General features: G+C 47.8%; 86 protein-coding genes, 1 tRNA gene and 7 pseudogenes (2 of these 94 only partly in view). 39 read left to right on the top strand and 55 right to left on the bottom strand.

The features are described 5' to 3' along the window. The 8 genes from tsf to PREMU_RS03660 all read right to left on the bottom strand — a co-directional run. Window positions 1-774: the 5' portion of a translation elongation factor Ts gene (gene tsf, locus PREMU_RS03695; RefSeq protein ID WP_007573228.1), read on the bottom strand. Its footprint begins 231 nt before the window's first position; only the first 774 of its 1,005 coding nucleotides appear in the window; it begins with the start codon at window positions 772-774; its stop codon lies beyond the left edge, outside the window. Between the two features lie 85 nt (window positions 775-859). Then, window positions 860-1,702, bottom strand: a complete 843-nt coding sequence (gene rpsB, locus PREMU_RS03690; protein ID WP_007573227.1) for a 30S ribosomal protein S2 — start codon at window positions 1,700-1,702, stop codon at window positions 860-862. Between the two features lie 186 nt (window positions 1,703-1,888). Next, window positions 1,889-2,275 carry a 30S ribosomal protein S9 gene (gene rpsI / locus PREMU_RS03685; RefSeq protein ID WP_007573226.1) on the bottom strand — a complete coding sequence of 129 codons (387 nt, stop codon included), beginning with the start codon at window positions 2,273-2,275 and terminating at the stop codon, window positions 1,889-1,891. Between the two features lie 9 nt (window positions 2,276-2,284). Beyond that, a complete protein-coding gene (gene rplM / locus PREMU_RS03680) occupies window positions 2,285-2,746 on the bottom strand; it encodes a 50S ribosomal protein L13 (RefSeq protein ID WP_007573225.1) in 462 nt (153 codons plus the stop codon). Window positions 2,747-3,255: 509 nt separating this feature from the next. After that, window positions 3,256-3,951, bottom strand: coding sequence for a choice-of-anchor J domain-containing protein (locus PREMU_RS03675; protein WP_007573223.1), 696 nt, complete (start codon window positions 3,949-3,951; stop codon window positions 3,256-3,258). Window positions 3,952-4,061: 110 nt separating this feature from the next. Next, on the bottom strand, window positions 4,062-4,529 hold the full coding sequence (locus PREMU_RS03670; protein WP_007573222.1) for a nucleoside deaminase: 468 nt from the start codon (window positions 4,527-4,529) through the stop codon (window positions 4,062-4,064). Between the two features lie 10 nt (window positions 4,530-4,539). Next, window positions 4,540-6,630, bottom strand: coding sequence for a hypothetical protein (locus tag PREMU_RS03665; protein ID WP_156803952.1), 2,091 nt, complete (start codon window positions 6,628-6,630; stop codon window positions 4,540-4,542). 103 nt (window positions 6,631-6,733) lie between these two features. Further along, on the bottom strand, window positions 6,734-7,651 hold the full coding sequence (locus tag PREMU_RS03660; RefSeq protein WP_007573219.1) for a hypothetical protein: 918 nt from the start codon (window positions 7,649-7,651) through the stop codon (window positions 6,734-6,736). 113 nt (window positions 7,652-7,764) lie between these two features. On the opposite strand from PREMU_RS03660, the gene PREMU_RS03655 reads away from it, so the two are divergent. Together PREMU_RS03655 and PREMU_RS03650 are read left to right on the top strand one after the other, a co-directional pair. Then, window positions 7,765-8,277 carry a methylated-DNA--[protein]-cysteine S-methyltransferase gene (locus tag PREMU_RS03655; RefSeq protein ID WP_007573217.1) on the top strand — a complete coding sequence of 171 codons (513 nt, stop codon included), beginning with the start codon at window positions 7,765-7,767 and terminating at the stop codon, window positions 8,275-8,277. Beyond that, window positions 8,274-11,705: an AAA domain-containing protein gene (locus tag PREMU_RS03650; RefSeq protein WP_007573215.1), complete on the top strand. Its 3,432-nt coding sequence runs from the start codon at window positions 8,274-8,276 to the stop codon at window positions 11,703-11,705. Before PREMU_RS03655 ends, PREMU_RS03650 begins: the two co-directional genes overlap by 4 nt. 31 nt (window positions 11,706-11,736) lie before the next feature. On the opposite strand, the gene PREMU_RS03645 is transcribed toward PREMU_RS03650, so the two are convergent. From PREMU_RS03645 to PREMU_RS03600, 10 genes are all read right to left on the bottom strand, one after another. After that, window positions 11,737-12,609 (bottom strand): PfkB family carbohydrate kinase, encoded by an 873-nt coding sequence (locus tag PREMU_RS03645; protein WP_007573213.1) that lies wholly within the window; start codon window positions 12,607-12,609, stop codon window positions 11,737-11,739. Beyond that, window positions 12,606-13,133, bottom strand: a complete 528-nt coding sequence (locus tag PREMU_RS03640) for an RNA methyltransferase (RefSeq protein WP_007573211.1) — start codon at window positions 13,131-13,133, stop codon at window positions 12,606-12,608. Before PREMU_RS03640 ends, PREMU_RS03645 begins: the two co-directional genes overlap by 4 nt. Next, the gene (locus tag PREMU_RS03635; RefSeq protein ID WP_007573209.1) at window positions 13,120-13,554 is read right to left on the bottom strand and encodes a SufE family protein; all 435 of its coding nucleotides are present in this window, start codon (window positions 13,552-13,554) and stop codon (window positions 13,120-13,122) included. Before PREMU_RS03635 ends, PREMU_RS03640 begins: the two co-directional genes overlap by 14 nt. Beyond that, the gene (locus PREMU_RS03630; protein WP_007573208.1) at window positions 13,551-14,783 is read right to left on the bottom strand and encodes a peptidase U32 family protein; all 1,233 of its coding nucleotides are present in this window, start codon (window positions 14,781-14,783) and stop codon (window positions 13,551-13,553) included. The genes PREMU_RS03635 and PREMU_RS03630 overlap by 4 nt, the downstream gene beginning before the upstream one ends. Window positions 14,784-14,870: 87 nt before the next feature. Next, a complete protein-coding gene (gene trpS, locus PREMU_RS03625) occupies window positions 14,871-15,962 on the bottom strand; it encodes a tryptophan--tRNA ligase (protein ID WP_007573206.1) in 1,092 nt (363 codons plus the stop codon). Window positions 15,963-16,220: 258 nt separating this feature from the next. Further along, window positions 16,221-16,751, bottom strand: a complete 531-nt coding sequence (locus PREMU_RS03620) for a RagB/SusD family nutrient uptake outer membrane protein (protein WP_083819208.1) — start codon at window positions 16,749-16,751, stop codon at window positions 16,221-16,223. A gap of 479 nt (window positions 16,752-17,230) precedes the next feature. Continuing rightward, window positions 17,231-18,664 (bottom strand): aspartate ammonia-lyase, encoded by a 1,434-nt coding sequence (gene aspA / locus PREMU_RS03615; protein ID WP_007573204.1) that lies wholly within the window; start codon window positions 18,662-18,664, stop codon window positions 17,231-17,233. A 26-nt stretch (window positions 18,665-18,690) separates the two neighbouring features. After that, the gene (locus PREMU_RS03610) at window positions 18,691-19,899 is read right to left on the bottom strand and encodes a porin (RefSeq protein WP_007573202.1); all 1,209 of its coding nucleotides are present in this window, start codon (window positions 19,897-19,899) and stop codon (window positions 18,691-18,693) included. A 74-nt stretch (window positions 19,900-19,973) separates the two neighbouring features. Next, a complete protein-coding gene (gene ansB / locus PREMU_RS03605) occupies window positions 19,974-21,026 on the bottom strand; it encodes an L-asparaginase 2 (protein WP_007573200.1) in 1,053 nt (350 codons plus the stop codon). An 81-nt stretch (window positions 21,027-21,107) separates the two neighbouring features. Beyond that, on the bottom strand, window positions 21,108-22,427 hold the full coding sequence (locus tag PREMU_RS03600; protein WP_007573199.1) for an anaerobic C4-dicarboxylate transporter family protein: 1,320 nt from the start codon (window positions 22,425-22,427) through the stop codon (window positions 21,108-21,110). Between the two features lie 188 nt (window positions 22,428-22,615). On the opposite strand from PREMU_RS03600, the gene PREMU_RS03595 reads away from it, so the two are divergent. Continuing rightward, window positions 22,616-23,509, top strand: a complete 894-nt coding sequence (locus tag PREMU_RS03595; RefSeq protein WP_007573197.1) for a helix-turn-helix domain-containing protein — start codon at window positions 22,616-22,618, stop codon at window positions 23,507-23,509. A 111-nt stretch (window positions 23,510-23,620) separates the two neighbouring features. Here the strand turns inward: PREMU_RS03595 and sucD are convergent, their stop codons facing one another. The 4 genes from sucD to PREMU_RS03575 are packed head-to-tail and all read right to left on the bottom strand — an operon-like array spanning window position 23,621 to window position 28,564. Further along, window positions 23,621-24,487 (bottom strand): succinate--CoA ligase subunit alpha, encoded by an 867-nt coding sequence (sucD, locus tag PREMU_RS03590; protein WP_007573195.1) that lies wholly within the window; start codon window positions 24,485-24,487, stop codon window positions 23,621-23,623. Window positions 24,488-24,508: 21 nt separating this feature from the next. Next, window positions 24,509-25,648 carry an ADP-forming succinate--CoA ligase subunit beta gene (gene sucC / locus PREMU_RS03585; protein ID WP_007573193.1) on the bottom strand — a complete coding sequence of 380 codons (1,140 nt, stop codon included), beginning with the start codon at window positions 25,646-25,648 and terminating at the stop codon, window positions 24,509-24,511. Between the two features lie 46 nt (window positions 25,649-25,694). Then, window positions 25,695-27,152 carry a sialate O-acetylesterase gene (locus tag PREMU_RS03580; protein ID WP_040557972.1) on the bottom strand — a complete coding sequence of 486 codons (1,458 nt, stop codon included), beginning with the start codon at window positions 27,150-27,152 and terminating at the stop codon, window positions 25,695-25,697. A 35-nt stretch (window positions 27,153-27,187) separates the two neighbouring features. After that, window positions 27,188-28,564 (bottom strand): alanine/glycine:cation symporter family protein, encoded by a 1,377-nt coding sequence (locus tag PREMU_RS03575; RefSeq protein WP_007573189.1) that lies wholly within the window; start codon window positions 28,562-28,564, stop codon window positions 27,188-27,190. 117 nt (window positions 28,565-28,681) lie between these two features. On the opposite strand from PREMU_RS03575, the gene PREMU_RS03570 reads away from it, so the two are divergent. From PREMU_RS03570 to PREMU_RS15945, 4 genes are all read left to right on the top strand, one after another. After that, window positions 28,682-28,752 (top strand) — tRNA-Gln (locus PREMU_RS03570). A gap of 392 nt (window positions 28,753-29,144) precedes the next feature. After that, complete coding sequence (locus PREMU_RS03565) at window positions 29,145-29,843, top strand: hypothetical protein (RefSeq protein ID WP_050796346.1); 699 nt, start codon at window positions 29,145-29,147, stop codon at window positions 29,841-29,843. 6 nt (window positions 29,844-29,849) lie between these two features. Continuing rightward, complete coding sequence (locus PREMU_RS15950; protein ID WP_156803951.1) at window positions 29,850-30,104, top strand: hypothetical protein; 255 nt, start codon at window positions 29,850-29,852, stop codon at window positions 30,102-30,104. Then, the gene (locus tag PREMU_RS15945) at window positions 30,104-30,286 is read left to right on the top strand and encodes a hypothetical protein (protein ID WP_169311305.1); all 183 of its coding nucleotides are present in this window, start codon (window positions 30,104-30,106) and stop codon (window positions 30,284-30,286) included. Before PREMU_RS15950 ends, PREMU_RS15945 begins: the two co-directional genes overlap by 1 nt. A gap of 30 nt (window positions 30,287-30,316) precedes the next feature. On the opposite strand, the gene PREMU_RS03555 is transcribed toward PREMU_RS15945, so the two are convergent. From PREMU_RS03555 to PREMU_RS03545, 3 genes are all read right to left on the bottom strand, one after another. Beyond that, window positions 30,317-32,569 carry a GH92 family glycosyl hydrolase gene (locus PREMU_RS03555; RefSeq protein ID WP_007573187.1) on the bottom strand — a complete coding sequence of 751 codons (2,253 nt, stop codon included), beginning with the start codon at window positions 32,567-32,569 and terminating at the stop codon, window positions 30,317-30,319. A gap of 224 nt (window positions 32,570-32,793) precedes the next feature. Next, the gene (locus tag PREMU_RS03550; protein WP_007573186.1) at window positions 32,794-34,731 is read right to left on the bottom strand and encodes a RagB/SusD family nutrient uptake outer membrane protein; all 1,938 of its coding nucleotides are present in this window, start codon (window positions 34,729-34,731) and stop codon (window positions 32,794-32,796) included. A gap of 11 nt (window positions 34,732-34,742) precedes the next feature. Next, on the bottom strand, window positions 34,743-38,303 hold the full coding sequence (locus tag PREMU_RS03545) for a TonB-dependent receptor (RefSeq protein ID WP_007573185.1): 3,561 nt from the start codon (window positions 38,301-38,303) through the stop codon (window positions 34,743-34,745). A 1,012-nt stretch (window positions 38,304-39,315) separates the two neighbouring features. Here PREMU_RS03545 and PREMU_RS14075 point away from each other — a divergent pair. From PREMU_RS14075 to PREMU_RS03520, 6 genes are all read left to right on the top strand, one after another. Continuing rightward, window positions 39,316-39,768: an ISAon1 family transposase N-terminal region protein gene (locus PREMU_RS14075; RefSeq protein WP_007573183.1), complete on the top strand. Its 453-nt coding sequence runs from the start codon at window positions 39,316-39,318 to the stop codon at window positions 39,766-39,768. After that, complete coding sequence (locus PREMU_RS03535; protein WP_007573182.1) at window positions 39,716-40,783, top strand: transposase; 1,068 nt, start codon at window positions 39,716-39,718, stop codon at window positions 40,781-40,783. The genes PREMU_RS14075 and PREMU_RS03535 overlap by 53 nt, the downstream gene beginning before the upstream one ends. Window positions 40,784-40,848: 65 nt before the next feature. Beyond that, entirely contained in the window at window positions 40,849-42,444 is a 1,596-nt protein-coding gene (locus PREMU_RS03530) for a helix-turn-helix transcriptional regulator (protein ID WP_007573181.1), read from the top strand. Window positions 42,445-42,729: 285 nt separating this feature from the next. After that, window positions 42,730-42,939, top strand: a complete 210-nt coding sequence (locus tag PREMU_RS14870; RefSeq protein WP_156803950.1) for a hypothetical protein — start codon at window positions 42,730-42,732, stop codon at window positions 42,937-42,939. 143 nt (window positions 42,940-43,082) lie between these two features. After that, window positions 43,083-45,284: a peptidase domain-containing ABC transporter gene (locus tag PREMU_RS03525; protein WP_007573180.1), complete on the top strand. Its 2,202-nt coding sequence runs from the start codon at window positions 43,083-43,085 to the stop codon at window positions 45,282-45,284. A gap of 12 nt (window positions 45,285-45,296) precedes the next feature. Further along, the gene (locus tag PREMU_RS03520) at window positions 45,297-47,639 is read left to right on the top strand and encodes a TonB-dependent receptor (protein WP_007573179.1); all 2,343 of its coding nucleotides are present in this window, start codon (window positions 45,297-45,299) and stop codon (window positions 47,637-47,639) included. 262 nt (window positions 47,640-47,901) lie between these two features. Here PREMU_RS03520 and PREMU_RS03515 read toward each other — a convergent pair. Beyond that, window positions 47,902-49,025 (bottom strand): annotated as a pseudogene (locus tag PREMU_RS03515) (IS5 family transposase). A 111-nt stretch (window positions 49,026-49,136) separates the two neighbouring features. On the opposite strand from PREMU_RS03515, the gene PREMU_RS14865 reads away from it, so the two are divergent. From PREMU_RS14865 to PREMU_RS03495, 6 genes are all read left to right on the top strand, one after another. Then, entirely contained in the window at window positions 49,137-49,373 is a 237-nt protein-coding gene (locus PREMU_RS14865; RefSeq protein ID WP_007573175.1) for a hypothetical protein, read from the top strand. Window positions 49,374-49,474: 101 nt separating this feature from the next. Beyond that, window positions 49,475-50,575 (top strand): radical SAM/SPASM domain-containing protein, encoded by a 1,101-nt coding sequence (locus PREMU_RS03510; RefSeq protein ID WP_007573173.1) that lies wholly within the window; start codon window positions 49,475-49,477, stop codon window positions 50,573-50,575. Then, window positions 50,562-51,044: a hypothetical protein gene (locus PREMU_RS03505; protein ID WP_007573171.1), complete on the top strand. Its 483-nt coding sequence runs from the start codon at window positions 50,562-50,564 to the stop codon at window positions 51,042-51,044. The genes PREMU_RS03510 and PREMU_RS03505 overlap by 14 nt, the downstream gene beginning before the upstream one ends. A 76-nt stretch (window positions 51,045-51,120) precedes the next feature. Then, window positions 51,121-51,855, top strand: coding sequence for a radical SAM protein (locus tag PREMU_RS15525; RefSeq protein WP_223918549.1), 735 nt, complete (start codon window positions 51,121-51,123; stop codon window positions 51,853-51,855). A gap of 119 nt (window positions 51,856-51,974) precedes the next feature. Beyond that, window positions 51,975-52,355 carry an SPASM domain-containing protein gene (locus PREMU_RS15520; RefSeq protein ID WP_223918548.1) on the top strand — a complete coding sequence of 127 codons (381 nt, stop codon included), beginning with the start codon at window positions 51,975-51,977 and terminating at the stop codon, window positions 52,353-52,355. Window positions 52,356-52,685: 330 nt separating this feature from the next. After that, window positions 52,686-54,680: a TonB-dependent receptor gene (locus PREMU_RS03495; RefSeq protein ID WP_156803949.1), complete on the top strand. Its 1,995-nt coding sequence runs from the start codon at window positions 52,686-52,688 to the stop codon at window positions 54,678-54,680. A 205-nt stretch (window positions 54,681-54,885) separates the two neighbouring features. On the opposite strand, the pseudogene PREMU_RS03490 reads toward PREMU_RS03495, so the two are convergent. The 3 genes and pseudogenes from PREMU_RS03490 to PREMU_RS03480 all read right to left on the bottom strand — a co-directional run bounded on the left by PREMU_RS03490 (window position 54,886) and on the right by PREMU_RS03480 (window position 59,702). Continuing rightward, window positions 54,886-56,095, bottom strand: a pseudogene (locus PREMU_RS03490) (IS256 family transposase). 95 nt (window positions 56,096-56,190) lie between these two features. Next, window positions 56,191-58,305 (bottom strand): outer membrane beta-barrel family protein, encoded by a 2,115-nt coding sequence (locus PREMU_RS03485; protein ID WP_007573166.1) that lies wholly within the window; start codon window positions 58,303-58,305, stop codon window positions 56,191-56,193. A 447-nt stretch (window positions 58,306-58,752) separates the two neighbouring features. Further along, window positions 58,753-59,702, bottom strand: a pseudogene (locus tag PREMU_RS03480) (IS1595 family transposase). A 326-nt stretch (window positions 59,703-60,028) separates the two neighbouring features. Here PREMU_RS03480 and PREMU_RS03475 point away from each other — a divergent pair. From PREMU_RS03475 to PREMU_RS14070, 4 genes are all read left to right on the top strand, one after another. Then, window positions 60,029-60,325 carry a hypothetical protein gene (locus PREMU_RS03475; protein ID WP_007573165.1) on the top strand — a complete coding sequence of 99 codons (297 nt, stop codon included), beginning with the start codon at window positions 60,029-60,031 and terminating at the stop codon, window positions 60,323-60,325. Beyond that, window positions 60,318-61,016, top strand: a complete 699-nt coding sequence (locus tag PREMU_RS03470) for an SDR family NAD(P)-dependent oxidoreductase (protein ID WP_007573164.1) — start codon at window positions 60,318-60,320, stop codon at window positions 61,014-61,016. The genes PREMU_RS03475 and PREMU_RS03470 overlap by 8 nt, the downstream gene beginning before the upstream one ends. Before the next feature lie 44 nt (window positions 61,017-61,060). Then, the gene (locus tag PREMU_RS03465) at window positions 61,061-62,353 is read left to right on the top strand and encodes an ANL family adenylate-forming protein (RefSeq protein ID WP_244863861.1); all 1,293 of its coding nucleotides are present in this window, start codon (window positions 61,061-61,063) and stop codon (window positions 62,351-62,353) included. A gap of 224 nt (window positions 62,354-62,577) precedes the next feature. Continuing rightward, window positions 62,578-63,069, top strand: a complete 492-nt coding sequence (locus tag PREMU_RS14070; RefSeq protein WP_050796344.1) for a CPBP family glutamic-type intramembrane protease — start codon at window positions 62,578-62,580, stop codon at window positions 63,067-63,069. Between the two features lie 177 nt (window positions 63,070-63,246). Here PREMU_RS14070 and PREMU_RS03455 read toward each other — a convergent pair whose 3' ends face one another. Continuing rightward, entirely contained in the window at window positions 63,247-64,452 is a 1,206-nt protein-coding gene (locus tag PREMU_RS03455) for an IS4 family transposase (protein WP_007573161.1), read from the bottom strand. 202 nt (window positions 64,453-64,654) lie between these two features. On the opposite strand from PREMU_RS03455, the gene istA reads away from it, so the two are divergent. Together istA and istB are read left to right on the top strand one after the other, a co-directional pair. Then, window positions 64,655-66,214 (top strand): IS21 family transposase, encoded by a 1,560-nt coding sequence (gene istA, locus PREMU_RS03450; RefSeq protein ID WP_007573160.1) that lies wholly within the window; start codon window positions 64,655-64,657, stop codon window positions 66,212-66,214. Window positions 66,215-66,253: 39 nt separating this feature from the next. After that, window positions 66,254-66,970 (top strand): IS21-like element helper ATPase IstB, encoded by a 717-nt coding sequence (gene istB / locus PREMU_RS03445; RefSeq protein ID WP_007573159.1) that lies wholly within the window; start codon window positions 66,254-66,256, stop codon window positions 66,968-66,970. Between the two features lie 19 nt (window positions 66,971-66,989). On the opposite strand, the pseudogene PREMU_RS03440 reads toward istB, so the two are convergent. Next, window positions 66,990-67,632 (bottom strand): annotated as a pseudogene (locus PREMU_RS03440) (IS1595 family transposase). A gap of 547 nt (window positions 67,633-68,179) precedes the next feature. Between PREMU_RS03440 and purN the strand changes: the two are divergent. Continuing rightward, window positions 68,180-68,761, top strand: coding sequence for a phosphoribosylglycinamide formyltransferase (gene purN / locus PREMU_RS03435; RefSeq protein ID WP_007573158.1), 582 nt, complete (start codon window positions 68,180-68,182; stop codon window positions 68,759-68,761). A 92-nt stretch (window positions 68,762-68,853) separates the two neighbouring features. On the opposite strand, the gene rnr is transcribed toward purN, so the two are convergent. Beyond that, window positions 68,854-71,109 carry a ribonuclease R gene (gene rnr / locus PREMU_RS03430; protein ID WP_007573157.1) on the bottom strand — a complete coding sequence of 752 codons (2,256 nt, stop codon included), beginning with the start codon at window positions 71,107-71,109 and terminating at the stop codon, window positions 68,854-68,856. Window positions 71,110-71,243: 134 nt separating this feature from the next. Here rnr and PREMU_RS03425 point away from each other — a divergent pair, with 134 nt between their 5' ends. From PREMU_RS03425 to PREMU_RS03410, 4 genes are all read left to right on the top strand, one after another. Then, complete coding sequence (locus PREMU_RS03425) at window positions 71,244-72,239, top strand: NAD-dependent epimerase/dehydratase family protein (RefSeq protein ID WP_007573156.1); 996 nt, start codon at window positions 71,244-71,246, stop codon at window positions 72,237-72,239. Between the two features lie 55 nt (window positions 72,240-72,294). Next, window positions 72,295-73,251, top strand: coding sequence for a phosphatase PAP2 family protein (locus PREMU_RS03420; protein WP_007573153.1), 957 nt, complete (start codon window positions 72,295-72,297; stop codon window positions 73,249-73,251). Between the two features lie 46 nt (window positions 73,252-73,297). After that, complete coding sequence (miaB, locus tag PREMU_RS03415; protein ID WP_007573151.1) at window positions 73,298-74,671, top strand: tRNA (N6-isopentenyl adenosine(37)-C2)-methylthiotransferase MiaB; 1,374 nt, start codon at window positions 73,298-73,300, stop codon at window positions 74,669-74,671. Window positions 74,672-74,766: 95 nt separating this feature from the next. After that, window positions 74,767-76,605, top strand: a complete 1,839-nt coding sequence (locus PREMU_RS03410; protein ID WP_007573149.1) for an ABC transporter ATP-binding protein — start codon at window positions 74,767-74,769, stop codon at window positions 76,603-76,605. A 199-nt stretch (window positions 76,606-76,804) separates the two neighbouring features. On the opposite strand, the gene PREMU_RS03405 is transcribed toward PREMU_RS03410, so the two are convergent. After that, window positions 76,805-77,080: an HU family DNA-binding protein gene (locus tag PREMU_RS03405; RefSeq protein WP_007573147.1), complete on the bottom strand. Its 276-nt coding sequence runs from the start codon at window positions 77,078-77,080 to the stop codon at window positions 76,805-76,807. Window positions 77,081-77,360: 280 nt separating this feature from the next. Here PREMU_RS03405 and PREMU_RS03400 point away from each other — a divergent pair, with 280 nt between their 5' ends. From PREMU_RS03400 to PREMU_RS16050, 4 genes and pseudogenes are all read left to right on the top strand, one after another. Continuing rightward, entirely contained in the window at window positions 77,361-78,260 is a 900-nt protein-coding gene (locus tag PREMU_RS03400; protein WP_007573144.1) for a rhomboid family intramembrane serine protease, read from the top strand. Beyond that, window positions 78,257-79,324 (top strand): endonuclease/exonuclease/phosphatase family protein, encoded by a 1,068-nt coding sequence (locus tag PREMU_RS03395; protein ID WP_007573142.1) that lies wholly within the window; start codon window positions 78,257-78,259, stop codon window positions 79,322-79,324. The genes PREMU_RS03400 and PREMU_RS03395 overlap by 4 nt, the downstream gene beginning before the upstream one ends. A gap of 101 nt (window positions 79,325-79,425) precedes the next feature. After that, complete coding sequence (gene secDF / locus PREMU_RS03390) at window positions 79,426-82,497, top strand: protein translocase subunit SecDF (protein WP_007573140.1); 3,072 nt, start codon at window positions 79,426-79,428, stop codon at window positions 82,495-82,497. A gap of 217 nt (window positions 82,498-82,714) precedes the next feature. Further along, a pseudogene (locus PREMU_RS16050) lies at window positions 82,715-83,276 on the top strand (IS1634 family transposase); the annotation flags it as partial. Between the two features lie 139 nt (window positions 83,277-83,415). Here the strand turns inward: PREMU_RS16050 and csx2 are convergent. The 12 genes and pseudogenes from csx2 to PREMU_RS03325 all read right to left on the bottom strand — a co-directional run bounded on the left by csx2 (window position 83,416) and on the right by PREMU_RS03325 (window position 96,553). Next, entirely contained in the window at window positions 83,416-84,714 is a 1,299-nt protein-coding gene (gene csx2, locus PREMU_RS03375; RefSeq protein ID WP_007573138.1) for a TIGR02221 family CRISPR-associated protein, read from the bottom strand. 33 nt (window positions 84,715-84,747) lie between these two features. After that, complete coding sequence (locus PREMU_RS03370; protein WP_007573136.1) at window positions 84,748-86,229, bottom strand: ATP-dependent DNA helicase; 1,482 nt, start codon at window positions 86,227-86,229, stop codon at window positions 84,748-84,750. Window positions 86,230-86,234: 5 nt separating this feature from the next. Beyond that, entirely contained in the window at window positions 86,235-87,146 is a 912-nt protein-coding gene (locus PREMU_RS03365; RefSeq protein ID WP_007573134.1) for a Card1-like endonuclease domain-containing protein, read from the bottom strand. Further along, window positions 87,097-87,201 (bottom strand): hypothetical protein, encoded by a 105-nt coding sequence (locus tag PREMU_RS15940; protein ID WP_419185125.1) that lies wholly within the window; start codon window positions 87,199-87,201, stop codon window positions 87,097-87,099. Before PREMU_RS15940 ends, PREMU_RS03365 begins: the two co-directional genes overlap by 50 nt. Before the next feature lie 144 nt (window positions 87,202-87,345). After that, a complete protein-coding gene (locus PREMU_RS03360; protein WP_007573132.1) occupies window positions 87,346-89,610 on the bottom strand; it encodes a TIGR03986 family type III CRISPR-associated RAMP protein in 2,265 nt (754 codons plus the stop codon). Between the two features lie 18 nt (window positions 89,611-89,628). Further along, the gene (locus tag PREMU_RS03355) at window positions 89,629-90,057 is read right to left on the bottom strand and encodes a TIGR04423 family type III CRISPR-associated protein (RefSeq protein ID WP_007573131.1); all 429 of its coding nucleotides are present in this window, start codon (window positions 90,055-90,057) and stop codon (window positions 89,629-89,631) included. Window positions 90,058-90,071: 14 nt separating this feature from the next. Further along, window positions 90,072-91,484, bottom strand: a complete 1,413-nt coding sequence (locus tag PREMU_RS03350; RefSeq protein ID WP_007573128.1) for an RAMP superfamily CRISPR-associated protein — start codon at window positions 91,482-91,484, stop codon at window positions 90,072-90,074. Next, window positions 91,477-92,943, bottom strand: a complete 1,467-nt coding sequence (locus PREMU_RS03345) for a hypothetical protein (RefSeq protein ID WP_007573125.1) — start codon at window positions 92,941-92,943, stop codon at window positions 91,477-91,479. The genes PREMU_RS03350 and PREMU_RS03345 overlap by 8 nt, the downstream gene beginning before the upstream one ends. Before the next feature lie 5 nt (window positions 92,944-92,948). Then, complete coding sequence (locus PREMU_RS03340; protein ID WP_007573123.1) at window positions 92,949-93,506, bottom strand: RAMP superfamily CRISPR-associated protein; 558 nt, start codon at window positions 93,504-93,506, stop codon at window positions 92,949-92,951. Next, window positions 93,503-94,978 (bottom strand): Cas10/Cmr2 second palm domain-containing protein, encoded by a 1,476-nt coding sequence (locus PREMU_RS03335; protein WP_007573121.1) that lies wholly within the window; start codon window positions 94,976-94,978, stop codon window positions 93,503-93,505. Before PREMU_RS03335 ends, PREMU_RS03340 begins: the two co-directional genes overlap by 4 nt. 12 nt (window positions 94,979-94,990) lie before the next feature. Continuing rightward, window positions 94,991-95,668 carry a CRISPR-associated endonuclease Cas6 gene (locus PREMU_RS03330; protein WP_007573120.1) on the bottom strand — a complete coding sequence of 226 codons (678 nt, stop codon included), beginning with the start codon at window positions 95,666-95,668 and terminating at the stop codon, window positions 94,991-94,993. A gap of 242 nt (window positions 95,669-95,910) precedes the next feature. After that, window positions 95,911-96,553 (bottom strand): annotated as a pseudogene (locus tag PREMU_RS03325) (IS1595 family transposase). A 192-nt stretch (window positions 96,554-96,745) separates the two neighbouring features. Between PREMU_RS03325 and PREMU_RS03320 the strand changes: the two are divergent. From PREMU_RS03320 to gwsS, 4 genes are all read left to right on the top strand, one after another. Further along, a complete protein-coding gene (locus PREMU_RS03320) occupies window positions 96,746-99,205 on the top strand; it encodes a TonB-dependent receptor domain-containing protein (RefSeq protein ID WP_040557967.1) in 2,460 nt (819 codons plus the stop codon). Between the two features lie 30 nt (window positions 99,206-99,235). Continuing rightward, window positions 99,236-99,460: a hypothetical protein gene (locus PREMU_RS03315; protein WP_007573118.1), complete on the top strand. Its 225-nt coding sequence runs from the start codon at window positions 99,236-99,238 to the stop codon at window positions 99,458-99,460. Window positions 99,461-99,562: 102 nt separating this feature from the next. Continuing rightward, window positions 99,563-99,751 carry a hypothetical protein gene (locus PREMU_RS03310; RefSeq protein ID WP_040557966.1) on the top strand — a complete coding sequence of 63 codons (189 nt, stop codon included), beginning with the start codon at window positions 99,563-99,565 and terminating at the stop codon, window positions 99,749-99,751. Further along, on the top strand, window positions 99,751-100,770 hold the full coding sequence (gene gwsS / locus PREMU_RS03305; RefSeq protein WP_007573117.1) for a grasp-with-spasm system SPASM domain peptide maturase: 1,020 nt from the start codon (window positions 99,751-99,753) through the stop codon (window positions 100,768-100,770). The genes PREMU_RS03310 and gwsS overlap by 1 nt, the downstream gene beginning before the upstream one ends. Before the next feature lie 46 nt (window positions 100,771-100,816). Here gwsS and PREMU_RS03300 read toward each other — a convergent pair. The 6 genes and pseudogenes from PREMU_RS03300 to PREMU_RS03275 form a co-directional block, all read right to left on the bottom strand. Further along, window positions 100,817-101,459, bottom strand: a pseudogene (locus PREMU_RS03300) (IS1595 family transposase). Between the two features lie 146 nt (window positions 101,460-101,605). Beyond that, window positions 101,606-103,177, bottom strand: a complete 1,572-nt coding sequence (locus PREMU_RS03295) for a DNA recombination protein RmuC (protein WP_007573116.1) — start codon at window positions 103,175-103,177, stop codon at window positions 101,606-101,608. Then, a complete protein-coding gene (locus tag PREMU_RS03290; RefSeq protein ID WP_007573115.1) occupies window positions 103,174-104,949 on the bottom strand; it encodes a 1-deoxy-D-xylulose-5-phosphate synthase in 1,776 nt (591 codons plus the stop codon). The genes PREMU_RS03295 and PREMU_RS03290 overlap by 4 nt, the downstream gene beginning before the upstream one ends. Window positions 104,950-105,175: 226 nt before the next feature. Further along, window positions 105,176-107,275, bottom strand: a complete 2,100-nt coding sequence (metG, locus tag PREMU_RS03285) for a methionine--tRNA ligase (protein WP_007573114.1) — start codon at window positions 107,273-107,275, stop codon at window positions 105,176-105,178. 49 nt (window positions 107,276-107,324) lie between these two features. Then, window positions 107,325-107,816, bottom strand: a complete 492-nt coding sequence (locus PREMU_RS03280) for an alpha/beta hydrolase (protein WP_007573113.1) — start codon at window positions 107,814-107,816, stop codon at window positions 107,325-107,327. 128 nt (window positions 107,817-107,944) lie between these two features. Further along, a complete protein-coding gene (locus PREMU_RS03275; RefSeq protein WP_007573110.1) occupies window positions 107,945-108,373 on the bottom strand; it encodes a Fur family transcriptional regulator in 429 nt (142 codons plus the stop codon). A 297-nt stretch (window positions 108,374-108,670) separates the two neighbouring features. On the opposite strand from PREMU_RS03275, the gene PREMU_RS03270 reads away from it, so the two are divergent. Then, complete coding sequence (locus PREMU_RS03270; protein WP_007573108.1) at window positions 108,671-109,615, top strand: FAD-dependent thymidylate synthase; 945 nt, start codon at window positions 108,671-108,673, stop codon at window positions 109,613-109,615. 19 nt (window positions 109,616-109,634) lie between these two features. Here PREMU_RS03270 and PREMU_RS03265 read toward each other — a convergent pair whose 3' ends face one another. The 4 genes in view from PREMU_RS03265 to PREMU_RS03250 are tightly spaced (at most 50 nt apart) and all read right to left on the bottom strand, a layout consistent with a single transcriptional unit that may run on beyond the window. Further along, window positions 109,635-111,761: a glycoside hydrolase family 97 protein gene (locus PREMU_RS03265; protein ID WP_007573106.1), complete on the bottom strand. Its 2,127-nt coding sequence runs from the start codon at window positions 111,759-111,761 to the stop codon at window positions 109,635-109,637. Window positions 111,762-111,811: 50 nt separating this feature from the next. After that, entirely contained in the window at window positions 111,812-113,260 is a 1,449-nt protein-coding gene (locus PREMU_RS03260) for an alpha-galactosidase (RefSeq protein WP_007573103.1), read from the bottom strand. A gap of 20 nt (window positions 113,261-113,280) precedes the next feature. Then, window positions 113,281-114,525, bottom strand: coding sequence for a SusF/SusE family carbohydrate-binding protein (locus tag PREMU_RS03255; RefSeq protein ID WP_007573101.1), 1,245 nt, complete (start codon window positions 114,523-114,525; stop codon window positions 113,281-113,283). Between the two features lie 25 nt (window positions 114,526-114,550). Further along, window positions 114,551-115,343, bottom strand: partial view of a RagB/SusD family nutrient uptake outer membrane protein gene (locus tag PREMU_RS03250; protein ID WP_007573100.1) — the final stretch only. 947 nt of this gene lie beyond the right edge of the window; only the last 793 of its 1,740 coding nucleotides appear in the window; the start codon falls outside the window, past its right edge — the gene reads right to left on this strand; it ends in the stop codon at window positions 114,551-114,553.

Below are 115,343 nucleotides of genomic sequence, written 5' to 3'. Positions count from 1 at the left end.
CTGCTGAGCCTTGTCGGCATCCTCCTGCGTGAGCCAGCCCTTAGCTACGTTGCTGGCGATGTGGTCGTCGCTGTCAACGAGGTTAGTGTTGATACCGGCTTTCTTCAGAGCTATGTTGACCTGACGCTCCACCTGCTCTTCCTTGGTTTTCTCGATGGCGATGCGCAGCTCCTCGTCCTTCACACTCTGAGGAACGCTGGCTTCGTCGAGCGCTACGGGCTTCATGGCAGCCACCTGCATGGCAACCTTGTAGCCGGCCTCATCGTTAGCGTCGGAGAGCTGTACCATCGTAGCGAGCGTGTGCTTGCGCATGTGGTCATAGACAGAGATGTTGGCGCCTTCGAGCACATTGTAGCCGTCGAGCTCCATCTTCTCACCGACGACACCTGAGCGACGTGTAACTGCTTCCTCAACAGTGATACCGCCCTTAGTCTTGAGAGCCTTCACGTCATCGAGCGTCTGTGCCTTGGCAGCGATAGCCAAGTCAAGGATTTCCTGTGTGAGGGCAATATAGTCGGCACCATTAGCCACGAAGTCGGTCTCGCACTTCAAGGCGATCATGGCAGCGAAACCATTCGCGTTCTTTACGAGCACGCAACCATTGGATGTGGTACGGTCAGAGCGCTTGGCAGCAATAGCCAAGCCACGCTCACGCACGAGCTCCACAGCCTTGTTGATATCACCATCAGCCTCGGCAAGGGCCTTTTTACAGTCCTTCATACCGGCACCGGTCATGGCGCGCAGCTTCTTGATGTCTTCAATTGTAACAGCCATAATGTTGTTTTTTCCTTTCTTGTTGATAATAATAATGTTGAGGTCCGGAAAGATATCTGAATGGACTTCTGGACCTCAGTATGTCTTACTCAGCTGCGGGAGCTGCCTCTTCCCCTGCTTTGGGAGCCTCAGCGGCAGCCTCGACAGGTGCATCCTCGCGGCGTGCACGACGGTTACGGCGACGGCCCTCAGCGGCCTCGTCCTGCTGCTCAGCGGCAGCCTTGTCGTCAGCCTTCTCAGCCTTGTGCTCTTCCAAGCCCTCAGCGATGGCTGCGCAGCAAGCGTCGAGAATCACCTCAATAGAGTCCTTGGCATCATCGTTGGCGGGGATGACATAGTCCACATTGCGGGGATCAGAGTTTGTGTCCACAATACCGAATACGGGGATACCTAAACGGTTGGCCTCCTTGACGGCGATGTGCTCCTTCATGACATCCACCACGAAGAGAGCAGAAGGCAGACGGTTCAGGTCGGCGATAGAACCGAGGTTCTTCTCCAGCTTAGCACGCTGACGGTTGATCTGCAACAGCTCGCGCTTTGAGAGGTTGGAGAACGTGCCGTCATTCATCATCTTGTCGATATTGGCCATCTTCTTCACAGCTTTACGGATGGTGGGGAAGTTGGTGAGCATGCCACCGGGCCAGCGCTCGATAACGTAAGGCATGTTGACACTTGCGGCCTTCTCCGCCACGATGTCCTTAGCCTGCTTTTTTGTAGCCACGAAAAGAATCTTGCGGCCACTCTTTGCGATGGCTTTCAGAGCCTCGGCAGCATCGTCAATCTTGGCGACAGTCTTGTTGAGGTCGATGATATGAATACCGTTGCGCTCCATGAAGATGTAGGGAGCCATTGCGGGATTCCACTTACGCTTCAGATGGCCGAAGTGGCACCCTGCCTGAAGCAGCTGGTCAAATGATGTTCTTGACATTTGTGTTTTCTTGTTTTTAAATTGTTTACTTTCCTTGATAATTCTAATGCTTAGAACCAGCCCATGAGTAACCTTCTCTGTCACGCCACAATGGCAACAGACCAAAGGAAGGGTCTCACAGGTTTGGATGCTAAACAACGCTTCTCTTCCCTTCCGCCAAAAGAGGAAGAGAAAAGAGAAGCCATATTAACGCTTACTGAACTGGAAGCGACGGCGAGCCTTGGGCTGTCCAGGTTTCTTACGCTCAACGGCACGGCTGTCACGTGTGAGAAAGCCATTGTCCTTGAGATTCTTCTTGTCTTCAGCGTTAATCTTCACCAGGGCACGGGCAATGGCGAGGCGCAGAGCCTGGCTCTGACCTGTGTAACCGCCACCGTCGAGGTTGGCCTTGATGTCGTATTTCTCAGCAACATCGAGCAGCTGCAGAGGCTGCTTCACCACATAGCGGAGAATAGCTGATGGGAAATACTTCTCTATATCTTCTTTGTTGATTGTGATCTTACCGGTACCCTCTGTGAGGTAAACGCGGGCTACGGCGCTCTTGCGGCGGCCGATTGCGTTGATAACTTCCATCTCTATTGATTATTTATACTGGTTAATGTCAATGTTCTTTGGCTTCTGAGCCTTCTTGTCGTGCTCAGCGCCCTCGAAGATGTAAACGTTGTCCATCAGTGAGCGCCCGAGGGGACCCTTTGGGAGCATGCCCTTGATGGCGTGGCGCAGCATCTTGTCGATGCCGTTGGGGCGTGTACGCAGGTCGGCAGGCGTGTTGAAACGCTGACCGCCTGGATAACCAGTATAACGGGTATAGATCTTGTCGGTCTCCTTCTTTCCGGAGAACTTAACTTTGGCTGCGTTGATGATGATGACATTATCACCGCAGTCCACGTGAGGTGTGAAGCTGGGTTTGTACTTGCCGCGGAGCAGCTTGGCGACCTTAGAGCACAAACGGCCCACCATCTGGTCGGTGGCATCCACGACGACCCACTCCTTCTTTGCCGTTTCCTTGTTGACGGAAACAGTCTTGTAACTTAATGTGTCCATTTTAGAACTGTAAATAATGAATGTTTAATAATTACTGTTGACGAACAGGGGCCTCGCGGTGCCTCCAGTCTAAAAGAGACCATCCACAGCTTTAACCCTGAGCGCACGGGCGATTCTCTAACCAGACTGTACGGCCATGCACAGCCCTATTAACACGCCAATGCCGTGGCAGCTCTAAGACAGCTGCCCCAATCAGCAGTGCAAAGGTACACATATCAGTTGATGCGGAAAAGAATGAATTATTATTATTTGGTTTAATTATAAATAATTAACACCAATGGTGAACGAGATCAGAAGACAGACAAATATTTCGAGACATTACGTTTACGGCGTAAAGGCAATGCCATTACACTGTAAAGGCAATACGATTACGGTGTAGAGGCAGTGCCATTACACTGTAGAGGCGATACGATTACGGTGTAGAGGCAGTGCCATTACAGTATTCAGACAAAAAGCACACGTACCGGTCTGGCACGTGTGCAATTTTGGAGTCAGTTGTAAGAACGTGATTACTTCTTCAACACCTTTCTGCCATTCTCAATGACGACACCCTTGTAGTCCTTGCCGACCCGTTGTCCGGAGAGGTTGTAGCGGGAGCCTTCCATAAGGTTATTTTCCTTCACCTCACCGATGAAGGTAGAAGTACTCTCCTTAACAGAAAGATTTTTAATTTCCCAAGTACCAGCATACTGATCTGTACTCACGTACTTAAAAGCAAACCGAATCTTTTTGCCAGCATACTTAGCCAAGGGAATGGTAGCGTTGACATATACCCAATTGTTATTTGCAAAATAAGTAGGAATATCCACTTTTTCCCAATCTCCACCCTCTGCCTTAACCATCAGTGTGGCATCCTCAGTAGGCTTCCCGAAAAAATTGCCGGTATGTTCAAAAGAGAGAACCGGTGCCTTCGCAGCAGATATATCTATTATCGGAGACACAAGCCAACTTTCTGCCGCGAAACGGGTCTTGGTCTTGAACAAATAAGCAGAAGCTTTCATACAGTTGTTTTCTTGTTTATTTTTGTCCACATAGTGTTTCCACACATACTTCAGTCCCTTCGGCAGTACTTTATTGTCAATAGAGAAGTCGCCCTGCCCCTCACGAAAACTCTCCTCATAGGGGAGCACCTTGTCTTGTGCGTTGATACCCGTGCATACGAGTGTCAACAATGCAACGAAAGTAAAGCGTAAAATCTTGTTCATAAGCTTATAGTTTTAAATTGTGAATAAGTTAATTAATTACCTTGCAAAGATAATAAAAGAGACTGACATAGCAAATTTAGAAACCCAAAAATTTGAAAGTTTCATCATTTTTAATATGTTGTCTTTGCCTTGCTTTCCTGCCACATCGCAAATGCCTTTCTCCCTTCTTCAGGCAAAAGCTCTATGATGGGCTTCTCTCTGCCGGACATATCGCGCAGGATCTCCTCATAGATGAAGTCATCGCTGAAGCCGATGGTAGCGGCATCTTTGCGGTTGTTGGCATAGTAAATCTTGTCAATTCGTGCCCAGTAAATGGCGCCAAGACACATAGGGCACGGCTCACATGAGCAGAATATCTCACAGCCCTCGAGGGAGAATGTGCGGAGACGCTGGCAGGCCGTGCGGATAGCATTGACCTCGGCGTGTGCCGTGGGGTCGTTGTCGATGGTTACACTGTTGCTGGCTTCGGCTACGACAACACCGTGGCGTGCGATGACGGCTCCAAACGGGCCGCCGCCTTTTTTTACGCTCTCTTCACTCAGGCGGCAGGCTCGCCGCATCAGTTCTTCATGAGTCATATATAGTTTATTATTGTATTTTACAGAATCTCTTTAATATATCGCATGTTGATACGAAATTGTCCACGCGCGGGGCATTTTCCTTCCAGAAGGCAGCCAGCGACGCCATAGCCTTGTATTGTCTTGAATGCGGCAACAGCCGCAGGTCGTCGAGATCATAATATTTCTGTGTTTTATCATCCCATCCACTGAAGAACCAGGGATCGCCGTGCCGGATGAAGGCGAGGGCATAGAGGCTTTTCTCCCTGAGTGTAAAGTCGTTGCTCCGCACGCTTTCTCCGAGGAGACTGATGGCTTTGGCAACGAAGTCCTCAGTGCCGACGGCCGTACTGTCCTGCATGGTGCTGATACCATACTGCTTCATCCACCAGCAGTCACCCTCGTAGCTACCCTGATACCAAAGCGTGGCGAGCTTGTAGGCTTTCCGCATGCGTTCTTCTGATGGCCGCATAAGATCATACTGCTGGATCAGACTGACCATGTCGCGGCAGTACTGAAGTTTCCTGTTGACGGTAAGGCGTGGAAGCCGTGTACTCTTTTCGTCAATAGGATATTCAGGAAGGGCAACACGCTGCTTGCCCATCCACCGCTCTTTGTTGTAGTCACGTTGCGCAGCATAGGGCGCGATGTTTTGTGTGTTGAGGAAGTCAAGACCCACCTTCTCCAAATAAGGTATGGCCTCGGCAAAGCGAGCCTGTGCCAAGAGTCGTGTTCCGATGAGGTCGTTGTAATAATTGGCATCTCGGTAAGCCTGCTGCCACGCATAGTGCTCCAGCGAGTCAGCGGGCTGCTTGCGCAGATAAGCGGAATAAGCCTTCAGACTGTCGAGAGGGGTCTTGCTGAGCGCGTCGAAATAGAAGCCCTGATAGTCCCAATTGCCCTTAGTGTCGTCGTCGGTCTCGAAGTTGACGGCACGTGCGTTGCACTCACTGAAGTCGGGGGCCGTGTCGTTCATACGGCTGAGCAGCACGAGAGCGGCATTGGTGCGTCCCGCTGCCATGAACATCGGTACAAGACCATTGTAGACCATACGCTCCTCCACGTCGCGGTAGTGGTCAGTTTCATAGAGCGTGAGGCTCTTACGGTCTTCAGCTGACTTGGCGTCAAGCCACCGCATTTCGCCCGTAAGCCATTTGTCATAAGTGACATTGTGCTGTTCGGAGAAAACGGAGTTGGCGGCGTAGATGGCGCGCGCGTTGTCTTTCATGCGCGGCGTGCCGGCAAGCTTCATGGCTTTTGCCAAATCTTCCTTTGCTTTATCGTAGCGGCGCAGCTGGTGCTCAAGGCAGCCGATTGCTGTCTGCCAGAGACACGGCACGCTGGTCTTACCCTGCGCCACCACACCGCGGGCGAAGTCGATGAAACGGTTGGCTTCAGTCGTGGTAACTTTCTTGGCGTCTGTCTCTTTCATCCATTCGTCGTGGTCTTTGGATGTATTATTATAATCGGCGTAGGGGAAGCTGTTGAGTTCATAGACATCCATTGTCTCCTGCACGTTGTTGACAAAGTCCTGTACGAGATAGACCAGTGTCGCCGAGTTAGGACGGGTAGAGTACACTTTCTGTATTCCGGCGAGGCTACGGTAGCCCCGCACGCAATATTTCAAGCTCTGATAGTCTTGCTGCGCGGCATAGATCTCAATGGCCTGGTCTCTCCTGCCCGTTCGCCAGAGGCATCCGGCATATAGGTTGCGCATCATGTCGCGATAGACACTTGGCTGCATGCGCTGCCCCGTGGATGTCCAAAAGGTCATGGCCTCCTGGTATCGTTTCAGGCCGAAGAGAGCGCGCATGCGCAGCAGGTTGTATTGCGCACGGAAGCGCTTGCCCTGGTAGATCTTGGAGGTCTGCAACAGATTGTGCAGTACGGCATTGCGGCGTGCTATTTTCTGCCGAGTGGGATAATCCCATGCATTGAAGTTGACATCGCTGCCAATATAGGCATTGAGACTCCTGCAATAGCCCAGCAGCTCGGCGTCTTTCTGTCGCCGTGCTTTTTTCATGACCTCGTCACGGCAGACATCCCAACGATACTGTGCGTCCGGATTGCCGAGATATTGTTGCCAATACTTATCAGTAGCATCCGTGAACCGGTCACTCATAAGAGATCGGTTGAAGACGGAAAACAGATAATTGTTGTGTCGGGGCGCCTCTGGTACACAAGCACCGGCAGACAGAGAAATGGCAAGGAGTGCTGTGAGAAGACTACCTATACCTATAAATCTTTTGAAAGTCACCATAACTGAATCGTTGAATATTCTTATCACTCAAATCATAAAGAATCATTTCATCATTGGCATTACGGCGTACGCGGTCCACAGCTTCCTGGGCAGCATAGATATCTTGTAGCTCCGGCTGTCTGACGGCAATACTGTCTCCCCGCAGCACAGGCAGGTCGTCGTCGCCGTGCAAGATGCCCACGTATTTGCCGCCCCTAAAGAGCACGCGCCATGTAAAGAGCGGATAGGCCGTAGAGACCGGAAGACCGTAGCCCTTGAGATACCGGAGATAAGGCATCACGTCTTTCATGTCGAGAATGGGCTTACGTTCGGAGAGCTTGGTCACATCACCTGTATTGTACATCATCAGCACACCACGATCGGCAGGAGGCACCGGCTGAGAGAGCTGGTGCAGGCGGATAGTGGCGGAGAGCTGCATAGCATGACTGTGACACAATGCGCGCATCTGCTTCATGAAGTTGAAGAAGACAGCACGCGTCGTCATCGTCCAGTCGCAGTCCACTTGCATTTCCCTGGCTCTTGCAAAGTGATTGGTAGTATTCATCTGCTGGATACGGCGAAAGATCTTCTCCGCCAGATCATCCTGGGGCCGGCACATGCAGTCATTGAGGATATATACCACGGGAACCACCTCTACGTCTCTGGGAAAGTTATCTTCAAAAGCAAGCGTAGCGTTGGGCTGAGGATCGCCGGCATCATTGGCAACCACATCAAAATAACGACAGTACACCTTCCTGATACCGTGCCGGACAAGGAAATCACGCTCGGCGGTGTCAAAACGCAATGTGGTCTGCCAGTAATAGACAGACCTCACCCGCTCCTCACGGCTGCAGGACGCAAGCAGCAGGACGAGCAGAAAGGAAAGAAGCATGTAACGGTGCATGGTCTTCACAGATAGTTTGGTAAAAATAAGTATTCATTCTGAATGCAACAAATATTTCACATACAATTATTCTTTATCGCCCCAAAATTCTTATCTTTGCCGAAAAAAGTGATATGGCTATCAGTAACAAAGTAGAATACGGTTTTGCCGAGAGTCCTTTCGGCACTATTATCGTGGCACGTACCTGGGACGGCGTGTGCGACCTGCAGTTTCTTGACCACAACCGCCTGGAGACGATCCACGAGCTGGCTCAGCGCTGGGGCGAATACACGCCCACCACACAAAGCAACACGATGGCCGAGACAGTGGAGCGCGCCATCTTCGAAGGCTACGACCATCCTGTGCCCCTCGACGTGAAGGGCACCGACTTCCAAAAGCGTGTATGGCACGAACTCCGCAACATCCCCATCGGTACCACCGTGAGCTATCAAGAAGTAGCTAAGCGCATTGGGAAGCCCAAGGCTGTGCGTGCCGTGGCCACTGCCATAGGGCAGAATCCAGTAGCAATGCTCATTCCCTGCCACCGCGTCGTTCATGCAGACGGCACTGTCGGAGAATATCATTGGGGATGCAAACTGAAGAAAAGACTCATCGAGTGGGAAAAGCAGCAAGTGCAGAAACCATGAGCGAGACGGCTAACGGCCTCTACGACAATATCCTTGCCGCAGTGAGTAGGAAGTCGCTCAATATCTCGCTGCGCTTACGTCTCTTGCACGAAACCCTGGTCATTGTCTGCGCGGAAGGCTTGAAAGACACCCGCTTCGGCTTCGGTGACCTTAACGCCCAGTTAGAGAGTGTAATACACTTGTTCCACATTCACGACGACGAGGCCGGCGCACTGCGTCAGGCCAGGCGCGACAGCAATCGCCCGTCGATAGAAGGCACCGAAGCAGAGGCCTTGCGCGCCCTGTGCTATGACGCGGCAGCCGTGGCGCGACTCATCAGCCGCGTATACAGGACGGATATTCCGGCGGTGCTCACATCGCTTCTGCCCCACGACATCAAACCGGTAACAGACCGGCTGAGAAGAAATACGCCCGATAAGCGCTGCATTGTCAAGACATTTGATGAGCACACGATCACCGTTATCGTCGACGAGGATGGAAACGACACCGAGAAGACAGTGCGCTACACCCAGCCGATACAGCATGCCCGCATGGAATACCTCTACGGCATCCTGCAGCCTGGCATGCACCTTAATCTCCTCGATTGTCAAGCCGAGGGAGACATCCTCACACCGCGGCTCATCATCGTCGAACCCGACTGCCTGATGGACATCTCCGTCATAGCTTCTTGCTTTGAAGACTATGGACACCACCCACTCCTTTATTTTCTCAGCCGTATCAGGGAGCGCGCCAACTCCCAGGCCATTCTTCTTGGCAACTATGCCGGCGCATGCCTCGACGACATCATCAACGATCCGCATTTCTCCGCTGCGCGTACGCTAGTGAAGAACTTCCGCGACAAGGCACTCGAATATGCCTCTTGTGCCGATTTCGACGGCCGGCAGTTCAAGGCTGATGCCGCGCGTCAGGCTTCCAATCTGGTGGCGATCGTCAACGAGCTTCGCCAATATTACAATTTGGACAAAGCTGTCCTGGAACCGACATTTGTCTGCGAGAAGCTTGGACTGCAGGGACGTGTGGATCTCATGACGACGGATATGCGCCTGCTGATTGAGCAGAAGTCGGGCCGCAACATCTTCCTGGAGGGCTTCGGGGTCAACAGACATGGCTCCAAGGTGGTGGAGAAGCACTACGTACAGGTACTGCTCTATTTCGGCATTCTCTATGAAAACTTCGGCGTACAGCATTCTAATATCCGCCTGCTCTATTCCAAATATCCGTTGCCCAACGGCCTTCTCAGTGTGACATCGCTATTGAAACTGGTCTACGAGGCCCTACGTTTCCGCAATGAGGCCATTGCCCTGGAGTTTCAGATGGCTGAGAAGGGTGTAGGACACGTCTTGCCCATGCTCACCGAACGCACGCTCAACACGGCCCATGCCACCAGCCGCTTCTATGAAACCTATCTCCGACCGCAACTCCTCTCATTGATCACACCACTGCAGTCGCTCACACCCTTGGAACGTGCCTATTTCTGCCGAATGTCGCAGTTTGTCATCCGCGAGAACATCATGTCGCGTGTGGGCGTGGTGGAAGGCACCGGCAGTTGTGCGGCCAACCTCTGGAATATGCCGTTAGCGGAGAAAAAGGAAACCGGCAACGTCTACACAAATCTCATGAACCCAACGGTGTTGGACTCAGACACGATCTCACAGAACAAGGCCGCACATGGGGTATGTGATACGCTGGCATTTACCGTGCCCGATCAAGGCGAAGATTTCCTGCCAAATTTCCGTCGTGGTGACATGATTTATCTTTACGCCTACACACCCGGTACAGAGCCCGACGCGCGTCATGCTATTCTTTTCAAGGGCGGATTACAGGAGATCCGTACTGACCGTGTAGTGGTCAGGCTGATGAATCCGCTGGCGACAACTTATCTTGTGCAGAACAAGGAAAAAGTGTGGTGCATTGAGCATGGCAGCAGCGACGTGGGCGGCAGTGCGGCTCTGAGTTCCCTTTATCAGCTCATCACCGCGCCAAAAGACCGCAAAGACTTACTGCTCGGACAGCGTGCTCCCCGCACCGACAACAGCCTGAAACTGTCAAGGAGCTATAACGAAGGCATCGACGATATCATCCGCAAGGCCAAACAGGCGCGCGACTACTTCCTGCTCGTGGGCCCTCCTGGCACAGGAAAGACCTCAATGGCCCTACAGTTTATAGTTCGCGAGGCATTGAGTGCCTTGCCATCCCCGAACGATGGCTTGTTACTCATGGCTTACACCAACCGCGCGGTGGATGAGATCTGTGGAATGCTCGTCGACAACAGCATCGATTTCCTGCGTATCGGCAGTGAACTGTCATGCGCCGAGAGTTACGTACCTCACCTATTGCAGAACAAAGTGGGTGAGAGGCCTACACTTGCAGGCATGCGGAGGCTCATCATTGACGCCAAGATAATCGTGGGCACTACGTCCATGATCCAGTCGCGTGCTTACCTGTTCTCACTCAAACATTTCTCGCTGGCCATCGTCGACGAGGCCTCACAAATTCTGGAGCCCAACCTCATCGGGTTACTGGCCAGCCATCGTAGTGCCGCCACCGCTGTACATCAGTCATCCGACGCTACTTGCGACATCGACCGGTTCGTTCTTATCGGCGACTATAAGCAACTGCCCGCTGTGGTGCAGCAGAGTGACAACGACAGCGCAATCAAGGATCCATTACTCAACAGTATCGGCCTCACAGACTGTAAGAGCTCGCTATTTGAGAGGCTTATCCGACAAGAACTGTTAGCCGGGCGCACACAATTCATCGGCACACTACACCGTCAGGGCCGCATGCATCCGGAGATAGCAGCATTTCCCAACCGCGAGTTCTATTTTCGTGAGCATCTCAGCTGTGTGCCCCTGCCTCACCAACAGGCCACAGATATTGGCTACACACTGCCTTCACAGGATGCTGTCGACGATCTGCTGAAAACACATCGCATGCTCTTTTTCCCGTCGGCCAACTGCCGCCAGCCAGAAATTTCCGACAAAGTGAATATTGAGGAAGCATGTATCGTGGCTGACATGCTCCGACGCATCCACCGTTTTTATGGATCTTCATTTCATCCAGAAAAGACCATAGGGGTCATTGTACCTTACCGCAATCAGATCGCAATGATCAGAAAAGAGATAGAGAAAACCGGTATCAAGGCTCTTGATGACATCAGCATCGACACTGTAGAGCGCTATCAGGGATCGCAGCGCGATGTCATTGTCTATTCGTTCACTATCCAGCAGGCCTATCAGCTGGACTTTCTCACAGCCAACACCTTTACCGAAGACGGCCACACCATCGACCGCAAACTCAATGTCGCCCTTACGAGAGCAAGAAAGCAACTCATCCTCACAGGCAACGAACAAACGCTCTCAGCCTCACCAATTTTCCGCGAACTCTTCGAGTTTATCAGGCAACAAGACAAAGAAATAAGGCCATGAAATAAAAAAAGGAAGGAGCTGACTTCCTTCCTTAAAATTCAATTTGTAGAATATCCTCTATGCTGCCACTAAAAGGACCGGAATGTTCTAACTTGAGTGTGCACATTGCCGCAGCAAAGCGTCCAGACGATTCAATATCCATGTCTTGGGCGCGGCACCAAAGATAACCGGTGGAAAAGGTATCACCACAACCCGTGACATCGACTACCTTACGCGGCTTGAAAGCAGGGATATCATAGAAATAGCCGCCTGCATAGATCACAGTTCCGTAGCTTCCTAACGTCATGACGACTTCCTTCACACCGTACGCACCAAGTTTCTGACCAACTTCATGGGTGTCACGGCTCCCTGCAATTGCTACCATCTCGCTTTCGTTAAGCTTCAAGATACCAGTGCAATGCAGCACGCGCTCCTTGTCTTTCCAATCAACGGCATATACCTTCTCTCCGACAACCTCACGCAGATAGCCCTGCACATCTATAGATATTGTACCCTTTGTGGAAAGATACTCCACAACCTCCGGAGAGAAGTCATCCGAAAGAAGCGAACCAAGATGAAAGACCTTAGCATTAAGATTCCTCACGTCTTCCAATGTGAAGGGGTCTGCCTTGGCCCGCACCCGTTGCCGACGGTCATTGGAGTTGGCACCATAGATATTCTCAAAGAAAACGGTGTGGCGACTCGGATAGCAGAGGGTATCAAAACCCAATGACCTGATTTTCCCAATATCCTCGCGACTCTCATCGCCAACCTTGGTGACAAGTTGATAACTTACCTTCCGCGGCAAATGACTCATGCCATAAGTCATATAGAAAGCGGTACCACCTGCCATATAAACAGTATTATCCGGTGTGACAATCTTGTCGCGGGTGATGTGCCCGATGCTACAAATATCGTATTTCATAAAAAGCGTCTTGCAAATTCCCATATCACAATGCCGGCCGTGGTGCTCACGTTCAGGCTGTGCTTAGTGCCAAACTGTGGTATCTCCAGACAGCCGTCACTCATGTCGACAACACTTTGCTGCACGCCTTTCACCTCATTACCAAGAATGACTGCAGCAGACACATCTGGCGACAACTTGAGTTGCTGAAGTTTCGTTGAACCTTCTACCTGCTCCACACTCCACACGAAGCGGCCTTCAGCATGCAGCTCACGCACAGCCTCGTCCGTATCCTTAAAATACCGCCAAGCCACACTGTCCTCACCTCCGAGTGCTGTCTTATGGATCTCAGCGTTAGGCGGGCATCCCGTCACGCCACAAAGCCATATCGCTTCCACACGGAAAGCATCGGCAGAGCGAAAGACACTACCCACATTATAGAGCGAACGCACATTGTCGAGCACTACGATGAGTGGCAATTTCTTCGCTGCCTTAAACTCTTCGATACTCAGCCGGTGCATCTCTGCGGTCTTAAGCTTTCTCATGCTCTTTTGCCTCATAGGCGAGCGCGTAAGCCTTGATCTGCTTCACCATCGCCAACAGTCCGTTGCTGCGGGTGGGCGAGAGATGCTCACGCAAGCCAATCCTATCGATAAAATAAAGGTCGGCATCAAGTATTTCCTTCGGTGTGTGGCCGCTGAGCACTTGAATGAGCAAAGCGATGATGCCTTTCACTATCAACGCGTCACTATCAGCAGTAAACACGAGCCTGCCATCCACATCGTCGCACTGTAGCCACACTCGACTTTGGCAGCCATCGATGAGATTCTGCTCTGTCTTGTATTTGTCGCTTAGCGCATCGAGGTCGTTGCCTAAGTCGATGAGCATCTGGTATCTGTCCATCCAGTCATCGAAGTCACTAAACTCCGCAATGACCTCATCCTGCAATTCATTAATTGATTTCATATCTTATCTATTCTGAACACCTTGTCATTGAGTCTCACTTTGTTCGGCACGGGCACCGAGACGAGCGTGTGCTGTACGGTCTCCTCAATTGTGCCATTGTCATCGTGAATCTCCGTGGCGTTGAGATACATGGCTCCTGTCGTCGGCCCAGTGATGAGCAGGCGGTCGCCTTTCTTAAAGGTGCTGGCCTGAACAGCAATCTCCCCAACACTGAGGCGACTGAAATACTTATTCACCCTGCCCACGAGCGTCTTTTTCTCCGTAGCGAGTGAGCCATACTGATTGTTCCATTCGCCCATCGTCTGCCCTTGATAATAGCCATCCCAGAAGCCTCGGTTGAAGACGGTGGCGAGACGATTATCCCACGCAGTCTTCTTCTCTTCGGTGAATGTGCCATCAAGCACGCTACGGATAGCCTCCTTGTAGCAGGTCACGACCGTATAGACATATTCAGGGCCGCGAGCGCGACCCTCTATCTTGAATACCCGAACGCCTGCTTGCATCATCTTGTCGATAAAACGGATGGTCTTCAAGTCCTTCGGACTCATGATGTACTTGTTGTCTATCTCAAGCTGATTACCAGTCTCATTGTCGGTCACTGTATAGCTACGCCGGCATATCTGTACGCACCGTCCACGGTTAGCGGAGCGGTTGGCAGCATGCAGACTCATATAACACTTGCCCGACACAGCCATACAAAGGGCACCGTGGCAGAACATCTCAATGCGAATAGGACTGCCCAACGGACCGCAGATATGTTGCCGCACGATCTCGTCGTGGATATGCCTCACCTGCGTCATGTTAAGCTCACGTGCCAATACACTGACATCGGCAAACTGGGCATAAAACTTCAACGCCTCCACATTGCTTATATTAAGCTGTGTGGAGAGGTGCACCTCCATGCCTTTCTTGCGGCAATAAGCCATCACCGCCACATCGGATGCAATGACAGCTGACACACCTGCCTTTACAGCAGCGTCAACGATAGTGTGCATAGCCTCCACATCCTCATCATAGATAATGGTGTTGACGGTGAGATAGGTCTTGATGCCGTACTCCCGACAGGAAGCGACAATATAATCGAGGTCGTTGAGATCAAAATGATTGGCTGAGTGTGACCGCATGTTGAGCTGTCCGACACCAAAGTAAACGGAGTCGGCTCCCGCCTGAATAGCAGCTGCGAGCGACTCGCGGCTACCTACCGGCGCCATGATTTCGTAGTCTTGCATCATTATTTATAAGAACAATCCGTCTTGGGAAGCTCAAGAGTTCTTGGGGATTCAGAACTCCAACACTTCCTTTGACTCCAAGACTTCTTATTTATTCCTAAACTTTTCCGTCTGTTCTTTAATCAGCTCCTCATCCTCAAAATAGTCGATGCGCATCGCCCTACGCACCTCGTCCATGGTCTGTGCAGCCACCTCACGGGCATTCTCAGAGCCCTTTCTAAGAATATTGAAAATCTCAGGAATATCTTTCTCATACTCTGCACGGCGTGCACGGATGGGGTCAAGCATACGATTGATGACATTGTTGAGCAATTTCTTGCACTTCATATCACCGATTCCGCCGTGCTCATACGCCGCTTTGAGTTCATCAAGATTATTAAACTCCGGCCAGAAATCAGCAAAATCCTGATCGGTGGCAAACGCATCAAGATAGGTGAACACAGCGTTACCCTCCACATGCCCAGGGTCAGAGACATTGAGATGTGCGGGGTCAGTGTACATACCCTTCACTTGTTTCCACACCGTATCGGCGTCATCGGAAAGATAGATACAGTTACCAAGGCTCTTTGACATCTTCTCCTTGCCGTCGGTGCCAGGCAGACGTCGCGCCGTTGCGTTCTCCGGCAGCATGATTTGCGGCTCCACAAGCACGGGCGCATAGATATTGTTGAAACGGTTGACCAGCTCACGTGTAAGCTCCAGCATTGGCTCCTGATCCTCTCCGGCAGGCACTGTCGTGGCCTTGAAAGCAGCGATATCCGCAGCCTGCGAGACGGGATAGCAGAAGAATCCCAACGGGATGGAGTCGTTCTCGAAGCCACGAAGCTTCACCTCTGTCTTTACCGTGGGGTTGCGCTGCACACGGCTCACGGAAACGATATTCATCAGATAGGTGGTCAATTCGGCGAGTTCGGGAATACGACTCTGCACGTAAAGCGTGCACTTGTCTGGGTCGAGACCCGCAGAAAGATAGTCGAGTGCCACATTGACGATGTTCTCGCGTATCTTGTCAGGATTGGAGGCGTTATCAGTAAGAGCCTGCACGTCGGCCATGAAGACAAACATGCGATCAAAATCTCCCTGATTTTGAAGCTCTACGCGGCGGCGCAGGCTTCCTACATAGTGTCCAAGGTGGAGGCGGCCAGTGGGACGGTCGCCGGTGAGTATTACTTTTCCCATAATTGCGTTAGAGTATTCTGTTGGCAAAGTTAGCAATAATTTTGCATTTTCACGGCATCCTTTGAAGTTACTTCAACTCAATTTCCACGAAAACACCTTTATGGGTCAGTCCAAAGAGGCTATGTTTGTTGGAATCACCTCCGCAGCACCGGATTCTACATCATGGTCCACATCAATCAGAGTATCTATGGCTGCAAGACTATATGCCATACTGCCAAATAGTTATCCACACAAATCAACACGGGCCATAAATAGTTTTCATTCTTTCAGTGCCGAGTTATAATCGGTCTCCTTGTTGGGGATAGCCCAGATCCAACGCGTGTCGTCGTCAGCGGGAATGGTGATAGCGAATGTGGAGTGAAAGCTTCCTGGCGACTTCAGTCCAGCCTTGACATTAAGCGCTTTGCGCGAGATATCCTGCTTCCATCGCTTGCAGTCGGTCCAGTCGAGGCCTTCTCCGAAGAGGTCAAAACGCCGATAGAGCTTCACCTCTTTAAGCAGGTCGTCACCCGTTTTATCAGGTTGCTGGAAGGTGGCATCATAGGGATGCACGACATCGTAGAGTAGCTGCTGGGCCTCGGCATCCTTACCTAAATGACAAAGAGCCTCAGCCTGGATGTAGTACATCTCTGCAGAACGGAAAAGGTTGAAAGAGCCACCTCCAGGGAGAAAGGCAGCGCGCAACTTGAACTGCTGGTATCCGAAGACATAGCTGGTCGAATAAAGATAGCCCGTTGCACGTGCACGATTGAACATCAACCCCTTAGTAGCCCGTCCAGCAGAGTTCATGGTTTAACATTTCATCCATCTGATAAAGGGATATTTATCTTGAAGTAAACGCAACAATCGTTAATAGAGACTCAAGCTCTCAAGACGGCCGTTGCCTTTACACCGTTAACGCGTTGCCTTTACACCGTTGACGCGTTGCCTTTACACCGTTGACGCATCGCCTTTACGCCGTTGACGCGTTGCCTTTACGCCGTTGACGCATCGCCTTTACGCCGTTGACGCATTGCCCATGTCTTTGTCGTTTCTTTCTTCAAAAGGTTAGCAGGCACATATCATACATCTTGATGCCGGTTGTGGCCGGTATCAATGAAAAGGCGGTCCCTGTGACCACCCGCAGTCAGGATAAACGCTTTACCTCACGACTGCGAACGGCCACAGGGGCCGCCCCTGCTGTTTATACTATTTGAGAGGCTCTGTGACGGGGTCTCTCCGCCTCCTTCTCATATAAAGAAAGAGACGGAAAGGCTCGCTACCGCTGATTACTTCTCCGGATCACGATCCTTGTAAGAGAACTTGTGCCCCTGAAGCATGTTCTTCGGATCGAGTGCGTTGTCGAGCTCTTCCTTTGTCATCAGTTCTTTCTCTAAAACGACATCATAAACCGACTTGCCGGCGTCGAAGGCCTCCTTGGCCACCTTGGTACTATTCTTGTAACCAATGTAGGGATTGAGGGCGGTGACGATGCCGATGGAGTGCTTCACCATGTCAATACAATGCTCCTTGTTGACGGTAATGCCGAGCACGCACTTCTCGGTGAGAGTGTCAAGGGCATTGCTGAGCCATATCTCGCTTTCAAAGAGACACTCGGTGATGACAGGCTCCATGACGTTAAGCTCCAATTGTCCGGCTTCGGCGGCGAAAGTGATGGTGGTGTCGTTGCCAATGACCTTGAAGCAAGTCTGATTGACGACCTCAGGAATGACGGGATTCACCTTTCCCGGCATAATGCTGGAGCCCGGAGCCATAGCGGGGAGGTTGATCTCGTGCAGTCCACAGCGCGGTCCGGAGGCCATGAGACGAAGGTCGTTGCAGAACTTGGAGAGCTTCACAGCGAGACGCTTCAGGGCCGAGGAGTAACTCACGTAGGCACCCGTATCCGGTGTAGCCTCCACGAGGTCGGGTGAGGAAATGAAGTTCTCACCGGTGAGACGGCTGAGGTTGGCGGCGCAAAGCTTGGCAAAGCCCGGCACGGCATTGAGGCCTGTCCCAATGGCCGTACCGCCCATATTGATCTCGTGCAGCAGCTTGACGTTGCGTTCCAGGTTGAGCAGCTCCTCTTCGAGGTTGTCAGCGTAGGCGTTGAACTCCTGTCCGAAGGTCATCGGCACGGCATCTTGCAACTGCGTGCGCCCCATCTTGATGGCTTCCTTGAACTCGTCAGCCTTGTAGCGCAAGGAGCTGATGAGCCCCGTGAGGCTGGCCACAAGCTGCTTGTTGAGGCGGATGACAGCCAGACGGATCGTCGTGGGGTAAACATCGTTGGTCGACTGTCCGCAGTTGACGTGGTCGTTGGGGTAGCAGTACTGGTATTCGCCTTTCTTGTGGCCCATAATCTCCAAGGCGCGATTGGCAATGACCTCATTGGCATTCATGTTGACTGAGGTGCCGGCACCGCCCTGCATCATGTCGACGGGAAACTGGTCGTGCAGCTTGCCGTCGATGAGCTCCTTGCAGGCCTGCTCAATGGCACCGCTGATCTCGTCGTTGATAACACCTAAGGCATGGTTGGTCTGGATGGCGGCGAGCTTGACGTAGGCGATGGCGACGACGTAGTCAGGATAGTCGCGCATGCGCTTACGAGAGATGTGATAGTTGTTCAGCGCGCGCTGTGTCTGGACGCCGTAATAAGCCGCCGCGGGCACTTTGAGCTCGCCTAACAGGTCGGACTCGATACGATAATTCTTCTCTTCCATAATTGTTTTATGTTTGATATTTATAATCAGAATGCTTTGATACGGTACATAAAGCCCAGCTCAATGCGGTTGGTGCTGTGGTCGTCAAGTCCATATTTCGCTACCTTGTCACTGTAGTTGTAGTGCCTGCCAAGATAAGCGAGGAAGACACGGAAGTCTTGCGACTTCACGGGATAATACTCCACACTGGCCAGATACATCATCGACTTGCGATAGTTTTTCCACTCTTCCTGCCCCGACACGCTGGCCGTCTCATAGGTGCCTTTCAGCATCAGGTTCCACTGTGGAGCGAACTGCCAGTTGAGTTTGGTTATCAGAGAGTTATAGTGCACATCACTAAAGTAGTTGGCACCATTGGCATTCAGGAAGGAAGTCCCTTCCGAGGAGGCGATGCGTAACCGGTCAAGGCCGTCGAAGGCCCCCATGTAGTCGACATACCACTGCACAGTGGGGAGGTTGAGCTTCTGTCCGAGCACTACCATGCGGCTGTATTTATGCCTGGCCTGTGTCTGGATGCCGTAAGACCAACGCGTCTGCAGCCTGTCGCCGAAGAAGCTGCCGCTCCACAAGGCAATATAAGTGAGCGGATGATTGGCAGCCTCGAGGCGGCGCGTGCCACTACCCTTCTCAAGGGACTTTGCGCCGGAGCCGTACTCATCGGCGAACTTGTTGTTGTAGGCGTCAGTTACGTTGACGGCTATCTCCTGCGTCGGTACGGGTTTGATGGAGAGGTTCACTCCCGCCATGAAGTTATCCATGTTGTCCACCATATCCGAGTATTGATAGATATACATAGGATTTTCGTCGAACTCGAAGCCACCCCAGTTCTGGCACATCTTACCGCCCTGGATGCCTACTTTCGGCGTGAGCTGATAGCCCACCATCAGGATGTCGGTGGCCTTGGCGAAGTTGTCCTCACTCTGTGCGGTATTGTTCTTGTTCAGACGGTGACGGAAGCGGTAAGACAACTTGTCGGTGATGTTGCCCTTGATTTCTATGCGCGCCTGCTTATTCTTGAACGATGAAGTCCATCGGTCACCGTCGTCCAGTTCCTGAAAACTCGAAGCATAGTTGAAATAAACATTAAAGGCATCGGTTTTCTTCTCCAAATTGAACACGCGGTGGGCAAGGCTCTCATAGTTACCATCAGCACCACCCATACCCGTATTGTTACCTTGGGCAAAGGCCGCTATAGGCAGACCGATAGCAATGGTAAGAAATATGTTTTTTTTCATAGTGTTGCAGTTTTTATTTTTCTTTTGATCATACACGGGGATATACCCCCCCCAGCACAGTTTTCCACAAGTTCTTAATACTCCTCAAAATATTGCTGTATCTTCTGCCAGTCCTTCGTCTTGGTAAGGGCTAACATGAGGAGTACGCGTGCCTTTTGCGGATTGAGGTTCAGCGAAGCAATAAACTGATACTTGGCGTCGTCGACCTCACCGTTGAGGTTAGTAGGGCCGTAAGGTACACGGCTGGATCGCACGATCTGTATGCCCTGCTTGCGTGCCTGGAGCGCCACATCGAAGACGTCCTTATAGAAGTTGCCGTCGCCGACACCGGCCAGGACGATGCCGTCGAACTTAGCATTGACAAACGCCTGCATAGGCAGCGGTGAACAGTTGGCATAGCCATAGACAATGCCCACCTTGGGCAGTTCGGTGAGGTTGTCGACATTGAACTCTGAGGCTGGGCCCTGCTTGAAGATGCTCTTGTGTAGATAGACGGGCTTGCCATTGTAGACATAGCCAAGCTCACCGAAGAGGCCACCCTTGAATGTGGCACAGTCGGTGGTATGAGTCTTGATGACTGACTTGGCGTCGAAAAGCTCATTGTTCATGCAGACCATCACGCCATGACCTTTCGACGACGGATCAACGATTGTCGCCACGCCATTGTAGATATTGGCAGGGCCATCGGCAGAGATGGCTGTAGAAGGACGCATGGAACCTACCAGCACCACGGGTTTGTCACTGTGGACGGTGAGCGAGAGGAAGTAGGCCGTCTCCTCCATGGTATCGGTGCCGTGGGTCACGAGCACGCCGTCGTAGCCCTCGTTGTTGAGCAGCTCATTGATGCGGCGGGCAAGCTTGAGCCACACCTGGTCGTTCATATCCTGAGAGCCGATATTGACAAGCTGCTCGCCGCTCACGTCGGCCAGGTCTTTAATCTGAGGTACAGCCTCAATAAGTGTCTGGATGCCCACCTGTCCGGCACCATAGGCCGAGGAAGTGGCACTCTGGCTCACGCCCGCAATCGTACCGCCTGTAGCGATGATGCGGATCTTAGGCTTTGCAACTAATGATAGAACTGAAAACAGTACAAAAAGTACGGTGAAGACTGATGTTTTCTTTTTCATGGTCGTGTGTATTTTTGAGGGTTAATTTAAAAACTCATTACTTTTAAAGCTCATCAACCTAAGAGCTCAAAGACTCATCAACTAAATAAATAATGTGATGGCATAGCCCACACCGATGGCTACAATGGTCGTCACGAAGCCGGGGAGCTGAAACGAGTGGTTGATGACATACTTGCCCACATGCGTCGTGCCCGTGCGGTCAAAGCCAAGCGCAGCCACCTCTGTGGGATAGTTGGGCAGGAAGAAATAACCGTTGACAGCAGGGAACATGGCCACAAGCAGCAGCGGATTGATGCCGAGGGCAATGCCAACGGGATAGAGTGTAGTGACTGTGGCCGCTTGTGAGAAGAGCATGATGCTGAGCAGGAAGAGGGCCACAGCGAAGAGTAGCGGGGCCGTGGTCACCATACCTGAGAGCGCGCTATTGATAGCTTCAGCGTTGCCGGTGTAGAAGGTCGATCCCATCCAGGCAATACCGAAAATGGCTACAAGGGCATTAATGCCGGCGGAGAAGATGTTGCCTTTAGGCACTTCGGCCACATGGGTCTTGCCTACAAGAACAATCAAGATGGCATCGCTCATCATCACCATCTCAATGGTCTCCGACATGGTGCAGCCTTCAGGGCGCAGACCTGGGAAGAAACCGAACAACACCACCACGGCAACACCTAAGAGGAATGCCCAGACAGCGTACTTAGCATGCGGGTTGGGCTGTGTCTCTGCCTGAAGCAGGTTCTTCTCATCCTCGTCGGGATTGATAATGCCTGCCTTCACGCGACGCTGGTATTCAGGATCGTCAACAAGTTCCTTGCCTACGTGATTCTCAATGAAAGCCGCCACAAGAATGGCAATAATGCTTGCGGGAATACAGACGATAAGAACGGTGCCAAGCTCAATGCCCTTTCCGCCCAGAAGGTCCTGGGAGATAAGGGCGGCCGTAGCAGCAGAGACCGGACTGCCTGTGATGCCCAATGATGCTGACACTGTAGCCAAGCTTACCGGCCGCTCTGGGCGAATCTTATTGGCCTGCGCAATTTCACTGATGATAGGCAGCAACGAGTAGCTGGTGTGTGCCGTACCGGCGACGATGCAGAACAACCATGTGCAGAGCGGACCATAATAAGTAATGTGGTCGGGATGATTGCGCAGGAATTTAGCCGCCAATCCAACAAGATACTCCAGTCCTCCCGAAGCCTGCAAGGCAGCGGAAGCCGTGATGACGGCAAGGATAATCATCATCACATCGATGGGGGCCTTGCCTGGCGTCAAGCCGAAGCCATACACTAAGATGAACACGCCAAGCATGCCATAGATACCCAGCCCAATGCCACCCACGCGTGCTCCGATGAAGATCAGGGCAATGACGATAGTGAGTTCTAAAAGAAGAAGTACTGTTGCCATATATAAACAAATTGATCACTGATTTACTTGACATAAATCAAGTTATTCAATGCAAAGTTAATCGTTTTTTGCTGTATGGCATTTACAAAAAAGCTTCTAATATTTGTAAAAAACAAAACAAATACCTAACTTTGTCCATTATCAATAAATGTGATCGCACACAGACCTATAACCATTAATGAACAATTATGGGGAACTTGAGTCTTCCGGAGCTTGCAACCCGTTATCGCATCCATAATATTTATGGGGCCAATATTGCCTATTTCTCATCAAAGGAAGGAGGTAAAAGCGATCTGCGCGCTATGGATGACAGGATTTGTTGCTACGAACTGAATCTCATTCTGCAGGGTTCGGCACGTGTAGAGATCGCCGGGAAGATACACTTATTGTCCCCCGGCTCACTTATGGCACTCACGCCTTTCCAGCCGGCCAAATGCTGTCTTGCACAGGATACTATCGCAGAGGGACTGCTTATTGACCGTGCCTTTTACGATAGCATTCCGACAACGGACTCCGATACCGATGTATCCATACCAGGATTACCATCAAGATTCAACACCATCTATCAACTGACGGAAAGCCAAAAAAATGAGCTCAGCGGTATTTTCCAACAGATACAGAAAGCCATTCATTTCATGCACTTGTATAAAATGGAAATGATCCAGTCACTTCTCCATATCTGCAAACTCTATATCAGCGAGTTACCGTTCAAAGATAATGTTCTGACCCCAGACTTCCGACACAAGGAAAATATCTATAAAATATTTCTCCACTTGGCTGAAATCAATTTTAGAAAAGAGCGGCAAATACAGTTCTATGCCGACAAGCTCGGCATCACGACCACCTATCTCAGTCGTGTGGTAAAGGAAATCTCTGGCAATACCGTCAATGATCAACTCTCCCGCCGCGTTTATCATGAAGCTTGTAACCTACTCAAAACGACGACCATGACGATGGGAGAAATTGCTTTCGATCTTGGTTTCAAAGATCAAAGTGCCTTCACTAACTTCTTCAAGCTCCATGCCCACTGCTCACCCAAGGAATATAAAAAATCTTCGCAGGAAGCGAGTGGTGTGGTATGAAGAGACTACGAAGGCATGTTAAAGTGGCCTTTTACAGGTTGCGGCCTCGAGGCCGCAACCTCTGCTATTCATGCCATTTGACACGCCCTCGTATTCACACAGAACGCTTTATTATAAGCGTTTCTTCAGCAATTCAGGCAGGATGCAGGTCTCGTCTGCCACAGGCACGCCGGCAGCCTCAAGAGCCAGAATCTTTCCCTCGGCCGAACCTGAGCCACCAGAGATGATGGCGCCGGCATGACCCATCTGCTTACCCGGAGGAGCCTGACGGCCAGAGATAAACACAGCAACGGGCTTGGTGACGTGCTTTTGGATGAACTGCGCCGCGCGCTCTTCGGCATCGCCGCCGATCTCGCCGATCATAGCGATGGAGTCGGTATCGGGATCATCCTGAAACATCTGCAGTAAGTCCTCAAAATATAGCCCCACTACAGGATCACCGCCTACGCCAACGGCTGTAGAAATGCCCAGACCACTCTCAACAAGGTCATAGACCACTTCATAAGTCAGTGTGCCACTACGAGAGATAACACCCGTATGTCCCTTCTTGAAAATATTGGCGGGCATAATGCCAACCATCGACTTTCCAGGAGAGATGAGTCCAGGACAGTTAGGGCCGATGACCTTCACGCCTTTGATTCGCGCATAGTTCTGTGCCTCAACGGCATCGAGCACGGGTACACCCTCGGTGATGCACACTACAAGCTGGATTCCGCCGTCAATGGCCTCCAACATCGCGTCTTTGGCGAATGGAGCCGGCACAAATATAATAGAGGTGTTGGCACCTGTAGCAGCCACCGCTTCTTTCACCGTGTTGAACACAGGGATGCCGTCAACCTTCTGACCACCCTTGCCGGGGGACGTGCCGCCAACGACCTGTGTGCCATACTCCTTCATCCTTGCAGCATGGAAGCCGCCGTCACGTCCCGTGATACCCTGGACAATGACTTTTGTATCTTTATCTATCAGTACGCTCATAATCTATAGGTTCTTTAATGATTATCGATTATTGGAAATCTCCACGGCCTTGTGCCCGGCATCAGCCATTGCAGTGGCAACGGTGAAGTGAGTGCCCTTGAGAATCTCGCGGCCCTCAGCCTCGTTGGTTCCCGTGAGACGGATGACGATAGGAATGTCGGTCTTGATGATGTCGAGTGCCTCAAGCAGTCCTTTTGCCACATCATCGCAGCGCGTGATGCCACCGAAGATATTGATGAGGATGGTGTTGACGTGTTTGTCGGAGAGTAACAGTTTCATGGCTTCCACAATCTTCTCAGGGTTCGATGAACCGCCAATGTCGAGGAAGTTGGCAGGCTCACCGCCGTAGAGCTTGATCATGTCCATTGTGGCCATAGCCAGTCCTGCACCATTAACCATGCAGCCAATCTTACCGCCGAGATTGACATAGCTGAAGCCATGATCCTTAGCCCACTGTTCCTTCTTCTCGTCATCGTCGGGCTCGAAGCAGTCCTTCACGTCGGGGTGACGGAAGAGGGCATTGTTGTCGAACGTCATCTTGGCATCGATGGCTTTGAGCGTACCGTCTTTCAGCATGACCAGCGGATTGATTTCCACCAGCGATGCATCCTTCTCCACAAAGAGCTTGTAGAGTGCTTTGAAGATCTTTGCCGCCTGTTTCACCTGGGCCCTGTCATCGAAGAGTTTCCATGCGGCCTCGTTGGCCTTGAAGTCGGCCATGCCGATAGTGGGGTCGATGATGATCTTCTCGATCTTCTCCGGTGTCTCGCGTGCCACCTGCTCAATATCCATGCCGCCGGAGCGCGAGAGCATCATCATGGGGCACTTCGACTTACGGTCGACAAGGATGGAGACATAATATTCGGAAGCGATGTCGACAGCCTCAGAGACGAGCACGCGGTCGACGGTATAGCCCTTGATCTGCATGCCGAGGATGGCCTCCGCATGCTTGCGGATCTCTTCTTCGCTGACTCCGAGCTTCACACCTCCGGCCTTTCCTCTGCCACCGGTATGAACCTGTGCTTTCACCACTGCCTTGCCACCACCAAGCTTGCGGTAGGCTTCCACGGCCTCGTCGGCAGTATGGCAAAGGTAATGCCGGTCTACCGGCACGCCATACTGCTCAAAGAAGCTCTTGGCTTGATATTCGTGTACTTTCATGATTTAAGTTTATAAGTTTAAAAAATATGATTTAATGAATAGCTGTTTACCAATTATCCGTGCGGAAAGGGAAGAGCGGCAGGTCGTTGTTGCCATGCAAATTGCCTATCTGGAAGTTGCGGAAGCAATAGCGCACGGCCACGGGAGCCTTGACTTCCGGACTCACTACGTAGATGTACTCGTTTCTTGGATCATTGCTTGGAACCCAGAATTGTCCTGCCACAGCCTTGTGGAAGACCTTGTCACTGCCTGCCACCTCAAAGCCTTCGATACCGCTCTGACGGGAAATGCCACCGTAGGTGTTCTTCAACCGCACAAAGCAAGTGTCGCCCTGAACAAACATCCGGTCAAAGCGCGGGCTCTCAGCCTGATAGTTGCATTTGCCATAGGTCTTCTCCAGCGCGAGCCACCCAAGACGGTCACCAACGGGTTTCTTGTTGCAGGGGTGTATCTGATGGGCCTCCCAGGGATAGACACAGTCGTTAGCACAGATCACGCCGCAGTTAGGAATGATGTCTGCGGCACGTAACTGCTGTTCTTCTAAATAAGCACGACTGGTACCGTCAGGGCCATCACCATCGCAATAGGGAGCAAGCTGAACAAAGTAGAAGGGTATGTTGCCCTCCCCGAAATCGCGCCGCCACTGGTTCACGAGCAACGCCAGACGGTCTGAATACTGGTTGCCAGGAGCACCGACATTGGAGCAGCCCTGATAGAAGATGATGCCTTTTACTGTGTAGTTGAGAATAGGATGGAAGGTGCCGTTGCCCCAAAGCAAGGGCATGACCCAGTCCTGAGGAAACCTCCGCACTATCTCCATGGAGTCGAGCGGCTCTTGCGTATGTGCCTCCAGGTTAGCTTTGTCGAGCCAACTCTCCACTCTCGACCCGCCTTTGTTGGCAAGGATAAGGCCAACAGGGATGCCGAGTGCCTGCCGCAGTTGGCGGGCGAAGAAGTAACCCACAGCTGAACAGTCGGCGACGTTGTCCACATTGGCAGCTTTCCATTGGCACTGAGCGTCGTCAAGCGGCGTACTGCTCTTGACCGATGGTATCTTCACGAAGCGGATGCCATCATAGCGGGAGGCTTCCGACACGACGTCATTATAGTCTTTCAGCGGACAGTTGTTGAAGCCTTTCAGCGGAAACTCCATGTTGCTCTGCCCTGCACACACCCACACCTCGCCAATCAACACATTGCGCAGCGTCACTTTCGAGGTCTTCCCCTCTGTCACAATGATGGTCTGCAGGGTATTGGTAGCCGCAGGCGTTGGCACAGTGGTTTGCCACTTGCCATCTTTCTGCGTCTTGGCCACATAGATCTTTCCTCCATTCCACGATGTCTTGACAGTCACCGTAGAGCCTGGCGTGGCCCAGCCCCACAATCGCACCGACGTCCGCTGCTGCAGTACCATGCCATCGCCCAACACATGAGGTAGGCGGATTGCGGCATGTGATACTGCCAGTACAGCCAAAGCCAACACTAATACAGATAGTCTTTTCATACGAAAATATTATAGGTTTATAAAGTCGTTTCAAGTCATTCCACCTCCAACAGCTCCCCGTCATCCATGTCTCTGTCCAAGCGCCCGCGCCAGAGATACTTACGTGTCTCATGCATGATGATACCGCTCAGACAGAGCAGTGAGATGAGATTGGGGATAGCCATGAGCGCATTCATACAGTCGGCGACATTCCATACCAGCTCCAGACCAAAGACACTGCCAATGAATATACATATTATATATACTACACGGTAAGCGAGCATCCACCGCCGCCCTTTCAGATATTCCACGCATCGCTCACCGTAATAGCTCCATCCGAGGATAGTGCTGAAAGCGAAAGTGATGAGCCCAAAGGTGAGTATCGGCGTACCGACATAAGGAATCTTTCCAAATGCAGCTTTGGTGAGAGCGGCACCGTGACGAAAATCGATGTCAGGATAGACGATGACACTCGACACGATGACGATACCTGTCAGCGCGCAGATGACGACGGTATCCCAGAAGGTACCTGTTGATGACACCAGCGCCTGCCGCACGGGGTTGCGCGTCCTGGCTGCTGCTGCTACGATAGGAGCGGATCCAAGGCCCGACTCATTGGAAAACAGTCCGCGGGCGATGCCGTAGCGGCAAGCCATCATCACCGTTGTGCCTGCAAAGCCGCCGCCTGCAGCCTGTGGTGAGAATGCCGAATCAAAAATAATCTTGATGGCTGGCCATACAAAAGCATGGTTGACATAGAGTATATAGACGCAGCCAATGGCATAGAGGATAGCCATGAACGGCACAAGCATCTCACAGACCTTAGCAATTGACTTTACGCCACCGAGAATAACCGCTGCCCCCAAGCCACAGAGGATGAGTCCTGTGATCCACATCGGAATGCCAAACACCTGACCAACCATGGTCGAGATGGCATTGGCCTGTACGGTATTGCCGATGCCAAAAGAGGCGACAGCGGCAAAGAAGGCAAAGAGCACTGCAAGCCATTTGGCATGCAGCCCACACTCCAGAGCATACATCGGGCCGCCGAGCATGCGCCCGTCTGACGTCCTTACGCGGTATTTCACGGCTAACAACCCCTCAGCGTACTTCGTGGAGATGCCGAATACACCCGTCAACCAGCACCATAGCACTGCACCCGGTCCACCCAGCGCCACAGCCGTCGCCACACCAACGATGTTACCCGTGCCGATGGTGGCGGCAAGGGCAGTGGCAAGAGCGCCAAACTGCGACACGTCACCCGATGCAGCCTTATCACGGCCCACAGAGAGCCGGATGGCCGTGAAGATACGACGCTGTGGAAAACGCAGACGCAGCGTCAGAAACAAGTGGGTACCGAGCAGCATAATGATCATGGGCCATCCCCAAAGAAAACTGCTGACGGTCGAAAAAAAGTCGTTAATCGTTTCCATAAGTGGCAGTTACAGCCTTTATAGCGGCAAAGTTAATGAAAAAGCAACAAAAACATCGCATGTTTTTTGGTTGTTTTCTTTAAAAACAATAACTTTGCAACACTTTTACGAAGTGACTGTCGTATGGTGTAATGGTAGCACAACAGGTTTTGGTTCTGTTTGTCGTGGTTCGAATCCGCGTACGACAACACAATAAATCAGTAAATACAAGAGAAGGCTTACATAAAAACGACAAATCCCCTCCTCAGCGCTCTGAGCAGGGGATTTGTGCTAACCTAAAAACTAACTTTTAAACCTAAAAACTAAAAACCTATATGAAACAATCTACTAACCTAAACTGTGTATATGAAAATAAAGTCTAATCGAAATATCTTCTCACGAAGACCTTTTCCTTTTGACGATGCAAAGGTAAGAAGATTATGAGAAAGCACCAAACATTTTGATACAGTTTCATGTAATTTTTCCAATTTTATTGACTTACATCAAAACTGCGCACATTTTCGCACACCTCTTAACACTCATTAATCCATCAAGCGGTGAAATGTAATAACTCGGTCTTTTTAGGCATGACAAATTCCGAATGACTATTCGCAAGAACTGTTACTACCGCATGCTGGAACGCCCTTCCATGGATTGGCGCCAGCTTATGAACTACACAGTAATCCGCTTTATGTGCGTTCTTCGAAAGAACGGTATACAAACTGAAGATGAGAACTCATGCGTGATTATTGATGACACCACACTGCAAAAGAGCGGAAAGTTTATAGAGCATATAACGAAGATCTTTGATCATGTAAAGAGGAACTATGTTCTCGGCTACAAACTGCTCCTATGCGCATTCGGTGGAATTGGAAAGAAGCAGTTCAGACGCAGGTTCTCTCTACACCGTGAAAAGGATAATCCTGATTACCAAAGGGAATTGAAATGCGGCATGAGTAAGTTGGACTGTGCCGTGGAGATGGTAAAACGTATGTGGAAATGCGGTCTCCATCCACGGTATGCATTGGCAGACAGTTGGTTTGCCTGTGAGGACTTCATCTCATTCATAAGGAAGATTGCCAATGGTGCCATACACTATGTGGGGCTGGCAAAAATGGGCGCCACCAAATATGTGATCAATGGCAAGAAGCATAACGCCGGGGAATTGGTTGCTTTATACAGCAGGGAATATACTCATGCCTGCCGCAAGTACAAATGCCAATACATAGCCCTCCGAGGAGACCTTGGTAATCTTCCCAACAGAATTTTCCTTATCAGGTACTGGCATAATGAAAGATGAAATATCATGCTGTCCACAGATATATCCATGTCCTTCGTACGTGCCTTTGAACTCTACCAGATCCGTCGGAACATCGAAGTGGTCAACAGAGAAACTAAGGAATACCTTGGACTGGGAGCATACGCCGGTCGAAATCTCAATGGTCAGATTGCTGATGCAACTTTATGCTACATAACATATACAGTGATGGCCTTAGAGAAGCGAATGGCTGATTATGAAACGCCATGGGCGAGTTGTTCGCTGAAATGGAAGACGATGTAATGGCTTTAACCCTTTGGAAACGAGTGCTCGCATGTTTGGAGAAGTTACCGGACGCTCTTGGAGAAGTGCTTGGATATAGCATCCTTGAACTGACACAGATAATTGCAAACGATCCTGAGCGTGGCACAGACTTCGAAGTTATGGCTGAGGCCTTAATGGAATTTGTGGGATATTTGAACTAAGGTATGTTCCTATTCTACTTTAAGGGCATACTATCTTGTTGTATCAGCTGATGGCGGAGCAGCTTTTATGTCAGCCCCCCATGACTTATTGGGTTGAGGGCCCATCTGGAGGATAAGTACCCCCCCGTTTTTGATGTCGTCGTGGCTGAACCACGGTTTGTTCCATATTTTGCCATTGAGTACAGCATACTGGATGTATTTGTTCTCATCAGAGCAATCATTTGCCTTGATTTCAAAGACTTTTCCATTGCCGAGTGTCACTTTGACATCGGTAAATAGGGGACTACCGATGTTATAAGTAGGAAATCCGGGTGTGACAGGGTAAAATCCAATGGATGAGAATACGACAAAAGCGGTGAGTCCACCTCCATCTTCATCTCCGGGTACTCCCATGAGATCGTTTCGAAACCATGTTTTCAGGAGCTGCCTAATACGTTTCTGTGTTTTCCACGGTGCACCAGCATAATTATACAAATAAGGAATGTGCATAGCGGGCTCATTGGCCATGGTAAATTGTCCAACGTTCCCCGTCTGGTCAGGTAGCTGTGTGTAGAACTCACGCTTGCCTCTCCCCATCGGCTCTGCAAAAGTTTGGTCCAAGTTGGCGATGAATTTTTCGCGGCCCCCCATGAGATTGATCAGGTCGGCAACGTTATGCTGGACATCCCAGCGATACGTCCAGCCATTGTTTTCGTCATAAGTGTCTCTGACCCCTACGCCACCAGAGAACCGATAGTCGAATGGTTCCAGAAATTTACCGTCTTTATCTTTCGGGTGAAAGAAACCAGTCTGAGAATTGAACAGAATGCGATAGTTATGCCCTAATTGGAAATAATGACTGGCGTCCTTGTCGTGTCCAAGGAAAGATGCAATGCGTGAAAGGCACCATTCATCATAGGCTGTGCCGAGAGAGACGGCAACAGGCTGGCGTTTCTCGAACTCCGACACGTTGGGGTCATTTTCCTGCTCACCGTCATGTAAGGCAGGAATGTAACCATGTTTTTGATAGAAGTCGTCTATCCATCCAGCCTTCTTGCCAGACCATGGCGCAAGTGTCTTTTCCTCGATACCCTTTCTGCAATACTCATAAGCTCGTTTTGCATCCACTTTCAACCCTTTATAAAGAGCATCAGCTACCATAGCGACCCCATGATTGGCATTCATACGGCGAGAGTCTCCTGTAATTTCGGGAAAGGTAGGCATCCATCGGGTACCCATCTGCTCTGCCATGCGTAAATAAGACTCTATGATATATTCTTCTTTCTGCGGCTGGATAAGTGCGCGTAGAGGATGGGCAGCTCGATAGGTGTCCCAAATCCAATCGTCAGTATAGAAAGGAATACCACCGTCAGCATGCACCTTGCCATCGTAGGCACTCCAATAATGGCCGTCTTCACTGAGACAAACTGGACGCTCGAATGTTCGATAATATGATGTGTAAAATACCGTTTTCTCGTCGTCAGTTCCTCCGGAAACATGAATATTGGAAAGTGTTTTGTTCCATTCTGTACGTCCTGCTATAATTAATGAATCAAGATTATAGCTGTTCTGCTCACGGTAAAGATTTCGTTTGGCCTGGTCTTCACTGATAAATGAGATTCCATAGCGTAGGCTTACATGTTCGGTACCAGCAGGAAATCTGAGTACGGCGCAAGCATTATCACCATCAGCTGAGTTTTGAAGGGAGTCAATCCTGCCATTTTCTAATGTTCCATAAGTGGCAGGCATTTCTTTCGTTTCGGCATATAGATACACTTTTGTGTTGCTGGAGATGATTTGATAACCTCTGATTGTGTTCTCTTTGACTTTGATAGATCCTTTCTGAGAGTTGACTAATACATAAGCCGGTTTGTCTTTTTGAAATTCTATATGATAAATGGCACTTTGATGTGAAACGGCGAAGCGTGCTTTCATCTCATTGTCATGAAGTTCGATGGAAAAAGAATAGGGAGTCAGGTGCTCATGGTCATAGTTCATGTCGATGACTGGCTGGAGATGCGTTCCTTGCCAAGGAGTAATGCTGAAGGCTGAACGTTCACGATGATTGGTCACAACGACAGGTAATCCGCTCACATATTCTGACGTATAGTCGGTCCTGGCAGGATAGACACGCAGTAGACTATTGGGGAGCTGTACTGTGGGAAAGGTGGGAACGAGGAGATGACTAATATTGCCAATGTATGGATTAACATAATCGACAGGTTCTCTATTCTCATTACTTGCATGGGCAGAGAGGAGGATAAATGACAGGATGGTCAAGGATGAAAGACTTTTTATAGTCATAAGCTTTATAAGAAGTAAATTTTATAATTATTTATATAAGAGACAACTGGTCTAATGCACTCTGTTAAAGGCATGACTCAATATTCTGATTGTAGGATTTCCTATAATTGTAACTATTTAATAAAAAAATGATGATGAACCCACAGGCATGAGATGTAAAATGTCTGTGGGTATGTATCAAGTGAAGTATCTGAACACCAAGATGCGTCCCTGGTACAAGGATGTTACCATCCAGGATTCTGTACTAGAGTTGGACATACTTGTATTTCCGTGTTCAAGATAGGGAAAAGATAGTGTTTGGGAGTTTCGAATACACGCTCTTCTTTGCAGAAGCGTTCCATACGATAGTGCTTACCCTCAACTTCTATCGGTCCATTGGCATCTTCGATAGGTCGCATGCCATTGATCATACGTTGACATCTGGGATAAGCCCCCTTGTCCTGTTTCCAGTAATTGATGGAGCGTTCTGTATTATTGTTCCCCATTGATTTGAATGTACTTTCCTTCGCAAGTTCCTCTTTGCTGGAAGGTTCCAAATATAGGCGGCAATCAAACGGCCGCTTATTCTCATAGAACAATTCGACACGACGTTCACGGCGGATGTATTCACGCATCAGTGACTGGCTGTTAAGTACGGCAGGAGGCATAGGTGACATGAATGAGCGTGCCCTTACCTTGTTGATGAGATCATAGATTTCCGTTGTTGGTCCCTCAGTCTCATTCACAGCTTCAGCGTAAATATAAATAAATTCAGGAAGGCGCCATATTGGCGGGCAATTCAATTGGAAATCCCCGCTCTTGTTCCATCCGTCTTTCATGAATTTTCTTAGATAATAACCAGTTGTAGTGGCATTAGTGGCTCCTATCTTATCAGCTCCTGATGCCGTATTCATGAGACGTGCATTATTAGAGTTATCACGATAAGGTGCTCCATGATAAAGAATGTCTCGATAGAAGCGTGGATCGCGGTGGTGATAAGGATCTTCGTCTTTGTAGCCTTTAGCACGCGCTTCGGCACTATAGACCGGATAGCCATATCCATCAGGGGCCATATACTCATATTCATCTACCTGCTCTTGCACAGGTTGCTGCCGAGAACTTCCACCACGGCTGGGTGGGTATTGATCACCCTGCCAAGGAGCATTTTTGTCGCGGGCTACAAAGAATACTGCTTCTTTAGCAAAAGCATCGTAGTCAAAGAACATGTCCCACAAACGATGATATACAAGAGAACCATTCAGATTACGGTTGCCATCATCATTGTAGTCGGTACTGTCATATTTTTCATAGAGACTGTAACGCTGGACACCATTCACCTTAAAGTCGAGTACGGCCTTTGCTGCTTCTTTCGCAGCAGTCCACCGTGAGGCATCATAGGTATATTCATTTTCAAAGACACGCGTACCATCATAACCGAACTTGTCTTTTGCTCCATTATAGAGTGGGGTTGCTGCGGTCCATCGCGCAATGGCGATAAGTCCGAGACAGGCTCCTTTATCCACTCGTCCGAAATTCTCATCACTACTGCTATATATATCCTGTACTTTATCATATGCGGTTTTGGCATCCTGTATGATCTTTTCTACGACTGCATGTACACTCTCTTTCTTAAAGCTCATTTCTTCATTAGGGGAGATGGGATGGTCAATATAAGGGATTTCACCATAGATGCGTACTAGAAGCCAGTGCAAATAGCCTCGAAGAAAATATAGTTCTCCGATGCGCTTGCCTAGATCACCAGGATTCATTGGGTTATCGGGCGTATTGTATTTTTTAATACCTGCCAGCGTCACGTTGATGTGCCGGATAGATTCATAAATACTGTTCCAGAATTGCCTTACATTGCCAGGAAAATTGGAATTGGGATTCCATGCTCCCTGATTGTACAGATTGCCGATGTTGCCTTCCACATTGGTACTTTCGCATTCGTCAGTAATGGCAGCAGAGGAAAAATGTTCCAGCCATACGAGTGGGCGATTGGCTGCCTTAGCCAGATAATATGCTTCGGTCACATTTTTGTTGACCTCTTCATATCGAGTATAAACTTCTTTTTCAGATTTCTTATCATCTTCCTCCTTGTCGAGAAAGCTATCGCTGCATCCTGACAATAGTAACAGTAAGGGCAGAACCGGTAAGATCTTATATAAACTTATTTTTTTCATTATCGTATATCTTAGAATGTTATGTTGACTCCAAAGTTAATGGTCTTCTGTATTGGATACCAAGTCCCATTACTACTTGTCTCGGGATCTACATCGGCATCGTCCAACTTATCCCATGTTATGAGATTCTGTCCCTGGATGTAGAATCTCACCTGCTGCAGATTGGCAATCTTAATAATATTATAAGGGAGAGAGTAGCCGACCTCTATATTCTTCAGTCTGACATACTGACCATCATAAAGGAATAGGCTACTATGGCCGTTCTTATTGTTCAGATGTGTACCTAAATGGAGAGCAGGATATTTGGCTGTTTCCGCAGTTTCTGGTGTCCAGCGCTGCAGATGGATGGGCTTTACCTTTCCCATCTTATCCTGATCGAAGTTAGGGAAATCATAAATAGCGGCTCCCGTCAACTGGATGGAAGTATGAGCAGCTCCTTGGAAAAGTATGCTAAAATCAACCCCTTTATAGGATATACCGATAGGAATGCCAAACATGATCTCCGGACTACGAGGATAGCCTGTAGCTGCACGATCCTTGTCGTCTATTACGTTGTCACCGTTCAGGTCTTTATAAACAACGTCACCCGGTATCAGTTTACCTGCCGCTGCCTGAATACCCGATTTGTTAAGGGCATCGGCTTCAGCTTGGTTGGCTACGAAATGATCGAATACGTAGCAGAAGTTTGTGTACATGCTCTTCCCTGTGGCCTTTCGCCATGTATTAGTACCCCAATCTATCTCATTGGTAAAGACAATTTTGTTGCGTGCAAAAGTAAAATTTGGTTTGATGTAGTAGTGGAGATCTTTTCCTACATGGTCACGCCAATTTATTTCCATATCAAAACCATGATTGCGTACCTTACTGGAATTAATATAAGGTGCAGATTTCCCTACAATTCCCGGATAGTCTATACGCTGGATATCATCTCCCGCATTTGTATTGAGGTTGGTCAGGATATTATATCGGTTTTCGATAAAATAGTCAAATGTTAGGCTTAATCGCTGATTTAGCATAGTGACATCTATGCCGAAGTTAGTCTTTTTAGCCTTTTCCCAAGTAAGAGACGCATTGGCAAGACGAGATTCCTTGTTGCCTCTCAGCCAATTGTCAAGCGTTGGACCAAAGCTATAGCTGTCGGCATTCTCATAGTAGGCCAAGTAAGCAAAACGATCACTTGGCAATTTGTCGCTGCCCACAAGGCCGTAAGAAGCTCTGATCTTTAGATAATCGAGCCATGAAGTGGTCTTGGCCATGAACTTTTCATTTGTAATGACCCATCCGAGGGATGCAGAAGGAAAGAAACCATAGCGTTTACCTCGTGCAAAGTTCTCAGAACCGTTATAGCCAAAACTGAACTCAGAGAGATAAGTACGACGATAATTGTAGGTGGCATGGCCTGTCATACCTTGGTAACGATAATAAGGGTCATTGCCTACGGTACGCTCACTGCGGTTAGCAAGAAACATAGCTGTTACCTCATGTATATTATTGAAAGTGTGGTTATACTCAATTTTGAACTGAGCATAGTACTTGGTTTCTTGATTTTTGTTATCGACAGAATTGTTGCGTGTCTGGTCTATTGTATATTTGTTGCCGCCACCATAGGTGCCAGTATATGGCGTCGTTGGATCCATGTAAACATCTATCCCCTCAGTAGGTTCGAACGTCGCATAGCCTGGGAAATTCTTATAGCCTTCTCCATAATAAGGGACATCTCGTTTTATCCAACGACATCCATGAAAGTCATAAGAGAATGAACCTTCTACTTTTAGTCCTGGAGTGATAAAGTCTAATCTGTGACCAAGCGTGAGAGTACCCTCAAAGTATGTGTTCTTTTCATTTTGGTATCCGGTACGTGTCAACTCTCCAAGAATGTTATATCTGTAGGTCTGTGTCCCAAAGAGTACCCCACGTGGGTTATTAGCAAAGATCTGGTCATTGGCTGGGTTCCCTGTAGGTTCAAGTGTAATAGGAAGCATAGGGGGTTGAGTGTTTGCCAATGTTACGATCTTAGAAGCCGAGGTCCCAGGTGATGTTCGGTCGGTAATACGGCCACCGATGTCAAATCTTGCATAGAAATCTTTTGTGATATTGATGTCAATGTTAGAACGGATGTTGTATCGGTCAAACTTACCGTTTGCTCCATTGTTGGCTTCAGACATATATCTGAAATTGGTACCCTGCGTAAAATAATTGGCCATGACAAAGTATTGTACTTTGTCACTTCCTCCCTGTATGGATAAGGTGTAGTCTTGCTGAGGAGCTGTCTTGAACGCATAATTAAAATAATCCCAGTTATAACCTTCTCCATTGCGGAAAGCGTCAATGGCTTTCTGTGAGAACAATGGGAGTTTGGCTATCTCGGTATCAGAATATCCATTCATCTTGGCATCATTTGTCATTGCCTCGTTGAAAAGCATAGCATAATCGGCAGATCCAAGGTAAGAAGGATACTTGACGGCCTTATCGAAACCGAATGAGGCCTTAAAGTTTACCATGGCTCTCTCATTAGCCTGACCGCGTTTAGTAGTGATAACTACCACTCCATTTGCACCTCGGATGCCGTATTGTGCTGTCGCAGATGCGTCTTTTAAGATGGTAAAGGTTTCTATCTCATCGGCAGACAGATAACTCATCTCGCGTTCTACACCATCAATAATGACGATAGGTGACTGGTCATTGAAGGTAGCTTTGCCGCGAATGAAAATTTCAGCTTTGTCTACACCAGGTTCACCTCCACTGTATTGATTGGCAATTAAACCAGGTAACCGGCCAGCCAATGCATTGTTAATATTTGCTGTAGGGCTTTGAGTGAGATCACGAGTCGTTATGGTAGCTACAGCCCCCGTGAGAGTTTCCTTACGCTGCCTGGTGTAACCTACGGCTACAACCTCCTCGAGTGCTTTTGAATCCTCGATCATATTCACTTCAATATTGCGTCGTCCCTCAATGTGGATTTCTTTTGGCTGGTAACCAACATACGAAACTACCAAAATGGCATCTGCATAAGGTACCGTCATGGAAAAGTTACCATTAATATCTGTAACAGTTCCTTTGCTCAGTCCTTTGATGGTGACAGTCGCACCGATAAGACCCTCTTTAGTCTGCTTGTCGATGACTTTCCCCTGCACGGTGATTTTATCACTTGAAGCATGAGTGTCTGATAGTCTTTGTGATGCCAATGTCGTTTTCTTTAGGCCTTTTTGTTTGTAAAGAGTAATTTGTCGCTCTGAAATTTTGTAGGCTATATCGGTATTGGAGAATATAGAATTGAGAACGGCAACAACACTCATATCTCGTCCATCAAAGGTAATGCGTCGATTTAGTTCTTTCCTGACGTCTTCATTAAAAATGAACACATAACCTTCATTGTGCTCAATTTTATTGATTACGCTTATAATAGTGCTGTTATTGACTGATATGGTGATTCTTGACGGCAAGGAGTCATTTTTACCGGATATATTTAGCACGCATATAAAAAGTAGGAAAATAGAAATTCTTATAATTCTTCCCATCCCATTCTCTTTTTTTGAGAGAAATGGAGAAAATGTTTCTTTTATTTTGTACATTTGCAGTGAAATTAAATTTTACTTACTTTTATTAGTGAATTCAGGTTTCTTTTGACCAGCGATGTAGGCGCATTGCTTGGGCATTTTCGTTTATCGGTTTCTTATCTCATAGGCATTCTCTCCTTACTTTTAATTCTTTGTTTTGACAAATTTAACTGTTTGGTGATTACGTATATAGGTAGTTGATGTAATGAGTGAGACAAACGTCAAGACATCGTCAATATTAGTAGATTACATCTTTCCGGCGCCTTTTTAAGGCAATACTGTATTGGATGCGTTTATAGAGAACCTCTATCTTTGGGTATACACGATCGTTGATACGTATGCTGTTGCAGATAGTAATTGCTTTCCTAAACTCATTCTCAAGTTCCGGATGGGCCAGGATATAAATGTCTCCCACTCCTCATCTTGTTCTTTCGTTGGTGAAAGGCGCCACAAGATGAAGCTATTGTCATCCAATTGTAGGAAGTCTGTATATCGTTTGATGTTTTTATATCGATTCATAGTTTTTGCTACTATTATTGAGGATGACAATTGGAAGTTGGTTTTGTAGACATGTAAAAAGAAGAAAATTGTGAAAAAATAATTTTCTACGTACGAGCGTGAAGTTTTACATAAAGATAAATGTTGTGTTTTGCTCTGAAATCCTGAGCTGGCAAGACCCTGTGTCAAAGACATGTGTTGATGAACGATCAAATCGTACCATACCATAAGAGAAATGAATATCCGCAATCACTAGTGTCCACTAAAATCGCTTAACATTCGCTCTAATTATCTAATTAATTGTATTATAGAAGAATACAACGAAGATTTGACTCTATGGGTTAGAAATGGCTAACTTTGCAGAAAGTAATAATCTGTAAGCGTCCATGTCCCATGAACCAAGGAAAATACATCTTTAGTCAGTTGACGGATTTTCTCAGCGCATATGCAAAGTTCCGTGGAAGGGCTACCCAAAAAATCTTGAATACCCTGTACATGAAAAGGTAAAGTTTAGTACTTTTGCACCATCATGACATATACAGAAGATAAGGAGTTAAAGCTATACAAGTTCTTTGCCGATTTCTTTTTGCCGGCAGGGATGCCTGATTATTTTGAGTTAGAGAGAATGGTAGAAAGTTCCCCCTCAAGGGAAACTATTGCTAAGGGTGCAGAGTATTCCGGCATACTTGACATTTACCTGAAGGAGCTTGACAACCGTGACGGGTCCCGGCAAGACTTACAGATGAACGGCTACACCGAGTACACAACAATAGAGGACTTTCCCATACGCGACAGAAAGGTTCGTCTCCATATACGCCGCAGAAGATGGCTTGATAAGGACGGCAAAAGTATTATCATAAGCGCATATCGCATTAAAGAAGACGGTTCCCGCTACTCACCGGAGTTTGCGGTTTTTTTAAAAGAAGCGCATGGACTCGACACCAGTCACGGCGAGAAGCTTGGGGAGAACGTACTACGTTAACGGCGATAATCCCGGACGGATCTGTAAGAACCATCTGAGCGGTTACGCGGATGACAAACATAAGGAACTGTACATAAAATGGGCTCTCAACGTTAAAAACATGGGCATTCACCTTGGCATAGATGAGACAAAAATCGGGCGCAATGTCTATACGATACTCATCAACAAGGACGCGCATGGTCATGCGGGAACCATCATTGCTTATAGCGTAAGTACACAAATAAGAACGGTATCTGATATACTGCTTAAAATACCCAAGGATCTGAGAGACAATGTGTTAGAGGTCACAATGGATTTTTCTGACAGTATGCGTGGCATCGTCAAGACGTGTTTCTCTCGGGCCAGGATAACCCTTGACTGCTTCCATGTGATGAAGATGATATGTGACGCTGTAGAGGAAAGAAGACTGCGCTGCAAGCGTGAAGCCATAAAGGAGCTGAACAAGCTCAGAGCTGCCTTTAAAAAGAAATTGAAGAAATTATCCGAACGGCGTTCCAAGTATAGAAAAGGCCATCCAAAGAGATATAAGGGGCACAAGCGTGGCAGAAAGCCGACGAGAAAGTTCAAGGTGCCCAAGATGTCCAATGGTGAAACTCTGTTGGACGTTATGATTAGAAGTCGGGCTCAACTTATGGAAAGTGGCGACAAATGGAACGAGAATCAAAAGAAGAGATATAATGTAATCAAGAACAAGTACCCTGAGGTTGCAAGGGACTACGAACTGCTGAACTCCATACGCAGCATATTCAGGAACAGAAAACCGGATCGGGAGGCGGCAAGAATTAAATTACATGAGTGGTATGACAAGGTCAAAAAGTGCACATCACGGGAGATGAAGTCAGCAAGAGATCTCATCAAGGCCAGGGAGGAGGATATACTCAATTATTTTATAGACAGGTCTTCTAATGCCTTATCGGAATCATTAAACTCAAGAATCAAAAGGTTCTTAGCTCAAAGCAACGGAACCAAGGATACAGCATTCTTCATGTACAGGGTATTCAAGATTTTTGGGTAGCCCTTCCACGGAACTTTGCATATGCGCCAATTTTTTTTGTAATTTTGCAAAAAATACACTTAAAAATGAAGACTATTATTAAGCTTGTTATCGTATGTCTGTTCTCAAGTATGATTCTTTGCTGTACAGATAAAGATACTATAAAAATTTCATCTATTATTCCAGTAGTAGAAGCCAAGCCTGATACTGCTCTAATGATGTTGGATAGCATAAATCAGATAAAACTCTCGGATAAAAGTTATGCTCTATATTCCTTTGTGTACACCATGGCACAGGATAAGGCAGGTTATGATATTGACAATGATTCCCTTATCAGAGTGGCATATAATTGGTATCGTAATAAACCTAATGATAGCCTATACGCCAAGTGCCTGTACTATATGGGATTGTATTATGCACAGAATGATAGCACTGAGAAAGCACTCGTATGTTTTTCCAATGCTAATATAGTGGTAAGAACCCGGCACGACTATTATACACAGAGCTTGGCTTTGTATCAGACTTCTATTATTCAGAGGGATTATGCTCCTAGGCGTGCCATCCGTAGTGCGAAAGACGCTATTTCATTATATAATAAAGCGGGGAAAATCACTTTAAGTAATGAAGCATATTCTGTGTTGAATCTAGCCGATTGTATAGCTTATAACCAAAGTGAAAATGATAATATTAGCAAGGCAATTATAACTGCAAATAAAGCATTAGCTTTAGCGTGGGAATCTAAAGATTCTTCAGTTATCGCGGATACTTATCAAGATTTGTCGTTGTTTCATAGTATTTTGGAACAACCATCACAAGCACTATCATGCACAAAGTTGTCGTGGAGATATAGGTCAAGGAAGGACAACTCTGCAAAGGTAGCACTGGCTAATGCCTATCTGACATCAGATTCTCCCTCAAAGGCGAAGGAGATAATAATGTCAATACGTAAAAAGGATTACAGAAAAAATGGAAGCTCTTTGTATTCTTTGCTCCGTTTTATAGCATTCAAAGAAAAGGATTATGTATCTGCTAATAGATATGCAGATTCTACAGAAATATATCTTAAAGAGGAAAATTCTGCCAATCTAAAAGATAAGGATTCCTATTATAGCAGCTTAATCCAGAAGGATAATGCAAGAAGAGCAAGGATGGAAAAAGCGAAGCAAATTCAGAATGTCATAATGCTTGCTATCATAATAGTAGTTTTTTTGATTGGTACACTTATACTTCATTATGCTAGAATGGAAAAGAAGCGACTTTTACTGAAGTTGCGGCATCAGCAGGATAGTTATCTAATGCAAATGGAACATAAAGAGAGGCAGCTGGCTATGATGAAGAATTTTCTTATGCGGAAAATAGATATTCTTCAAAAACTTAACAAATTGAAGTCTGAAGACAAGAGATCAATAATACTTAACGAAGAAGACTGGAATGAACTTGAAATTTTCTTGAATAGTACTTATGATGGATTCGTTGTGAGGTTATATCAGCAATTTTCGCGTTTGACCAAGAAAGATGTACATTTCCTAATGTTGATAAAAGCTGGCCTTTCGTATTCTAGCATAGCGATGGCGTATAATATAGAAGCGAAATCGGTAAAACAAAAGCTATTCCTCCTGAAAGAAAAATTGGGGCTGAAAGGTAGTAAGATTTCTACTTATGAGTTCATAAATGAATTCTGAAATTGCCATTATTATTTTTAGACTTATAAAATGGGGGGATGTGAATATATAATATGTTGTTTTATAGTATGTTATGAGCATAATTAACCAAAAGCATTTTTAGACCATATTTTCTTGGATAATATTTACCGGCATCCTAATTTTGCAATCGTAAATACAAAAATATTAATGAGATAAAGAAAATATTTATTCTGATGGCTATAACGTTAATTTGGTTATGTCCAATATCAGCAAAAGAGAATACCTCTAAGTGCAAAAGCTGGTTTTCATAGAGGACATCTACGTATGCCATCTTTGCAAAGAGTTGTAGCAGATTACGAAGATGGCATTATGACTATAGATGTCAGTGGATATACAGGTAGTGTAAAAGTCAATATTTCCGAACCAAATGGCACTATTGTCTGTCAGACAGAGGAAATTGTATCAGGAACGGGTACAATAACTATATCTGTTAATAGTCATGATGGAGGAGAGAAACTGCTAAAAATTCTTTAGGAGACGCTTTCTATTTTGGCTATTTCACAGCTTAAAAATAACAGAAGTGGATATTAACGCAGACCAAACTGACTAAAGGAGCTGAAGCCGAAAAGCTAAAGATACAAGGGCAAAGGGGCAGGTAACGCAGAAACGAATAGGTTATGAGGAAAATCAGAGCCTTTAGGCAACACGATTCCATGCTATGTGGTGTGACGTGTCTTCGGATAGTTGCAGATTATTACGGTAGGGACTTCTCGGAAGCATCCCTCTCAAATATTTGCGAAGCTACATCAGAGGGGGTGTCACTATTGGAAATTAATGAAGCCGCAAACCAGCTCGGCTTTCATACGGTCTGCGCTAGATTGTCAACAAAGGATATCTCTGAAGCTCCACTTCCATGTATCATTCACTGGAACCAGAATCATTTTGTCGTACTATATAAAATCAGAAGAGGCTCTTTCTATATAGCTGATCCAGGCAAGGGGCTGTTAAAATACAACTTAGGGGAGTTTAAAAGCCACTGGGTCAGCACTCGCTCTGACGGCGAGGAGAAGGGCATAGCGATGTTGCTGGAGCCTACGCCTGCTTTTTATTCCAACAAGGAAGACGGTGGAAGTAACAAGGACAAGAATCCGAGGTCGTTCCGATTCCTTTTCGGCTATGTCAGGAAGTACCGCCGCTACTTCGGGCAGATTGTGCTGGGACTCATTGTCGGCAGCCTGTTACAGCTTGTTTTGCCATTTCTCACGCAGTCCATAGTCGACGTGGGCATCAAAGGCCGTGACATTGGATTTATCTGGCTGATACTCCTTGGTCAGCTGATGCTCACTTTCAGCCGCACAGCCATCGACTTCATCCGTCGTTGGCTCCTGCTGCACATCAGCATGAGGATAAACATATCGCTCGTGAGCGATTTCTTCATCAAGCTACTTAAGTTGCCGATGTCTTTCTTTGACACCAAACTTATGGGCGACCTAATGCAACGGATGAATGACCACAGCCGCGTTAATAACTTCCTGACCAACCAGGCATTAAGCGTGACTTTCTCCATGCTGACGTTCGTCGTGTTCACCATTGTGCTGCTGCTCTACAACAAGCTGATATTCGCGATATTCATTCTAGGCAGCATGCTCTATGGCCTGTGGATGGCACTATTCCTAAGGCGACGCAAAGTGCTAGACTATGAACTATTCGAGCAACAGGCCATCAACAACAACAAGACCTACGAGTTTATCACCTCTATGCAGGAGATAAAGCTGCAGGACTGCGAGCAACGCCGGCGTTGGGAGTGGGAGGACACGCAGGCAGACCTCTTCGGGGTACAGATGAAGTCACTTAAGTTGCAGCAGGCACAGGAGGCTGGCAGCATATTCATCAATGAGCTGAAGAATATCATCATAACTGTAGTCGCGGCAGCGGCTGTAATCCACGGTCAGCTTACTCTGGGCATGATGCTCGCCATACAGTATATCATCGGACAGCTTAACGCTCCCGTAGAGCAGCTGATGAATTTCTTCTATTCCCTACAAGATGTGAAGATAAGCCTGGAGCGCATCAACGAGATCCATAGGGTGGATGATGAGAATGGCAAGACAGGGCTAAAGACCAGTCTCACAGACAACAGCAAGGGCATAGATATTGACGGCATCATGTTCAAGTATGACCCACATGCCTTGTCGAAGACGCTCGACAATGTCACTATCCATATCCCTAAGGGAAAGGTAACGGCAATCGTCGGTGCCTCGGGCAGCGGAAAAACCACACTGGTAAAACTGATGCTCGGCTATTATCCGGTCTTGGAAGGCCTGATAAGTATTGGAGGCACGGACATCAATACGCTCAACAAGAAATGGTGGCGCAGACAATGTGGCGTGGTGATGCAGGACGGAGTGATCTTCTCGGAGAGCATTGCCCGCAACATAGCAGTGGATGATGGGGATATCGATGAGGCCAGACTGCAGAAAGCCGCACAGATAGCCTGTATCCACGGCTACATTATGTCACTGCCACTGAAGTATAACACCAAGATAGGGCGTGACGGTGTCGGCCTGAGTCAGGGACAGCGACAGCGCATCCTCATAGCCCGCGCGGTCTACAAGAATCCCGACTATATCTTTCTCGACGAGGCGACCAACTCTCTTGATGCTAACAACGAGCGCGCTATTGTCGAGAACCTCGACAAGTTCTATCGTGGCAAGACGGTTATCATAGTGGCCCATCGCCTAAGTACCGTCAGGAATGCTGACCAGATTGTGGTGATAGACCATGGCAAGGTAATAGAGACAGGCAACCATGAGGCGCTCACAGCCAAGCGTGGTGCCTATTACAATCTTGTCAAGAATCAGCTGGAGCTGGGAAGCTAAAAAAATATCATTATGAGGAGTTCAAAAAACATAAATAGAAAAGTAGGTTTGTTGCTGTTGGTTTTACTAGCAGTTTTGAATGTCCATGCTTCCGATTTCCTTATCTCCGGTACTGTGTGTAACGGGGAGACAGGTAAGGCTGTAAATGCTGTATCCGTTAAGCTGTTATCGTATGACGGCATAGCGATTGCCAGCACCACAACAGATGCCAAAGGGAGATTTCGTCTCCAACATGTCGCAGCAAACGATTATCTGCTGACTTTCTATGCCATCGGGTATGACAGCGCAAAGGTGTCGATACATGGTCTGAATGAGAATTATGACTTGGGTGAGGTGACTATGCTGCCAAAGTCGTATGAACTTAAGGAGGTGTCAGTGTATTCGCAATCCATGAGTATGAATGCCGATCGCATGACGTTCTTCCCGAGTGAGCATGTGAGGGAAAAGAGTCAGGACGCAATAGACGTTATGAGGCTACTGAATATGCCTGAACTGAAATTTGACCTTGCGAACCATACTTTCTCTTCACTGCGAAATGGAGCCCTGCAGATACGCATTGACGGAGTCGTCTCCACACAGCAAGACCTTGAAGCAGTCCAGCCACAGGACATAGCCAAGATAGAGTATATCACCAATCCGAGCATTATATACGGAGACAATGTAGCAGCGGTCATATTGGTGAAAACCAGACGCAAGTTCACAGGCTTGCAAGGTGGTACTCGTGTCTCGCAGGCTTTGACAACCTCTGCTGGCTTACAGTACGCCTACTTGACGCTTAGCCGTCCGCATGATAGGTATTCCCTGCAACTGTCAGACAGCTACAATTATAGCGGTGGAAATTACAGTCTGATGTCTAAATCACTGTCATACCCAAACCGTATTCTTGACTTTGCAACAATAAGCGACACTTATCGCAATCATTATGTCCTGCCGTCTGCCCAGTTTGACTATACCCATTCGTTCGATGAGAGGAGTTTCATGAATATCAAAGCTAAATATGGTTTCAGCCACAATCAGCCTGGTGACATGACAAGCGAGGCCTATACTGACGACTCTCCTTTCTACACGGATATTACACAAAACCGTGATAATGAGCACAACACATCACTTGACGCTTATTACACCAACACGACATCAACAGGGAAACAGATAGATGCTAACCTGACCGCAACATATATAGCCACAGATTACAAGTACGGTTACACTAAAACCTATACCCAATCTGATAACGCGGATTACTCAAACTCTTACGACGCTGATGGCAAGCACGGCTCTGTGATAGGCGAGATAAAGTACAGCATTCCCGTTTGGGGTAAGCATCGCCTAACATTTGGTTCGCACGACAGCTATTCCCTGACGCGGAACAACTATTTTGTTGACGGAAAGAAGACTCCATCTCACCTGGATATCTTCCTTACCCATGATTACGTTGAGTTGTCTGGTAATCTGTACAAGGTCAACTATACAGTTGGTGGAGGCTTGGCATATTATTATTTCAAGAATGACGCGCTGAGCAAGAGCTACACCTTCTTCCGTCCGCGTCTCTCCCTCTACGTGCCTTTGTCCAAGGTCTGGTCGTTGCAATATTATCTGGGTATTAATCCGAATGAGCCTTCACTATCTCTGCTCGCTGATGTCGTACAACCAGTGTCTGAATACGAGAATAGAAAAGGCAACCCAGAGCTGCGGCCTTATCAGGCTTATATGAACCGGCTGTCACTGAATTTCGTGAGGGGCAAGACTTATTGTGCGCTTATGGGTTACGTGCAGTACAACAGTCGGCCATATATAGACAATCCTGTAGAATATGACGCGGCGACCGACAAGTTTGTTTACAGTATGAGTAACCAAGGCCATTTCCTGCATGTCCAGACACAGCTGTATGCCAGTCAACGGCTATTCCAGGACAAGCTGAGCATCTCTGCATATTGCCTTATGAACCATTACGTAAACCATGCTGACGCCTTCCAGAATCACTATACGGCTTTTATCGCTGGCGGATCAATAAGTTATGATGAGAAGGCGTGGGGACTTTCGGCATCGTGCTTGTCACCGATACGTACGCTTTTCGGAGAGACAAAAACGACACAGCATGCCAGTCTTCAGCTGTCAGCATACTGCAATGTGAAAAAACTAAGGATAAGCCTGTCCGCCAACAATCCATTCATGCCTCACGCCTACAGCCAGAGGACAATGCTGGGCAGCCATCTTGTGAAGTTGTGTTCAACCACGTTCTCCAAGGCAAACAATAATTATATCAACCTGACTGTAAGTTATACGTTCAGTAAGGGAAAGAACAAAGAGTACAGGCAAAACATACAAAACACGGATACTGATTCCGGAATAATGAAGTGAGCAAGAAGAGCCATAGTAAAGGACTTGTCATCCATATACGCTCACATAAAAACATAAAAGAATATGCCGGCATATTGAGAGAGGCTCCATTAGTAATAACTTAAGGTAACTTCTATTAATTCATAAATTCGAGTGGAAGCTATCCCGTCCGAATCTTTCAATCGGGATTGCCTTCCTCAACAGGGAGGTTCAGCTAGCGATAGAGGTCGTTTATCCACTCATTGACTTGTTGTTTTTGACGATTTGACACGTTTGGGCGCAGTTATCCCTGCACAGAAGCCAGTGCTTCCTTGATAAGGCCAGGCTGGCAACGGCAGAACTGCTCATATCTGAAGATGTTATAGACGAGGTCTGTTAGAGCTGTGGCGGCAGCGGCGCGGAGCATTCCGATGCTTCTCACGATAGAGCCGTTCATCGCTCCCTCTACGAAGCCGAAGATGTGCTCTATGCGGCATCTCGCCTTTGACTTCTCGCGGTTGTTCGACTTCTGCTCCTCGGTCAGAGGATGGTTCCTCATGCCTTTCTCGCAGATGATGGGATTCATGCCGTGGTCCTCGACTTCCTGGTCCTTCCCGACATAGCCTGCATCCAGATAGAGATCCTGTCCTTTGTCCTTGTCTTCCAAGAGCTGACCGACAACCTTTGAGTCATGGACATTGGCNGATGTTGTGAAGTGCTTTTCGATGAGCTTGGTCTTCTTGTCTGCCTTGACATGGTCCTTGTTAGCCGTAGTGAACCTCACCGGGGTTCCTTGTCCAGGGGGGTTTTTATGTTCCTGTGGGAATTGAACGTAGCGCTTGTGCTTCCTTCTCTTTGGCAGTGTCCCCATCCTCCGGGATTCCAGAGCTCATTGCCCCGGCCTTCCTTGATGGTCTGTTTCACCTCGCGGGAGTTGCGCTGCTTGGGAGCCTCTACGAACGTGGCATCGATGATCTTGCCTTCGTGGAAGAAAAGTCCCTTCTGGTCAAGAAAGGCACGGAACTCATCAAACAGCTTGTCGAATGTGCCGTTCTTGCAGAGCTTCTCCTTGCATGCCCACACCGTCTTCTCGTCAGGAACCTCAGCCACAGTATGGATGCCAAGGAACTGGCGGAAACTGGTACGGTCGACTATCTGGAACTCTATCTGGTGGTCGCCCAAGCCATAATAACGTTGAAGGAATATGACTTTGAACATCAACACTACATCAATGGGCTTGCGGCCGGCCTGGGACTTGCATTCCTTGGTCAGCAGGGCCTCTTCCAGTATCGGGCGGAACATTTCGAAGTCGACGAGCTTCGAGAGGCGCTCAAGGGGATTTCCGAGTTTGGACAATGCGTCTAAGGTGAACTCCTCCTCAAAGAGGCTCTCACTCATCGGCTCGCGGTATATGGTTTCCTTCTGCATGATTTCGTCTGTTCCTACTTACAAAGGTGCGAAATTTTGTCGAGATATACAAATAAAACATTGATAATTAATGAGTAAATTTATAGAACATCCCTTAAAAAATTTATCATTATGAACAAAGAAGAATTTAAGATGCTTGAAAGCATCAAGCTTAGTGATGATGAGCTTTTGGTCATCACTGGTGGTATCAATGAAAACGAGCAAACCTACAACTGTGGTTTAGGCCGTGGTTTAGGTTGTGGAAGAGGATGTGGTGGTTGTACACCAGCATCAAACCCATCCGGGCCCTCAAGTCCATCTGCTCCCTCAGCACCATCTACCTCCTCTGCTTCTTCTGTATTAGTCTAAGCAGATAGAATGGTTCTTCATGTAGCATATATGTGATATTTTTATAGTGTGTACGTGCCTATTATATTTGGTATCGTACACACTTTGGAAGGTTCATCAATATGAAACAAAGCGATTATAATATTTTTCTGCCTGAGCAGAATAATGTACTCTGTTTTAATAGCTATTCAGACAGTTATCTCATTATCTCAAAAAGCTCTTATGGGGAGTTGCTGGCTGGAGACTTACATGAGTTCAGTGCTGATAACCCCAACACTTATGATGCCCTAGTGCAATCTGGTTTTATTATTCCTGATGACGTTGATCAGCTCGCAATGCTTAGAACAGAGAACAAAAAGGAAATGTTTGCTTCTGATACAGACTATCTTATGGTATATCCCACTCAGGATTGCAATCTTAAGTGTTGGTATTGCTATGAGACTCATGTACCTGGTAGCAAAATGACGAAAGAGGTTCTTGAGAGGACAAAGTCTTATATATCGAAATTGTGCCAGTCATCAAAGGCAAAAACTTTGAGGATGACATTTTTTGGAGGAGAACCTTTCCTATATTACAAAGATATAGATCAGATCTGCAAAAAAGAGCAGGAGAGAAATACTGTAGGGCGTAATGTAATAACAGTTCGAATCAACTACGATGATGAAACTCTGAATGATATGGTCGAAATCATAAGGGATTTCGAAGGGATTGACAAAAAACTTGTGTTTTTCCAACTTGAAAGAGTTTGGCAGACTATGGGGAGTATCAATGAGAAAAGGATTGAACAACTCAAAAAGGCCTTATTACAATTAACTTTAGATGGTTATTCTGTAGGTCATGGACTTTTTGGTATAAAGAGGGTAGCGTGTCCTGCAGAAATATATCATTATGCTGTAATCAATTGGGATGGTAATATCTACAAGTGTAATGGTAGAACGCTATCAGAACCTAACAAGGAGGGTGTCTTATTGGCTGATGGCACAATTAGGTGGAATGAGAAAAAACAAGCAAAGAGGGTAGCCTTGTCTACATTTGAGAATAAAATGTGTCTCAACTGCAAAATGCTACCACAATGTTTAGGACCTTGCAGCCAGAAAATACAGGAGTGTAATGGCAATTTGGAAGACATTTGTTCTTTGAAGTATGCTGACATGCCGCTTAGCGAATATATTCGTACAAATTTTGAGATGAAAATAATAAGGAAGAGGAATGAGACCAGATAGCAAAACTAATACGGATAATATAGAGCTGCGCAGTGAAAAAGTACGCCATATCATAGGCAAGGTGCCACCAGTGCTGGTCCGTACTGGAACGATAATTATAACTCTGGTGGTGATTGCCTTTGGTGTAGCATTCTACACCATCCACTATCCGATAACTATAGAAGCTCAAGGAGAAGTGCTGCCCCACTACACACTTAAAATCATGATGCCCTATAAATACAATTACCTGTTCGACAAGCCAAGAATGATTAGTGTAACGTATGAGGGAGAGAGTGATAACGCGCAACCACACACATACCCTGTAGCGTCTTATGACAGACAACTAGTAAGAGTTGGCTCAGATAATTTCTTCATCGCCAAGGCCAACATCAGCTCAGATAACAATATAACCCAAGTAGGTCAAAAGGCAGATGTAAGGATTATTATTAGTGACAAGACGTTTTGGCAACAGGTTTTCAATCATAAATAATATAAATATGAAATGGAGTAAATACAACTTTATGTTTAAAGCTAAGTCAGGAGACTTCTATCTCTTGTATAACACTATGTCAAACGTATTCCTAAAGCTTGACAATAGTATTGCTTCTTTACTTTTAAAAATAAGGGACGAACAATTGTCTGAAGATGATCTGGATGAGGAACTAAGAAAAGAGATACTTGATAACAACATCTTAGTTAGAGATGATAATATCGAATTGGCTAAGTTTAAACTGTTGAAGCAATATAATAGAATGAACGATGATGTTCTCTCTCTTACTATAGCACCGACCATGGCATGTAATCTACATTGCTCGTATTGCTTTGAACAGAGTCACCCTTCTGTATTCATGAAAGATGATGTTGAAGATGCAATTATAGCATTTATTAAAGGGCTGAGGGATGTAAAATACATTCATATTTCTTGGTTTGGTGGAGAGCCACTTCTTTATTTTGATAGGATTGTTAGTTTGACAAATAGAATAAAGTCTATTCAAACCGTGAAAGGATATGAAGCGGAAATCATAACAAATGGCGTAAATATGAGCGCTGATAAAGCAAGTACTCTTGAGAATCTTAACATAAAAACAGTTCATGTAACCATAGACGGTCTTGAATCTATCCATAATGAGAGGCGAGGCGGAGATAATCATGTCAATACATTTAAGAAAATAATTAGCGGACTTGATTTATTGTCTAAATATGACAATATCTCCAAAACTATTAGGGTAAATATTGATAAGACTAATTCCGAGCAATTTGTTAAGGTTTTCAATTTATCCGTAATAGATATGCAGGTTTAAATTTCAATACTTATATAGGTTTCATAAAAGAATCATATGGCAGTGGTAATTCTTGTAAGGGCTGTTTTTCGAATTCTGAACAGGGTATGTATGTGTTAAACGCATACAAGAAACTCGGAATGCCATCCCCATCATTATTGATGACAAGATATAATTATGAATGTATAGCCCGACAAAGAAATAGCTTCCTGATCGGTCCGTTGGGAGGAATATACAAATGCTGGACAGACTTGGGCAATCCAGGCATGTGTCTCGATAATGTAAAAGAATTAAGTAACATATCAATGGATCTCTTGGCAGAATACATGGTAGGTGCAGACCCTTTTGAAGATGCAAAATGCAAGGACTGTAACCTTCTGCCATTTTGTGGAGGAGGATGTCCTCATTCACGTATAATGAATTTGTTTCACGGAACGAAAAATAACAACTGTCACTTTGCTAAGGGTCACATGGAAGAACTTCTTGAAACCTATTATAATTTGTGGCAGTCTAATCAATAACAATTTAAATTTTTCATTATGGTCAAATTATCAATCAACGTGTTGAAATCTTCACGCACCTTAGATGGTGATGTAAAAATGGCAGTTTGTCAAGGTATGACAAATGAGATGCAGTCAAAAATTTTAGGTGGACAAACTAAAGAGAAGGATCTGAGTCCTATCTGTGACGCAGTATGTTATCCATCGGAGATGGGACATTGTAGCTGTTACCATAACTTGTGTTAATTAATATGTGGCCATAGGGTTTCTTTAATCCCCATGGCCCACTTTTTTAATGTAAAAATTATGAGTTATAATAAACTACTTTTATTTCTTTTCGTTATAATCCCTATGAGATTATTTGCTCAGAATGACACCATTCAAGCTGCAAGACAACTTAGAGAGGTCATTGTCAGCGGGAAGTATATACAGCAGGAAGCAGATCACTACAATTGTATACCTACAAGCAAACAGCGCAGACATTCCCACTCAGGATTCGAACTGGTACGGAATATGATGATAGCGGGCGTTGATGTCAATACGGAAGGCGGAAGCGTAACAACTCCCGCAGGGGCAGCTGCTCTCTATATTAATGGCAGGGGGGCTTCTTTCCGGGAGATACAGAGCCTCCGGCCTAAGGATGTTGTCCGCATAGAATATTATGACATGCCGACAGGAAAGTATGCCAAAGATAAGGCTGCTATGAACTTCATTGTCAGGACTTACAATTACGGTGGATATGCCCAAGTTGACGGACTGCAAGGCTTAGACTATAAGAAAGGCGACTATAATGCCACTTCCAGATACAGTTTTGGGAAATACAATATGAACGTATGGGCAGGGTACAATATATCAAACCCTAAAGTTGATGTATACTCTATCGAGAGATATCAATTACCCGAAGAAGTAACGAAGACCTCAGTCTCCTGCAATAATGACAAAGAGAAAATAGGCAGATATTTTACTGCCAGTCTCAGCCGTATGTCGCAAAAGACCACATGGATGCTCAGGGCAAGTATAGAAAATAACAGGGACTGGGATAACACACAGAATGGCAGCACGCTCTATTCTGGCATGGGGTTAAACGATGGCTATAACGTAAATTCCTATCTCCGCAATTCTACAGTGAAGCCGACTTTCTATGCCTATTACAACCGCACGCTTGACAGAGACCGTAGCCTTGATGCAGTGTTTGACAGTTATTACGCCAGAAACAAATACAAGCGTGATATGCAGGAATATGATAGATATATCAGCGACGTGGATGAGGATTACTTTTACTCAAAGTTCAATGCCAATTATAATATCTCTTTACCTAAACAGAACTTTCTTACTTTCAGTCTGCATGAGTATCTCCGGGTTTCGCAGGACAACTATAAAAATCTGAACAACTACGGACAACATCTGCGTTCTTCAGAGACGATATTTTTCATCGACTACAGCAAACGCTGGAAGAAAATGATGGTGGACATCAATCCTGGCGTGTCATATCTCGTTTATAAGATACATGGAGACGAGGCCGTGAAGCATATAGCCCCGCGTCTGCAGATGTCATATTCATGGATGCCTGATAAAATCCAGCGCGTAAGACTGTTTTTCTCTCTTGGCAACACATTCCCGTCACTGAGTTATGTCAACCACGTAGAACAGCAGATAGACAGGCTGATGCTGAGACGAGGCAACCCAACGATGGATAATTCCACATTGCTTGGCCCCGGACTCACTTACTCGGTTAACTACAAGAGTTGGTCCGCTTTGCTGTCAAGTTACTATATGTATATGAGTAACGCCATTGTCGGCACCTATTCATCAGAAGGCGGCAAGGTTGTGAATTCGTTCACCAGCGACTCGAGAAATCACCAAAGCGTGACGTCGCTCTCACTGACCTGGAAGCCCACTAGCGATTTTAATGTCAAGATGGATGGCAGCTACTCCTATTTCGCTGTCAACAGAGCTGTACATGAAAGGCTTGGGGGCTGGCAGATGGGAATACAGGCTAATTATTATGTTGGCGACTTCTCGTTCTCAGCGTCATGCAGTTCGGAAAGTAGAATACTCCAAAGTTATCAGACTCACATCAGAACACCGTGGCAATATGGTCTTTCCGCAGAATGGAGTCATGAGAATATAGCCGTCATTCTAGAGGCCAAGAATCTCTTCGTACAGAACAATGTCATCAAGAGCAGTCTTTATTCAGGCGCTTATGACATTTCGGAACGCATGAGACGTGAGAGTGATAATTCTTTTGCATCATTGAAGTTTGTATGTTCTCTTGACTATGGCAAGAAAGTCAGCCATTCACCTAAGTATGAGGTCAAGGATACAGGAAGCACTATTCTGAGATAAACAGCATCTATTTCCTTGCGATATAGTCCTGACATTGTTTGATAATATGCGTAATCAATAAACATAAAATTGGTGAGACGATACTCTCTGATGGTAGTGTAAATCGAACTGTGTCAAGGCTGTATTCTTTATATCTTTAACCTCAGATGGGAGACACGATTTATAATCGTGTTTTCCAGATGAGGAGCCCTCTTCCGAGGCAAAGTTACATAATTTCAGAACGTTCTCCAAATTTAATTGCTAATTGTTGTGAGATGAGCGCCCAGTTTGCAAGTGGCATAGTCCACTTCCGGCTGATGTTCCGGTAAGCCAGATAGACGAGTTTCTCCAGGGCTGTATCACAGGGGAATACTCCCTTGTTCTTGGTAACCTTTCGTATTTGGCGGTGGTATCCTTCAACGGTGTTCGTGGTATAGATGAGCCGGCGGATTTCCTTGGTGTATTGGAAGAACTCCGTCATTCGCTTCCAGTTGTCACGCTACGATTTGATGACGATGGGATACTGTCCGCCCCATTTGGCATCAAGCTTGTCGAGCTCGGTCTCGGCTGCCTCCTTGCTGACAGCGCCATAGACCAGCTCCAGGTCCCTCAGAAAACTCCTCTGATGGCTGCTTGCCCACATATTTGATGGAAGTTGCGTATCTGATGGACGATGCAGAGCTGCACGGCCGTATTGGGAAAGACGCTCCGAATAGCATCCGGGAAGCCTTTCAGGCCATCCACGCAGCATATCATAATAATGTCTTCCACACCGCGGTTCTGCAAGTCCGTAAGCACCTCCAGCCAGAAGTTTGCCCCCTCGCTCTTGGCTACGTACATACCGAGCAGTTCCTTATGCCCGTCCTTGTGATACCCAGTACATTGTAGATGGCACGGGTAACGGCACGCCCACTGTCGTCTTTCACCTTGTAGTGGATGGCATCAAGCCAGCAAATAGCATAGACCGACTCCAATGAGCGCGACTTCCACTCCTTAATCTCAGGAAGGACACGGTCAGTTATCGCGCTGATGGTCTCGGCCGACAGCCTGGTATTGAACTCCCGCTCAAAGTAACGGCTGATTTCCCGTGTACTCGTGCCAAAGGCATACATGCCGATAATCTGGTCTGCCATGCCCTCGGCAAGTATCGTCTCACGCTTGCGCACGGTCTGAGGATCAAAGCTGCCGTTACGGTCACGGGGAGTTTCAACGGTCACCTCGCCATACTGAGTCTGAACGGTCTTGGGCATCTTAACGTTGCGGCGATTGCCGCTCTCACGGGATTCTTCACGCAGGTGAGCGTCCATCTCACCCTCAAGAGCGGCATTCAATATGCGCTCCAACATTGGTGCCAAAGCACCATCCTTACCAAATAATGGTTCTCCCTTACGAAGCTGGTCCGCAGCTCTCTTGTAATCAATTTCGTTGTTGTCCATAAAAAATAAACTGTATAAAACTATTTCTTATTGTAGCTTGACACAGTTTACTTTACACTCTCGTTCTTCCTCATAAGTACAAAGATTGCTTCTGACTATTTTCGTCCATATCTTGATGTATCGACACCAGAATCTTCTTTCTGCTCTTTCTTCTTTCCTAAGTTTAATGTCATTCGAAGCATGAATGTACGAGTATTATAGCCATTCAGAATGCTTTCCTGTCCTGGCGTCAATACCTTAAATTCATTTGGCATGTCCCTACGCAGAATGTTGTCTACACTAGCAGTGACAGATATTCGATTGGTCGGATTCCAACGAATATCAGCATCTAATGCGTATGTGTCTGACAAGCGGTAGATTCCCTGAATGGCTGGAGCCTGATAGCGGAAATTTGCTTCAAGGAAAAGTTCACCCCATGCTTTACTTGTTGGAAGCTTATACGTGTTATTACTAGAAACAGCCCATACCCACTTATTATTATCAAAAGATGCCCCATAAAAATGACGCATCCTATCTTGCATGCGCAGGATATGAGCAGCTATGCGTCCATTATAGTTGCCTATACTCATGGGATGCATTATTGTGAAATTATTAAATAGTGAGAAGTCGTAATTTTCATAACGATAAACCGTTTTACCTGTTGTTGCTTCCTGATGGGGTATGTTCGCAAAGTAATCAGGGGTATATGTACAGCCAAGAATAAAATAACATTGCTGTTTGACGATGAACATCAGAGATGCATCATAAATTCGGCTTGGTTTGAGTTCAGGGTTGCCGACTTCGATAGTTCGCTCATCTACGACGGTTGTTTCTGGACTAACGGCCCAGAACGAAGGGTATTGCTTCTGACTGATAAGTTGGAACTGAAGAAAATTACTTTTCCCTATCGGCATACCAAGTGTTGCCGTCGGGAAAAGAGTAAACTCATCCCAAAGAGTGGTATTAACTCCTGTATGCAAATTGTGACGCTTTGATTTTATGTATTCTCCGCGCAGCCCCAACATAACATTCAACTGTTTGAACAATGTGAAATTACCTTGTGCGTAAAGTGCCTCAATATTCTCTATCTGTCGGTTACGCGTTGTCTGGTCTACTTCCGTTATCTCTGTTGTGGATCGGTTATACTGATGAGTAAAGCCAACTGCTAAAGAAGTCATTTGATTAAAAGTGAAATTCTTATCTATACTGGCTTTCACGTTGTCGATATTCTGATGTGACTGTTGTAGATAGTCGTCGGGCAATATAAGGCTTTCAGTTGCATCTCCAGAAACATATTGCTGCCTGAACGGAGATACATAGGATTTATAACGAGTCCCCAATGTCCATCCATTTTTAACATCCATCTGTAGGCCGACTGTATGCAGGGTCTCCTTGTTGTATTCACGTGATAGTACCTGTGTATTGGGTTGGATCCGCTGCCAGATATTCGTATTTGTAATACTGTTATCGTGAGCAAATATCCCATAGTAATCCAAAGTAAGACGATTCTCAGGTGTGAACTGGAATGTAAGATCTTCACTCATATTATATTTATCGCCATAAGACCTATTCTCGGCTTTTCGAGTGCGGTAGGGGTTGCTGAATGTTGCATCATTATAAAGACGATAATCGTTGCTACTCCATTGATTCTCGCGAGTATATCCCACAGAAGACAAAGAGGTCACCAGTTTGTTTGAAAAAAGCAGACTTGCCTTGCCTTCTGTAGAGGTCTTTCGGGTCTGTTTTAAAGCCCCGTCTAAAAACAAAGAAACTTCGCTTTGATTACCCAAAGTTGTTATAACATTGATTACCGCACCATCAAAATGATATTGTACTGGAGCATTATAATATATTTCTATATCCTTAACCCTATCAGCAGTCAATGATTTGAGTTGCTGATAGACTTGCTCTTGTCCCATAGCAATTACCTTTCCATCGATAACTACCATTAGGTTGTTTGCACCGATAAGTGACACCGAATTTCCTCCATCAGTGATGCTTGGTACTTTTGTCAATAGGTCGTAGGCTGTTGTGGGAGCATATCTTGCACGGAGAGTTCCCGCCTTATAGACCATTGCATTACCTTTCATTTTAACAAGTGTGTGCTTGCCTTTTACTACAACCTCACTCAGGCTCTGATGAGGGGAAGCAATAGTTGTGTCGTTCTGCACTTGTCCCATTACTGTACTGAAGCTAAAAGCAAATGTGAGTGCAATAATTTGTCTTTTCATTGCTTTTTACTTAAATTGTTTATTATAGCCTGACAATAAACTTTCATTGTTTGATTTTTTATCTCAGGCTTCCAATAACTTTATTTTTCAAAAACTCATGTTGATGACAACTAATATTTCTTTCTAAAGTTTCCCACCCCATATAAAGTGGTCTAGAATAACAGTTTCTCGATAATTTTTAGTAACTTTGTAGTATCCAATCACATTGATTACCAATAAATTAAAGAGGACCTGTTATAGATGCGAAATTAAGCAATTTTAGTGAGATCTCCAAACTCTTGAGTGTTAAAAGTAAGATGAGCACTGATATTCTCCACCTTTTCTCTAAATTTGGGCTTGGTCATCTGCCCTGCCGTTTGTCCTTAGAGAAACACGATGGTATATCGGCAGTACAGCTCATTCTTTCTCTTTATCTTTTCCGAAAATGAATATCCGCAATCATCCAAATCAGTAAATCCTATGCTTGAAACTCGTCCTATAAGTGCATGCGCAAAGCTCAAGCCTGTCGAACAGATGAAATCCGAAATATCTTCGGTTGAACTTATAGCAGAACTCGTTGAGGTAGAGCTGCAGAAAGTCCCCCTTGATGTCATGGTACGTGTCAAGAATACTCCTCTTTGCATTGCTTATGGATATGTGTACCCATGGAAGCACCTTGCCGACCATGGTCTTGTCCCTCATCTTATATGCTTTATGCTTAGCGACAATTTTGTTCGCTGTAAGTGCCGCGTAAGACTTCGTGGCATCTGTGGTAGCAAGCCCCGGCATCTATGGAATTCTTTATTTTGTCTTCCTCCGTAGCCGCCTTCAAGTCCGGTATGACTTCCATCTTGATATGACCGACCCATTTTCCGGTGCTGTACTTCCTTGTCGGTGTATCAGTGGTGACAGAGCTCTCCGCCATGACAAGTACCGCCGTCTTCCGTTTGGCTCCCATGTCCACGCTTGAGAGAATGCCATTTTTCACTGTCAGGCGTCTCCGTGGAGAAGAATCCTTCATCAAGTTCCACTTGGTCAAACAGCCTGTAGAGACTGTCACGCTTACCCATCACGTCACGCAGCTTATGCATCATTTCCCAGACGGGTTGGTAGCGTTTCCTTCCAAGCTGGCGCTGTACCTCCAAGGCGGATATGGCCCGCTTCGTACTTACTATCAGAAATATTGCCACGAACCAATCGAAAATTGGCAGATTACTGCCTTGCATCACTGTGCCGGAACGGAGGGTAACCTCATGACCGCAATCCATACATGTCCAAGACTTATGGCTCGGATTCCAACTGAGGTGCAAACCGCCACATTCAGGGCGATAAAGGGTATGGCATTCACGAAATTCCTTAAGAGCATGCTCGCAAGCTTCCTCGTCAGGATAAACTTCATAGAAATCAGTCAAATTCATAATCATTCCTTTCCAATAGTCAAACATAAGCCCGCAATTTTTATACCAAGGATTGTCCAGGCTGTATAAACTTTGCTAATTTGGATGATTGCGGATATTCATTTAATCAATTGAAAGGGATAGTCTTTTTTGAGTAAGTTCATGTACTTCATAAGATTTAATTTCGTCATACAAAATTAGTATTAATCATGGAGTTTATCGAGAATTTTGATATGAAAACTCTGTTTTTAAATAACATTAGCTCAAGCGTTACAAAACAAAAATGGAATTCATTATAAAAATAAATAAAACATACAAAACAAGCAAGGCATAGACTTTTATATAACATGAAAACGAACGAAATCTATAAGATTATTGTCGAGTCGGTAAAAAAGAACATGCAGAATAACGACATGGCGACAATGGTAAACGGTCAGACGGCACTGATTGGACGAAACAGAGTCGTTGATTCGTTAGGGTTGGTAAACATTCTTGTCGACGTAGAGACGACCTTACTGGATGAGGGAATCAATGTCTCGCTGACCTCCGACCGAGCCATGTCGTCAAGGATTAGCCCCTTTAGGAGCGTTAACTCGCTCAACAACTTTATTATTTCCCAACTAAAAGCTCCCTCTAATGAATAAAATTATGATTGTTACGGGCACCCGTAAGGGCATTGGGCGCTATCTGGCAGAGGCATACCTTAACGAGGGATACACTGTATACGGGTGCAGCAGGAGGGAATGCGACATTAATCACAGCCATTACCATCATGCCCACCTTGACGTGGGCGACGAGCAAAATGTCGTCGACTATGTGAAACACGTTTACCTACGAGAAAAAAGGTTAGACATATTGGTCAATAATGCTGGCATAGGCTTAATGAACCACTCTGTACTAACCTCCACTGAGTCGGCAATGAGGGTGATGATGACCAACTATGGCGGTACATTTTCCTTCAGCCGAGAGTGTGCCAAATACATGATAAAGCAACAGGAAGGCCGCATAGTAAATTTCTCTTCCATCGCCGTTCCCTCGCATCTTGAAGGGGAACTGGCCTATTCGGCTTCTAAATCGGCCATTGAGCAACTAACTAAGGTAATGGCCAGAGAAGTGGGGCCATTCAATGTCACTGTGAATGCCGTAGGCCCTTCGCCCGTCAACACAGACCTTATCAGTCGGGTGCAGCCTGAGAAAATAGAACGCTTGATTGATAACCAGAGTTGCAAGGTGATGGCTTCGTATGAGGATGTGAAAAATGTCATTGACTTTTACATTAGTCCACAAAGTAAACTTATTACCGGACAAGTCGTATATTTAGGAGGATTTTGCTGATGAAATGGATTATTGAAACTAAAATAGGGTTGCAGAAAACTGCTATGATAGACAGAGGACAGTTCTACACCTATTCTGAACTTTACCTTGCCGTACAACAGTATAAGGACGTCATTCAAGACCGGGTGGGAACCGGTCATGTGGTGGCCATTGTTTCGGACTACAATTTTCAAGCCATTGCCGCTTTCTTCGCCTTATATGAGACCAATAATATGATTATCATCATAACAGACAAGGAAGCGGACATTGTCAAGCAGAAAATACAACAGGCTGGCTGCCTTTACTCACTTCATTGGGAAAACGGTGTTTTGCAGATACACACCCATGAACAAACTGCCGATGTTAACAGCAACCCTCTGATTGGAACGCTTGTCGGCATTCATCACGCAGGTCTCATACTTCTCAGTTCGGGAACTACCGGTCGTCCTAAAATGATGATACACGACTTGAGCAAGCTAATCGACACCTATCAGAATAAGAGGCCAAAAGGCCTCGTTTTTCTCCTTTTCCTGATGTTCGATCATATTGGTGGCATTCACACGCTGCTCAGTTGCGTAGCCATGTCAGCAGCCATGGTTATTCCCGAATCAAGGGAACCTGAATACATATTAAACCTTATCTCCAAATATCATATTAACATATTGCCAGTAACTCCCACGTTTCTCAACTTACTCTTGATTTCTGATGCCATGGCCGACCATGACACTTCCTCCCTGCGGCTTATCACTTATGGGGCGGAAGCCATGCCCGAATCGTTGCTCAAACGGTTGAGGACGGCACTTCCCAGCGTCAGATTTCTGCAAACTTTCGGAACAAGTGAAACCGGCATTATGACAACTGTCAGTAAATCGTCTGATAGCACAATCTTGAAGATTGCAGACAATAACGCTGAGTATAAAATCGTCAATGGTGAACTTCTCATCAAATCCCAAAACAACATCTTGGGATATTTGAATTATAAAAGTTCTTCGTTTGACAACGAAGGCTGGTTTTACACGGGAGATCTTGTAGAGTCGTGCTGCAACGGTTTTATCAGGATTGTCGGCCGCTCAAGTTCCGTCATTAATGTCGGCGGAGAGAAAGTCCTTCCCATTGAAGTAGAAGGTGTGTTGTATGAGATGGAGGACGTGAGCGAGTGCAGAGTCTATGGTGAGGCAAATCCCGTGCTCGGCCAGATTGTGGCAGCAGAAATATTTCCGAAAAGAAAAATGAGCGCCACTGAAATGAAGGCATTAGTTACGAGCCATTGTAAAGGCAGGTTGGCTAAATACAAGATTCCTATGAGAATAAAAATACTCACAAATCCCATACATTCCGCTCGATTTAAGAAAAAATAATATAACTTTGAACCAAATTTCCCATCTAAATGAAGATATCATCCATATTAAAACAGAAGCGGACATGGAGCATCATGCTTTTCTATGTTCTGGCGGTATTAATAAGAGTCGTCTCAACCCGCTTTGAGACCATAGACCCATCCCACGTCAAATTGTGGGATTTCGTAGGTGGCTTGAGTCCACTCATAGGCGCGATTGTCGTTATCTTGGCGCTTCGAAGAAAAATGAAGACATCTCTTTTTGGTACATCGGTCACCAAGAGCATCCTCACATTGGCGGTGCCTTTTGTTCTGTTTGGCATTGTTGATTACAAGGAGATTGGACTCTGTTTGTGGTTATTGTTTGTATATCTGCTCTATGCCTTCTTCGAAGAGGTGGGCTGGCGTGGATACCTTTATAGCGAACTAATTGGCTGCAAAATCATTCACCGACTGCTGCTCACCACTTTGCTTTGGTTCTTTTGGCATTGCAGAGCATGGCAAATAGGGGATGTGGGCTTCTTTGCCTTGTTGTTCCTTGCTTCTTTTGGTCTTGACAAGCTTATCCGTGATACGCATTCTCTTATACTGGTGGCCTGCTTCCATGGTCTGTTCAATTTTTATTTCAAATGCCTCTCCGACCCAAGCCATTGGTCGTCAATCGTTTGTCTCGTCATCACCATCATGCTGTGGCTCTACATTTGGTATGGGCCAAAAGTCAAGATTTGCTGGAGATAATGTAATGCTTGGGACAAAAATACAAAAAGAAAGGAATACTTTATGAGGTACAATCACAGTTTACGTAGACTCGTTTTTCTATTTACTAAAGTTTCCCACTCCTCTATTTCATGGGTATTTCAGCCAAAAATGCTTCGTGAATGCCCATGAATACGAATACGAGGGATTAACACATACTTAAAATGTGTTTACGGCTGTAAGTTTTTCTTGTGCCCTGTTTTCCAATGCCTTGGCCATAATCTCAAAGTTGTTCCGCATTTCCGAGTCGGCGACAATTATCCGCCCTATCTCGCCTACGGAGAATCCAAGTACGTCACAAAGAGCTGCAAGCAACCTCTCCATGCACTTGAGTACACGTTGCCATAGCGTAAGCGCCATGACATCCTTCTCCATGTCGGCAAACAATTCGCCCATGGTCTCATACTCTGATATCCGTTTCTCCAGCGACATAACGATGTATGTAATGTAGCAGAGCGTTACATCGGCAATCTGACCGTCAAAGTCCCTTCCCATATATGATCCAAGGCCGAGATGTTCTTTTGTCTCCTTGTTGACGACCTCAATGTTCCATCGTATATGGTACAGTTCGCAGGCACGCACAAAGGTCATCGACAGGTCCGTGCTGAGCATGATGTTCCAGGTCTGCCCATGCCCATATCTGACCAGGTATATCCTGACTGGCAAGTCTCCCAGACACCCTCTTAGCTCAATGTACCGGCACTTGTACTTCCGGCAACATCTGGTCCGTCTTGTATGCATTGCTGCGAGCTCTGTGGCATTGTGCCGCCTGCCCTCCACGAGGTACTTTGTCTTTCCCATCTTGGCAAGGCCGATGTAGTGTATGGCTCCGTTGCCTACCTTCCTGATTGCCTCGATGAACTTCTCGCAGGCAAACCAACTGTCCGCCAGGGCATAATGGGGGCGAAGACCGCTCTTCCACATGCGATGAAGCATCTTTATGGCAGAGTCCATCTTGCCCATGCCGCATTCCTGTTCCCGCTCATACGCCGGAGTTTCCTTCATGCGCTTCTTGGAGAATCTGCCGCGGAACGCCTTCTTCCCCAGTCCTCCGTCTCCTTTCTTCCCCAGTTCCTCATGGATGGAGAAGTCGAACGGCAGGGAGGACTTGCCGTCGAAGAACAGGCACGGCAGCAGCTTGTAGCCCAGGACGTAGTTCTTACACACATGGTCGAACACCCTGGTGATATGTTCCAGTTTCCTACTGGTGAAATCGGAGCAATCCCACCCACTTGGAGACGGTAAAAAACCGTTCACCAGAGGCCAAAAATGACCGAAATAGGGCTGAAAAAACGGAGTATATCCGTTCAACAGTGGCAAAAACCTCCTAAAAAACGGAGCAAGCCCACCCAACCCCGAAGTCATGTGGGCCATACGGGTAAAAATCGGCTTTAAAACGGAGCAAGTCCGTTCACTCGGTTTGCGTGGAATGCCCGTCACAAGGCTGCCCGCGGCCTTAAAACGGAGCAAACCCGTTCACAAAAGTCGAAAAACTCCGCGACGGAGCAATCCCGTTCACTTTTGTCGTGCTACCTTTGCGTCTTCAATCCAAAAAGACGCAATGACAATGGCAGGAAAGACAAAAGGAATGAGCCAGATCAAACAGATTCTTCTTCTGAAGAAACAGAACGTATCAAACCGAAAGATTGCCGGCATTGTCGGTATGAACAAGGAGGCGGTGAACAACTACGTGAACAAGGCCAAGTCCGATACGCTAAGCCTTGACGAGCTGCTTGCCCTGGAGGATCCGGTGCTTGAGCACCGGATGAAGGGAGGCAACGCAGCGTACACCGACTCCCGTTTCGAGAAGTTCAAGGAGATGCTGCCGTATCTTGAGAGCGAGATGAGGCGCAAGCATGTGACGCTGCAATTGCTGTGGGAAGAGTACCGCCGAGACACCCCCAGCGGCTACAGCCTCACGCAGTTCCGCTACCACTACCGCCAGGACGTCACGGCCAAGGAGGACAACCGTCCGTCGACCATTCTCAAAGACTTGTATGTAGGCGGCGAACAGATTTTCCTCGACTTTTCGGGAGACACCATGAGCTATGTGAACCGTGATACGGGCGAGGTTGTAAAGGTGCAGACCTTTGTGGCATGCCTCCCCGCGAGCGACTACGGCTTTATGATATGCGTGCCGTCGCAGAGTACGGAGGACTTTGTTTACGCATGCATCCAGTGTTTCAAGGCACTTGGCGGCGTTCCCCGCATCCTCGTCCCCGACAACCTCAAGGCTGCCGTCATAAAGCCCGACAAGTACATGCCGTCTATCAACAAGGTTATGGACGACATGGCGAACTTCTACCATACCGTCATAATGCCTGCGCGTGTGCGCCATCCCCAGGACAAGGCACAGGTGGAGGACCTCGTGAAGATAGGCTACAGCCGTGTGTATGCCGAGCTTCGCAACGAGACATTCCACTCCCTTGACGAGCTCAACGAAGCCGTGTCAGCGAAGATGCTGGCGCACAACCAGAAGCGTATGCAGCACCATCCTTACACGCGTGAGGAACGCTTCCTCGCCATCGAGAAGCCCAACCTGCTTCCATTGCCGGATACGGACTTCGAGATACGTTTTTACACCAGCCTGAAAGTTGCTCCGAACTGCTGCGTGTATCTCGGCCGTGACAAGCACTATTACTCCGTTCCGTACCAGTACATCGGGCAGCAGGCGCAGATCGTCTACACACGCACGCTGGTAAAGATCTTCATCGACGGCAAGCAGGTGGCCACACACAAGCGCGACTACCGCCAGGGCGAGTACACGACCATAGAGGAGCATCTGGCAAGCAACTCACGGGCATACCGCGACCGCTCGCCACAGTACTACATGGAAAAGGCGTACAAGGGTTCCGTGTATCTTGGCGATATCGTCAAGAATCTGTTCTACACGTCAACCATGCCACCTGAGACGCATTACAAGACGTGCGACGCGCTGCTTGCGCTCAAACGAAAATCTGATCCGCTGGTGTTCAAGGAGGCCTGCCAGACTGCGCTCCAACATCACAGATACAGTTATGGCTTCATAAAGCGCCTTGTAGAGACCAAGTGCGCGGGGACAGCCGAAACGTCGGCTCCGGCCCCGCCTGACCATGCGAACATAAGGGGCAGGCATCAGTTCCTGTAAGCTGGACAACAAAACATCCATCCACCAAAATACAACAAAATGGACAACATCGTAAACAATCTCAGAAGTCTCAGAATGCCCGGAATGGCGCATTACTGGGAGACATTGGAGGAGACCCGCCAGACTGACGGGTTCTCCCTCCGTGACGGCCTGCAGCTGCTTGTGCAGGCCGAGTTGGACAACCGGACGCAGAGCCGCAACTCACGGCTCGTGAAGAACGCCAGGTTCCGCTACAGCACAACGTTGGAAGACCTCAACTATGACGTGAGCCGCGGTATGGACAAGGCCGCCGTCACAAGCCTCGCCACGTGCGACTACATCCGAAAGGGTGTGTCTGTGCTGATCACAGGCCCCGCCGGTACGGGAAATAGCTGGCTCGCTACCGCGTTGGGCTATCAGGCATGCCTGAACGGATACAAAGTGATGTACTTCAACATCATGAAACTCTTCGAGGAGATAGCACTGGCAAGGATATCCAGTACGCTGCACAAGTTCTTCGCCAAAATAGCACAGACAAACCTGCTCATACTGGATGACTTTGGCGTGAAGATACTTGAGGGACAACAACTGCTTGACCTGATGGAAATAATAGAAGACCGCCACGGACGCAACTCCACCATCATCGTGAGCCAACTTCCTGTTGCCAACTGGTATGACATCCTCAACGGCAATACCACTGCCGCGGATGCCATACTGGACAGAATTGTCCACACAAGTAAACGTTTTACCCTCTCGGGGAGTTCATTAAGAAAATGAATATCCGCAATCATCCAAATCAGTAAATCCTATGCTTGAAACTCGTCCTATAGGTGCATGCGTAGAGTTCAAGCCTGTCGAACAGGTGAGATCCGAAATATCTTCGGTTGAACTTATAGCAGAACTCGTTGAGACAGAGCTGCAGAAAGTCTCTCTTGATGTCATGATACGTGTCAAGAATACGTCTTCCTCTGGCTCCCATGTCCACGTTTGAGAGGATGCCATTTTTCACTGTCAGGCGTCTCCGTGGAGAAGAATCCTTCATCAAGTTCCACTTGGTCAAACAACCTATAGAGACTGTCACGCTTATCCATCACATCACGCAGCTTATGCATCATTTCCCAGACGGGTTGGTAGCGTTTCCTTCCAAGCTGGCGCTGTACCTCCAAGGCGGATATGGCCCGCTTCGTACTTACTATCAGAAACATTGCCACGAACCAATCGGAAATTGGCAGATTACTGCCTTGCATCACTGTGCCGGAACGGAGGGTAACCTCATGACCGCAATCCATACATGTCCAAGACTTATGACTCGGATTCCAACTGAGGTGCAAACCGCCACATACCGGACAATAAAGAGTATGGCATTCACGAAATTCCTTAAGAGCATGCTCGCAAGCTTCCTCGTTAGGATAAACTTCATAGAAATCCGTCAAATTCATAATCATTCTGTGTGCGTGCACATTATTTTGACTTATATCAATAATCATGGGGAAATAGGCATAAAAGTCGAAAAATAATTGTGGCGTCATGATAAACTTCCTACCTTTGCAACGTCGAAAGGAAACAAAGAGCTCCATGAGAATTCTGAGAGTTGAACCTTCGGGAGAGGGGATTCCTCGAAAGACACATAGCATTTAGAGATTAGTAGATTGTTTCATATAGGTTTTTAGTTTTTAGGTTTAAAGTTAGTTTTAGGTTTTCATTTAGGTCTTAGTTAGTTTTTGGTAAATAGATTAAGATTGTTTTTTAGGTTAACACAAATCCCCAACTCTGAGCGCAGAGCTGGGGATTTGATTTTTTACACCAGACTAAATATAGTCCTACCACATTCTCAGACAGCAACAAGATGTTTTTCACCATTCTCTTTGATGACCCACATAAAAAACATTATCTTTGTGCAACTTTTTTATTCAACCGGCATAAAATCCGATACTTTTATGTAAGTTTGCAGCAACAAATGTCTAATCCTATAAAAAGCCGCAAATTATGAGGACTATCGCTGTCTTTGCCTCGGGAACGGGGAGCAATTGTGAGAATATCATCCGTTATTTCGCGGGCTCGGAGGATGTCCGTGTTGGACTGGTGCTGTGCAACAAGGCCAATGCGCCGGTAGTGGAGAAGGCCAGACAGCGAGACGTGCCTACGGTTATCATGGGCAAGAAGTCATTCAACGATCCAGCCTCACTGCTGCCCATACTTCGGGAGCACGGCATTGAGCTGATCGTCCTGGCGGGATTTCTGTTGATGATTCCCGACTATCTGTTGGCAGCCTTTCCCCGTGCAGTCATCAATATCCATCCCTCGCTGTTGCCAAAATATGGCGGCAAAGGCATGTACGGGCATCATGTGTATGAGGCCATATGGGAACACCATGAAAAGGAAACGGGAATGACCGTGCACTGGGTAACCGGAGAGTACGATGGCGGAGAGATCATCGCACAGTACCGTGTAGCGCTCTCACCCGACGATACGCTGGAGACCATTGCCACAAAAGAGCACGAACTGGAGATGAAGCACTTCCCGCAGGTCATAGAAAAGGTGGTCAGAGAACGTTTTGCGAATCAGTAATATATACTCGTGTAAACATTTCCCCGTGCCGAATTGAAGATTGTGCGGCAGGGCACAGCCCCCATGGCCATGCCCTGCACAGATACTGGATTCTACATGATTCTGTGTTTGTCCTTATCTTTCCCAAATGAGTCGGAGGCAAGTATAAAGTCGAGTTGTCGCTTCTCCACATTAGCTTTTGCCACCTTGATACGGATGGGGTCTCCCAACTGATACTTGTGATGGTGCCTACGGCCACGGAGCAGGAAGTTCTTCTCGTCAAACTCATAGTAGTCGTCGTCGAGGTCGCGCATAGGCACCATGCCTTCGCAATGGTTCTCGTCGATCTCAGCGTAGATACCATAAGACGTGATACCGGAGATGTGGGCATCGTATTCGTTGCCGATCTTATCACCCATGAATTCCACCATCTTATACTTGATAGAGTCACGTTCAGCATTCTGCGCAAGTTGCTCCATATCGGAGCAGTGCTCACAGAGTTCCTCGTAATGTTTCTCGTTGGCTGAGCGACTGCCTTGCTGGTACTTGGTGAGCAGGCGGTGCACCATAGTGTCGGGATAGCGTCGGATGGGTGAAGTGAAGTGGGTGTAATAATCGAATCCGAGTCCGAAGTGTCCGATGTTGTGCGTGGTGTATTTAGCTTTCATCATGGCGCGGAGTGTCACGCTCTGCACTACCTTGGCCTCGCGCTGTCCGTTGACATCGTCCATAAGCTTATTGATGCTCTTGATCATTGCCCTGCGCGTGCCGTCGATCTTCACCTTCAGTCCGAAAGGCGCAATGAACTTGCGCAACGTCTCCATCTTCTCAGGATCAGGATTGTCGTGCACACGGTAAGGGAAGACCTTTGCCTTCTTGCCTTTGGGCACGCGTCCCACGCTCTCGGCCACCGTGCGGTTAGCTAACAGCATAAACTCCTCAATGAGCTTGTTGGCATCTTTTGAGCATTTGAAGTAACAGTGGATAGGATGCCCTTTCTCGTCCACATCAAAGTGAAGCTCCTCAGTATCGAACTTCACCGACCCGTCCTTGAAACGCTTCTTACGCAGTTGTTTGGCAAGCCGGTCAAGAGTGCATAGCTCCCAACCATACTCATCCTTATAGCCTTTGCTCCCAGGATCTGGCGCAGGCTCTCCCGTGCCGTCCACCACACCGTTATCCTCAAGCACCAGCTGCGCTTCCTCGTAGGCATAGCGGCGGTTGGAGCGGATAATGGAGTGCACGATGCGTGAGGATCTTACCTCGGCCTCATCGTCGAGATTGAATACGGCACTATAGCACAGCTTGTCTTCGTTGGGCCGCAGCGAGCAGATGAAGTTGCAGAGCCGCTCGGGCAGCATCGGGATGGTGCGGTCGACAAGGTAGACGCTTGTGGCGCGCTTCATGGCCTCACGGTCAATGACAGAGCCCTCAGTAACATAGTGACTCACGTCGGCAATATGAACACCCACCTCGTAAAGACCATTGTCAAGACGGCGGATAGAGAGAGCATCATCGAAGTCCTTGGCATCCTTGGGGTCGATGGTGCAGGTCCATACGCTGCGGAAGTCCTCACGTTCAGCCACATCTTGGTCGGTGATGTCGCCGCTGATCTTGTCGGCAGCAGCCTCCACGTTTCTTGGATATTTGTAGGGCAGCCCGTACTGCGCGAGAATGGTGTTCATCTCCACGTCATTATCGCCGGTTTTCCCAAGCACGTCGACCACCTCTCCGATAATGCTCTTGTGCTCATTGTCAGGCCATGCGGTGACCTTCACAACCGCCTTATCGTCGGTCTTTCCTCCTTTGAGCTTACTTTTCGGTATGAGGATATTTTGCGCGAGAGTGTTTTCCGGGGTCACGAGGAAAGCAATATCCTTGTCTACACGCAGTCTGCCGACAAACTGATCTTTGGCTCGCTGCAAGATTTCTATGACCTGAGCTTCCTTGATATGGTTCCGGCGGCGGGCCATCATAGACACACGCACGCGGTCCCCGGTCAGAGCCGACATGGAATTGCGCTCGGAAACGAAGATTGGCTTGTCGCTCCCGTCGGGAATGAACGAGTTCTTCCCGTTGACTTTCCTCACAAAACAGCCTTCCTGTACCTGGCCTTTGGTGTTGAGTTTATAAGAATTGTCGTTGACCTTGGTGATGGCATCGTCCCATGTCATCTCCTCCAGAATGTCCATGGCCAGCATCTTCAGGGGATGGGTGTCGAGGTGCAGGGCGTGGAAAATATCTTTTAGGGTGAGTGTCTTGTCAGGTTGCGAACTGAAAAGCTCACTCAATGTCTGTGCAAGCTGCTTCTTTGTCATGCGCTTGCCGTTACGGCGCTCTTTCTTTGTTTGATGATCTTTTTTCCCCATAGCAGTAATGGTTTAAATTGTTTTCGCTAATATTTATCTGCAAATTAACGAAAAACTTTTGAGCCATCCTAATTAAATCACATTATTTTGCAAAATATTCTGATTAATGTATTAACTTTGTGACCTGATTGATTATGAAGATTTTAATAACCGGTGCCAGTGGGTTCATTGGCAGTTTTATCGTTGAGGAAGCGCTGCGTCGCGGCTTCGAGACGTGGGCAGGAGTGCGCAGCACCAGTTCGCGCCGTTATCTGCAGGACGCCCGTATCCACTTCATCGACCTTGACTTCTCTTCCGAGGACGCGCTTACTGACGCGCTGCGTAGCCATGACTTCGATTATATTGTCCATGCGGCTGGCGTGACGAAGTGTTTGCACAGGGACGATTTCTTTAGGGTCAACTATGAGGGCACGAAGCATCTTGTCGATGCCATTCTTAAGCTCCATATGCCTCTGAAGCGGTTTGTCTATCTGAGCAGCCTGAGCGTTTTTGGTGCCATCAAGGAAAAACAGCCTTATCAGGAAATTGACGAGCACGACACACCACGGCCCAACACTGCTTACGGAAAGAGCAAGCTCATGGCCGAACGGTATCTCGACTCTATCGGCAACGACTTCAATTATATCGTGCTGCGCCCCACAGGTGTTTACGGACCGCGAGAAAAAGATTACTACGTGATGGCGAAGAGCATCCGCGACCACGTCGATTTTGCGGTGGGATTCCGCCGTCAGGACATCACGTTTATCTTTGTGGAGGATCTTGTGCAGGCAATATTTCTTGCCCTTGACCACGGTATGTCTGGCCGAAAATACTTTCTTTCAGACGGTGATGTCTATCAAAGTTCCACGTTCAGCAACTATATTCACGATGAGTTGGGCCGGCCCTGGTGGGTGAGGTTCACGGCTCCCGTGTGGGTGTTGAAGCTTGTCACCCTTGTGGGTGAGTACGTCGGAAGGGCTACAGGAAAGATGATTGTGCTCAACAACGATAAGTTCAACATCCTGCGTCAGCGCAACTGGCGGTGCAACATTGAGCCGGCATGCGATGAGCTGGGCTTCACGCCGCGCTGCAAGCTGCGTGAGGGCGTGGCCAGAACCATTGGCTGGTATAAGGAAAACAAGTGGCTTTAAATATTGCCATATTTATAGAGGATGCTTTAATAGTCTGCTATATAGATTTTCAGTGTTGAGGTTAAAGAATATATTCACTTTAGACAAGCGGCCCCGTAAAGGTCTGCTGGCACTTGAATGGGTGATACTTGGTTATGCGGTTATCACCCTGTTGGTAGTGCTGTTTTGTTTCACCAAGTTAGAGAATCCCGAGGCGATGATCTGGGGTCGCGTGCGCTTAGCGGCCATCACCCTCGGACTGTGGGCTGTCTATCGCCTGATGCCTTGCCGGCTGACGGAGTTTCTACGCGTGGCTGTCCAGATGCTGCTTTTAGGCTGGTGGTATCGTGACACTTGCGACATCAACTCGCTGTTTCCTAATCTCGATCACATCGTTGCCACATGGGACCAGACCGTCTTCGGCTTCCAACCAGCTCTCGTCTTTGCCGAGCGATTTACACAACCGGTGCTAAGCGAGTTTCTTGAGCTCTCCTATGTGTCTTATTTCCCCATTATTCTGACGGTTTGTCTGTTTTACTTCTTTGCACGATACAAGGATTTCGAGAAGTGTTGCTTTATTTTCATAGGGGCATTCTTTTCTTATTATCTCATATTTGACTTTATTCCCGTCGCCGGACCCATGTATTATTATCCCGCCATCGGCATGGAAAATGTGGCCCAAGGCATTTTCCCGATGATAGGCGACAAGATAGCAACCCACTGGCAGATGATGAAAACACCCGGATGGACTGACGGCCTGGGCTATCAGTTGCTTGCCGACGTACATGAAGGCGAGCGTCCTACCGGCGCCTTTCCAAGCTCACACATTGGTATTACCATGGTGAGTCTGATTCTTGCCTTCCGCACACGCAACAAGACTTTGGTGCTTATGATCCTGCCTTTCTGCATTGGCATCTTCTTCGCTACGGTCTATATCCGCGCTCATTATGCCATCGACGCTTTTGCCGGACTGGTGTCGGGCGCGCTCCTCTACGCTTTCTGGGCATGGGTAGCCAAGCGTAAAGTGGTGTAGAGACTTACACAACAACTTCTTTTTATTGTTAACAACGAATCAATTCATGAAGAAATTATACATAGAGACCTACGGTTGCCAGATGAATGTGGCTGATTCAGAGGTAGTGGCCTCGGTGATGAAGATGGCGGGCTATGAGCCTACCGACAATGAAGCAGAGGCTGACGCGATCTTCCTCAATACCTGCTCGGTGCGCGAGAACGCCGAAAACAAGATCTATCAGCGCCTCGACCAGCTCCATGCCGACAAGAAAAAGAACGGGCTCAACACCGTGCTCGGTGTGTTGGGCTGCATGGCAGAGCGTGTGAAAGACGACCTCGTGGAAAACCATCACGCCAACATCGTGTGCGGCCCCGACGCTTACATGGGCCTGCCCGAGATGATGGCAGCCGCGGAGCAGGGCCTTCCTGCCGTCGACGTGAAGCTATCGACCACAGAGACCTATCGCAGCGTGCTGCCTACCCGCATCGGTGGCAACCACGTCAGCGGCTTTGTGAGCATCATGCGCGGCTGCAACAACTTCTGCCACTACTGTATCGTGCCTTATACACGAGGCCGGGAGCGCTCGCGCGACGTAGAGAGCATCCTCGCTGAAGTGCGCGATCTGCACGACCGTGGATTCAAGGAGGTGACGCTTTTAGGGCAGAATGTCAACAGCTATGGTCTCCAGCCCAATGGCAAGCGCCCAGAAAATGGTATCATCATTGAGGAGGATGGCGGACAGGAGCTGCATGTCTGCTCGTTTGCCAAACTGCTGCGAAGCGTGGCCGAGGCTGTGCCCGACATGCGTGTGCGCTTCACCACGAGCAATCCCGAAGACATGACGGAGGACATTCTGCACGCCGTTGCCGATGAGCCTAACCTCTGTCCACACATCCATTTCCCCGCACAGAGCGGCAGCACGAAAGTGCTGCGCGACATGAACCGCAAATACACACGCGAAGAATACTTGGCCAGGGTCGGCACCATCCGACGCATCATCCCCGACTGCGGGCTGACAACCGACATCTTCGTGGGCTATCACGATGAGACTGAAGACGATTTTCAGCAGACGCTCTCACTCATGAAGACCGTCAGGTTTGACGCTGCGTTCATGTTCAAGTACTCGGAGCGCCCAGGAACCTATGCCGCCAAACATCTGCCCGACAACGTCAGCGAGGAAGAAAAGATACGCCGTCTCAATGAACTCATCCACCTGCAGACCCAGATTTCAGCCGAGCGCAATAAGGAAGACGAGGGCAAGGAGTTTGACATCCTTCTTGAGCGCTACGCCAAGCGGAGTCGCAACCAGCTCATGGGACGCACAGGGCAGAACAAAGCCGTCATCATTCCAAAAGGCAACTTCCATATTGGCGACACCGTGAGGGTGAGAATAACAGGCAGTTCATCGGCTACACTGTTCGGAGAGCCAGTTCTTTAGTTCTATAGTCATTGAGTTGCTGAGCTCTTAATTGCCTAACGCGCTGAGAGCCCAGAAACTCACGTAAGTTAATAAACTCACAAAACTTACATTTTATGAAAGAGTTCCTGCAAGTCCTGCGGCGTTTTCTGCCGCCCTACAAGAGATATCTCGTCCTGTCGGTGGTATTCAACATCCTTTCCGCCGTGCTGAATATCTTCTCCTTTGCCGCACTCATCCCTATCCTGCAGATACTCTTTCAGGTAGACGGCGGCCTGCGCGCCAACGATCTCATGCCGTGGGCACTCAACAAGGAAGTACTGCAAAACAACATGTCCTACTATGTGCAGGAGATGATCATCAACACTTCGGCCACCACCACACTGCTGGTGATTGGCGTCTTCCTGGCTTTCATGACTTTTCTAAAGACGACAGCCTATTTCCTGTCGTCAGCTTGTGTTATGCCCATCCGCACCGGCGTGGTACGCGACATCCGCAACCAGCTCTATCATAAGATCACCTCGCTCTCACTGTCATTCTTCAGCGAAGAGCGGAAAGGAGACATCATCGCCCGCATGAGCGGTGACGTACAGGAGGTGGAGAACAGCATCATGTCGTCACTCGACATGCTGTTCAAGAATCCCATCCTGATTGTGGCCTACTTCGTTACGCTGGTCATCATCTCATGGCAGCTGACGGTATTCACCATCGTCTTTGTGCCGCTTTTCGCCTGGTTCATGGGCTTTGTGGGAAGAAAGCTCAAGTCGAAGAGCATCCTGGCGCAGAGTCTGTGGAGCGATACCATGAGCCAGGTGGAGGAGACCTTAGGCGGACTGCGCATCATCAAGGCGTTCAACGCGGAGAAGAAGATGAACGCGCGTTTCGACAAGGTCAACTCGTCCTACCGCGACCAGCTGCTTAAGGTGACAGTGCGGCAGCAGATGGCCCACCCCATGTCGGAGTTTCTCGGCACGGTAATGATCATCGTGGTGCTTTGGTTCGGCGGAATCCTTGTACTCAACAAGTCATTGCTCGACGGGCCTACCTTCATCTATTACCTTGTCATGCTCTACAGCATCATCAATCCGCTGAAAGACTTCTCCAAGGCCAGCTATAATATTCCCAAAGGCCTGGCTTCCATGGAGCGCATCGACAAGATATTGAAGGCTGAAATAGAAATCAAGGAGAAGGCTCATCCGATGCATATCAATGCGTTTGAGCGCCAGATAGAGTTTCGCAACGTCTCCTTTGCCTATACCGACACCCATTCCGATGAACTGCAATATGTGCTGAAAGACGTCAGCCTCATCATTCCCAAAGGCAAGACCGTCGCCCTCGTGGGACAAAGCGGCAGTGGAAAGTCTACTCTCGTTGACTTGATCCCGCGCTATTATGACGTACAGGAAGGCGAAGTGCTCATAGACGGTATCAACGTCAAGGACCTTGGCATCCACGACCTGCGCTCACTCATCGGCAATGTCAACCAGGAAGCCATTCTCTTCAACGACACCATTAAGAACAATATCAAGTTCGGCAAGGATGACGCAACCGACGAGGAAGTCATCCGCGCGGCGAAGATAGCCAATGCCTACGACTTCATCATGGAGACGGAGAATGGCTTCGACACCAATATCGGCGACCGCGGCGGCCGCCTCTCAGGTGGACAGCGCCAGCGCATCAGCATCGCGCGCGCCATCCTCAAGAACCCACCGATACTCATCCTTGACGAGGCCACGTCGGCCCTCGACACCGAGAGCGAGCGCCTGGTGCAGGACGCGCTCTTCCGATTGATGAAGACACGCACCACCGTGGCCGTGGCGCATCGGCTGTCAACCATCAAGAACAGCGACGAGATCTGCGTCATACACGAGGGACGGATCGTTGAGCGGGGAACCCACGACGAGCTCATGGCGAAAAATGGCTATTACCATAAACTTCACGACATGCAGCAGTAATGTCATCGTTCGACAGTTGTCGCACGATCGTCAAACAGTTGTCGCACGATCGTCAAACAGTTGTCGCACGATCGTCAAGCAGTTGCCGCACGATCGTCAAGCAGTTGCCGCACGATGAGCACAAAACGTAATCCACAAATAAAGGGCGGCTTTTCGGCTGCCCTTTATATTGATCCATTGAAGCGCTAAATGAGGAAAATCATGCGTTGATCTGATTTTCGAACTCTGCGCCAGCCTTAAACTTAGCTACCTTCTTGGCGTCGATATGCAGAGGCTCACCTGTACGGGGGTTCTTGCCTTCACGTGCGGGGCGCTCGGTAACAGAGAATGTGCCGAAGCCAATAAGCTGTACCTTGTCACCTGCCACAAGAGCCTGCTTGATGCTATCAGTGGTGGCCTCCAGTGCTTTCTTTGCCTCTGTGGCATTGATTCCTGCTGCTTCGGAAATCTTCTTGATCAAATCTGCTTTTGTCATAGTAATGCTATAATTTAATGTGAGAATTTATATATGCTTGATATAGGGTGATCGGGCGTCCATAGGCAGACGTTCCTCACCTACTTTCCTAATTCCGCGACAAATATAGCGTAATAGTTTCATACGGCAAACAAAAAAGAAAGAAAAATGGCATAAAAGGCTAAAAAAAGTGGTAAAAGGCGCTTGAAATGGGCTTTTAAGGGCTTTTTTTCGTAATTTTGCAACGGTTTCCAGCATAGAATATGCTGGGTGATGAATAATAAAGAAATTAGGTTTCAATATGCTTAGAATGCCTGCGGTGACCCGCAATCTGATCATCATCAATTTCCTGTGCTTCATCGGCATGCTCTTGCTGGCTCAGGCAGGAGTGGTGGATCTGAATAACTTGTTTGGTTTGCACTTTTTTCTGGCGAGCGACTTTCATATCTTCCAACTTGTTACCTACATGTTCATGCACGGTGGATGGGAACATATCATCCTCAACATGTTCATGCTGTGGATGTTCGGTGCCGTGATGGAGCGCGTGTGGGGCCCGAAGCGGTTTATCATCTATTATTTATTCTGTGGCATAGGCGCGGGACTGATGCAGGAAATCGCACAGTTCGTGCAGTTTTATATCATTGCTGCTGATTCCGGCTATGGCTTCTCACAGCTCATGCAAGTGGCTGCCGCCAACGACGGCGCGCTGAGTCAGTGGACCACGGTAGGCGCTTCAGGAGCCATCTATGCGCTGCTGCTGGCCTTCGGCATGCTGTTTCCCGACGAGCGCATGTTCATCATCCCTATCCCTATCCCTATTAAAGCGAAATGGATGGTGATGGGTTCGATAGTCGTGGAGCTTTTCTCCGCCTTGGCTTCACCGGGCTCACAGGTGGCACATTTAGCTCACTTGGGCGGCATGGTCTTCGGCTTTTTCCTCATCCGCTACTGGCAACAGCATCCCTATAGTGATGGGCTGCAAGGCGGAAGGCAGTTTTTCAACACGATGAGGAGTCGCTGGGAAAGCAGCAAAATCAAGCAGCAGGAACGGCACAAGGAGAATCCTGACTGGGACTATAACGCACAGAAGAAGGCCGATCAGGAGGAGATAGACCGTATTCTTGACAAAATACGAAAGAGCGGATACGACAGCCTGACACGCGATGAGAAGCAGATACTCTTCGACCAAAACAAGCAATGAAGAAGCTCTCGCGCATTACTTTCCAAGTCATTGGCGGCGCCAATGTGGCGTCGATCATCTTGATGTGTCTCATAGGACATGTTGACAGCATTGATCCCACCGTGTGGCCTAAACTGAGCAACATGGGGCTGTTTTTCCCCATATTGCTCGCTATCAACGTTGCCTTCCTTGTCTTTTGGGCTCTGGTAAAACCACGGTGGGTGCTGATTCCTTTTCTTGGTTTCATCGTCTGCTACGGACCGGTACGAAAATACTTCCCTATTAATTTCCCCACAGACCCGCCGAAGGGCTGTATGAAGGTGCTGTCGTATAATGTCTGGCTTTATGCCGGATGGGAAAACCGTAACAAACCCAACGCCATCCTCGAATATATCAAGCAGCAGGATGCTGATATTGTATGCCTGCAAGAGTCGGCAGAAAATGAGGTAGGCAGCGTGCAGGTAGACTCAATCCTTGGCAAACACTACGAATACAAGGACACAGCGAAGCACAACAATGACTTTATGACCATCTTCTCCAAATACCCTATTCTTTCGAAGGAACTCATCAGGTACCCATCGAAAGGCAATATGAGCTGTGCCTTCAAGCTTAGGGTCAATCACAGAGACGTGATAGTCATTAACAATCACCTTGAAACCACCAGCCTGACCCTTGACAAGAAGGAGCTTTTCCAGCAGATGGTCGAGGGCGAATTAGGTGGCAAGGATGTCACTCGCACTTCAAAATGGCTCATTTCGCACCTTGCGGAGCAGACGAGGAAGCGCGCTCCCGAGGCTGACGCCGTAGCCAGATACATCGCCTATCACCGTGGAACCCCAATGATCGTGTGCGGTGACTTCAACGACACACCCCTCTCCTATGCCCACCGCACCATTTCCAAAGGGCTCACCGATTGCTATATCGAGACAGGTAACGGGCCAGGAATCAGCTATCATAAGGCGAGAATGTATGTCAGAATAGACAATATCCTTTGTACCGACGATTTCAAGCCGTATGCGTGCAAGGTGGATCATTCCATTAAGGAATCGGACCATTATCCCATAATGTGCTGGTTAAAGCCTTAATTTTCCTTTGTTTTCTTCACTAAGATGATAAAAAACTCGTAACTTTGCACATATTATGTGCATTTAAGAGATAGAAACAACAAAAAATAACTAACAAAAAAATGCAAAACAAAGGAATCGTTATCACGACAGCCGTTCTTCTGACGCTCGTGAGCCTCTTCTACTTGAGCTTCCCGATTGCCACCAGCTACTATGACAGTCAGGCAGCCAAGCGGCCCGATGCCGTTGCCCAGCAGGATTACAAGGATTCTGTGAAGTATCTTGGCATTTACAGCTACCAGAAGTGCTTAGAGACACAGATTGGTCTGGGTCTGGACCTTAAGGGCGGTATGAATGTGATCCTTGAGATCTCCGTTCCCGACGTGGTGGAGAACCTTGCTGATCACAAGACCGACATCGCCTTCACCCGTTCCATGGACGAGGCCCGCAAGGAGCAACAGGCCACACAGGGCGACTTTATCACGCTTTTCATCAATGCTTACCACAAGAATGCGCCAGGCCATAAGCTCGCTGAGGTGTTTTCCACCACAGAGCTGCAGGGCAAGGTCTCACCGACCAGCACCGACGGCGAGGTAGAGAAAGCCCTGCGTTCTGAGGTGTCGGCTGCCATTGACAACTCTTTCAACGTGGTACGTACGCGTATCGACCAGTTCGGTGTAGTGCAGCCAAACATCCAGAAGGTACAGGGTACCGAGGGGCGTATCTCGGTGGAAATGCCAGGTATCCGTGAGCCTGAGCGTATGCGCAAGCTCCTGCAGGGCTCTGCCAACCTTGAGTTTTGGGAGACTTATAACGCCGACGAGGTGCTCCCTTATCTACAGCAGCTTGACCAACGCATGGCCAACGGCGATGCCGACGAGAAGGATGAAACCGACTCTGTGAAGGCAGACAAGGACGTGGCTGCCGCTAAGGCCACTGCCGAGAAGGAAGTGAAGCAGGCCAAACAAGAGCAGCCGAAGTTCCAGATTAAGGGTAAGAATGCAAAGAAAAACATTCAAGCCACTCCCGATGCACAGTTGCAGGAGGCCAAGAAACTGCATCCACTGCTTGCCATGCTGCAGACAACAGGCCAGGGTCTGAGTGTCTGCGGGTATGCCAGCGTGCGTGATACCGCAGCCATCAATAAGATTATCTACAGCCGTCTCGCCAGGCAAATTCTGCCCAGTGACCTTAAACTTCTCTGGAGCGCTAAGCCTGCCGACGGTATTCAGGCAAAAAACATCTTTGAACTGCATGCCTTGAAGGTCACCACGACCAATGGCCGCGCACCACTTGAAGGGGATGTCGTTGTCCAGGCAAAAGATGAATTCAACCAAGTTACAGGCCAACCGGAAGTATCCATGACGATGAACTCTGACGGTGCACGCCGCTGGGCAGAGCTGACAAAAGCCAATGTGGGCAAGGCCATCGCTATTGTACTTGACAATGTTGTTTACTCAGCTCCTCGAGTTAACGGCGAAATCAGCGGCGGACAAAGCGCTATCAGTGGTAATTTCACTGTTCAGGACACGAAAGACCTTGCCAACACGTTGAACTCGGGCCGCATGCCGGCTCCCGCACACATCGTGCAGGAAGAGGTCGTAGGTCCTACACTCGGCGCACAGTCCATCCAGCAAGGACTCGTCTCGTTCATTGTGGCATTCATCCTGCTGATCTTCTTCATGCTTGCCATCTATAATATCATCCCTGGCTCCATCGCTATTGGCGCACTTTTAATTAATGTATTCTTTACGCTGGGTATCCTGACGTCATTCCAGGCGGCTCTGACGATGAGTGGTATTGCCGGTATGGTGTTGTCATTAGGTACTGCCGTCGACGCCAACGTGCTTGTCTATGAGCGCATCAAGGAGGAATTGCGCAAGGGTAAGGACATGAGGAAGGCTATCTCAGAAGGTTACAGCAACGCATTCTCGGCTATTTTTGACTCCAATCTTACGTCATTGATTACGGGTATTATCCTGCTCGTTGTGGGTACTGGACCCATCCGCGGCTTCGCTACGACTTGGATCATTGGTATCGTATGTAACTTCTTTACAGCGGTTTACCTCACACGTCTGCTCTATGAGTACAAGCTGAACCACGGTCACTGGATGCATCTTAAGTTTTGGACTGGCTTCTCGAAGAACCTCATGCAGAACACCAAATATCCATTCATGTCAATGTACAAGACCAGTTTTGTCCTCTATGCAGTGGCTATCGCCATCGCTATTGGCAGTTTCGCCGTCCGTGGACTGAGCCGAAGCATTGACTTCACAGGTGGCCGCAACTATGTGGTGACCTTGAACAAGTCGGTACCTGTGGAAGATGTGCGCCCCGTACTGCAGAATGCATTCGTCAACACGACTGGCAACAATAAAGGCAAACTTGCTACAACAACGGTTATCGCCCTCGGAACTGATGGCAAGACTATCCGTGTAAGTACCAACTGGGATATTGACAGCAATGATCCTAACGCCGACGATAAAGCCGAAACCATCCTCTATAATGGCCTGCATAAGGCCGGATTCGTGAGTCAGGCCAGCGTAGACGCCTTCAAGAATCCGGACATTCGTCAGGGCGGTTCCATCATCAGCTCTTCAAAGGTAGGTCCTTCTGTGGCTAAGGATATTACGAGAAATGCGGTATACAGTGTCGGTCTGGCATTGCTCTGCATCTTCCTCTATATCCTTATCCGCTTCCGCAACGTGGGCTTCTCTGTCGGCTCTATCTTAGCTCTTGCCATTGACACCACGATGGTTATCGGCCTCTTCTCACTGTGTTATGGCTGGATAGGCTTCTCGTTAGAGATAGACCAGACGTTTATTGGTGCCATTCTGACGGTGATCGGTTACGATATCAACGACTCCGTGGTGGTGTTCGACCGTATCCGCGAGAACCTTCGCCTGCATCCAAAGGGTGATATGCAGAAGATATTCAACGACTCCATCAACGAGACCCTCGCACGTACTATCAATACGTCTCTGTCTACGTTGATCGTGCTGCTTGCCATCTTTATCCTCGGCGGCGACTCCATTCGTTCGTTCTCGTTCGCAATGATTGTCGGTGTGTTCGTCGGTACGCTGAGCTCTATCTTCCTTGCATCGCCTATCGCCTATATTGTGTTGGGTAAGAAGATCGAAAAGCGCGATAACGGTATTGCCGAGGTTGCAGCTGCAGAACCCGCCAATGCATAAACACATTATTATATATTGAGAAATCCCCATGGCTGTATCAGTTGTGGGGATTTTTCTATATTGTACCAGCAAGATATTGCCTTCTTTGACTTTGGCATTTCCTGACTTCTTCACTTTTTTCTGCCATCATATAGCGCACATTGATTATCAGTTGTTTAACTTAAAAAAAGTGGGTGACTCTGGGTGACGCAAACATAAAAACCACTACCTTTGTGCCATGTTCGTACGCAAAAAGAAGAATCGGTCAGGCAGCACAACAGTTGGCGAATCAAAAAGCATGGCACTTTCAAGGAGGTGAAGAACTTCGGTACCGCAAAGGACGAAGACAGAATAGCAATTCTGTACTCTGAAGCTTGTCACTGGCTTCACACTCACAGTGGTCAGCGACTTCTTGACTTCGATAACGAGAAGGGTAAGGAAGTAGAAGAGGCTGCCCGCGTAATAGACCATATAGACTCAGTATTGATCAATGGCACACAGTTGTTGCTCGAGCGAGTCTACGATTCGATAGGTTTCAAACCCCATCCCGGACGAGATTCTACGCCATCTCGTCATTGCACGTGTCTTCACTGCCTATGAGTAAGCTCGCTACTACGGCCTATCTGAAATCATACTATGACGAGGACGTTGACTTGAACAACATCGATCGTTACATGGACAAGTTGTACAACACACAGATGGAATTCGCGATGAATATCAGTGTGGAACATACGAGGAAGATACTCGGTGGAAGTATTGGAATATTGTTCTACGATGTCACCACACTGTACTTCGAGACATAGCGGGGAACGGCATGTCGGCAATGTCACCGTATCTCCGTGCGGTATCTTTCTGCTCTTCGCTCCACATTGTAAGACTGTGGTTTGAGACATTGAGGAACACCTTGGAAAGGGATCCGTCTGTTGCTTTCCGGATGGGCTACTCTCCGAGAAGTTTTTCTCTGAATGCTACCAGATCTCTGCCAATTTTCTTCTTGATTGTCTGTGGGAGAAGAGGATTTTGACGGAAGCCCGCATGATTGAAGTCATTTCTTATCGTGTTACTGATGTCACCAAAGAGATTTACCAGGTTGCAGTCATTAAGCAGACTGTCGTCTAAAAGGACACGTAGCAAATCCTTGTCTTCTTCTGTTTCCACTTTCCACATTTCTTCCGGGATGTCGAAGGTTTTGATGGTGAAAGCTGAGGTTATGAGATTCCGCTTGTCCTTATCGGCTATATCCCAGCCGTATTTCTGGCAGACATGAGCTATGAATCCCTCCTGCAAGAGCGTGATAGCCTGCTGATAGAGTCCTTTGTCATAGCACCACTGTGCTGCATCGAGATTGTTAGTAAGCACATCAGACGAAACGACAACCCGTTCCCTAATCTTTTCAAGTAACGGCCGGAGGTTAGCAATGATCTTGTCATTCTCCATGTTTGTTATCTTCTGATAGAGGTCTTTGGCAGCATCACCGTTGCTTATGGCTATTCCTCTGCAGGTCAGACGCTCCATGGCATATTTTTCTATCGCTTTTGCCATCATGTCATTTGCCTTTTCCTCATTGGTTATTTCTGCTCCGCTTTGCAGCAGCCAGAGCTTGTAGTTGCGTGCTTGCTGCTTGATGCTTTCCGGATACCCGTGCTTGAGATATTCGGAGATAGCGGATGTCCAGTCCTGAAGCTGGGTGATAGGCATAAGGTCTACGATGGGTGCCCTGTTAGTATTCTTGTCCCGAGCTTCCCAGTTGCCGTAGCCAAGGCTTTTAACGGATACGTCCTTCAGGAACTTTGCATAGTTGCTCAGCACAAGCATGAGCATGGGTAGATAGCGGAAGGCATGGGTGAGATCGATGTATAGCTCGTCGCCATCTTCTATCTCATCGTATACTTTCTGGAATATCTCCCACATCTCCGTCTCGTTGCCACCATCGGGTACGTCAATGGCCTTGACGTCTGGAGCAGCGTCCATTATCAGGCTTTCAAGACCGCAGTAGTCGATGTCTTCGTGCTTGTTCCGATCCTCGCGGGATGTAATACTTTTATTCCAATTGTCTTCCTTCGCCTTCTTTGTTGTAAAGATACGAACGGCATCCGGCTGAAGTCCTTGCTTGACGAGCAGTTCTATTGTTGCCTGCTGAATGAACGAGGTGGGTGTTGACTCAAAGTTCTCTTTATAATAGACACATTTATGATAAAGTCCCGTGCCAAGGAATGAAAGGAATATTTTTCTACTCATCTTTTCTATTTGTTACTTGTTTTTGTTGATTACTTATACGATAAAATAGTCATTTATAATATATAGCATGTCGCTGGCACGCGTCATGGCAGTATAGAGCCACTGGTAGGCTGACCGGTCAGGCTCATGACTGAGGTAGCGTGGAATGTCGAGATATACCGCCGGCCATTCTCCTCCCTGTGCCTTGTGGCACGTGATGGCGTAACCGTATACGGCGCGGAGCGCATTGAGATATTGGTCTTGCATGATGTCTTGTTTGTATTCAGCATCTTTCTGTTTGATTCCTTTTTCACGCTCGCGGTAATAGAAATCGATGAAGAGCCCTTTCTGCTCATACTCAGTAAGGTTGACCTTGGTAGAATATAGCAGGTTCTCAATGAGCAGCGTCCGGTAGACTTTTTTCGTGACCAGTTCTTCCACTTCGACATCAAGGAAGACAAGATGTGCTTTTTCCACACGGTTTCCTATGGATCTTACTTTTACAAGGTCACCGTTCATCAAACGTGTTGGAAGATTGTTTTGAGTCACTAACAGTAGTTCTCCAGGCATGACTCTTGGATCGGTGAACCCCAATCGTTTTCGAATCTGTGAAGAAAGCGAGGTGCATCTGTTGTTCGATCCTGTCAACAAAGTATTTGCATCATAACCGTTTTGCTTGAGCTCTTCTACATATTTGTCAACGAGCTCCTGCTGAGTATTGAAAACGCCGATATGCCGATATCCCTTCATTGGGAACTGCCCCCACTTTACTCGTGGAGGATTCATACACAGCTCCCTCATCTTGCCAGCCGCGACGATAATGTCGTTGTCACTGTCCTGCCTGACGATCTGAGTCAATGTGGCCGAGTGGGTCTGAAGGTGGTATTCGTTCTTAATATACTGTTCATCCAATGCCGGAGAGCCTGTGCCGTTGACAGGCGGCAGCTGGCAATCATCGCCTACAAACACGAACTTACCCGTAGGATCGTAATTGATCAGATCGTGAAGGAGCCTTCCTGATCCGAAAACGGCCTGGGTGGGGTGCTTGTCTTCCACATCACTGATCATGGACGACTCGTCAACGATGTAGATCACATGATTCGCCCGAGCATCAAGAGGACTGAAGCCGAAGTCAAGAAGCAACTGTCCAGTATTATCAACATGCTGGTTTTTCTCTATCGTCTCCACCATCTTGGTAATGTCTTGGTTAAAGCCGTTAAAATGGTATATCCAGCCATGTACCGTCGTTGCAATACTTCCTGTTTTGTCGGAAAGGACCTTGGCAGCACGTCCTGTGGAGGCAAGAGAAACGAATTGCTTGATGTTCCCTCCTCTCTCTGTTCTGGGGATCTCTGCACCGTTGCAGTATCCTTGGTCAACGAGCCAGGAGATAAACTTCCTCAGCAGGGTCGTTTTACCTGTTCCTGCATAGCCGGAAAGAATAAACACCCTGCTGTCTTCGTCCTTGCAGAAATCCACAAGTGCTTTCATGATCTGTTCCTGATCCGGAAGGAGATTGATATCGTTTGCTTCCATGGCGTTTACATAGTAAGTGGCTTGGAAAGTGCAGACTCCATATTCATAAAGTCATTGCCATATATAATGTTCCTTACACCGAGTATCTGGCAGCGTTTGACTAAATTGTCTCTTGTGGCTTCGGACAGTGATTGGACACGGTGCAGCGTGAAGATATATGGTCTGACCTGAAGGCCGAAATCTTTTGCGATGGCCGCAAGCTTGTAAAGATACTCTTCTATAGTATCCTTGGCACCAGCCAAGCCTCTCATTGTTACCTTGCACTCGACGATATACAACACATTCTCATACATGAATGCCACGTCAAGTTCATTGTCATTGAGAGCCTGGTCGCCTTCGCGGTAGATCTTTACCGACAGGCCGATATCTTCTTCCCTCAGATGAAGCGCACGTTTGACACAGAAATAGGAAAACTGTTCAAACCAGGTACCCGCATAATATCTGCGCAGCTCACTTGATGGTGATTCCTGGGCAAATCTAAGCTTGTCAGGGAGGCGAAAACGATGTTCTCTGACTTCATTGTATATATCTGTGTCCTCCTGCTCGGTGTGTGTCAACTCGCTTTCCTTTGTATTTTTATACCGGATGCCATAGAGCGTGAAATACTCCTTCAGATTGACACGGTAGTGCAATTCTGAAGACGTACCGGAGGCAATGTCATAGAAGGTGTTCTTGCCAATGGGTACGTAATAGAACCTGGACTTCATGGTTGCGAAGAAGTCATGGACGACAAGTGACATTATCTTGGTGCCGCCCGTGAGGTTAACGATATACTCATCCCCTTCACGTGTCTCCCACTCTTGCTTCAATGTAGAGAGGGCCGAGCAATAGTCGTTGGCATCAACTACGATGAAAACGACGTCTTTGTCAAGTCCTAATGCTTTTACCAGTTGCTCTCCCCCTGCGTTTCTCGTCAACCTGGGCAGTTGTGATGAAGAGCATCTCGTCGTACCTCCCCTCCATCTCTTTCATAAAGAGAAAGTTAGGTACGGAGTGCTCACTGAGTATAGATACAATTATATGTGACATAAACAGTTCTTTTTATCAATGTCCAAATATCCAAATCAAACCATCTGAAAATGAACATAGCTGGTACTACGACTAAGCTATACCAATTCATTCGTTTTTTACATTGATTTCGATAAACCACTCAGTCGCGAGATCCTTCCCTATTATTGAAATCTTCTTGACTTGCTTGAAATACTCCCCTCCGACTTTCCATTTGTTGCTAAAGGCGTCTTTGGAATGCTCCTTTGCATATCGCAGTACTTCACAGGCATACTTCTTCTGGTCCTCTGTCAGTGACTTTTTATCACTTTCAGACACCTCTTTCATGGCTTTCATCCATTCGCCCCGGTTGGAGTTCGGGTAGAGCCTGGGGATGGGCATGTCTTTCGTATCAATCTGTTCGCGTTCCTTCTCTTTCTGTCGGGCTTTCTGGCATTCCGCCCAGTTTAGTTTCTCACCCTCCAGTAATTCAAGGGAAGGGCGCAGTGTCTCGCCCTCTTTTTTGGCATTTAGGAAATCATTCTTGTTTCTGTCAGTTGACATATTCATATATCTGAAACCGTCACTGTCCGGGACAGGAATGGAAGCCATGGTGAGGAGGGTCTTGATCGATGCGTCGTTTGACCAGACATCCTTGAGGCTTAGCTCGTCCGCAATCTTTTGGATAAAGGAGTTTATAAAACCGTTTATTTCGGTTATCGCTTCGCCGCCGAGATTTGAAAGCTTCTTTGCAGCAAGGGTTGTCTCATAGTGACAGAGTCCGTAGCCATAGGGTTTGGCCAAACCCAGTTGATGATGGCAGTCCTGATGCCCTCCGAAAGTCAGGGCGCAAAGCAGGGCTCCCAGCTCTATGGGGCGGAGGTTGTGGAAGGTGACCACGCCGTTGAAGACGGCACCTGTGTCAAGTGGGTCGAAGGGGGTATTCTGTGTATCTTTTCCCTCGGAATTGACTGGCGCGGGTTCACCCCAGACTATACCGTCACGTCCGTAATAACGTTTCCATCCGGTAGGATGGCTGTTGTCATAGGTCTGGTATGTATAATGTGGGACAGGCTCGCCATTTTTGCCTGGTGTGGTGTATGATACCGGCAGCTGTCCGTGCACGGCCTTCCCCTGGCTGACATAAATGGGGAGGTAGGATGCCTTAGGAGTGCCCAGCGGAAGTCTCTGTGTATCCAGCATCCTCACCGTTGAAGGATCAGCAAAGGCATTGCCGAACTGAACTCGTCCCTTGAGGGAATTCAGGCTGTCGTCTTTAACAACGTCGGCTTCTGTATATCCGAAGATGCACTGGGCAAGATCCGGCCGGCTGTCGCGGTGCATGCCGGGCAGCGAGTCCTGTACCGAGTGCCTGTAAGGCATTTTGTAGAGGAACGTCAGACCAAAGTCTATGATATCATTGCCGTTGGCGCGGAAGAAGACGGGAATACCCTGATGGTCAATATTTTTCTTTACGTCATTCCAGTCGGTAGAATCCCTGTAGATAAACTCAAAGTGAGAGAACATCTCCCTTGAAAGCCGGCGTGGGCTGTGCTGCTCTTCATAGCCGAACACGAACTCATAGAACTTGCCGGCTTTCGATCCGCGTGGCATCTTCCACGGCCCTGGCTGGCCGGTTACCACAATGCTTCCCTGAATATCGCCGTTGTCGTCGACCTCAACATATTTGTCACCGGTCTTGCCTTCCTTGACGATGCTGAAAGAGAGGCGGTCAAGACCCCACTGGCCAAGCAGGGCCTTCTTGTAGGCCGCTGTTTTCGGATCATAGGTCTTGCCGTTGAGTGTAGTGTTCTTTGTGAGGTCTATTCCTCTGACAGCGGAGAAATTCCTGGCCATGAGCTCCTTGCCTGTCCAGCTGTCTATGCTTTTATGGCTCATGCGGTACGGACGGCCGTTATCAGTGACCTCAAAGGCATCTCCATTTCTCCGAAGCCATCCACAGTGGATTTCCCTCTGATAGTTTTTCAGCGGATAGTCTGCGTTGCGGGTAAGGTCTCGTCTTGCAAACATGGCACTTCTGTCCACCTGCATCTTGCCGAAGCTCATGATCTCAAGGAGGTTGCGTACTTCGCCCTTAATGCTCGTCCCGGGAATGAAATAGCGTGGCTCTCCACCGACGTCCACATGGGAGAAACTTATATATCGCTTCTCTGCTTCCTTTGTCTTGAACTCACCTGTTTTTTTATCAGGCGCATCTTCTCTTACGTGTCCGTTGCGGATATAAATTGGCGAATCGGCGGTGATCCTCAGTCTTATCGTACCGCTGAGCCCGTCGCTGAAAGGTATGTCCTGTGATATCTTCCCTGCCCAGTCGGGGAAGAAGACTTTCCCAGAAAGCGGCACGAAGTTGAAGGGAGATTTTATTATACTCATATATTCTGTCCTCCTTAATTATTGGTTGATTTTGAATGGATGAAATCCGACGAAGATGCGCCTGGTAAACCGCAGCACATCCATGGGATCCTCTCCTTCCGGCTGGCACAGCTCGTCGGACTGTGGTTCCCAGCAGTCGATGAAATGCAGCTCCTGGTGGTCCTTGAAGTGGTGGCTCTTGAACACGCGCTCTTCATTGTGGCCACTAGTTCGGTCGTCCAGCGTGAGCTGGAACCTGTTGCAGATAATCTCGTTCCCCGCGTGGTGCACGCTGAAAGAGCATAGGTTAGCTCCGTCGTACAGCTCTGCCTCGACGACGAAGGGGTTTGGCGACGATATCTTGTCTTCGGGCAGCGGCTCTCTGTCGAGCACGACCGGCTCTGTGGAGTCGCTCATCCACAGGTAACCCTCGTATTTCTCTTGTGCTGGTATGTCTTTGATCGTCATGGTATCTAAGGTTTTTACTTTTCCTCTGTTTTCAGTTCTCCGGTGAACATGCCGTTACCGCGGTTCACGCCGCCGCCAAGCGGAAGCAGTCCGCTGCAGATGTCGTTCAGTACATGCTCGAAGGCCTCGCGTACGTCCTTGCCGATATGGCCTGCATCGGTCAGGGTAATGTGCAGGACTATCCTGTGGCCCTTGGCATAAAGCGGGGCCTCGTCAAAGAGTGCTCCGTTGACAGCGCCTCCGGTGAAGCGGTCTATCCTGACATGGTTGAACACCTTGCCCTTGACATGTTCTTCTTCGTCCGCCGTCTCTACGATGTCCGAGAAGAGTACTCTACCCCTACGCTTACCTTTTCCCTTATCGTCGCCCGCGCTTCCGAACAAGGTCGTCACGGCCTCGTTGTTCCTGCCAGCCTGCTCGGCTTCATCAGGGGTTTTCCTGTCGGCGAACACGCCTTTTCCAAGATTGTAGTAGAATGCTGTGCGGTGGACGATGGCGCCCTTCACCGAAGAGGCAGGCACGACAATCGTTTTCCCCTCCTCAACCCATTGTGGAGTCTGGTCACCGCTCCACCGGACGGACTTCTCCCGTATGACGGTCTTGTCAATATTATGCACGGTGTCCTGAAGGCCGGCGGAAAACAGCATGAAATCACAGGGGTGCAGATCGAGTGTGTATTCAACAATACCTTCCTTCTGCTGAAGCTTGGGAATGTTCAGAGAATACTTCTCCCAGCCGTCCCATAGGTCGTTGAGTGCGGATGGCTTGTCAAGATAAATTTGGAACTGGTCGGTATCGTTAAAGTCCAATCTGCAGGTCTTCTCCTCCACTCTCATCTTCCCGAATCCTTTCCGGCTTCCGCCACCGATCCGGAAAGTGTCGTCCTGCAGGGCGTCCAGGAGGTTTAGGAAATCGCGCTCTCCCTGCTCCCCGTCGACGAGCAGTTCCATCTCGAAGCAGAACCTTACTCCCTTGGGTATTACCTCCTCGTCGAACTTGCCGGCTTTCTCAGCGACGCCTTTATGTCCTATACGGACATGCTGCCGGATGGGCATGTCCATGAGGCCGGACAGATATTCGTCCTTTTCTACGAGTGAAGGCTGAAGGCCATCCACAGGCACGTTACCTTTTCCAACAACCTTTGCCTCGCTAACACTAAGCCATGAGCCGTGTCCGTCATTGGTTTTCTTACTCTGAAAGCCCATGATTCGGTTTGCCGTCAGAGTATCTTCGCCCAGCGCATGCCGCATCAGTCCCATTAAAGTGGCGCCTGGAATATAGGGAAGCCCATTCACGTCGCGAAGGATAATAGCGTCTGTCTTTACACTGTCTTTGCCACTGCCTATTTTTATCGGAGTTTCAGCCTCGAGCAGGATGCGGGCCAGAAAACAGACATCGTGATTGCTATAATAGTTGTTCTTATCCATTGTCTTGCAGTTTTTCTTTACGTTTTGCCATCTGGGAACAGAGGTTGACGACGAGTTCGTGAAGGCTGACGCCTTTTTCGGACGCATTTTTCAGGTGCTTTACCAGCGTACTGCGTCTTTCCCTGTCGTCCCATTTTTCTTTAGAGACTCCATGATTCGTAAATTCTTCGATTTTTTCTATCAGCTTGCTGCTTTCCATGTGACTCGCAGCCATGGCAATACCACGTATGGTCCCCCACTGTGAGGGCGATATCCCGTTATAGAGCTTAGCATTGTTGTCCATAAAGTTCTTGACCAGATCATAGACTCTTTTTTCCTTTGCCTTGCTCTGTTTCTTTGACTCCAGAAAGCCCATGAGCGTGTTGTTGCTCTTCTGCCAGCTCTCATACGAAGTGGCGGCAGTGGGCGCGCCGAGTGTGCCCGCTTTCCTGAACATCAGCCTGCAACTACCATCGGCACTAGTCTTTGTGAAGGCAGGATTGTAGATGACCCTCCCGAAGCCTTCGTTCAGGTACACTCCGATATTTGCGGCACGCTGCTCCGTCGCGACGTCCCTGACAATGAACACGCTTCCTTTCTCTATGCCGATATGCTCATTATCGTAGGCCTGCCGCTGATAGTTCCAGGGGGCATACTGGAAAGTGCGTATCTGACAGTCTTTCCACACAACAGTACCGCCGGGTAGGCCAAGCTGCTCAGCTGTAGGCGTCAATGTGGGGATGCCATTCTTGTCAAAGAAGATCAGGCGGGCATCAGCGTATACTACTGTATAGTCAGGATCAATGAAATGCTCGTCGTAGTCCCTGAATGTACATTCCTCTATTTTCACTCTACCGTATTGTGCTGATCGGGAACGGCCGATATGACGTATTCCGCTAATGCTCCTGACAAGGTCTTCGCGATAGGGCTCTACATCTTTATCAATTTCAACATTGAAGAAGAAGATGCTTCCCTTGCCCATGCTCTCGTAGCCGAACATTTGTTCATCTTTGGCTCGGCGTGAAGTTGGATCATATGCAGACTTGATGGCGAAAGATTTTTCTATTTTCACCTCAAGGGCCTCATCCTTGCCAAAAACATAAAAGCCGTTACGACATTGTTTCAACTGTGCTGCCTTGACCTTCTCATTATCATGGTCAACTTTGTAGTTGACAAAACAGACGTCGTCGGTAACACCGAGTTCCTCGTAATATTTTGCCTTGTACAAACATGCAGGGATATGAAGACTTCTTGTTCCGCTGAGTCCGGGGTGTGCATCACCAAAACGTACTTTCCCACTGTGAAGCAGCAGGAATGCGAGCTCTCTATCTGAATCTGAGGTATAGAAGGTTTGTGCCGCAATGCCAAGGAAACAACTTCCGGGGATGAAATCGAGCGTCTGGTGACGGCCTTCCGTTGCTGGAGAGTCAGAGATAATGATATCTGAAAGCAGCATTACTTTAAATGGTATCTTACTCATGATGTTTAGTCTTTTACAGGTTCTATGGTGCAGCGGCCCAAGCCATGGTGACGGCCAAGGCCCATACGTTTTATCAACTTCATGGCATCTTGCATGTGAACTCCAAAGTCTGAGGGCAAGTCGTCAATCTCGCCATACAGCGTACAGGGTACCACGACTTGTATTTTCCGTAAGGAATGATCAAGGGCTATGCCGTCATCGCCAATGGCTGTAGAGGAGACAGAATCATAAAGCCCAGCCTTAAGGTCTTCCTCTTTGGAAAGAAGCGATCTGTCCAGTGCCGGTAATTCAGCATCTGAAAAGTGAGCCACACCTTTCACTGTGTTCTGCCCGTTCTCCCCGCTCTGCTCAACATAACCGAAAATCTCGTTGAGCTTGTCCTGCCCCAAACGGTTATATTTCGTCATCAGTATGCATGCATCCTTGAGAAGACCCTTGATCGTCCGGCCAGGAATGTATGGCAGCCCGTCGCGGTCTTTAATGATCAGTTCATCGACATCGGAACCGGCAGCCTGCCCGGAACCACAATGCCAATAGGTATGAAACTTTACTATATATTTCATTTTTTATCCTCCTGTGCTGTTCTATTTGTATCTTGATTTTCGATAGTGTAGATGGTCAGGACATCTGCTGCAGGCACGGTATTGACATACTTATGATGGTTAACCTCTTTGATAGTACCATTGGTGAGACTTTCAATCAATCCCGCATCCTCTTTATGGTATTGTATAAACCGAGTCAGATGCTGGTCTGCTCTGCCGTCATTGTCATGAAGAAAGGTAAGCCACTGGCGAATACCTGTACGTATGCCACGCTTGCCTTCGAGCTGATCAAGCAGCCCCGTCAGATCTTGCACTGTCATTGTATTTTCTGGATGCTTATCAATGTAATATGGTCCATATTGCAGTAGAGTATCAGGATTTGGCGTGAGTTCTCTCTTTATGATATCTTCATATGATGTTATAAAACTGTCCTGAACCTTATGAAACATCAGGCAGGAGAACTCCCGTTTTGAAGCTTTCTTTGCTGCAGAGCAGAGCTCTTCTGCAAGGTCATAAGCATAGTAGAATGGATAGGATGACTTCACGAATGCAATGCCTGCGCAAGCTGTCATGCCTTGACCGATAATGTCATGTGTGTAGTGCCCGAAGGCTTTAAGATAGGATTCCACATAAGCTATGGCAAGATCGCCGCGTATGATGACTGTCATGTCATCTCCACCGAGAACCACAGGACGGATAGGGATGCGCTGTTCTTCCTTGACATTCCCGCATACTACTTCATAGGCTTTCTTGGCAGACAGTGCTGTAGACTTATCTAATCCCCAAGAGAATTTCTTATATTCCTTCTCGTCCCTGCCTACTTTTTGAACAATCTTGCCCAGGCCGTTGCCGTCAGCATGTACTACTGCTATCCAGTCGTTTTGACTGGTCATATCTTCGATATTAAAACAAAGCTTGCTGAATGGTACGGAATGACTCTTATTCCCGTAAAAGCTCTTTCCGCATAGACTCTGCAGATCCTCTTTCTTGCTGCACAGATTCTTCCTGAAGGTAGCATCGTCAGCAGGTATCCTGTCCCCCTCCTTCACTATGTACTCCTGAGCTATCACCGGCAATCCTGTTTGCCGTGAGCGTTCTACTCCTAACAGGCCAACCGTCGTTGGTAAGGATGGCTTGTTGCGGGCTGTATGCAGCTTCTTCTCAAGCCCATCGACGGCTGTCTTGAAATCTCCTCTATCATAGGAGACGACTGCCTGACTAATCGTAATGCCCGGAGCTGAGGTCATTACTATCCGAGGAAAGTTGAGCACAGCGTATTCACAGTCTTCCCGATTGTCAAACTTATACTTTACGTTACCGGCTGCAGCAATGATCTGGTTTTCTTCCTTATACTTGTTGCCGAGCATCTCTGCAAACATTCTGGTGCAGATTTGCTCAACAAGCTCACTGGCACCGGCGATATCGCGAAGCTCGTTTGTCCGAAAGATAAAGCCTTGTATGCCTTGTACAGAGGCTCCATATAGGTATGTCATTGGCTAAAATATTTATAATTGTTTTTCGTTTTGATTCTTAATGGTTCCAAACCCCACACTCACATGTTTCCCAATTCCAATATTATCGGGTAGATAAGTGTTCGTGTGAAAAGTTACGTCGAAAGAGATTACGGGTACGTTCTTAAAACGGACTTCCTTGGGTGGTGAAAGCGAAGTAATGACCGTCTCTACTTTTTGGTCAAGATATATACCCAGCCCCTTGCACATAGAAAGAATGTTGCCTGTGAGTATGCGATTGAGCATAGCCACTTGCCTGCCCAAATCATCCAGGTGTATATATTGCTCATAGTTGTCTTGATTTAAAGGCAGCCATTCTGTGATTGAATAAGCATAATGTCTCTTGTCGTCAACAGCAATGTTATAATCTTGATGAAGGAGATCTTTCAATTGCAGTTTAATTCGTCTTTCACCAAGATGGATGTTGAAATTCGCGCTTTGAAAAAACTCCCATACAGTATCAGCACCTTCTCCTATACACATCATAGCAGCTCTTCCGTCTATTCTTTTGTATTGGATGAGTGGATATGCATAGCGCAGTTTATCGTTGACATGATTATGGAAAAGAACCAGTTTCTCATCCAGTGAATTGATAACCGCACCACGGAATAGAGGTATTTCTGAGGCACTTATCTTGTTTTGGAACTTTATCAAGAGTGTCTTGATTGTCATTATATGGTTTTAGATCTTAATATTCATTCTAATGCAAAGTTAACAAAAAAACACAAAGAGAGCAACATTATATACTTTTTTTGTAACTACTCCGTCTTTTTCTCATCGAACCAACCAAAGTGTGAAGTTAAAGAGTTATAAAGTCTTATTTATGGTTTTTCAGTTACGCCAGTTTCCGGCCAAAAGTACGAGCCTTCCATAGCCCCTTTTTTATTTTAAATGAATATCCGCAATCATCCAAATCAGTAGATTCTATGCTTAAAACTCGTCCTATAAGTGCATGCACAAAGTTCAAGCCTGTCGAACAGGTGAAATCCGAAATATCTTCGGTTAAACTTATAGCAGAACTCGTTGAGGTAAAGCTGCAGAAAGTCTCCCTTGATGTCATAATACGTGTCAAGAATACGTCTTCCTCTGGCTTCCATGTCCACGCTTGAGAGGATGCCATTTTTCACTGTCAGGCGTCTCCGTGGAGAAGAATCCTTCATCAAGTTCCACTTGGTCAAACAGCCTGTAGAGACTGTCACGCTTACCCATCACATCACGCAGCTTATGCATCATTTCCCACACGGGTTGGTAGCGTTTCCTTCCAAGCTGGCGCTGTACCTCCAAAGCAGATATGGCCCGCTTCGTACTTACTATCAGAAACATTGCCACAAACCAATCGAAAATCGGCAGATTACTGCCTTGCATCACTGTGCCGGAACGGAGGGTAACCTCATGACCGCAATCCATACATGTCCAAGACTTATGACTCGGATTCCAACAGAGGTGCAAACCGCCACATTCCGGACAATAAAGAGTATGGCATTCACGAAATTCCTTGAGAGCATGCTCGCAAGCTTCCTCATCAGGATAAACTTCATAGAAATCAGTCAAATTCATAATCATTCCTTTCCAATAGTCAAACATAAGCCCGCAATTTTTATACCAAGGATTGTCCAGGCAGTATAAACATTGCTAATTTGGAAGATTGCGGATATTCATTAAAAAAACAAGAGAAAGCTTGCGGGATAAAATATTTTTTTGATGTATCTTTGCAATTGAACCATTATCCATAACACAATAGTTTCAAGAATGGAAGCCTACAAACAGTATAACACAGTATTTGGACACTTTAGCTTGTCAAAGGTATCTTGTGTTTTGAAAGCTAAGTGTAAAGGGATTTGTGTGATTTTATATAATGTTTTGGGAGCTATTTTCCATTTTTTAAAAGTCAATGGTATTCTGAGGTCTTTTTGTGTAATTGGGTTTATTGCAATGGTGATAATCCCCAACAATTCACAAGCTCAGAACAAGAAAGTTATTGTGTTTGTAAAGGATTCCCTAATGTGTGGTATAGGGGCAGCTAATTGTTCGGTTGTGAATTTAAGTCAAAACAATATAGTGCTGTCAACTTGGAGCAAAGATGATGGAGAAATGGAGTTTATGTTGCCAAATGGCCATTATGAGATGAAAGTGTCGCATATGGGATTTATATCCAAAAACTTATTCTTCGAAATAAACAATGAGTCGGATAGCTTAAATTTAGGTACAATTATATTGAATATGGACACTGTACAGCTCGGAGAAGTTGTTGTGACCCAAAGGAGAATTGTTAGGAAGGGAGGCGTAATTTCTGTTACAGTGAAAGGTAGTCCATTGGAGAAAGTTGGTACATGCATGGATGTGCTGAAAGAGATCCCACGTGTGGTTATTCAAGGTGATGCTATTGCTGTGTTGGGGAAGGGCGTACCCGTCATTTTTATTAATGACCGGAGGCTAACAAATAAAGAAGAGTTGCAGAGCCTAAAGTCTACTGAAGTAAAAAAGGTTGAAGTTCTTTCCAATCCAGTTGGTCGTTATGGTGTTAATGCTTCATCGGCCATAATCATTACTACATCAATCCCAAGCAATGAGCTATTGGGATTCGATATAATGGATAAAATCGGTACAAAAGGAGCACCACAGAATCTACTTAACACCACGGGGTATTTTAATTCATCAAAATTTCAGGTAAAAATAGGAGTAACACATAATTACGTTGAAAAAAAATATAGAAAGCAGGAGACTTATAGCTATCTTGCGATGAATAACTCTATAAACAATACGTCTATTGGAAATCAAAATAATATGAGAAAGGATATAAATTTTCTTTCAGAATTAGGATATCGTTTTAACCAACATCATAGTGTAGATTTTTATGGTCATTTTACGCCTAAATTGCGAGTTAATGAAGGACTTATGGGTGAGCTTCAGCATAACGTTGATTCTAAGAGTAAAACCTATAGTTCTGATACTCGAACCAATTCAAAAAATTCGAATGTATTCCTTAATGGAGCATACCACTTTAGGGCAAACGAAGTAAAATTGGATGTTTCAGCAATGTACTTTCATACCAATAATTCATCCAATAGAACTTTGGTCACCGATGATGAAATAAGTAATTTCTTCTCTTCGAATTATGCAAATAATTGGAATCTAAAAACGGACTTAGAATACAAAATTTCAACTAAACTAAAATTTTTATCCGGCATAGAGTACGGTGTTACTCATAGGAATGGCCGTTATGCTTATTTGTCTAGTTTATCTAACAGTTCTGACTTGTTTAAACAAACACAAACTTCAGCATATGCGGGATTGCACTACATTGTCAATGAAAGATGGTCTTTTCAGGCAGAAATGGGGTTAGACAATACAGATTTTAAATATTACCAGAACAATTCTCTCATAAAGGATCAGAGTCGTAGTTCTTTCTTGTTCCTTCCATCATTGTCAGTTCTATATGAAAAGGATGCTTTTTCTTTGGAAACCTCTTATAGAAAGACTGTCGATAGGCCAAGCTACGATCAACTTTCTGCAAATAATTTCATGACAAATAAATACCTAAGGTGGGACGGCAACCCTATGCTTAGAAACAGCTTTGCACACACGTTTGAAACAAATGTAGCATATGATTGGGCAAGCGTATCATTTTCGTATTCACAGGTTAAAGATGGTTATTTTGACGTAAGCTCATTATTGGAATCAGACGAACTTATTGTAAAAACCTCACCTGAGAACCTACCTAATTATAATCAATTTTATATCGGGTTGTTTTTAAACCCACAGATAAACAAATTAGGTGTAGTGGCTGATGTTGGTGTCCAATTTCAAGATCTCAAATATGGAGGTGTTTCATACGACAAACCTCTTGTAGAATATTCGTTGAGAGTAAACTATAACCTATCCAAGAGTATGACATTTCGTTGTGGCGTATCAGGACACATCAAGAATGGAAGTTACGCTACCGGAGAAACTAAGGGGTATAGCAATTTTGATTTACGACTCTCTAAAAGTTGGATAAACGAGCGACTTATAACCCAAATATACTTAACTGATATTTTTAACAATGCATATGAACGAATATTTCTAAATACAAATAATATCATCAGAAGAGATTACTCATCTGGAGGCACGAGAGGTGTTTTCTTTACGTTACAATATAGGTGGGGTAAAAACAAAAAAGGCAAAAGTCAGAATCTATCGAAAGAAATGATGAGACTGATGCCCGATTAACTAATATATATTAATTCTAAATCTTTATTTATGGCAAGCAAAAAGTTTGAAGTGGGATCAGAAATCCCTCAGAGCATGCAAGAGGTTCTTCTTGGTGGTCAAGGTGTTGAGAGAATTTCGATAACGATTTCTCTCGCAGCATCATCTAACTTATCTAGCGGAAAAGACAAGGATAGTGATGCTGAGGACGACACCAATCCAACTCCTGTTGAACCGGTTACACGTAATTTAGGCATTAGATTTTATTGTGTCTAAGAATAATAGGCATATTTTCTTAGAGATAAATCCTGTTGGTCAGTACTCTGCATATGGAATTTCATGTAATTATTACCTTGATAAAATTATTTCAGAACAGTTATGAAAACAGTCGAAGATGATAATATCCCCTTGTTCTTACGAAGCATTGAAAGTAAAGAAACTATCCAAGATATTGATGTAAGTGATAATGTTTATTGCTACTCAAAAAAGTATCAAGGCTACTGTATTTTTCAAAAGCCCAATAGATGGAAATCTGTCGCAATTTTTGGAAATAATAAGAAAGACTGATGTATTTGTTGATTTTTCCTGATATTATCATCACTCAAGGCGTAAATAGAACCATGATCTATGACACAAAAAAACCAGGTGTTTTTTTGTATATTCCTAATTTGCCATTTGATATTATTAATGCTATTAGAGAAAAGTCAGTAGAAGCGATAAGAAGGCGTTGTAATTCTTATGACTTGCAGTTATTTAATGATTTCTTGGAGTTTATTGTCAACAACAAATTTGGAACTTTTGTTGATGATATAACTTGCTTTCCAAGTATATCTGAAGAGTATTATTCTCCTTCTGATATAGAAATATTAGTAATTGATATTAACGATATTGAACATCGCTACTCTTATATTTTATCACAATTATATGGACTTTGCTGCCAACATCTTCAATTGAGATTCTTTTCTCCAGTAACAATTGATAGTATTCAAAAAGTTTTAGTTCAATTAATTTCATTTCCATGGCATTCAATAGAACTTCTTGTATCATATCCTCTATGGGAAAATCATGAGAAGATTACTGATTTTTTATATGAATATCCAATGGTTTCTGTTGTTGTATTTAATCAGCCGTATACACGTTTTTTCAATGTTAATTCTAAATACAAACATCAATCTATAAGTTCGGTTCTATATACGACGCAAAACTTTAAAAAGCCAACAGATTGCGGTGTGATAAACAAGGAAACGCTTAATTGTGTAAGTACCTTGCAATCCGTATTGCTGTCTAAGAAATACAACAGCTGTTTGTATAAAAAGATGTTTATTACTCAGGATGGGTATATTGCTAACTGCCCTTGTATTCCGAAATACTTTGGAAATATAGACAAGGATAACATTGATTTGGAAGCACTAATAAACAATAGTAGTTTCAAAGACATTTGGAATATTTCTAAAGACAAAATAAGAACGTGTTGTGATTGTGAATATAGATATTTTTGCAATGACTGTAGAGCTTTTGTGAACAATAATAGAGATAAACCAATAAAATGTAGTTACAATCCTTTTACGAATAATTGGGATGACTAACAAGAGGAAAAAGATAACTTTTAATGAATATCCGCAATCATCCAAATCAGTAAATCCGATGCTTGAAACTCGTTCTATAGGTGCATGCGCAAAGTTCAAGCCTGTCGAACAGGTGAAATCCGAAATATCTTCGATTGAACTTATAGCAGAACTCGTTGAGGTAGAGCTGCATAAAGTCCCCCTTGATGCCATGATACGTGTCAAGAATACGTCTTCCGTTGGCTTCCATGTCCACGCTTGAGAGGATGCCATTTTTCACTGTCAGGCGTCTCCGTAGAGAAGAATCCTTCATCAAGTTCCACTTGGTCAAATAGCCTGTAGAGGCTGTCACGCTTCTCCATCACGTCACGCGGCTTATGCATCATTTCCCAGACGGGTTGGTAGCGTTTCCTTCCAAGCTGGCGCTGTACCTCCAAGGCGGATATGACCCGCTTCGTACTTACTATCAGAAACATTGCCACGAACCAATCGAAAATCGGTAGATTGCTGCCTGGCATCACTGTGCCGGAACGGAGGGTAACCTCATGACCGCAATCCATACATGTCCAAGACTTATGACTCGGATTCCAACTGAGGTGCAAACCGCCACATTCCGGACAATAAAGAGTATGGCATTCACGAAATTCCTTGAGAACACGCTCACAGGTTTCCTCGTCCGGATAAGTCTTGTAGAAATCAGTCAGATTCATAGTAGTCAATCATACAGCTACAGAGTTTGCGCCAAGCACAATGATGGCAGTGAAAACTCTGTTACTTTGGATGATTGTGGACATTCACAAAAGTTATAAGTCCCAGTATAGGCGTTATTCCATGGGGTAAGCTTCTGAAGCCTTTTTTAGAGGCCTTCTTTCTCTTCTTTCGAAGAAGCGGAGTTTTCTTTGCTGCCGGCATCAGGACTATCAGGAAGCATCACTGTGGCATCGGCATCGAGGAAGAGCGAGTCGTCCATTTCAGCAAGCGACTTCTTCTTTTTGTTTTCCTGTGCGCCGGCTTTCAGGAGTTTTTTGGCAGCTGTGATAATGCTGGCGCCACTATCTGCGGTGGTGATCTTCAGCTTGGAAATTTTCTTGACCGTGTCGTTCATGCTTGCCTCCACATCCATGAAACGGACACCAAAGTCTTGCACGCGGTCGATGACCGTGTTGGCTGCATCCATCATGGCCTGTTGGTTTTTCAACTGTCGTACTTGTGTCCACATCATCTCCAAAACCCGAAGGTTCATGTACATGGTCTGTGGTCCGAGAATCATCACGCCTTGGTCATAGGCATTGCGCCAGAGCATGTCGTCGTTGAGCAAAGCCAAATTGAGCGCGCCCTCAATGGGTATGTACATGATGGCGAAGTTCAGCTTGTTGTAGCCAGCAGGCAAATATTTGGTGTACTCCTTCTTTGCCAACCGTTTGACTTGCGCTCGTACGCTGACGATGTGTGCTTTCAGATATGCAGCTTTCTCCGGGGTGCCATCCTCGGCGTTCATGTAGCGCTCGTAGTCAGTGAGTGACATCTTCGAGTCGACTACCACATGGCGGTTATTAGGGAAATGCAGGATGAAGTCAGGGATGAGACCTTTGCCGTCGTCACCCTTAGCTGTATGTCCGAGCTTGTCGCGCAGCGTCTCCTGTGTGTCAAACTGCTCACCCTCTTTCAGTTCCAGGTCTTCGAGGAGCTGTTTGAGCTTCAACTCTCCGAAATTGCCCTGTACCTTCACCTCGCCCGTCAAGGCGCGGGTCAGGCGGTCGGCAGTCTCGCCCAAGGCTGTGCTCTTCTGCATGTTGATCTTGATGGTTTCGTCGAGACGGGTCAAAGCCTCATTCTGCTGGGCTTTTGTCTTGTCGAATGCCTCACGCATGTCCTTGAGGCTCCGCTGCAGCGGGTCAATGATTTTCGAGACTTGTTCCTGATTTCTCTCGCCGAGCTCTTTTTGCCGCCGCTTGAGTATTTCTTCTGACGAGGTCTGCATCTGCTCTTTGATGAGCTTGAGCTGGCTGTCCACCTGCTCCTTGTTCATCTGTTTCAGGGCTTCTATCTGCTTCTCAGCACTGTCTTTGGCTTGTGCCAGTTGCTTCTCATAGGCATCCTTCAGCTCACGGATCTGCCGCTCGTAGGCTTGTTTTATATCGGTTTCCTGCTTCTGTTGGTGCTTCTCGGCCTCCTGTCTGCTGTCTGCAAGCTGCTTCTCAAAAGAAGCTTTCTGCGCAGACAGTAAAGCACTGTAATTGTCAGTCTGTGCTTTCTGCACATCCCGCTCGGAGGTCAGCGTCCTGATTTGATCCGTCTGACTGGAGATCGTATTCTCGCTTTCTTTGAGCTTAGCGGTAGCACCTGACAGTTGCACACGCAAATTAAAGGTCACTGCCACCATGCACACAATGACGGCAATGGCAAGAACTACTAAGATAACGGTCATATTGATTGATTGTTTTGCGGAAGTATTTGCATTATGTCATCCACGATTTGCTGGTCCTCGAGATGGTTTTCCTTCAGCAGTTCATTGACATCGTACCGGTCGTACAGTGCCTTTTTGATGCCAAAATTAAGGACTTGCATTTCTGAGGGTCCATAATGTCGGCAGATGCGCTCACCAAAGCCGCCGTCGAGACTTCCGTCCTCCAAGGTGACGACGAGGCTATGGTCGTTCAAAAGGCTGTCAAGCAGGCTTGTATCGATACCACTAAGCCACCGTGGATTGATGAGTGTCGCGTCGATGCCCTTATTGGCCAGCAGCTTGCAGACATGTCCACCTTTTTGGAAGAGGTTGCCTACGGCTATTACAGCCACTTGGCTGCCTCTGTGAGCCACCTTGAAACGGTTGATGTCACTGTAGTCGCTGTCCACTTCCTCCGTAGCATGACACACAGGCCCCTCCGGCACACGGATAGCTACGGAGTAACGGTCTTGCTGGATGGCCCAATCCTCCATGGCGATGAGCTCCTCATAGGTTGTGGGCGCGAGATAATGGAGATTAGGGATATGTGAGAGCATTGGAATGTCAAAGAAGCAGATATGCGTGAAATCGTTCATGCCATAGACCGTGGCCCCGAGGATATTAAACACCGCCGGATTGCCGTTGACTGCCAGGTCCTGCGCCAATTGGTCATAGGTACGCTGGAAGAACGTGGCGTAGTCACTGAACACAGGATGTGCACCTCGCTTGGCCAGACCGGAGGCTAAAGCCACAGCTTCTTCCTCAGCAATGCCTGTGTCTACAAACTGTTTTCCTGCAGCCTCGCGGCGTTCCCTGGTAAAGCCAAACGATGCCGGTGTGCCTGCCGTGATAAGTACAAGTTTTGGGTCTTGCTGTAGCTTCTTATAGAGCCAGTCACCTAACAGTTGGTCCATGCTTTTGCCTTTTGGCTCTTGCAAAGGCGTGCCATCGCTGATGTGGAACGGTACGCTCCAGTGCCATCGCTCTTTATTCACTGTAGCAGGCGTGTAGCCGTGACCTTTCTCCGTGTGGATGTGGACCACTACAGGGTGGTCGATGTCTTTCACCTCCTTGAAGGCGCTGATAAGTGCCGCGATATCGTTGCCCTGCGCTACATAATGATAGTCCAAGCCCATGGCGCGGAAGAAGTTAAGCTCTGCCTTGCCGTCGGTCTCACGCAAGAGCTTCAGGTTTTTGTACAGTCCGCCATGGTTCTCGGCAATACTCATCTCGTTGTCGTTGACTACGATAATGATGTTGGTGCCTAATTCTACGGCCGTATCGAGGCCCTCAAAAGCCTCTCCTCCCGAGAGCGAACCGTCGCCAATGACTGCGATTACATTCTCCTTGCTGCCCAAGAGGTCTCTGCCCTTCTGCAGTCCAGTGGACAAGGCAATGGAAGTAGAGGTGTGGCCAATCTCAAAGTTGTCGTATTCAGCGTTCTCTCTCGGTGATGAATAACCGGATATGGCATTCATATCAGCTACATTGAGAAAGCCATTTGCACGGCCTGTAAGCATCTTGTGGGGATAGCTCTGGTGGCTCACGTCGAAGACGAGTTTGTCTTCGGGCGCATTAAAGACATAGTGAAGGGCAATGGTCGCTTCGACAAATCCGAGATTGGGCCCCACATGGCCGCCATGATGGCTCACCCGATTGAGAATGCCCTGGCGAATCTCTGTGGCCAATGCCTGTAATTGACCGATACTAAATTTCTTGATATCTTTAGGGCTGTTGATGTTTTCTAAATACATATGTTCTATTGTTTGATGTTTACTTATATGCCTGTTCCTGTTGCAAATTTACAGGTTTTTCTCCTGTTTTACAAATGGATGGAAACCTTTCTATCATCAATTCTTCCTCAAAGTGTCAATAGAAAGAAATCCCTATTTCGCTCTTGATTAAAAACGAATCATCCACGAAGCCTCTTGACGGGCAACGTGGATGATTTGCTATGTTAGGGAAACAGGTCCTGGGTCATCATCCCACTTGGCTGCCAGGTTTCACCTGACCCAGTGTAGTGGTGACGCTGAGGGACCCGTCGAAGTTGAGAGCGGACAGAATCATTCCCTGACTCTCAATACCCATCATCTTGCGCGGCGCAAGGTTGGCGATAAAGAGCACGTCCTGTCCGATGAGATCCGCCGGCTTATAGAATTTGGCGATACCCGAAAGGATAGTGCGGTCGGTGCCGCTGCCATCGTCGATGGTGAACTGTAGGAGCTTGTTCGACTTTTTGACCTGTTGACAGTCCTTGATGTGTCCTACGCGGATGTCGAGCCTCTCCCATTCGTCGAAAGGCACATTGGTTTTGACGGGTTCTGCCTTGTAGTCCTTGTCGGCTTCTACATTGTAATCCTTGTCGGCTTCAGCCTTCTCATTGGCCTCCTTCGTAGCAGCGAGCTTGTCGAGCTGCTTCTGGATAGCCTCGTCTTCTATTTTTTCAAAGAGCAGATGCGGCTCACCGAGTTGGTGTCCGGCCTTGAGCAGGTCAGTACGACCGAGCTCAGACCAGTCGAAACTGTCCATCCCGATCATCTCACGCAAGTTGCGGCTGGAGAAAGGCAGGAAAGGCTCGAAGGCAATGGCCAGGTTAGCCACGAGTTGAAGAGAGATGTTGAGGATGGTCTCCACACGCTTGGGGTCGGTCTTCCATACTTTCCAGGGTTCACACTCGGTGATGTATTTATTGCCGATGCGCGCGAGATTCATCGCCTCTTTCTGTGCCTCACGGAAATGGAAGCCGTTGAGCAGCTGCTCTACCTTGTCCTTGACATCCTTGAATTCGTCAATGGCTTTTTGGTCAACCTCATTGAGCTCACCACATTTGGGCACCACTCCGTCCCAGTATTTCTTCGTGAGCTGTAGGGCTCGGTTGACGAAATTGCCGTAGATAGCCACCAGCTCAGAGTTGTTGCGCTCCTGGAAGTCCTTCCATGTGAAGTTATTATCCTTGGTCTCGGGGGCATTGGCCGTGAGCACATAGCGCAGCACGTCCTGTTTTCCGGGGAAATCTTTAAGGTATTCGTCGAGCCAGACAGCCCAGTTGCGCGACGTGGAGATTTTGTCGTTCTCTAAGTTAAGGAACTCATTGGCGGGCACATTGTCGGGCAGGATATAGTTGCCGTGAGCCTTGAGCATCGTCGGGAAGATGAGACAGTGGAACACGATGTTGTCCTTTCCGATGAAATGTACGAGACGCGTGTCGGGATCCTGCCACCATTGCTTCCACGATCCCCACTTCTCCGGCTTGGCATCGCAGAGCTCTTTCGTGTTGCTGATGTAGCCGATAGGTGCGTCAAACCACACGTAGAGCACCTTACCTTCGGCTCCCTCCACGGGCACGGGGATGCCCCAGTCGAGATCACGTGTCATGGCGCGCGGCTGCAGGTCCATGTCGAGCCACGACTTACACTGTCCGTAGACGTTGGGGCGCCACTCCTTGTGGCCATTGAGAATCCACTGTTTCAGCCAGTCCTGATATTGGTTCAGCGGCAGATACCAGTTCTTGGTCTTGCGAATCTCGGGCTTGACACCACTGATGGTGGAATGGGGATTGATGAGTTCCATAGGCGAGAGGTCACTGCCGCACTTCTCACACTGGTCGCCATAGGCATTGGGGTTGCCACAATGAGGACATGTACCCATGATGTAACGGTCAGCCAGAAACTGCTTGGCCTCGGGATCATAGTATTGCTCCGACTCTTTCTCCACAAGCTTGCCGTCGTCGTAGAGCTTGCGGAAGAAGTCAGATGCGAACTTATTGTGCACCTTCGACGTGGTGCGGCTGTAGATGTCGAACGAGATGCCAAACTCCTTGAATGAGTTCTTGATGATCTTGTGATAGCGATCGCATATGTCTTGCGGCGTGACGCCTTCTTTCTTTGCGCGAATGGTGATGGGCACGCCGTGCTCATCACTTCCGCCGATGAAGATGACGGGGTGCCTCTTCAGGCGCAGATAGCGCACATAGATATCCGCAGGCACATACACTCCGGCAAGATGGCCGATGTGTACACCCCCATTGGCATAGGGCAGAGCCGCAGTAACGGTGGTCCGCTTGAAATGTTTCTCTTCCATGTAGTTAAAATCCGTATGTTTTTTGCTGTGTGCAAAATTACAAAAAATATCAGTGATTGATTTTCTTTTCTGTAAGAAAATCCCAAATGCGGTCCAGATAAGTATAACTTCCCGTGCCGGCTGCAGCCTCGTACTGGAAACAATGCTTGCGCAGAGCCAGCGTGTGAAGCTCGCCCTGCATGCCTATGGCGCGCATCTTTTCCCAGCATTTCACCGCCCCCATGGCCGCATAGCCATCGGCGTCGCCATGAAGGAAGAGCGTTGGAGCGGTCTTGAGATCGAAGGAAAACTCCGGATTGATGACGTCACGATCATCGTTGCCTCCCGCCGCATTCTCTCCATTCGCTCCGTCGGAGAGCACGTAGGCCGGATTGTAATAGCCTCCGCCGCTGATCAGAATCATGCAGGAGCCGTTACGCAGGGCTTTGACCGGCGCGTCGAACCATTCAAGATAGGGCAGACGATGCTTGTCGGCATTGAAATCCTTTTGGCTGACCACGTCTCTCATGGCGGCGATCTGGTCTTTGCGAGCATCGGGCATCTGCCCCTTGGGTCATAAATATTCCTTCTCTACGGCTGAGAAAGACAAAGCGGTAAGCAGTACCGCCACAACAGCGGTTCGTTGAAGAAAATGATTCATATAGTAAGTTTATCTAAGTTAGTGAATGTCTAAGTCTTTTGCCTATTGCACTCTGCGCAGATGCCTTTGACCACATAGTTGCAGCTCTCGCGCGTAAAGCCGCGGGGCAGGCCGACGGATGGCACCGGCGTGTCGTATAGGCAGAAGATCCTGTGGCATTTCTCACAATAGAAATGCACGTGCAGGTCGTCGTCCTCATCATCATTTCCATGGCTGAGGCAGAGTTCATACCTGATGCCTCCCTCGCCGTCCTCGATGGAGTGGACAAGGTGATGGTCACGGAAGAGCGTCAGCGCGCGGAAGATGCCGCTCTTATCCACGCTGACCAAATGGCTTTCCAGCTCCATCAAGGTCGACGGATACTCCTCCGCAGCTAATGCCTTGACCACGAGGATGCGGTTACTTGTCGGCTTAATGCCGTGACTGCTCAGAAGATCAATGCTTGTTTTCTCATCCATTGTCTCAACATGCCTTTCATTGTTGCAAAATTACAAAAAACCGGCCAAACTAACAAATGCTTTTTCAGGAACAATTCTGTGGCATTGCCTCTACGCCGTAAAGGCAATGCGTCTACAGTGTAAAGGCAATGCGTCTACGCCGTAAAGGCATTGCGTCTACAGTGTAAAGGCAATGCGTCTACAGTGTAAAGGCAACGGTATTGGAAAATAATCGGTGAAAGAGTATGGAGGAATGAGATTTTGTTTGTATCTTTGTCGTGCCAGTCAACATAAATCAACAAGAACAGTTCATACAATATGCGAATCGATATTCCATCCTTCGAGATATGGCAACAGGAGCCGGGCGTAGCCGGTGTCTACAGGCAGATAGAGCGCGTGGGGCGCGTGTGCTACAAGAGTGAGGATCATACCACGGCCACTTCCGCGCAACCTTTTGTGGAACGGATGATCAAGAGCGAGCACTTTGCCATGCTTGAGCACGGTACCGTCTATCTGGTTTTCGATGAAAAAACAAGAGAGGAAGTTGGCCAAAGCAACAACAAATATTTTGACGTAGCGCCGTGGGTGTTCTATATGAACAACAAGTACTCTCAGGTGAACTTTGCCTTCAACAACTATTATGTCACGACCAATCTCCGCGTGCTGGCTGAGAACAACCGGCTCTACGACTTGCAGGCTTTCTGGAGCGAGCCGCTGGTCAGTCATCCCCACCGTGTGACCGTGCACTTCTCCACGCAGATTGCCATCACTCGTGAGTTCAACAGGCACCGTGCCGACTCCATGGCGGAGCAGTCGACACGCTATTGCAACTATTCGAAAGCGAAGTTCGGCAACGAAATCACCATCAATCTTCCGGTATGGATCAGGCAGGAGATGACCGGCTCGGAATGGGCCGGACAAGTGAAAGGCGGCTTGCTGACCGTCAGTGGCCAGCAGTTTATGGAGCTGGCCCGACAGGTGACCGACGGCTCGGCAACAGTGCTCGACAACTGGGTGTTTGCCAATCTCGCAGCGGAGAAGTCGTACATGAATCTCATCTCTGCCGGTCGCAAGCCTCAGGAGGCGCGCGTGGTGCTTCCCCTCGACACGGCGACGGAGCTGGTACATACCGCTTTTGTCTCAGACTGGAAGCATTTCTTTGATCTCCGGGCACTCGGCACCACGGGGCAGCCCCATCCTGATGCCAAGACGCTGGCCATGCCGTTGTTCGAGGAATTCAAAAAAAGAGGATGGGTGAACTAACCCCATCCTCCGTCATTTTCTATTTGGCAAAAAGGCTGATGGCATAGCCGCCACCCGCACCGGCATGTAGCTTGAGCACAGTTTTGCTCGTTACCGTGCGGTGGGTGATGACGTAATGCTGCTGATGGGCCTTGTAGCTTGCGTCCTTGCCATCGGCGTAAATCGTAGCTTCGTACTTGCGATTGGGGTCAAGGAAATCGAGCTTCAGTATCGAGTTATGTGGTGTCTCGCCAACCGTGCAGCCTACAAACCAGTTGTCGCTGCCCTTAGCTTTGCGCGCTATCGTGATGTATCTGCCCACCTCGGCCTCAAGGTAACGGCTCTCATCCCAGTCGACAGCCACATCCTTAATGAACTGGAAGGCATCGGCATAATGCCCGTAGTTCTCGGGCAGGTCGGCAGCCATCTGCAGCGGTGAGTACATCGTGACGTAGAGGGCAAGCTGGCGTGCCAGCGTGGAGTTGATGTGATGGTGCTTGCCTGGGTCTATTTTGTGCATGTCTCCCTCTAAGATTCCAGGGGTGTAGTCCATCGGACCACCCTGCAGACGGGTGAATGGCAGGACGGTGGTATGAAACGCCTTGTTGCCGGCAAACGATTCATACTCCGTCCCACGTGCGCTCTCGTTGCCGATGAGATTGGGGTAGGTGCGGCACAGGCCCGTCGGACGCGTTGCCTCGTGGGCATTGACCATGATATGGTGCTTGGCAGCCTCGGTGACACAATAGAGGTAGTGGTTGTTCATCCACTGTCCGTAGTGATGCTCGCCACGCGGAATGATATTGCCCACATAACCGCTCTTCACGGCATTGTAGCCGTATTTATCCATCAGGTCGTAGGCCACATGGAGATGTCGCTCGTAGTTACGCACGGATGAGGATGTCTCATGGTGCATCATCAGACGCACGCCCTTGGAATGGGCGTAGTCGTTGAGTGCCTCGATGTCGAAGTCGGGATAAGGCGTGACGAAGTCAAAAACGGAATCCTTACTGTGTCCGAACCAGTCCTCCCAGCCAATGTTCCATCCCTCAACCAGCACCTGGTCGAAGCCATTCTTGGCCGCGAAGTCGATATATTTTCTGACATTGGCGTTGTTGGCGGGATGGCGTCCGTTGGGCTTGACCTTGGTGTAGTCGGTTACACCAAGACGTACTGACGGCAGGTCGTTGGTGTAGGCCCATGGCTTTCCGCCGCCTATCATCTCCCACCAAACGCCGATGTATTTCACGGGCTTAATCCAGCTGGTGTCCTTGTATTTGCAAGGCTCATTGAGGTTGAGGATGAGGCGGGAGGCAAGGATCTTGCGCGCATCGTCGACCACCTGGATGGTGCGCCACGGTGTCTGACACGGTGTCTGCAAGTGTGCCATGTTACCCTGCGCGTCAGGGGTGAGCTGTGAGGTGAAGATGAGGTTCTTGTCGTCGAGGTTGAGGTGCATGCATGAATAGTCGACAAGGGCGGCCTCATGGATGTTGATATAGATGCCGTCGTCGGTCTTCATCTGCAACGCGGTCTGCACGCCTGTCGGCGAGAAAACGGTCTGTGAGGCGTTGCCGCTGACAGCTGACGGGAGGAGCTTGCGGATCTGAGAGAGGCGCGACTCGGTATAGTCGTATTCCTGTGTGTCATAGTCGCCGGGAATCCACCATGCCGTGTGGTCACCGGTCATGGCAAACTGAGTGTGCTCGGCCTTGACCACAAAATAGGGCAGGTATTTCTGCTGTGGAAACTCATAGCGAAACCCCACACCGTCGTTGTAGACACGAAAACGGAGGTTCATGAATCGGCCGCTGCCGGGCTTCTCCATCTCCACAAACATCTCATTGTAATGGTTGCGTATGTTACGCTCCTCACCCCAGACAGGATGCCATGTCTCATCAAAAGTGGATGTAGAGACTTTGTTAATGCGGAACTGGCCCATCAGCGAGTTCTCCTCTGCAAGTTCTATGCCGAGGGTGCTGGGCTTGATGACCGCCTTGCCTTTGAAGTTCACCTCATAGGTCGGCACACCGTCGCCTGTGAGGGAGAAGGTTACTTTGAGATTACCGTCGGGAGAGGTGACGGACTGTGCTCCTGAGGGCTGCGGACAGAGCGGACAGAGGAGAGCAAGTAGCAGGAGCATCACGATATTGATGTGTTTCTTCATGGTTCTATCATGCTATAAGAGCCTCTTGCGAGGCTCTTGGTATGGATTGTTTATTTTGTCAGTTTGATGATCTTACAGCCGTGGGCAGGGATCTCAGCCTCTATCTTATCTGATACCGTTCCTTCATCGGCATGTTTCCACAAATCGCGCATCTTCCATTCGCCGGAGATTCCCATCCGAGAGAGTGTCACAGAGCGTGTGGCAGCAGCCTCGCTGCGGTTGAAGAGACCGATAACCCACGATCCGTCTTTCATCTGGCCGTACCATATCTCACCGTCGGTGCTCCACAGGTCACGTGCCAGGGGCTGACCTACGAAGCCGTCGTTCTGCAGTGCCAGCATCTCCTTGTTCTGGAAGAAGGTGAGGTCGTGACCGGTAGGCATGTCGGTGACAGAGACGGGACCGCCAGCCATGAGCGGCAGGGAGATGACCGACATCTTCTCATCGTCGTTGGCATAAGATCCGATGCGGATGAAATCGCCGTCGAGTCGTACTTTCTGTCTGCCGGAGATCTTTGACCAGTTGACGAATCCGTCGAAGGCATTCTCTGAGTTTGGCCAGCCGCCGCGCAGCGAGCCACGGTTGTTGTCGGAGAAACGATACCATGACCCCTCCAGAGCGTCGGCATCGATGCGGATCATGTTACCACAGTATTTCTCAATGATGGCGTTGTTTTTCAGATGCGGCATGACAAGAGAGACATAGATGCCGTATTTCTGAGCATACTTGTTGACCCATTGCAGGCCCTTGACATAGCGCTCACGACCGTAGCCTTTGTCTATCTGGTCGGTATAGTTCATGCCATCCTCGTACCAAGAAAGAAAGTCCATGCGGATAAACTTCACGCCCATGTCGGCATAGTGCTTGAAGAAGCCCTCAAAGAACTGCTCTGCTCCAGGATGGTCGGTGACGACCCACCAGAACTTGTCTTCCTTATCGGGATGGAGCACATCCTTATCCTTGGCAGGATCATAGCGCAGTGAGCTGACCTTGATGCCGTCGGTACCAGGGATGATGGCGTCGGGGTTATTGTAATGAAGCCAGAACGGGCTGTCGTAGACACCGAGCTTTAGTCCTTTAGCTTTGAGTTTGGCGATGATAGTACTGAGCTCTACTTCCGGAGAGCCCTCGTCTTTCCTGACGTGGCTGTAGCGCGTCATATAACCATTGTCACCGCTCATAGAGGCGAAGCCGTCGGTGACGAGCATGTCGTAGCCGTAAGGTTTGAGGTTGGTAGCCACGTAGTCGATGGCTTTGTCCCAGTCGTCCTCGGTAAAGATATTAGGGAAGGATCCGTCTTTCTCCTGCTGGCGCAGTGAACCGTAGACGCTCCAATAGAGTGGAGCCTTGTCCATATCCTTCTGCTCGGCAAGAGGTGTCAGACCCACTGTGGGATCCTCCTTGTCTACTGTAAGGTCACTGGAAACATCCCACTCGTTGTTGTTGCAACTCAAGAGGAGCGTTGCTAAAGCGAGGATAGAAAAGATATGTGTTTTCATTTTTTTGTCGTTTAGATTGGTTATTCTCCTATGTATTCAGCCTTGAGAGTGTGGGCTTTCATGTCAAGCGTGAGCTTGTACTTTCCAGCCTTGCTGATTTTCCATTGGTTATCGGCGGCTGTACCCGTACCGTAGACCACGTCTGTTGATGTCTTGTCGTCAGTGTTGATGGCAGTGTCTTTGGCGGGAGCATAGAACCAGTCCTTGTCGTCTGTGCCGAATCCGCCCTCGTTGGTAGCCATGAGCTTGAAGGTTCCCTCGTTGAGCTGTCCCTCATAGACGAAGAGCTGGTCGCCGGTCTTCGTGAGGGCCAGTGCTTCGCTGATGGTCCATCCCTTGGCAGCAGAACCGAGGATATAGAGCGTCTCCGTAGTCCACGGATTCTTTGCAGGCTGCACGGGGTCGGCGGTGAATGAAGCCACTGTGATGGTGAGATTGGTCATGTCGAAGACGAGCTTGTAGGTGCCAGCCTCCGTGACCTTCCATTTATTGTCGCTGCCGCCGATTGCCATGCCTTTCTTGGACACGCCTTCGTGGCTGATGGTGACGCCTGCCTCCGGTGCCTGGATATAATTGTTCCAGCCGGGGATATCGGTCTTGTCGTAAGCCAGCTTGAACTCACCGGCATTGAGATGACCATCATAGGTGAACTGTAGCGGTTTGTCGGAAGTCTTCTTGAACTTGGCACTGCCATCCTCCACCTTTGAGGCAAGCACATTGTTGTCCCAGCCCCACGGTGTGGCATCGCCGATAAACGACAACCACTCGGTGGCGATAGGCGTAGGAGGCTCCTCGCCTTCGTACACGGCGTTGATGGTACGGTCGCGGAGGTTGAGCGTCAGGGTATAAATACCGGCAACCGTGACTTTCCACTTGTTGTCATCGCCACCCTTGCGCACGTCTATCTTGTCGCTGGCAACACCTTTGTCACTGATCTCCGTGCCTGAGGCGGGAGCATAGATAAAGGTCACATCCCAGCCTGCACCTTTCGTGAGCGGGAACTTCATCTCACCGGCGTTGAGCTTGCCGTGATAGGTGAAGACAAACTTGTCGTTCTCATCACGTGTCAGCTCTGTGGGGTTATCGATACTCCAGCCTGTCGGCGTGGCATCGCCCACCATATAGAGATGGTCAACCTTGAGCGGGAGCTCCTCGGTGATGAGAACGGTATCCTTGGCGTCGTCGCATGACTGGAAGGTAAATGTGGCAAGAAGCATCACCAAGGCACATAGTACATATCTTGTTATTCTTGTTATCTTTTTCATTGTTTTTTCTGTTTAAGGTTGACCATCAATTGTCATATCCTGGATTCTGCTTCAGGCTTCTGTTAGAACCGAGAATGTCAGGATGGAACGGGAAGACGAGCGTGTGGTTGTCAGCGTCAGCATCTTTGTCCCACCAGTTGCTGGTGAACTTGCCAAAGCGGATGAGGTCGATACGGCGGCGGCTCTCAGCGAAGAACTCACGGCCCCACTCATTGAGCATCTCTCTCATGTCGAGCTTGGCAGAACCCTCAGGAGCATAGAGCACCGTGCTCCAGTCGGATGAAGGATAGTTGCGCTTACGGACGCTGTTGAGAAGCTTGGCAGCCTCTTCGGTCTTGCCCTCACGCAGCTTACACTCTGCGAGGCTGTAGATGACCTCCGGCAGACGGATCTCACAGTAGTCGGCCTCAAGTTGACCATCCTCGTCGTCAGAATAGAGCGGATACTTGGCAAACATCCATCCGGAGTTGTCGTCACCGTCCTCAAGACGGCTCTCTGACTTAGCCAGCCACTTGTCGCCGTCAGTAGCACCGAACTTGCCTACAGCATCACGTATGTCAAGGGTGTACTTGCCGTTGTGGTCTTTCAGGTACTGTGTGTTGCCATTGTCATCGGTATACTGAATCTTGCCATAGACGAACATACCCTCACGCTTGTTGTTGCCAAGGTTGGTGTATTTCTTCAGGCGGACATCAGAAGGATAATCCTTGAAGCGGGAGACAGGCATACCCAGCTCATAGTTGTATTTCTCGCCGTTAGGTTTGTAGCTCGGTGAGCAAGAGTATTTGATGTTGTGGCTACCCTCCTTGCTCTTGGTG

It is taken from the genome of Hallella multisaccharivorax DSM 17128 (assembly GCF_000218235.1).
GTDB lineage: Bacteria > Bacteroidota > Bacteroidia > Bacteroidales > Bacteroidaceae > Prevotella > Prevotella multisaccharivorax.
The sequence above is the reverse complement of the archived record's forward strand: the minus strand, read 5'-3'. Positions and strand labels throughout refer to the sequence as shown.

Coding starts and splice junctions, on each gene's coding strand:
- rpsB (WP_007573227.1), bottom strand. CDS start 1,702: ATGTCAAGAACATCATTTGACCAGCTGCTTCAGGCAGGGTGCCACTTC.
- rpsI (WP_007573226.1), bottom strand. CDS start 2,275: ATGGAAGTTATCAACGCAATCGGCCGCCGCAAGAGCGCCGTAGCCCGC.
- rplM (WP_007573225.1), bottom strand. CDS start 2,746: ATGGACACATTAAGTTACAAGACTGTTTCCGTCAACAAGGAAACGGCA.
- PREMU_RS03675 (WP_007573223.1), bottom strand. CDS start 3,951: ATGAACAAGATTTTACGCTTTACTTTCGTTGCATTGTTGACACTCGTA.
- PREMU_RS03670 (WP_007573222.1), bottom strand. CDS start 4,529: ATGACTCATGAAGAACTGATGCGGCGAGCCTGCCGCCTGAGTGAAGAG.
- PREMU_RS03665 (WP_156803952.1), bottom strand. CDS start 6,630: ATGAGTGACCGGTTCACGGATGCTACTGATAAGTATTGGCAACAATAT.
- PREMU_RS03660 (WP_007573219.1), bottom strand. CDS start 7,651: ATGCACCGTTACATGCTTCTTTCCTTTCTGCTCGTCCTGCTGCTTGCG.
- PREMU_RS03655 (WP_007573217.1), top strand. CDS start 7,765: ATGGCTATCAGTAACAAAGTAGAATACGGTTTTGCCGAGAGTCCTTTC.
- PREMU_RS03650 (WP_007573215.1), top strand. CDS start 8,274: ATGAGCGAGACGGCTAACGGCCTCTACGACAATATCCTTGCCGCAGTG.
- PREMU_RS03645 (WP_007573213.1), bottom strand. CDS start 12,609: ATGAAATACGATATTTGTAGCATCGGGCACATCACCCGCGACAAGATT.
- PREMU_RS03640 (WP_007573211.1), bottom strand. CDS start 13,133: ATGAGAAAGCTTAAGACCGCAGAGATGCACCGGCTGAGTATCGAAGAG.
- PREMU_RS03635 (WP_007573209.1), bottom strand. CDS start 13,554: ATGAAATCAATTAATGAATTGCAGGATGAGGTCATTGCGGAGTTTAGT.
- PREMU_RS03630 (WP_007573208.1), bottom strand. CDS start 14,783: ATGCAAGACTACGAAATCATGGCGCCGGTAGGTAGCCGCGAGTCGCTC.
- trpS (WP_007573206.1), bottom strand. CDS start 15,962: ATGGGAAAAGTAATACTCACCGGCGACCGTCCCACTGGCCGCCTCCAC.
- PREMU_RS03620 (WP_083819208.1), bottom strand. CDS start 16,751: ATGAACTCTGCTGGACGGGCTACTAAGGGGTTGATGTTCAATCGTGCA.
- aspA (WP_007573204.1), bottom strand. CDS start 18,664: ATGGAAGAGAAGAATTATCGTATCGAGTCCGACCTGTTAGGCGAGCTC.
- PREMU_RS03610 (WP_007573202.1), bottom strand. CDS start 19,899: ATGAAAAAAAACATATTTCTTACCATTGCTATCGGTCTGCCTATAGCG.
- ansB (WP_007573200.1), bottom strand. CDS start 21,026: ATGAAAAAGAAAACATCAGTCTTCACCGTACTTTTTGTACTGTTTTCA.
- PREMU_RS03600 (WP_007573199.1), bottom strand. CDS start 22,427: ATGGCAACAGTACTTCTTCTTTTAGAACTCACTATCGTCATTGCCCTG.
- PREMU_RS03595 (WP_007573197.1), top strand. CDS start 22,616: ATGGGGAACTTGAGTCTTCCGGAGCTTGCAACCCGTTATCGCATCCAT.
- sucD (WP_007573195.1), bottom strand. CDS start 24,487: ATGAGCGTACTGATAGATAAAGATACAAAAGTCATTGTCCAGGGTATC.
- sucC (WP_007573193.1), bottom strand. CDS start 25,648: ATGAAAGTACACGAATATCAAGCCAAGAGCTTCTTTGAGCAGTATGGC.
- PREMU_RS03580 (WP_040557972.1), bottom strand. CDS start 27,152: ATGAAAAGACTATCTGTATTAGTGTTGGCTTTGGCTGTACTGGCAGTA.
- PREMU_RS03575 (WP_007573189.1), bottom strand. CDS start 28,564: ATGGAAACGATTAACGACTTTTTTTCGACCGTCAGCAGTTTTCTTTGG.
- PREMU_RS03565 (WP_050796346.1), top strand. CDS start 29,145: ATGACTATTCGCAAGAACTGTTACTACCGCATGCTGGAACGCCCTTCC.
- PREMU_RS15950 (WP_156803951.1), top strand. CDS start 29,850: ATGCTGTCCACAGATATATCCATGTCCTTCGTACGTGCCTTTGAACTC.
- PREMU_RS15945 (WP_169311305.1), top strand. CDS start 30,104: ATGGCTTTAACCCTTTGGAAACGAGTGCTCGCATGTTTGGAGAAGTTA.
- PREMU_RS03555 (WP_007573187.1), bottom strand. CDS start 32,569: ATGACTATAAAAAGTCTTTCATCCTTGACCATCCTGTCATTTATCCTC.
- PREMU_RS03550 (WP_007573186.1), bottom strand. CDS start 34,731: ATGAAAAAAATAAGTTTATATAAGATCTTACCGGTTCTGCCCTTACTG.
- PREMU_RS03545 (WP_007573185.1), bottom strand. CDS start 38,303: ATGTACAAAATAAAAGAAACATTTTCTCCATTTCTCTCAAAAAAAGAG.
- PREMU_RS14075 (WP_007573183.1), top strand. CDS start 39,316: ATGACATATACAGAAGATAAGGAGTTAAAGCTATACAAGTTCTTTGCC.
- PREMU_RS03535 (WP_007573182.1), top strand. CDS start 39,716: ATGGACTCGACACCAGTCACGGCGAGAAGCTTGGGGAGAACGTACTAC.
- PREMU_RS03530 (WP_007573181.1), top strand. CDS start 40,849: ATGAAGACTATTATTAAGCTTGTTATCGTATGTCTGTTCTCAAGTATG.
- PREMU_RS14870 (WP_156803950.1), top strand. CDS start 42,730: ATGCCATCTTTGCAAAGAGTTGTAGCAGATTACGAAGATGGCATTATG.
- PREMU_RS03525 (WP_007573180.1), top strand. CDS start 43,083: ATGAGGAAAATCAGAGCCTTTAGGCAACACGATTCCATGCTATGTGGT.
- PREMU_RS03520 (WP_007573179.1), top strand. CDS start 45,297: ATGAGGAGTTCAAAAAACATAAATAGAAAAGTAGGTTTGTTGCTGTTG.
- PREMU_RS14865 (WP_007573175.1), top strand. CDS start 49,137: ATGAACAAAGAAGAATTTAAGATGCTTGAAAGCATCAAGCTTAGTGAT.
- PREMU_RS03510 (WP_007573173.1), top strand. CDS start 49,475: ATGAAACAAAGCGATTATAATATTTTTCTGCCTGAGCAGAATAATGTA.
- PREMU_RS03505 (WP_007573171.1), top strand. CDS start 50,562: ATGAGACCAGATAGCAAAACTAATACGGATAATATAGAGCTGCGCAGT.
- PREMU_RS15525 (WP_223918549.1), top strand. CDS start 51,121: ATGTCAAACGTATTCCTAAAGCTTGACAATAGTATTGCTTCTTTACTT.
- PREMU_RS15520 (WP_223918548.1), top strand. CDS start 51,975: ATGCCATCCCCATCATTATTGATGACAAGATATAATTATGAATGTATA.
- PREMU_RS03495 (WP_156803949.1), top strand. CDS start 52,686: ATGAGATTATTTGCTCAGAATGACACCATTCAAGCTGCAAGACAACTT.
- PREMU_RS03485 (WP_007573166.1), bottom strand. CDS start 58,305: ATGAAAAGACAAATTATTGCACTCACATTTGCTTTTAGCTTCAGTACA.
- PREMU_RS03475 (WP_007573165.1), top strand. CDS start 60,029: ATGAAAACGAACGAAATCTATAAGATTATTGTCGAGTCGGTAAAAAAG.
- PREMU_RS03470 (WP_007573164.1), top strand. CDS start 60,318: ATGAATAAAATTATGATTGTTACGGGCACCCGTAAGGGCATTGGGCGC.
- PREMU_RS03465 (WP_244863861.1), top strand. CDS start 61,061: ATGATAGACAGAGGACAGTTCTACACCTATTCTGAACTTTACCTTGCC.
- PREMU_RS14070 (WP_050796344.1), top strand. CDS start 62,578: ATGAAGACATCTCTTTTTGGTACATCGGTCACCAAGAGCATCCTCACA.
- PREMU_RS03455 (WP_007573161.1), bottom strand. CDS start 64,452: ATGACTTCGGGGTTGGGTGGGCTTGCTCCGTTTTTTAGGAGGTTTTTG.
- istA (WP_007573160.1), top strand. CDS start 64,655: ATGGCAGGAAAGACAAAAGGAATGAGCCAGATCAAACAGATTCTTCTT.
- istB (WP_007573159.1), top strand. CDS start 66,254: ATGGACAACATCGTAAACAATCTCAGAAGTCTCAGAATGCCCGGAATG.
- purN (WP_007573158.1), top strand. CDS start 68,180: ATGAGGACTATCGCTGTCTTTGCCTCGGGAACGGGGAGCAATTGTGAG.
- rnr (WP_007573157.1), bottom strand. CDS start 71,109: ATGGGGAAAAAAGATCATCAAACAAAGAAAGAGCGCCGTAACGGCAAG.
- PREMU_RS03425 (WP_007573156.1), top strand. CDS start 71,244: ATGAAGATTTTAATAACCGGTGCCAGTGGGTTCATTGGCAGTTTTATC.
- miaB (WP_007573151.1), top strand. CDS start 73,298: ATGAAGAAATTATACATAGAGACCTACGGTTGCCAGATGAATGTGGCT.
- PREMU_RS03410 (WP_007573149.1), top strand. CDS start 74,767: ATGAAAGAGTTCCTGCAAGTCCTGCGGCGTTTTCTGCCGCCCTACAAG.
- PREMU_RS03405 (WP_007573147.1), bottom strand. CDS start 77,080: ATGACAAAAGCAGATTTGATCAAGAAGATTTCCGAAGCAGCAGGAATC.
- PREMU_RS03400 (WP_007573144.1), top strand. CDS start 77,361: ATGCTTAGAATGCCTGCGGTGACCCGCAATCTGATCATCATCAATTTC.
- PREMU_RS03395 (WP_007573142.1), top strand. CDS start 78,257: ATGAAGAAGCTCTCGCGCATTACTTTCCAAGTCATTGGCGGCGCCAAT.
- secDF (WP_007573140.1), top strand. CDS start 79,426: ATGCAAAACAAAGGAATCGTTATCACGACAGCCGTTCTTCTGACGCTC.
- csx2 (WP_007573138.1), bottom strand. CDS start 84,714: ATGAGTAGAAAAATATTCCTTTCATTCCTTGGCACGGGACTTTATCAT.
- PREMU_RS03370 (WP_007573136.1), bottom strand. CDS start 86,229: ATGGAAGCAAACGATATCAATCTCCTTCCGGATCAGGAACAGATCATG.
- PREMU_RS15940 (WP_419185125.1), bottom strand. CDS start 87,201: ATGAAAGAGATGGAGGGGAGGTACGACGAGATGCTCTTCATCACAACT.
- PREMU_RS03360 (WP_007573132.1), bottom strand. CDS start 89,610: ATGAGTATAATAAAATCTCCCTTCAACTTCGTGCCGCTTTCTGGGAAA.
- PREMU_RS03355 (WP_007573131.1), bottom strand. CDS start 90,057: ATGACGATCAAAGACATACCAGCACAAGAGAAATACGAGGGTTACCTG.
- PREMU_RS03350 (WP_007573128.1), bottom strand. CDS start 91,484: ATGGATAAGAACAACTATTATAGCAATCACGATGTCTGTTTTCTGGCC.
- PREMU_RS03345 (WP_007573125.1), bottom strand. CDS start 92,943: ATGAGTAAGATACCATTTAAAGTAATGCTGCTTTCAGATATCATTATC.
- PREMU_RS03340 (WP_007573123.1), bottom strand. CDS start 93,506: ATGAAATATATAGTAAAGTTTCATACCTATTGGCATTGTGGTTCCGGG.
- PREMU_RS03335 (WP_007573121.1), bottom strand. CDS start 94,978: ATGACATACCTATATGGAGCCTCTGTACAAGGCATACAAGGCTTTATC.
- PREMU_RS03330 (WP_007573120.1), bottom strand. CDS start 95,668: ATGACAATCAAGACACTCTTGATAAAGTTCCAAAACAAGATAAGTGCC.
- PREMU_RS03320 (WP_040557967.1), top strand. CDS start 96,746: ATGGAAGCCTACAAACAGTATAACACAGTATTTGGACACTTTAGCTTG.
- PREMU_RS03315 (WP_007573118.1), top strand. CDS start 99,236: ATGGCAAGCAAAAAGTTTGAAGTGGGATCAGAAATCCCTCAGAGCATG.
- PREMU_RS03310 (WP_040557966.1), top strand. CDS start 99,563: ATGAAAACAGTCGAAGATGATAATATCCCCTTGTTCTTACGAAGCATT.
- gwsS (WP_007573117.1), top strand. CDS start 99,751: ATGTATTTGTTGATTTTTCCTGATATTATCATCACTCAAGGCGTAAAT.
- PREMU_RS03295 (WP_007573116.1), bottom strand. CDS start 103,177: ATGACCGTTATCTTAGTAGTTCTTGCCATTGCCGTCATTGTGTGCATG.
- PREMU_RS03290 (WP_007573115.1), bottom strand. CDS start 104,949: ATGTATTTAGAAAACATCAACAGCCCTAAAGATATCAAGAAATTTAGT.
- metG (WP_007573114.1), bottom strand. CDS start 107,275: ATGGAAGAGAAACATTTCAAGCGGACCACCGTTACTGCGGCTCTGCCC.
- PREMU_RS03280 (WP_007573113.1), bottom strand. CDS start 107,816: ATGCCCGATGCTCGCAAAGACCAGATCGCCGCCATGAGAGACGTGGTC.
- PREMU_RS03275 (WP_007573110.1), bottom strand. CDS start 108,373: ATGGATGAGAAAACAAGCATTGATCTTCTGAGCAGTCACGGCATTAAG.
- PREMU_RS03270 (WP_007573108.1), top strand. CDS start 108,671: ATGCGAATCGATATTCCATCCTTCGAGATATGGCAACAGGAGCCGGGC.
- PREMU_RS03265 (WP_007573106.1), bottom strand. CDS start 111,761: ATGAAGAAACACATCAATATCGTGATGCTCCTGCTACTTGCTCTCCTC.
- PREMU_RS03260 (WP_007573103.1), bottom strand. CDS start 113,260: ATGAAAACACATATCTTTTCTATCCTCGCTTTAGCAACGCTCCTCTTG.
- PREMU_RS03255 (WP_007573101.1), bottom strand. CDS start 114,525: ATGAAAAAGATAACAAGAATAACAAGATATGTACTATGTGCCTTGGTG.